Annotated in this window: 95 protein-coding genes and 2 pseudogenes; 50 read left to right on the forward strand and 47 right to left on the reverse strand. The window is 65.1% G+C overall.

The genetic code is table 11. The annotated features are described in order from the left end of the window. Positions 1-104: pseudogene (locus EN851_RS37940) on the forward strand (IS110 family transposase); the annotation flags it as partial. Between the two features lie 178 nt (positions 105-282). Then, positions 283-1,149: a glutathione-dependent disulfide-bond oxidoreductase gene (yghU, locus tag EN851_RS32305; protein WP_127870246.1), complete on the forward strand. Its 867-nt coding sequence runs from the start codon at positions 283-285 to the stop codon at positions 1,147-1,149. An 85-nt stretch (positions 1,150-1,234) separates the two neighbouring features. On the opposite strand, the gene EN851_RS32310 is transcribed toward yghU, so the two are convergent. Next, positions 1,235-1,534, reverse strand: coding sequence for a DUF1236 domain-containing protein (locus tag EN851_RS32310; RefSeq protein ID WP_127870245.1), 300 nt, complete (start codon positions 1,532-1,534; stop codon positions 1,235-1,237). 530 nt (positions 1,535-2,064) lie between these two features. Next, positions 2,065-2,310: an exopolysaccharide production repressor protein gene (locus tag EN851_RS32315; RefSeq protein ID WP_135930861.1), complete on the reverse strand. Its 246-nt coding sequence runs from the start codon at positions 2,308-2,310 to the stop codon at positions 2,065-2,067. A 217-nt stretch (positions 2,311-2,527) separates the two neighbouring features. On the opposite strand from EN851_RS32315, the gene EN851_RS37465 reads away from it, so the two are divergent. Then, a complete protein-coding gene (locus EN851_RS37465; protein ID WP_245520864.1) occupies positions 2,528-4,042 on the forward strand; it encodes a sulfotransferase family protein in 1,515 nt (504 codons plus the stop codon). Here EN851_RS37465 and EN851_RS32325 read toward each other — a convergent pair. Beyond that, complete coding sequence (locus EN851_RS32325) at positions 3,967-5,484, reverse strand: WD40 repeat domain-containing protein (protein ID WP_135930862.1); 1,518 nt, start codon at positions 5,482-5,484, stop codon at positions 3,967-3,969. The two genes, EN851_RS37465 and EN851_RS32325, sit on opposite strands and share 76 nt — an antisense overlap. A 318-nt stretch (positions 5,485-5,802) precedes the next feature. Here EN851_RS32325 and EN851_RS36565 point away from each other — a divergent pair, with 318 nt between their 5' ends. Beyond that, positions 5,803-5,904, forward strand: coding sequence for a putative RiPP precursor (locus EN851_RS36565; RefSeq protein ID WP_189521988.1), 102 nt, complete (start codon positions 5,803-5,805; stop codon positions 5,902-5,904). Here the strand turns inward: EN851_RS36565 and EN851_RS32330 are convergent, their stop codons facing one another. The 11 genes from EN851_RS32330 to EN851_RS32380 all read right to left on the reverse strand — a co-directional run bounded on the left by EN851_RS32330 (position 5,905) and on the right by EN851_RS32380 (position 19,279). After that, positions 5,905-7,098, reverse strand: coding sequence for a hypothetical protein (locus tag EN851_RS32330; protein WP_135930863.1), 1,194 nt, complete (start codon positions 7,096-7,098; stop codon positions 5,905-5,907). It lies immediately after the preceding gene. A 148-nt stretch (positions 7,099-7,246) separates the two neighbouring features. Continuing rightward, positions 7,247-8,017, reverse strand: a complete 771-nt coding sequence (locus EN851_RS32335) for an exodeoxyribonuclease III (RefSeq protein WP_135916493.1) — start codon at positions 8,015-8,017, stop codon at positions 7,247-7,249. Positions 8,018-8,190: 173 nt separating this feature from the next. After that, complete coding sequence (locus tag EN851_RS32340) at positions 8,191-8,844, reverse strand: alpha/beta family hydrolase (RefSeq protein WP_135930864.1); 654 nt, start codon at positions 8,842-8,844, stop codon at positions 8,191-8,193. A gap of 229 nt (positions 8,845-9,073) precedes the next feature. After that, positions 9,074-10,192: a tetratricopeptide repeat protein gene (locus EN851_RS32345; RefSeq protein WP_135930865.1), complete on the reverse strand. Its 1,119-nt coding sequence runs from the start codon at positions 10,190-10,192 to the stop codon at positions 9,074-9,076. Then, positions 10,189-11,100 (reverse strand): Ku protein, encoded by a 912-nt coding sequence (locus EN851_RS32350; RefSeq protein ID WP_135930866.1) that lies wholly within the window; start codon positions 11,098-11,100, stop codon positions 10,189-10,191. Before EN851_RS32350 ends, EN851_RS32345 begins: the two co-directional genes overlap by 4 nt. Before the next feature lie 349 nt (positions 11,101-11,449). Continuing rightward, positions 11,450-13,948, reverse strand: a complete 2,499-nt coding sequence (ligD, locus tag EN851_RS32355; RefSeq protein ID WP_135930867.1) for a DNA ligase D — start codon at positions 13,946-13,948, stop codon at positions 11,450-11,452. 41 nt (positions 13,949-13,989) lie between these two features. Then, complete coding sequence (locus tag EN851_RS32360) at positions 13,990-14,214, reverse strand: hypothetical protein (protein WP_127278490.1); 225 nt, start codon at positions 14,212-14,214, stop codon at positions 13,990-13,992. A gap of 109 nt (positions 14,215-14,323) precedes the next feature. Continuing rightward, positions 14,324-15,547 carry a GNAT family N-acetyltransferase gene (locus tag EN851_RS32365; protein ID WP_135930868.1) on the reverse strand — a complete coding sequence of 408 codons (1,224 nt, stop codon included), beginning with the start codon at positions 15,545-15,547 and terminating at the stop codon, positions 14,324-14,326. Positions 15,548-15,581: 34 nt separating this feature from the next. Beyond that, a complete protein-coding gene (locus tag EN851_RS32370) occupies positions 15,582-16,802 on the reverse strand; it encodes a GNAT family N-acetyltransferase (protein WP_127870235.1) in 1,221 nt (406 codons plus the stop codon). A 9-nt stretch (positions 16,803-16,811) separates the two neighbouring features. Then, positions 16,812-18,113 (reverse strand): hypothetical protein, encoded by a 1,302-nt coding sequence (locus EN851_RS32375; RefSeq protein WP_167531329.1) that lies wholly within the window; start codon positions 18,111-18,113, stop codon positions 16,812-16,814. Then, positions 18,110-19,279, reverse strand: a complete 1,170-nt coding sequence (locus EN851_RS32380) for a glycosyltransferase family 4 protein (protein ID WP_135930918.1) — start codon at positions 19,277-19,279, stop codon at positions 18,110-18,112. Before EN851_RS32380 ends, EN851_RS32375 begins: the two co-directional genes overlap by 4 nt. A gap of 430 nt (positions 19,280-19,709) precedes the next feature. Here EN851_RS32380 and EN851_RS32385 point away from each other — a divergent pair, with 430 nt between their 5' ends. Beyond that, complete coding sequence (locus EN851_RS32385; RefSeq protein ID WP_135930869.1) at positions 19,710-20,879, forward strand: DUF1972 domain-containing protein; 1,170 nt, start codon at positions 19,710-19,712, stop codon at positions 20,877-20,879. Further along, complete coding sequence (locus EN851_RS32390) at positions 20,876-22,144, forward strand: cellulase family glycosylhydrolase (protein WP_135930870.1); 1,269 nt, start codon at positions 20,876-20,878, stop codon at positions 22,142-22,144. Before EN851_RS32385 ends, EN851_RS32390 begins: the two co-directional genes overlap by 4 nt. Positions 22,145-22,346: 202 nt before the next feature. Here the strand turns inward: EN851_RS32390 and EN851_RS32400 are convergent, their stop codons facing one another. Further along, positions 22,347-23,687, reverse strand: a complete 1,341-nt coding sequence (locus EN851_RS32400; protein ID WP_135930871.1) for a VpsF family polysaccharide biosynthesis protein — start codon at positions 23,685-23,687, stop codon at positions 22,347-22,349. Between the two features lies 1 nt (position 23,688). Continuing rightward, positions 23,689-25,818: a Wzz/FepE/Etk N-terminal domain-containing protein gene (locus tag EN851_RS32405; protein ID WP_135930872.1), complete on the reverse strand. Its 2,130-nt coding sequence runs from the start codon at positions 25,816-25,818 to the stop codon at positions 23,689-23,691. Between the two features lie 285 nt (positions 25,819-26,103). On the opposite strand from EN851_RS32405, the gene EN851_RS32410 reads away from it, so the two are divergent. The 8 genes from EN851_RS32410 (at position 26,104) to EN851_RS32440 (ending at position 33,277) form a co-directional block, all read left to right on the forward strand. Further along, the gene (locus tag EN851_RS32410) at positions 26,104-27,627 is read left to right on the forward strand and encodes a formyl transferase (protein ID WP_135930873.1); all 1,524 of its coding nucleotides are present in this window, start codon (positions 26,104-26,106) and stop codon (positions 27,625-27,627) included. Positions 27,628-27,726: 99 nt separating this feature from the next. Next, entirely contained in the window at positions 27,727-28,935 is a 1,209-nt protein-coding gene (locus EN851_RS32415; protein WP_189521990.1) for an NAD(P)/FAD-dependent oxidoreductase, read from the forward strand. Between the two features lie 206 nt (positions 28,936-29,141). Further along, positions 29,142-29,345: a hypothetical protein gene (locus EN851_RS32420; protein WP_127278965.1), complete on the forward strand. Its 204-nt coding sequence runs from the start codon at positions 29,142-29,144 to the stop codon at positions 29,343-29,345. 66 nt (positions 29,346-29,411) lie between these two features. Continuing rightward, positions 29,412-29,606, forward strand: a complete 195-nt coding sequence (locus EN851_RS32425) for a hypothetical protein (RefSeq protein ID WP_127870228.1) — start codon at positions 29,412-29,414, stop codon at positions 29,604-29,606. A 390-nt stretch (positions 29,607-29,996) separates the two neighbouring features. Then, on the forward strand, positions 29,997-31,028 hold the full coding sequence (locus tag EN851_RS32430; RefSeq protein WP_135930874.1) for a hydroxyacid dehydrogenase: 1,032 nt from the start codon (positions 29,997-29,999) through the stop codon (positions 31,026-31,028). Positions 31,029-31,343: 315 nt separating this feature from the next. After that, a complete protein-coding gene (locus EN851_RS36570; RefSeq protein WP_189343711.1) occupies positions 31,344-31,433 on the forward strand; it encodes a putative RiPP precursor in 90 nt (29 codons plus the stop codon). Positions 31,434-31,819: 386 nt separating this feature from the next. Then, a complete protein-coding gene (locus EN851_RS32435) occupies positions 31,820-32,563 on the forward strand; it encodes a helix-turn-helix transcriptional regulator (protein WP_135930875.1) in 744 nt (247 codons plus the stop codon). Between the two features lie 48 nt (positions 32,564-32,611). Then, the gene (locus tag EN851_RS32440) at positions 32,612-33,277 is read left to right on the forward strand and encodes a GntR family transcriptional regulator (RefSeq protein ID WP_135930876.1); all 666 of its coding nucleotides are present in this window, start codon (positions 32,612-32,614) and stop codon (positions 33,275-33,277) included. Positions 33,278-33,323: 46 nt separating this feature from the next. Here the strand turns inward: EN851_RS32440 and EN851_RS32445 are convergent, their stop codons facing one another. Next, positions 33,324-34,325 carry an NADP-dependent oxidoreductase gene (locus EN851_RS32445; protein WP_135930877.1) on the reverse strand — a complete coding sequence of 334 codons (1,002 nt, stop codon included), beginning with the start codon at positions 34,323-34,325 and terminating at the stop codon, positions 33,324-33,326. 152 nt (positions 34,326-34,477) lie between these two features. Here EN851_RS32445 and EN851_RS32450 point away from each other — a divergent pair, with 152 nt between their 5' ends. The 4 genes from EN851_RS32450 to EN851_RS32465 all read left to right on the forward strand — a co-directional run bounded on the left by EN851_RS32450 (position 34,478) and on the right by EN851_RS32465 (position 38,257). Further along, positions 34,478-35,065 (forward strand): TetR/AcrR family transcriptional regulator, encoded by a 588-nt coding sequence (locus tag EN851_RS32450; RefSeq protein WP_135930878.1) that lies wholly within the window; start codon positions 34,478-34,480, stop codon positions 35,063-35,065. A gap of 61 nt (positions 35,066-35,126) precedes the next feature. Continuing rightward, on the forward strand, positions 35,127-35,492 hold the full coding sequence (locus EN851_RS32455) for a hypothetical protein (protein ID WP_135916477.1): 366 nt from the start codon (positions 35,127-35,129) through the stop codon (positions 35,490-35,492). Between the two features lie 85 nt (positions 35,493-35,577). Further along, a complete protein-coding gene (locus EN851_RS32460) occupies positions 35,578-35,880 on the forward strand; it encodes a hypothetical protein (protein WP_127281324.1) in 303 nt (100 codons plus the stop codon). Between the two features lie 349 nt (positions 35,881-36,229). Beyond that, positions 36,230-38,257: an acyltransferase family protein gene (locus tag EN851_RS32465; RefSeq protein WP_135930879.1), complete on the forward strand. Its 2,028-nt coding sequence runs from the start codon at positions 36,230-36,232 to the stop codon at positions 38,255-38,257. 90 nt (positions 38,258-38,347) lie between these two features. On the opposite strand, the gene EN851_RS32470 is transcribed toward EN851_RS32465, so the two are convergent. Then, positions 38,348-39,208 carry an NmrA family NAD(P)-binding protein gene (locus EN851_RS32470; protein ID WP_135930880.1) on the reverse strand — a complete coding sequence of 287 codons (861 nt, stop codon included), beginning with the start codon at positions 39,206-39,208 and terminating at the stop codon, positions 38,348-38,350. A gap of 213 nt (positions 39,209-39,421) precedes the next feature. Here EN851_RS32470 and EN851_RS32475 point away from each other — a divergent pair, with 213 nt between their 5' ends. Continuing rightward, the gene (locus EN851_RS32475) at positions 39,422-39,742 is read left to right on the forward strand and encodes a hypothetical protein (protein ID WP_127280328.1); all 321 of its coding nucleotides are present in this window, start codon (positions 39,422-39,424) and stop codon (positions 39,740-39,742) included. Between the two features lie 82 nt (positions 39,743-39,824). Here EN851_RS32475 and EN851_RS32480 read toward each other — a convergent pair whose 3' ends face one another. The 3 genes from EN851_RS32480 to EN851_RS32490 all read right to left on the reverse strand — a co-directional run bounded on the left by EN851_RS32480 (position 39,825) and on the right by EN851_RS32490 (position 41,548). Continuing rightward, the gene (locus EN851_RS32480; RefSeq protein ID WP_135930881.1) at positions 39,825-40,418 is read right to left on the reverse strand and encodes a DUF6456 domain-containing protein; all 594 of its coding nucleotides are present in this window, start codon (positions 40,416-40,418) and stop codon (positions 39,825-39,827) included. Between the two features lie 241 nt (positions 40,419-40,659). Then, on the reverse strand, positions 40,660-40,965 hold the full coding sequence (locus EN851_RS32485; RefSeq protein ID WP_135916474.1) for a hypothetical protein: 306 nt from the start codon (positions 40,963-40,965) through the stop codon (positions 40,660-40,662). Continuing rightward, the gene (locus tag EN851_RS32490) at positions 40,886-41,548 is read right to left on the reverse strand and encodes a DUF1376 domain-containing protein (RefSeq protein ID WP_135916473.1); all 663 of its coding nucleotides are present in this window, start codon (positions 41,546-41,548) and stop codon (positions 40,886-40,888) included. The genes EN851_RS32485 and EN851_RS32490 overlap by 80 nt, the downstream gene beginning before the upstream one ends. A 92-nt stretch (positions 41,549-41,640) precedes the next feature. On the opposite strand from EN851_RS32490, the gene EN851_RS32495 reads away from it, so the two are divergent. Both EN851_RS32495 and EN851_RS32500 read left to right on the forward strand, forming a co-directional pair. Further along, positions 41,641-41,922, forward strand: a complete 282-nt coding sequence (locus tag EN851_RS32495) for a DUF982 domain-containing protein (protein WP_135865905.1) — start codon at positions 41,641-41,643, stop codon at positions 41,920-41,922. A 36-nt stretch (positions 41,923-41,958) separates the two neighbouring features. Then, entirely contained in the window at positions 41,959-42,321 is a 363-nt protein-coding gene (locus EN851_RS32500) for a DUF982 domain-containing protein (RefSeq protein WP_127280334.1), read from the forward strand. Positions 42,322-42,539: 218 nt separating this feature from the next. Here the strand turns inward: EN851_RS32500 and EN851_RS32505 are convergent, their stop codons facing one another. Beyond that, positions 42,540-43,166 (reverse strand): GcrA family cell cycle regulator, encoded by a 627-nt coding sequence (locus EN851_RS32505; protein WP_135930882.1) that lies wholly within the window; start codon positions 43,164-43,166, stop codon positions 42,540-42,542. A 577-nt stretch (positions 43,167-43,743) separates the two neighbouring features. Here EN851_RS32505 and EN851_RS32515 point away from each other — a divergent pair. Continuing rightward, positions 43,744-44,439: a helix-turn-helix transcriptional regulator gene (locus EN851_RS32515; protein ID WP_167531332.1), complete on the forward strand. Its 696-nt coding sequence runs from the start codon at positions 43,744-43,746 to the stop codon at positions 44,437-44,439. Positions 44,440-44,809: 370 nt separating this feature from the next. On the opposite strand, the gene EN851_RS32520 is transcribed toward EN851_RS32515, so the two are convergent. After that, a complete protein-coding gene (locus EN851_RS32520; protein ID WP_127279003.1) occupies positions 44,810-45,109 on the reverse strand; it encodes a hypothetical protein in 300 nt (99 codons plus the stop codon). Positions 45,110-45,290: 181 nt separating this feature from the next. On the opposite strand from EN851_RS32520, the gene EN851_RS32525 reads away from it, so the two are divergent. The 4 genes from EN851_RS32525 (at position 45,291) to EN851_RS32540 (ending at position 47,548) form a co-directional block, all read left to right on the forward strand. Beyond that, on the forward strand, positions 45,291-45,653 hold the full coding sequence (locus tag EN851_RS32525) for a hypothetical protein (RefSeq protein ID WP_127870212.1): 363 nt from the start codon (positions 45,291-45,293) through the stop codon (positions 45,651-45,653). Positions 45,654-45,753: 100 nt separating this feature from the next. Continuing rightward, complete coding sequence (locus tag EN851_RS32530) at positions 45,754-46,365, forward strand: hypothetical protein (protein ID WP_135930883.1); 612 nt, start codon at positions 45,754-45,756, stop codon at positions 46,363-46,365. Continuing rightward, positions 46,362-46,982 (forward strand): hypothetical protein, encoded by a 621-nt coding sequence (locus tag EN851_RS32535; protein WP_135930884.1) that lies wholly within the window; start codon positions 46,362-46,364, stop codon positions 46,980-46,982. Before EN851_RS32530 ends, EN851_RS32535 begins: the two co-directional genes overlap by 4 nt. Next, complete coding sequence (locus EN851_RS32540; protein ID WP_135916469.1) at positions 46,979-47,548, forward strand: hypothetical protein; 570 nt, start codon at positions 46,979-46,981, stop codon at positions 47,546-47,548. Before EN851_RS32535 ends, EN851_RS32540 begins: the two co-directional genes overlap by 4 nt. 41 nt (positions 47,549-47,589) lie before the next feature. Here EN851_RS32540 and EN851_RS32545 read toward each other — a convergent pair whose 3' ends face one another. The 5 genes from EN851_RS32545 to EN851_RS32570 form a co-directional block, all read right to left on the reverse strand. Next, positions 47,590-48,981: a hypothetical protein gene (locus EN851_RS32545; RefSeq protein WP_135930885.1), complete on the reverse strand. Its 1,392-nt coding sequence runs from the start codon at positions 48,979-48,981 to the stop codon at positions 47,590-47,592. 115 nt (positions 48,982-49,096) lie between these two features. Further along, on the reverse strand, positions 49,097-50,113 hold the full coding sequence (locus EN851_RS32550; RefSeq protein ID WP_127278997.1) for an ABC transporter permease: 1,017 nt from the start codon (positions 50,111-50,113) through the stop codon (positions 49,097-49,099). Continuing rightward, complete coding sequence (locus EN851_RS32555) at positions 50,110-51,693, reverse strand: sugar ABC transporter ATP-binding protein (protein ID WP_135930886.1); 1,584 nt, start codon at positions 51,691-51,693, stop codon at positions 50,110-50,112. Before EN851_RS32555 ends, EN851_RS32550 begins: the two co-directional genes overlap by 4 nt. Before the next feature lie 218 nt (positions 51,694-51,911). After that, on the reverse strand, positions 51,912-52,859 hold the full coding sequence (locus EN851_RS32565) for a substrate-binding domain-containing protein (RefSeq protein ID WP_135930887.1): 948 nt from the start codon (positions 52,857-52,859) through the stop codon (positions 51,912-51,914). 266 nt (positions 52,860-53,125) lie between these two features. After that, entirely contained in the window at positions 53,126-53,686 is a 561-nt protein-coding gene (locus tag EN851_RS32570) for a dienelactone hydrolase family protein (RefSeq protein ID WP_135930888.1), read from the reverse strand. A 138-nt stretch (positions 53,687-53,824) separates the two neighbouring features. On the opposite strand from EN851_RS32570, the gene EN851_RS32575 reads away from it, so the two are divergent. Continuing rightward, the gene (locus EN851_RS32575; protein ID WP_135930889.1) at positions 53,825-54,523 is read left to right on the forward strand and encodes a RibD family protein; all 699 of its coding nucleotides are present in this window, start codon (positions 53,825-53,827) and stop codon (positions 54,521-54,523) included. 265 nt (positions 54,524-54,788) lie between these two features. Here EN851_RS32575 and EN851_RS32585 read toward each other — a convergent pair whose 3' ends face one another. Next, positions 54,789-55,673: an SDR family oxidoreductase gene (locus tag EN851_RS32585; protein ID WP_135930890.1), complete on the reverse strand. Its 885-nt coding sequence runs from the start codon at positions 55,671-55,673 to the stop codon at positions 54,789-54,791. Positions 55,674-55,760: 87 nt separating this feature from the next. On the opposite strand from EN851_RS32585, the gene EN851_RS32590 reads away from it, so the two are divergent. After that, positions 55,761-56,627 carry a helix-turn-helix transcriptional regulator gene (locus EN851_RS32590; protein WP_245520865.1) on the forward strand — a complete coding sequence of 289 codons (867 nt, stop codon included), beginning with the start codon at positions 55,761-55,763 and terminating at the stop codon, positions 56,625-56,627. Positions 56,628-56,725: 98 nt separating this feature from the next. Here the strand turns inward: EN851_RS32590 and EN851_RS32595 are convergent, their stop codons facing one another. Further along, complete coding sequence (locus EN851_RS32595; RefSeq protein WP_135930892.1) at positions 56,726-57,178, reverse strand: SRPBCC domain-containing protein; 453 nt, start codon at positions 57,176-57,178, stop codon at positions 56,726-56,728. Between the two features lie 121 nt (positions 57,179-57,299). Further along, a complete protein-coding gene (locus EN851_RS32600; RefSeq protein ID WP_135930893.1) occupies positions 57,300-57,842 on the reverse strand; it encodes a phosphatase PAP2 family protein in 543 nt (180 codons plus the stop codon). Positions 57,843-57,888: 46 nt separating this feature from the next. On the opposite strand from EN851_RS32600, the gene EN851_RS32605 reads away from it, so the two are divergent. Then, positions 57,889-58,368, forward strand: a complete 480-nt coding sequence (locus EN851_RS32605) for a DUF2127 domain-containing protein (RefSeq protein ID WP_127278847.1) — start codon at positions 57,889-57,891, stop codon at positions 58,366-58,368. 105 nt (positions 58,369-58,473) lie between these two features. Here the strand turns inward: EN851_RS32605 and EN851_RS32610 are convergent, their stop codons facing one another. Continuing rightward, entirely contained in the window at positions 58,474-59,244 is a 771-nt protein-coding gene (locus EN851_RS32610; protein ID WP_135930894.1) for an IclR family transcriptional regulator, read from the reverse strand. Positions 59,245-59,292: 48 nt separating this feature from the next. Next, positions 59,293-60,507 carry an adenosylhomocysteinase gene (locus EN851_RS32615; RefSeq protein WP_135930895.1) on the reverse strand — a complete coding sequence of 405 codons (1,215 nt, stop codon included), beginning with the start codon at positions 60,505-60,507 and terminating at the stop codon, positions 59,293-59,295. Between the two features lie 167 nt (positions 60,508-60,674). Here EN851_RS32615 and EN851_RS32620 point away from each other — a divergent pair, with 167 nt between their 5' ends. Then, on the forward strand, positions 60,675-62,054 hold the full coding sequence (locus tag EN851_RS32620) for a sodium:solute symporter family protein (protein WP_135930896.1): 1,380 nt from the start codon (positions 60,675-60,677) through the stop codon (positions 62,052-62,054). Between the two features lie 81 nt (positions 62,055-62,135). Next, positions 62,136-62,579 (forward strand): cytidine deaminase, encoded by a 444-nt coding sequence (locus EN851_RS32625; RefSeq protein WP_135930897.1) that lies wholly within the window; start codon positions 62,136-62,138, stop codon positions 62,577-62,579. A 61-nt stretch (positions 62,580-62,640) separates the two neighbouring features. Here the strand turns inward: EN851_RS32625 and EN851_RS32630 are convergent, their stop codons facing one another. After that, positions 62,641-62,937, reverse strand: coding sequence for a DUF1236 domain-containing protein (locus EN851_RS32630; protein WP_135882563.1), 297 nt, complete (start codon positions 62,935-62,937; stop codon positions 62,641-62,643). A gap of 559 nt (positions 62,938-63,496) precedes the next feature. On the opposite strand from EN851_RS32630, the gene EN851_RS32635 reads away from it, so the two are divergent. Then, entirely contained in the window at positions 63,497-63,724 is a 228-nt protein-coding gene (locus EN851_RS32635; RefSeq protein WP_127278833.1) for a polymerase, read from the forward strand. Positions 63,725-63,837: 113 nt separating this feature from the next. Continuing rightward, positions 63,838-64,059, forward strand: coding sequence for a hypothetical protein (locus EN851_RS32640; RefSeq protein WP_135930898.1), 222 nt, complete (start codon positions 63,838-63,840; stop codon positions 64,057-64,059). Positions 64,060-64,157: 98 nt separating this feature from the next. On the opposite strand, the gene EN851_RS32645 is transcribed toward EN851_RS32640, so the two are convergent. Beyond that, positions 64,158-66,074 carry a diguanylate cyclase gene (locus EN851_RS32645; protein ID WP_135930899.1) on the reverse strand — a complete coding sequence of 639 codons (1,917 nt, stop codon included), beginning with the start codon at positions 66,072-66,074 and terminating at the stop codon, positions 64,158-64,160. Positions 66,075-66,234: 160 nt separating this feature from the next. Further along, positions 66,235-67,140, reverse strand: a complete 906-nt coding sequence (locus tag EN851_RS32650; RefSeq protein ID WP_127278836.1) for a LysR family transcriptional regulator — start codon at positions 67,138-67,140, stop codon at positions 66,235-66,237. A 93-nt stretch (positions 67,141-67,233) separates the two neighbouring features. Between EN851_RS32650 and EN851_RS32655 the strand changes: the two genes are divergently transcribed. From EN851_RS32655 to EN851_RS32665, 3 genes and pseudogenes are all read left to right on the forward strand, one after another. Next, positions 67,234-68,115 carry an aldo/keto reductase family oxidoreductase gene (locus EN851_RS32655; RefSeq protein WP_135930900.1) on the forward strand — a complete coding sequence of 294 codons (882 nt, stop codon included), beginning with the start codon at positions 67,234-67,236 and terminating at the stop codon, positions 68,113-68,115. Between the two features lie 366 nt (positions 68,116-68,481). Next, positions 68,482-68,646 (forward strand): annotated as a pseudogene (locus tag EN851_RS32660) (VOC family protein); the annotation flags it as partial. A 101-nt stretch (positions 68,647-68,747) separates the two neighbouring features. Next, positions 68,748-69,518 (forward strand): pseudouridine synthase, encoded by a 771-nt coding sequence (locus EN851_RS32665; protein WP_189521991.1) that lies wholly within the window; start codon positions 68,748-68,750, stop codon positions 69,516-69,518. An 84-nt stretch (positions 69,519-69,602) separates the two neighbouring features. On the opposite strand, the gene EN851_RS32670 is transcribed toward EN851_RS32665, so the two are convergent. Next, positions 69,603-69,872, reverse strand: coding sequence for a cyclase (locus tag EN851_RS32670; RefSeq protein ID WP_127870192.1), 270 nt, complete (start codon positions 69,870-69,872; stop codon positions 69,603-69,605). Positions 69,873-70,078: 206 nt separating this feature from the next. On the opposite strand from EN851_RS32670, the gene EN851_RS32675 reads away from it, so the two are divergent. The 3 genes from EN851_RS32675 to EN851_RS32685 all read left to right on the forward strand — a co-directional run bounded on the left by EN851_RS32675 (position 70,079) and on the right by EN851_RS32685 (position 72,410). Further along, the gene (locus EN851_RS32675; RefSeq protein ID WP_135930901.1) at positions 70,079-70,825 is read left to right on the forward strand and encodes an SDR family NAD(P)-dependent oxidoreductase; all 747 of its coding nucleotides are present in this window, start codon (positions 70,079-70,081) and stop codon (positions 70,823-70,825) included. A 40-nt stretch (positions 70,826-70,865) separates the two neighbouring features. Then, complete coding sequence (locus EN851_RS32680; RefSeq protein ID WP_135930902.1) at positions 70,866-71,909, forward strand: RNA polymerase subunit sigma-70; 1,044 nt, start codon at positions 70,866-70,868, stop codon at positions 71,907-71,909. A gap of 99 nt (positions 71,910-72,008) precedes the next feature. Further along, a complete protein-coding gene (locus tag EN851_RS32685; protein ID WP_135930903.1) occupies positions 72,009-72,410 on the forward strand; it encodes a VOC family protein in 402 nt (133 codons plus the stop codon). 310 nt (positions 72,411-72,720) lie between these two features. On the opposite strand, the gene EN851_RS32690 is transcribed toward EN851_RS32685, so the two are convergent. Next, positions 72,721-73,302, reverse strand: a complete 582-nt coding sequence (locus tag EN851_RS32690) for a histidine phosphatase family protein (protein ID WP_135930904.1) — start codon at positions 73,300-73,302, stop codon at positions 72,721-72,723. Positions 73,303-73,790: 488 nt separating this feature from the next. Between EN851_RS32690 and EN851_RS32695 the strand changes: the two genes are divergently transcribed. Continuing rightward, positions 73,791-74,240, forward strand: a complete 450-nt coding sequence (locus EN851_RS32695; RefSeq protein WP_135916456.1) for a universal stress protein — start codon at positions 73,791-73,793, stop codon at positions 74,238-74,240. A 37-nt stretch (positions 74,241-74,277) separates the two neighbouring features. On the opposite strand, the gene EN851_RS32700 is transcribed toward EN851_RS32695, so the two are convergent. Next, positions 74,278-75,183: an AraC family transcriptional regulator gene (locus EN851_RS32700; RefSeq protein WP_135930905.1), complete on the reverse strand. Its 906-nt coding sequence runs from the start codon at positions 75,181-75,183 to the stop codon at positions 74,278-74,280. A gap of 207 nt (positions 75,184-75,390) precedes the next feature. On the opposite strand from EN851_RS32700, the gene EN851_RS32705 reads away from it, so the two are divergent. Next, the gene (locus EN851_RS32705; RefSeq protein ID WP_135920682.1) at positions 75,391-75,966 is read left to right on the forward strand and encodes a DUF308 domain-containing protein; all 576 of its coding nucleotides are present in this window, start codon (positions 75,391-75,393) and stop codon (positions 75,964-75,966) included. 59 nt (positions 75,967-76,025) lie between these two features. Here the strand turns inward: EN851_RS32705 and EN851_RS32710 are convergent, their stop codons facing one another. Both EN851_RS32710 and EN851_RS32715 read right to left on the reverse strand, forming a co-directional pair. After that, positions 76,026-76,781: a sulfite exporter TauE/SafE family protein gene (locus EN851_RS32710; protein WP_135930906.1), complete on the reverse strand. Its 756-nt coding sequence runs from the start codon at positions 76,779-76,781 to the stop codon at positions 76,026-76,028. Between the two features lie 60 nt (positions 76,782-76,841). After that, entirely contained in the window at positions 76,842-77,045 is a 204-nt protein-coding gene (locus EN851_RS32715) for a hypothetical protein (protein WP_135882541.1), read from the reverse strand. A gap of 124 nt (positions 77,046-77,169) precedes the next feature. On the opposite strand from EN851_RS32715, the gene EN851_RS32720 reads away from it, so the two are divergent. Then, on the forward strand, positions 77,170-78,042 hold the full coding sequence (locus tag EN851_RS32720) for a LysR substrate-binding domain-containing protein (protein ID WP_135930907.1): 873 nt from the start codon (positions 77,170-77,172) through the stop codon (positions 78,040-78,042). Positions 78,043-78,063: 21 nt separating this feature from the next. Here the strand turns inward: EN851_RS32720 and EN851_RS32725 are convergent, their stop codons facing one another. From EN851_RS32725 to EN851_RS32750, 5 genes are all read right to left on the reverse strand, one after another. Beyond that, positions 78,064-78,762, reverse strand: coding sequence for an RES family NAD+ phosphorylase (locus tag EN851_RS32725; RefSeq protein WP_135920689.1), 699 nt, complete (start codon positions 78,760-78,762; stop codon positions 78,064-78,066). Then, positions 78,756-79,166, reverse strand: a complete 411-nt coding sequence (locus tag EN851_RS32730; RefSeq protein ID WP_135930908.1) for an MbcA/ParS/Xre antitoxin family protein — start codon at positions 79,164-79,166, stop codon at positions 78,756-78,758. Before EN851_RS32730 ends, EN851_RS32725 begins: the two co-directional genes overlap by 7 nt. 331 nt (positions 79,167-79,497) lie before the next feature. Next, positions 79,498-80,931 (reverse strand): aldehyde dehydrogenase family protein, encoded by a 1,434-nt coding sequence (locus EN851_RS32740; RefSeq protein ID WP_135930909.1) that lies wholly within the window; start codon positions 80,929-80,931, stop codon positions 79,498-79,500. Between the two features lie 166 nt (positions 80,932-81,097). Next, complete coding sequence (locus tag EN851_RS32745) at positions 81,098-81,481, reverse strand: ACT domain-containing protein (RefSeq protein ID WP_135930910.1); 384 nt, start codon at positions 81,479-81,481, stop codon at positions 81,098-81,100. A 2-nt stretch (positions 81,482-81,483) separates the two neighbouring features. After that, positions 81,484-81,969 carry a GNAT family N-acetyltransferase gene (locus tag EN851_RS32750; RefSeq protein WP_135930911.1) on the reverse strand — a complete coding sequence of 162 codons (486 nt, stop codon included), beginning with the start codon at positions 81,967-81,969 and terminating at the stop codon, positions 81,484-81,486. Positions 81,970-82,673: 704 nt separating this feature from the next. Between EN851_RS32750 and EN851_RS32755 the strand changes: the two genes are divergently transcribed. From EN851_RS32755 to EN851_RS32770, 4 genes are all read left to right on the forward strand, one after another. Continuing rightward, positions 82,674-83,051: an ester cyclase gene (locus tag EN851_RS32755; RefSeq protein ID WP_135930912.1), complete on the forward strand. Its 378-nt coding sequence runs from the start codon at positions 82,674-82,676 to the stop codon at positions 83,049-83,051. 73 nt (positions 83,052-83,124) lie between these two features. Then, positions 83,125-83,406, forward strand: a complete 282-nt coding sequence (locus tag EN851_RS32760; RefSeq protein WP_135930913.1) for a type II toxin-antitoxin system ParD family antitoxin — start codon at positions 83,125-83,127, stop codon at positions 83,404-83,406. Further along, positions 83,403-83,687, forward strand: a complete 285-nt coding sequence (locus EN851_RS32765) for a type II toxin-antitoxin system RelE/ParE family toxin (RefSeq protein ID WP_135930914.1) — start codon at positions 83,403-83,405, stop codon at positions 83,685-83,687. Before EN851_RS32760 ends, EN851_RS32765 begins: the two co-directional genes overlap by 4 nt. A 188-nt stretch (positions 83,688-83,875) precedes the next feature. Next, positions 83,876-84,937, forward strand: coding sequence for a YeiH family protein (locus EN851_RS32770; RefSeq protein ID WP_135920701.1), 1,062 nt, complete (start codon positions 83,876-83,878; stop codon positions 84,935-84,937). Between the two features lie 221 nt (positions 84,938-85,158). Here EN851_RS32770 and EN851_RS32780 read toward each other — a convergent pair whose 3' ends face one another. Next, positions 85,159-85,656, reverse strand: a complete 498-nt coding sequence (locus EN851_RS32780; protein ID WP_135882528.1) for a GAF domain-containing protein — start codon at positions 85,654-85,656, stop codon at positions 85,159-85,161. A gap of 323 nt (positions 85,657-85,979) precedes the next feature. Between EN851_RS32780 and EN851_RS32785 the strand changes: the two genes are divergently transcribed. The 4 genes from EN851_RS32785 (at position 85,980) to EN851_RS32800 (ending at position 89,102) form a co-directional block, all read left to right on the forward strand. Beyond that, on the forward strand, positions 85,980-86,234 hold the full coding sequence (locus EN851_RS32785) for a hypothetical protein (protein WP_135930915.1): 255 nt from the start codon (positions 85,980-85,982) through the stop codon (positions 86,232-86,234). Next, positions 86,231-86,497: a DUF1488 domain-containing protein gene (locus EN851_RS32790; protein ID WP_127280275.1), complete on the forward strand. Its 267-nt coding sequence runs from the start codon at positions 86,231-86,233 to the stop codon at positions 86,495-86,497. Before EN851_RS32785 ends, EN851_RS32790 begins: the two co-directional genes overlap by 4 nt. Positions 86,498-86,748: 251 nt before the next feature. After that, entirely contained in the window at positions 86,749-87,792 is a 1,044-nt protein-coding gene (locus tag EN851_RS32795) for a LacI family DNA-binding transcriptional regulator (protein WP_135930916.1), read from the forward strand. Between the two features lie 62 nt (positions 87,793-87,854). Next, entirely contained in the window at positions 87,855-89,102 is a 1,248-nt protein-coding gene (locus EN851_RS32800) for a sugar ABC transporter substrate-binding protein (RefSeq protein ID WP_135930917.1), read from the forward strand. The last annotated feature ends 400 nt before the right edge of the window (positions 89,103-89,502 follow it).

Below are 89,502 nucleotides of genomic sequence, written 5' to 3' on the forward strand. Positions count from 1 at the left end.
GAAAGGAGAAAATGGTCATCCGCATCGCGCTCGCCCGCAAGCTGCTCGTCATTCTCAATGCAAAAGCACGCGATGCGCGAAACGAGTTCGCAAATGCAACTTGACACCTCAGATAGTCGCTCATCCGACCTCGCTTCGCGAGGCCACCTTCTCCCACAAGGGGAGAAGGAAGATTCGACGTCCGTGCTGACATTGACAATAGTTCAACACAAGTTGAACTTCCTTCTCCGCAGCCCTAGCTATGGGTGACCTGCCCATCCTTCCCACGATACGAGAGCCGACATGACCGAATACACCCCGCCGAAAGTTTGGACCTGGAACAAAGCCAATGGTGGCACCTTTGCCAGCATCAACCGCCCGATCGCCGGTCCGACGCATGACAAGGATTTGCCTGTCGGCAAGCATCCGCTGCAGCTTTATTCGCTGGCGACGCCGAACGGCGTCAAGGTGACGGTGATGCTGGAAGAGCTCCTTGCGCTTGGCCACAAGGGCGCCGAATACGACGCATGGCTGATCCGCATCAACGATGGCGACCAGTTCGGCAGCGGCTTTGTCGAGGTCAATCCCAATTCCAAGATTCCCGCGCTGATGGACCACAGCGGCAAGACGCCGGTGCGCGTTTTCGAATCCGGCTCGATCCTGGTCTATCTCGCCGAAAAGTTCGGTGCGTTCCTGCCGGCCGAACAGCCGGCCCGCGCCGAAGTCCTGTCCTGGTTGTTCTGGCAGATGGGCTCGGCCCCCTATCTCGGTGGCGGGTTCGGCCATTTCTATGCCTATGCGCCGGAAAAGTTCGAATATGCCATCGACCGTTTCTCGATGGAGGTGAAGCGTCAGATGGACGTTCTCGATCGCCGGCTGGCCGAGACCGAATATCTCGGCGGCAAGGATTACACCATCGCCGACATGGCGGTCTGGCCCTGGTATGGTGGGCTGGCGCTCGGCAGGATGTATAATGATTCCGGGGAGTTCTTGTCGGTGCAGGACTACAAGAACGTGCAGCGCTGGGCGAAAGCGATCGATGAACGCCCCGCGGTAAAGCGCGGCCGCATGGTCAACCGCGCCTTCGGCGAACCGGCCATGCAGTTGCACGAGCGCCATGATGCCAGCGACTTCGACACCAGGACGCAGGACAAGCTGGCCGCCGAGTAGATTTCAGGGTAGCTGTGCCCGACGTAAAAAAGCCCATCACCGACTTAAATCGGTGATGGGCTTTTTGCCTGATGCGTGAGACGGATCAGTGAAGGACTTCAACGATCTGACGGGTGTCGGGGTCCACCAGCACGGTCTGATCGTTGATCACCGCGACGCGGTACTTGACGTTGGGAACTTCACGCAGTTCGACCTTGTCCGGCACGGACGATCCGAGCTTGAGTTCGACGCCCAGAAGGTTCACCGACGCCAGCGGCTCCTTCTTGACGTATTCGCGAACGACGGTCTCCTGTTCCGGCTGGACCACGATGGTGTCCGCCAAAGCCGCGCCGACGCCGCCCAGCAGGACGATGGCAGCCGCGGCACTCGTGAGATAATGTTTCATGATAACCTCCATGATTGGTAATTGCTCCGCCTCAAGCAAAAACTCTCACGAAACTCGGAGGTTCCATCCCTATATGTGAAATGAATGTGGCATTCGACCAACAACATGCCACAATTTGTTGGATATTTAAGCGAAGCTATCAACGCTGATATGCTTCGCAGTCCGAAAAAACTTCTTCGATTTTCTGGAATGGCAAGACGTAAACGCTTTGCAAAGGCAAAGCAATGACACCACTCCACCTTAGTAACAGCTAACGCATGGCGAGGGGTGTCGTTCCCATGCTTACCTCGCCTTCCAAAAAAGGCCCACCCTGCCGGGAGCAGAGCGGGCCTTCAACGGACCGGTGCAGGTGGCGCCTCGCCGGCCACGGCAGGAAAACGCACGCATCGCAGCTTCGTTCCACCTTGGCCGCCGCGATTTGGCAGGGGTGGACAACGCTCGACAAACCGGTCAGCAAAGCCTCCAGATACCCTCCTGGCCAAGGAATGCGCTGCGGGGAGCGTCGTCCTGGGCGGAGCCAGGCCTCTTCGTTAGAACCGAACGCCGTCCCGATGTAGCGGCGGCACCTGGCTGACTCCATCCTGGCTTGTCACGGCGTCCTGTGCGCGCCCGTAGACAAGCCCCAGGACGAGCACGAAGTAGCCGACCTGCAGGACAACCAGAACCATCACTGTCCAGGCAAGCGCCTCCCAGAAGGAGCCGGTAGCCATATAGGTCCAGACCGCGACAAGCGTCGTGGTCGCCGACATGCCGACGAGAAATGGCCCAAAATACATCGCTCTTCAAGATCGCCGAACCGTCCCAGACCCGGCGACTCCCTGCCCAAACTCCGCACCCGCGCACAGGCTTTCATTATTTTAGCAACTACGCAAGTACGGGGTGTCCGGCTGGTCATCCACCTAGAAATTTGTTGCGCGCCGGTGCTGGCAGGAGCAGTTTGATGCTCACGGACCGGGGTAATCGGGAAAAAGAAGTCCGGTGGGGGATGGGGGAATGACACTCAAATTGATCGGGGCCGGTTTCGGCCGCACCGGCACATGGTCGACCTTTGCCGCGCTGAACAAGCTTGGCCTGCCCTGCTACCACATGCAGGAAGTGATCATGAACAAGGCCAACACCGGCCATCTCGATTTCTGGCGCAAGGTGGCCAACAGCCCGCCCGGTTCGCAGCAGGATTGGGACAAGGTGTTCGCCAACTACACCGCCACGGTCGACAATCCCGGCTGCTGCGTGTGGCGCGAACTGATGGTGGCCTACCCCGACGCCAAGGTGCTGCTGACATTGCACCCACGCGGCGCCGAGGCATGGTACGAAAGCACGATCGACACGATCTACTTCACCGAGAACCTGTGGCAGTTCAAGATCCTGGAATGGCTCACCCCGTTCGGCCGCAAGTTCGGCGACATGTCGCGCAAGCTGATCTGGGGCCGCACGCTGGCCGGCGTCATGGGCGACCGCGACAAGGCGGTGGCCCGCTACAACGCCTATGTCGACGAGGTTAAGGCGGCCGTGCCGCCGGAAAAGCTGCTGGTGTTCAAGGTCAGCGAAGGCTGGGGCCCGCTCTGCCATTTCCTCGACGTGGCGCAGCCGAACGAGCCCTTCCCCAACCTGAACGACCGCGAAACGATCAAGAAGATAATTCGCGACATCATCAAGGGCTCCTACATCATGCTGGGACTGACGGTAGCCGCCATCACGGCGGTGATCGCGGCATTGTGGTGGTGGCCACGGCAAGCCCAGGCGCGCCTGCCTGCATCGAGCAGGTCGAGTTTTTCGCTGCCGAAACAAACGACCTCAACGACCGCCGGCTTTCGGTCCGGCACTGATTGCCAACGGCTCTCGCGGCAATTTTGCGCTTGCCTTTCCTGGCGGCGGTCGCCGGTCGATGGCTGTCGGAACAGGCTTTTTGCCCCTTCTCGAGCTGACGTCGAGACAGGATCATTATATATCAATTGGATAAAACAGCGGAACGTCCAATGGACATTGCCGGAACCGAACAAGGCCCCCCGGACCTTTGCGCGTACCACCCAAGACCTTGGTCCTACAAGGAAAACCGCACGGTTCGATTCACGGCGCGGTAACACGCCGTGGCCGTCACTTCAGAGGCGTCAGCACCTTGCTCCGGCGATAAACCGTCCGCCCTCGGCTTGCCGGGCCAATGCTGCAAAGGCGAAGAGGTTGTTCTCTCGTCGACGCCCGTCGGGTGGTTGCCGACCATGCCCGGTCAGGATGCCGGACCTTGCAACCTTTGCCTATTCCGCTTTCGCGGAAGTTTCAGCCGTCATGCAATGTGCGATGATGTTATTGCGGCGGTACGAGCCGCCCTGGCTGGCGCGGGCGCCGAGCACACCCCAACAATGCGCCCCCCCGTCCGTGTCGGCCAGGCGCTCGGCGCGTTCAGCATTCCGATTGCGTGGGCGCAACATCTCCACTCACTCCGGCGCACCCGCAAACAGCACGACGCCGTCGCCCCCGGTGGCCGGCCAATCCCTGATTGTGCGGTCGTAGCCGCCGGTCAGCACCGTGCCGTCGGCGGCGAAGGCCACCGCGTAGATCGGCCCGGTCTGGCTGTCGAACATGGCGATCTGGTTGCCGCTCTCGATGTCCCACAGCCTTGCGGTGCCGTCGAGCGAGGCCGACAGCAGGCGCTTGCCGTCCGCTGACAACGCCAGTGCGTAGACCGTACCCTCGTGGCCCTCGAAGCGCTTCACCTCGCGGCCGCTGTCGAGATCCCAGACCTTGATCGTCAGGTCGCCGCTGCCGGTGATCAGGTGATGCCCGTCGGCTGTGAACACGGCGCCATAAGTGCCTTGCTCATGGCCGTGCCAGCTGCGCAGCTGCTTGCCGCTTTCGATGTCCCAGAGTTTCAGCGTCCCGTCGATGCTGCCCGACAGGGCCTGCCTGCCATCGGGCGAGACTACGACCGCGCTGATCGACCACTCATGGCCGGTCAGCACATGCTGCGCGGAGCCGTTGACGAGGTCCCAGATGATGACGTTGCCGGTGTCGTGCCCGCTGACGGCGTGCTTGCCGTCCGGGCTGATCGCCAGCTTGTTGACGCCGCCGTTCTGGCCGGATTGGAAGACGTGCAGGACCGCGCCGTCGGCGAGTTTTCGCTGCACGATCTCGCCGTCGTCCCCGGCCGTCAGGGCGCTGATGCCGTCGGGCATGTAGAGCGCGGTGCGCGCCATGTCCTTGTGCACGCCGAGATTGCGGATCAGGTGCTTGCCGCCGATATCCCAGAGCTTGATCGTGCGGTCGGTGCTGGCGCTCATGATCGAACGCCCGTCCGGCGCTACGGCCAGCCAGACGACGGCATCACGATGGCCTTCGGGCAGTGTGGGCAGCGGCGGTGGCGCCGGCGGCGGCGGCGCCACCGTGGCCGGCGGAATGAGCGCGACCTCAGGCGGCGCCGGCACGACCGGCGCCGGCGAAACAGGCGGCACGACCACGGGCGGAGCTGGTTGCACCGATACGGTTGGTGGGTTTGCCGCGGCCGGGGGGGCTGGCGGCGGGGCCGGCGCTGGCGGCTCGGGCTTTGGCGCGGGAACCACGGGCGGCGCGCTGGCGACGTCCTGGCCACCCTCATGCGGCCGCCACGAGTTGAACTGGTCACCGAGCATCGCCAGCACGACAACCACCGGCAGCACCAGGAAGGCCCGGCGCAGGCCCGGACGGCCTGCCGGTTCCACCTCGGCATCCCTGCCGAACAGCGGCACTCCGGCCGCATGCACGGGCCGGCCCGGCAACTGGCCCGCCAGAAACAGCAGCGCACCGATGAAACAGGCAAGTGCGGCCACCGAATAGGCCGCCAGACGCGGCGCGGCCGCGTCCAACCCGGCAAAGCCGTGCCCGGCAAGGGTATCGATCAGCGGATAGACCCCGGCCAGACAGGCAACCGCGACCACGGCCAGGACGAGCCCCAGCACCCTGTCAGCCAACCTGTTCATCGCGCTTCCCCTCGCCGGCCCTTGGACCAGACTATCAGCGTCACGGGCACATCGCAAAATGCCGCCCGTGCTCGCGGAAGACGGACGCAGACACTGCGGCATGAAGAATATCCGCGGCGGCCCTGCTCGAGAAATCAGCTTGAGGTCGATCGCGCCGCCGCAGCCACGGTCTCCGGTTCGATCAAACGACGCCGATAAAGGCTAGTGTCCAATTTACCACGGTCGCCGCCGATATGGACTAAGCTATCCCGGGCGAAATATTGACAGCAGGCGGAGTTATGACACACTCCGCCCGGGATATAGTGGAGAGCTTGCATCATGAAGAAGATTTATGAACGGCCCATTCTGATCCGGAAGGGCAATCTGAAATCGATCACAGCCTCGGTCAACGGCCCGATCGTGATCTCGATCACCAAGTAATCAGCCGGCCAGCACGAGGTCGTCAACGACCATTTGCCAGGAGTGTTTTGCCGAAAGGCGGACACGGGTGACTTCCCCGAGCATCGGCGCGTAGTGGAGCGGTGTCAGCGCCGACAGCACCACTTTATCGCTGGCGACCAACTGCTCACCCCGCCAGCTTTCGATCAGCGCCGTTTCCCCTTCCGCCTTCAGCCACGCAACGCTGAGCAACACCGAGTGGAAGGCGAATGGCGTCTCACGGCTGAACTCGGCCGGATAGCCGCTGCTGGTATAGGCCACGTGGTCGCCAGAGACATTTCCGTTGACATAGCCCTCGCTGTCCTTGGTGTGATCCTTCGCCATGGCGTTCAGGTTGCGCCACTCCAGCCCCGCATGGCCGCACGGGATCTTGCGGAAGCCGCGCTGGGTGACGTCATCGAAGCCGATCGTGCGCAGCGCCGCCCCGTCGGCCAGGGCTCGGGGTAAAAGCAGGCCGAGATCGGCCGGATAAGGCGACAGCGCCAGCCGGCGATCGAGCCCGCCACCGGTGATCACAATGGTGTCGGCTTCTTCGGCAAGCTCGAAGCGGAAGGCCGAGGCCGGGGCCAGCGTCCGGCACTCCAGCACCTGCCCGTTCGCCATCACCGACAGCGTCGCGCTGCCGCCCGCCGCCATCCTGCCGGCCAGGCTGCGCACCGGCGCCAGCCCGACCGGCCGTGGCAGGTCCCGCGACACCAGCCCGGTGGGCGAGCCGGGCGCCAAATGGAACTCCATCGACTGCGTCTCGTTGGCGCTGGGCGAGCGCCAGCCCGGCGGCAGCGAAACCGAGAACCGGTAGGCGCCGGGCAAGCGGAGTGCAGCCTTCACCGCCGACGTCGACATGGTGAAATTGGCATAACCGGCATTGTTGGTCCTCGATGACGCGACGAAGCCGCCTTGTCCGTCGAACAGCCGCACCATGATGCCGGCCATCGGCCGGTCGGCCACGCCGTAGCGGCCGTCGCGGTCGACATCGAAATAGACGAAGGACGAGTAGTTGATCGTCCCGGTGCTGCGGCTCCAGTCGGTGCGAATGGCGTAGTCGTTGGCAGGATCGGCCCGGCGCAGCGCGCGGCGGCGGACACGCGCTTTGCGCAACAGCCGGATGACGGCGACGGCGGCGGCAATGATCGCGAGCGCTGCGAGAAGGATTCCGATGAGGCCGAGGTCACTCATGGCGGACAGGCTTCGATGATGGCCGCTCGCCGTTTTCACGAATGCAATGCATCAGCCGGCCCCCTCGCTGCGCTGCCAGCTTAGCGCGAGAAATGACCTGCGGAAAAGGGCTGCATGCGCCGCTGATGATGAGCGGGCGCGAGATCCCTCACCCCAATTCCACCCAGACCGGCGCATGGTCGCTGGCGCCGTCCTGCCCGCGCACGTCGCGGTCTATCCCCGCCCCCTTCAGCCGGCGCACGAGCGTCTTCGACAACAGGATATGATCGAGCCGCAGGCCGGCGTCGCGCGGCCAGCGGTTCCGGCGGTAATCCCAGAAGGTGTAGAGCGTCTCCTTCGGGTATTTCTTGCGCAACGCGTCGGTCCAGCCTTGGTCGAGCAGCGCGGCGAAGGCGGCGCGGCTTTCCGGTTGCACCAGCGCATTGTCGTCATAGGAGCGAGTGGCGTAGATGTCGCGCGGCTCGGGCACGATGTTGTAGTCGCCGGCCAGCACCACCGGCAGGCCGGTGTCGAAGAGTTGTGCCGCATGCGCCCCCAGCCGCGCGTGCCAGGCGAGCTTGTAGGCGAATTTCGGCCCCGGTTGCGGATTGCCGTTCGGCGCATAGAGGCAGGCGATGACGATACCGTCGACCGCCGCCTCGATGTAGCGGCTCTGGCGGTCGGCATCGTCGCCCGGCAACGCGTCGCGGGTCAGCACGGGTTCGGCACCGCGCGCCAGGATCGCGACGCCGTTCCAGGTCGGCTCGCCCTTCCACACCGCGCCGTAGCCGGCATTGGCGAGGCTTGTCAGCGGAAACTGCGTGTCGCGCGCCTTCAATTCCTGAAGGCACACGACATCGGGTTTTGCGCTGGCGAGCCAGGCCAGGAGGTTGTCCAGCCGGCTGTTGATGTTGTTGATGTTGAACGAGGCGATCTTCATTGGTGGACGCCGCTGGCGCCCCGCACTTCGTCATCCTCGGGCTTGCCCCGAGGATCCATGCCGTGACGTCTGGCGTAGCATGCGACGGGCCGGAGTTCTGCTCCGTGGCGGCTCTCGAAAGTCACGGCATGGATCCTAGGGTCTGCACGCGTCGCTTCGCTCCTTGCTTCGCCCTAGGATGACGAAACCGAGGGCTGCGCCACCCACGCCTTCACCCTCTCGGCAAGCGTCTTCAGATGATCCGCCGTCGAGAAACCCGACACGCTTTTGCGCGGCTTGAGATCATGGTCGCCATCCTCCAGCCAGATCACTTCGATGGCATCGGAAAGGCCATAACCGGCCACCTCGTCCCGGGTGCCGAATTCGTCGCGCGTGCCCTGAAATATCAGCGTCGGCGTCTTCAGCCCGGTGAGATGTTTGGTGCGCAGCTGCTCAGGCTTGCCGGGCGGATGGAAGGGATAGCCAAGGCAGACCAGACCCAAAATCTCACCCTTGGCGAACATCTCGTCGGCGACCATCGAGGCGACGCGCCCACCCATCGACTTGCCACCGATGATGAGTTTCCCGGTCACGCCCTTGGCCCTGAGATCGGCGATCGCCTTGATGTATTCAGGGTTCACCGTCTCGGCGCGCGGCGGCGGCTTGCGCTGGCCGTAGCGGCGCGCCGCCATGTAGTGGAACTCGAAGCGCGCCACCTGGAAGCCCACGGCGGCGAGTGCCTTGGCGGTGGCGGTCATCGAGGGAGAGTCCATCGAGGCGCCCGCGCCATGCGCAAGCAGGATGGTGACGGGGGCGGTGTCGTGGCCATCGAAGAGGAAGGTGGTCATTATGCTCCTCGCGCGGCGCTAACGCTGCCAATCTCCCCCCTCGTGGGGGAGATGCCCGGCAGGGCAGAGGGGGGCGCGAAGGAATGCCAGCCTTCGGTCAAATCTCTCTGGAATGCGACGGTCTGAAATGAGTGGATCCGCCGGCGGGACAGCGCCCCCCTCTGTCCTGCCGGACATCTCCCCCACAAGTGGGGAGATCGGCTGTCATCGCGGCTTTCGCCAATCATCGTCACCCCGCCGACTGCGCCAATTGCATATCCACGAATTGCACGCCCCTGGCCGCCACCCCAGCCCATTCGGACTGGCTGTCCAGCTCCAGATAGCGCACCCAGAGCCGCCGCGCCTCCAGCAGATTGCCGGCATCAAACTCCAGCCGCGCCAAATTGAACACCGGGTCGGCATAAGTCCTGTCGAGCGCGATCGCTTTCTGCAGGTGCCTTCGCGCCGAGGCGTCGCGGCCTTGCTCGCTCATCAGCCCGGCAAGGTTGAACCAGGCTTCGACGAAGGCCGGATCGAGTTTTATCGCCCTGGCATAATCGTGCGCGGCTTCAGCCGCGCGCCCGGACCCGCGCAAACAATTGGCGCGGTTGAAGGCGGCGATGGCGTCGGTTGGATCGATGGCAAGGCAGCGCTGGTAAAGTGCGGCGGCGCCATCGTGGTCGCCGCCCTCCTCCGCCGCTTCCGCCTCAGTGAACAGGTCTTCCAGCGTGTCGTCGCCTCGTGTGGCGGCACCCAGATCGAACAGCAACTGGCCGTCGAGCTCGCTCTGGCCGCCTTCGAGATAGATCGCGTCCGCGCGCCCATGCTGCGAGCCGACATTGAGCGACTTGGCGGTGAGCGAGGCGACCGGGCCGGAGCGGTGCACCGAGCGCGCGATCGCGCCCCAGGTCGCGCCGCCGGCGACCAGCCCGGCATATTTGCGCGCCAGGATCAGATCGCGGAAGGAATAGGGCTCGCCATCATGCTCGAAGGCATCGAACAGGCTGAGCCGGTCGAGATCGGCGCCGGACAGCCTCGACTGGTCGATCAGCGATTGGCGCGACAGCGAAGACGCCTCGGGCGCCTTCATCAGCCCGAGCAGTCGCAGGAAACCGTTCTCGCTGAGAAGCATGCGCCCGGCCGCGCGCTCGGCGACGACGCGGCGCTCAATCTCGGCATCGCCGTTTTTCGTCAGCCCTGCCTTGGCCAACAAGGTCCGGCCGAACACGACATGCGTGGTACGCCGGGTGACGCCGCGCCTGAGCTGGCCGTGCTGGCGCTCCACCTCGCGCGCGGCGAGCCTGAGCGGAAACGCCGCCAGCGCGCCGATCGTGCCGAAGACAGCGCCCGCAACGGCCGGTGCCGTCATTTCTTGCTCTTGCCGACCGCCTTGAGCAGGTTGGCCTTGAGCGGATTTTCAGGAGCAGCACCGCCCGCTGCCGCCTTCTTAGCAGCGGGTTTGGCCGCCACTTCGTCGGCCTTGCTCTTCGACTTGGCCGGCGGCTTCGACTGCGACAGGCTGGCCTTCAGCGCATCCATCAGGTTGATGACATTGCCGCGCTCCGGTGCCGCCGCGATGATCGGCTTGTGGCCCTTCAGCTTCTCGCGGATCATCGTCATCAGCGCGACCTCGTAGCGGTCCTCGTAATTCTTCGGATCGAAGGTGGTTCCCTTCTGCTTGATCAGCGCTTCGGCAAGCTGCAGCATTTCCGGATCAGGCTTGCCGGCCGGAATGTTGCCGAAATATTCAGCCGTGCCACGCACTTCGTTGGGGTTCCTCAACGTGCACACGAACATGCCGTTCTCGCGCGCGCCGATCGTCACCACGCGCTCGCGGCTGGACAGCACCAGCCGGGCGATGGCGAGCTTGCCGGATTTGCGCATGGCCTCGCGCAGCACAGCGAAGGTTTCCTCCGCCATGGCCCCGTCCGGCGCCATGTAATAGGGCGCGTCCTGGTAGATGACGTCGACCTCGTCCTCGTCGACGAAGGCCTCGATGTTCATCGTATGGTTGGATTCGATGCGCACCGCGTCGAGGTCGGCATCATCGATGATGATGTACTGCTTGTCCTCGTACTCATAGCCCTTGACCAGATCCGCGCGCTCGACGAGTCCCAGCTCGGGATCGACCGGCTTCATGTTGATGCGGTTGTGGGTCTTCTTGTGCAGTTGGTTGAACGAGATGCGTTCGCTGGCGCTGGTGGCGGGGTATAGCCGCACCGGACAGCTGACGAGACTGAGCTTGAGGTAACCCTTCCAACTTGCCCTGGGCGCCATGATGAACTCCTACGCGGCCATGCGCTGACATTTTAGCTTGAGCATGATCTTATCCGAAAACCGGTTCCCACTTTTCGGGATCATGCTCTCTGCAGCGTTTTTCGTCCGAAGGACGATCGACGCCGAGGAAATCCTACACCGACCCCCGCACAATACCGGCAAATCCCTGACGAAACCTTCCGGCGCGTTTTGGGTCACGGGAAGAGAATAATTCAAATTGTCGGAAGCGTCGATGGAGATGGAACTGAGAGGACTTGGTGCTTCGTCATCCTAGGGCGGAGCAGTCGCGAAGCGACGTCGCGAAGACCCTAGGATGACGAAGTGTAGGGATTGCGCCGACGCTTCCGGCTTACACATGGCCAAACACCGGCAAATCCCTGGCAAACTCATCGATCTCCGCCCACGGATCGCCCGACGTCTCCAGCAACCCAGGCAGCGAGGCATAATTCAAATCCTGCGGCGCATCGATCGCCTCCAGGTCGCTCCAGCTCACCGGCGTCGAGGCCGGCAGATTGGTGCGCGCTCGCAGCGAGTATGGCGCCGCCGAGGTGTGGCCGCGCGCGTTGCGGTGATAGTCGATGAAGATGCGCCGCTTGCGGTTTTCCTTGCCCATGGTGGTGGTGAAGGTGTCGGGCGCGGTCGCCGCCAGATGCGTTGATATGGCGCTGGTTGCCTGGTGCAGCTTCTTCCAGTTCTGCTTGCCCGTCACCGGAACCGTGATGTGGATGCCGCTGCCGCCGGAAGTCTTGGCAAACGGCACCAGCCCCAGTCCCTCCAGCTCGCCCTTGATGTGGACGGCGGCCTCGACCACCTCGCGCCAGGAAATCCCCTCGCCCGGGTCGAGGTCGAAGACGATCTGGTCGGGCTTGTCGAGGCTGGTGCGGTGCGTGCCCCAGGTGTGGAATTCGACGACGCCGAACTGCGCCAGCGCCAGATAGCCTTTCGCGCCCTCGACCGAGAGATAGGACTTGGTCTCTCCCTCGGAATTGGTCGCCTGGAACGTCACCACCGAAGGCGGCATGCCGGTGAAGGCGTGGCGCTGGAAGAAGCAGTCCTTGGGCAGGCCGGTCGGGCAGCGCACCAGCGACACCGGGCGGCCAAGGATGTGCGGCAGCATGAAATCGCCGACCAGCGCGTAATAGACGGCGATGTCGAGCTTGGTCGGGCCGGTCTTGCCGAACAGACGCCGCGTCGGATTGGTCACCCAGATGGTCGCCAGATCGGCCTCCGAGATCAGGCGCTTGCGCTTGGTCGACACCGGCGTCGACAGGCCGACATCCCTGAGGCCGCGAAACACGCCATGGCGCAGCGCATTGTCCGCCGTGCGGTTGGCATAGTGGACGCGCGCCGAGAACAACGGTTTCACCCAGTGCATCTCGCGCATGATTTCGCGCGGCGCCCCTTCGGGCACCGAGGCGCCTGATGTCAGCGGCTCCAGCCGCGCCAGGAGATCGGCGGCCGTCGCGCGGTCGAAGCCAGTGCCGACCTTGCCGCGATAGTGCAGTTCGCCATCCTCCCATTCGGCCATGCCAAGAGCTGCCAGCCCTTCCGCCGCGTCGGAGACGGTGTAGCCGGCAATGACGAAGTCTTCGCTCTTCAGCGCCTTGGTCTTGGTCCAGCTCTTGGTGCGGCCGCTCTGGTAGATGGCGGTCGCCCGTTTCGAGACGACGCCTTCCAGCCCCATATCCGAAGCTTGATCAAAAAGCCCCTGCCCCGAACCCTCGACATGGTCGGAAAACTGGATGGCGGAATTGGCGCCGAGCCCGCCAAGCAGTTCGGCCAGCAGCGCCTTGCGCCGGATGAGCGGCACCTTCATCAGGTCCCAGCCGTCGAGATGCAGCAGATCGAAGGCATAGAGATGCAGCTTGCTGCCGGCGCCACTCGCCAGCGCGTCCTGCAGCAGCGCGAAGCGGGAAATGCCCTTGGCGTCGAGCACGACGATCTCGCCGTCGATGATCGCCTCGCGGCACGGCAGCTTGGCGAACGCACCGGCCAGGTCGCCATAGCGCTTCGTCCAGTCGATGCCGCCACGGGTGATCAACCGCACCTCCCCATTGGCGACATGCGCCATGGTGCGGTAGCCGTCGAATTTGATCTCGTGCAGCCACAGCTCGTTCGTATTCTCGGCAGGGCTTTCGCCGCCCGGCGGCTTCGGCACCTGGGTCGCCAGTTGCGGCTCGATCCGGCTGAGCGCCGGCGCCTTGGCCGCGCCGGGCAGGCCGCCCGGCTTCAGCGAACCAGGCTTTGGCGCGGACTTCGCGACCGGCTTCGGCGGTGCCACCAACTCCTCGATGCGCAATCCGGATTTGACGCTGTCCGGCCGCGCTTCGAGAATGTCCAACGCCGTGTCGGCGGCGAGGTCGCGCTCCTTGAACAAGAGCCAGTTCTTCTTGGTCTCGTCCTCGCCGGGCTTGGGCTTCAGCCGGGTCAGCATCCAGCCGCCATTGAGCTTTTCGCCGGCCAGCCGGAACTTGAAGGCGCCGGTGCGCAGGCTTTTGTCGACATCGTCCATCGGCGCCCAGCTGCCGGTATCCCAGACGATCATCGGCCCGCCGCCATATTCGCCCTCGGGGATGACGCCCTCGAAATCGATATATTCGAGCGGATGGTCCTCGGTCTCCACCGCCAGTCTTTTGTCGGCCGGGTTGAGCGAAGGCCCGCGCGGCACCGCCCAGCTTTTCAGGACATCGCCGACCTGGAGGCGCAGATCGTAATGATCCGCCGTGGCGTGGTGCTTGTGGACGACGAAGCGATTGCCGTCGCCGACGATCAGGCCGCCGGCGGGTTCCGGCGTCTTGGAGAATTCGCGCTTGGCGCGGTAGGTCTTGAGCTTGGGAGGGCTGGCCATCGGTCAGAGATCGAAGCGCGTGGCAACAGCAAACAAGCGTCTCAATCGTCAATCGCCGGCGTCAGCTCAAGCTCGGCCGGCGACAGCCCCTGCTGCAACTGGCTCAAGCGGAATTCGTCGACCCAATAGGCCTCGCCGTCGACCAGCACGCGCGCACTGTAGGTGCCGCCCGAGAAACTCTGCGCGGTGATGTAGACCTTGTGGCGGTCGAGCGCCTTGCGCACCGCGGCGCGCTTGGAGTTCTGGCTGTTCACGGCAGTGGACATGCGCTTCGCCCTCGGTCGCCTGACACGGAACTCGGCCGCTCTTGGCCGCCCGGCGACTGGCCCCAAGGATGGCGGAGACGCGCGGCCCTGTCAATTTCGCGGGCGCCCTTCAGGTCTTCAACCGCCGCAAACGGCGCATCACGCCCTGCACGGCCTTGTAAAGCCGCGGCTTGGAGCGCACGAAAAGCTCGGTCTTGCCGCGCAGCCTGATATAGGCGGTCGAGCCCCTGCCCTTCAGCGTCATCGGCTCGCACAATTCGGCCAGCACCGAACTCGCGGCGCCGATATGCTGCTTGTATCCCTGGCTGCCGACCGAAAGGTCGAAATAGCCGAGCCCTTGCCCCCGCCCCCATATCATAAGCTTGCCGATCGTGGTCAGGCCCGGCGAGACGTTGGGCACCGCCTCCTGGTCGATCCCGAGCAGCAGGGCGTGCAAGGTGCCCTTCATGACCAGCACGTAGATCACGGCGAGATAGGCTTGACCGACGCGCAGCCCGAACAGCCGCACCGAGCCGTCGGAAAGCCCCTGCAGGGCGGCATTGCGGTAGAAGTCGACGATCGGCGCCTGGGTCAGGAGGTCAAAGCGGCCGAGCTCGCGAAAGCGGTTGAGCCTGAGGTCCAGCAGCGTTCCGAACTGCTCCTCGATCATGTCAGGCGTCTCGGCTTCGACCAGTGCGAGGCCGCCGAGCTGTTCGAAGCGGCGGCAGTGCTTGTAGAAATGCTTGGTGAAGGACTTTTTGCAGATACGCTTGATCAGCGTTTCCGGCTCGCCATCCAGGACCAGGCCCGAGGCGATCTGGATGGAGTCGCGCGCCGCCGAAAGCAGCGCCAGCGGGTTGGCGACGCCGTGGATCTGTCGCGGGATTCCCGCCACGTGGATGCGGTCGGCCGGCGGCAGCACGGCGCGGACCGCGGCCCAGGCGGCGTCGGCGCTTTGCGTGGTCCAATGCCTGGCATCGGCCAGCAGCGGCGCCGAATAATCGCACACGCCGCAGCTCAGCCATTCGATCACATGGTGGCCGAGCGCCCGGCGCCGCATCAGCGGCAGCAGCATGACAGGCGCGCCCGTGGCGGCGTCGTTGACTTCGACGACGAGCAGATCGGCACTTTTGGGCATCAGCCGGCTGGCGATCCCTTCCACCCAGGCAAGGCCCTGGTGACCGGTGCACAGGCCGGTTTCCTCGAGGCGTTGCCAGAGCTGCCTTATGGTGTCGAAGCTGGTGTGCAGCCGCGCCGTATAGTGCGCGCCGACGTCAATGCCGGCTCTGATCGGAGAAACGGGTTGTACCGGTGCATCCGCCGCCGCGGCCGGCTGCACTGCCAGGCTTGCCACATGCTTCTCCTATCCGTTCTGGCCCGCCCCGGCATCAACCACGCAAGCGCCGCAAACCCCGCATCGTTCCCTGGACCGCTTTGAGCAGCCTTGGGTTGGAGCGCACGAACGCCTCGGCCCGCCTGCGGAACTCGATGGCGGCATTGGCCACACTGCCCCGCATCGTGAACCCATGGCGGAGTTCGACCAATACCGAACCCTTGGCGCCCATATGTTCCTTGTAGCTCTGGTTGCCGACGGAGAGGTCGAAATACCCAAAGCCCTGTTCGCGCGCCCAGCCGATCAACCTGCCCATGATTGCAAGCCCCGGCGAGACATTGGGCACGACGCCCTGGTCCATTGCTATCAGCAGAGCATGAACAGTCCCTTGATGAACCAGGAGATATTGAACCGCGATCAGAGCCTCGCCGACGAGCAGCCCGAAAAGCCGCACGGAACCGTCCAACAGGCCCTGAACGGCCGCGTTCCGGTAGAAATCGACGATCTTCTCCTGCGTCAGCAAATCGAAGCGGCCAAGCTCGCGAAAGCGGTCGAGCCGCATCCGCACCAGTTCACCGAAGATGCGCTCGAGCTCGGCCGGCGCGCCGGCCTCGACCAGCTCCACCCCGCCAAGCCGTTCGAGGCGACGCCAGTCCTTGCCGAATTCCTTGACGAAGGACGGCCTGCAAAGACGCTTGAGGACTGTTTGCGGGTCGCCGTCGATGGCGAGGCCGAACGTGGTCTGCATGGAATCGCGCGTGGCTGGCAGCAAGGCCAGCGGATTGGCGACGCCGTGGATCTGTCGCGGAATTCCCACGATGTGGACACGGTCCGACGGCGGCAGCGCCGAGCGCACCGCCGCCCACGCGGCCTGCGCGGATTGCCTGCTCCACGGGCTGGCATCGGCCAGCAGCGGCGCCGCATAATCGCAGACGCCACAGCTCAACCATTCCACCACCCAATGGTGGAACGCCCTGCGCCGCATCAGCGGCACAAGCATTCTGGGTTCGCCCGTCGCGGCGTCGCCCACCTCGACGATGAGGAGTTCAGCGCTTTCCGGCAGCAGCCGCGCGACGATCCCTTCGGCCCAGGCGAAATTCTGGTGGCCGGTGCACACGCCCTGCGCCTGCAGGCGCAGCCAGAGCGGCCTGACCGTCTCGAGGCTGGTGTGCAGTTTCGCCGTATAGGCGTCGTTGGCGGCGATGGCGGCGGGGTGCGGAACCTGCCCGCCGGGCAGGTCGGTCACCGCGGCAACTTGCAATGCCTGGCCTGACACGTCCCTCTCCTACCGTCTTACCGCGGCGAACGAAACCGCCCGCCGCCACGAACCCAGCCGGCTGTCGCGCTGCTGGTCCGGATGTTCGATGTTCCACATGCGGTGATGCACGAAATACCACGATGCCACGAGCACGAAGATCTCGGAGAGCGCGGAACCAGCCAGCGACCAGGGCGGAGACGCGACCGCCAGCAGGATCGCGATCAACGCCAGCCCGACGATGGCGCCGCCCAGGGTGATGAATGCGACGATGCGGAAGTCGCCCATGATCTCCAGCACGATGCGGGGCATGATGTAGAGCATGATGGGGATGAAATTCGCGATCACGAAAAGCCCGATGAACTCCACCGACGCATTCTGGAGAGCCTGCGATTTTATCATCGGCAGGACGAACAGGATGGCGCATCCATAGGCCACCGCGCCGAGCCCCATGACGAGGGCCCACAGCTTTGCCTGCGCCCAGACACGGCGCGTCTCGTTGTTGCGCATCAGCTTGGCGAGTTCCGGCTGCGTCATGTTCACGAAGGCAAGGCTGCTGATGCGCAGCGGCGCGAACAGCACGATCACCGCCGCCAGCGGCGCGTAGGCGGCCGGCCCGGCAATGCCGGCGACCAGCAGCGCCAGGCATTGGCCCTGGATGTTGGTGGTGGTGGCGCTGAATGCCGACCAGCAGAGCTGGGCCCAGAGCCTTGCATAGCGCCGCCGCGTCGGCATGCGGAAGCTGATGCGCATCGTGCGGCGCGCCAGCCGGACCAGGACGAAGATGCCGAACAGATTGGCCGCCGCGAGCGCGTAGAACACGGTCTGCAGCATGTCCCCGGCCATCGAGATCGCCAGGCCGGCCATGACGGTGCCGGCGATGGTGAAGGCGGCATCGCTGATGGAGACGATCACCTGTTGGCGGCGCGCGAAGAAGGCCGTGCGCATGTGGCTGCGCAGCGACCATGCACCGACGAAGCAACCGGCGGCAATTCCGCTGGGATCGCCCAAAAGACGCATCACCACCGCCGTGCCGACGGCCATCAGCAGCGCGACGACCAGCGCCGCCGTCCCGAAGGCCACGTCATAGGCGTTGACGCCGGCGCTGTTGGTGCTCTTGCCCATCCAGATCGAGGCAGGAACGGCGGTGAGCGACCTGATGTAGGACAGGCCGACGCCGCCCATCACCATGCCGATGGCGAACAGGCCATAGCCTTGCGCCGACAGCATGTGCAGCAGCGCGATGTTGAGGGCGAAGTGGAAGCCGCTCTGCATCGCCTCGCCGCCGATCATCAGCACCAGGCGCCGCACCAGATGGCCAGGCAGTTTCACGGCCGTGTCTCCGCCTGGCGCGCGGTTGCCGTCCGGCTCGGCTTGGCGATGGTTGCCTTCAGCTTGTCCGTGGCTATGGCCGCGATCGCCGCCGCCGCGACCGGCTCGCTGAAGACCGCCTCGTAGCGCGCCCGCCCGGCGGCGACAAAGGAGCGCCAGGCCTCGGGCCGCAGGATGATTTCCTCGAGTTTGCCGGCGAGCGCGGCGGCATCGCCGGGCGGAACATGCCAGCCGGTTTCGCCGTCCGCGACCACCTCGACCAGCCCGCCGATCGCCGACACCAGCGGCGGCCGGCCATAGGCCATCGCTTCGATGGCGACGCGGCCGAGCGATTCGGGACGCCGCGACGGCACTGTGACGATATCGGCCCAGCGATAATGCTCGGACGGGTCGGGAATGAAGGGCAGCACGCTGACGCGTCCGCTGAGCCCCATGCCGTCGACCAGTTCGGCCAGCGCGCGCTCGCGCTCGACGCTTTCGAAGGCGCCGCCGACCAGGCGCACCTCGACCCTCGACCTGAGGTCCGCCGGCAGCGAGGCGATCGCCTCCAGAAGCACTTCCTGGCCCTTGATCCTGTTGATGCGGCCAAGCAGCAGCACCTTGAGCGGACGCTTGCCGTCATAGGTCATCGCTTCGGCCGCCGGCGGGCCGGCAACGCCGTTATAGACCACATGGGAGCGCGCGGATCGGGGCTCGCCGAACGCGGCGCGGGTGGCGCGCGAGTTGAAGATGAGATCGGCACGGCTCCAGTGCATCAGGCCGACAAGGATCCTGCGCATGGCGCCTTCGGGAATTTCATGGATGTGCAGCACGGCCTTATCGGGCAGAAGGCGGGCGGCCAGCGCATAGTCGGCCACGATCGAGGTGTTGACATAGGTGAGGTCGCAATCCCTGAGCCGCCGCCAGGCCCTCAGCACCGCGACCGGCAGCCGCGCCATCTCGATGGTGGCAAGGCGCGCAATGGCCTGGCGCCTCAGCACCCAGAGCGGCTCGAAGACGATCCGGGCCGCATGCGGTTCGAGGATCTGCACGATCGGTCCGCCGCGCGGCAGGACCACTTCGATGTCGGCTGACGGAAACGCGGCGCGCAGCGCGGCCACGCTCTCCGCGAAGCTGCGGTCGGAGCCATAGAGTTCATAGCCCTGATGGATGCAGGCAATCCGCATCTTCACATGCATCTTTCTGTCAGGGGTGGTGTACGATTCCGCCGCCTGACGGCATCAGCGACAGGAAACTTCAAGTCCAACACCCCTTTGGACTCCACTGGTTGCCATGAAACGGATGAGATCCGGATCACCACTCCAATGCTGCACGCCCTCCGCCGATTCTGGCGCGCAGAAGTCCACGAGCAAGGATCGTGCCGGGCCTGGTTTGACCGTCTTCCGGCCGCCAGGTCCCGGCAATGCCTCGTTTCGATACATACGCATGGAAGGTTGACCGATAGTGAAACAACCCCGGCGGCCTGAAGAAATATTTTACAACCCCGGTGCGATAATGAGCGAACCCCGACTCTGGTATGGATATCGCCAGGCAGCGGTTTCGGGATTGGAACAGCCTCGCATTGCGGAATCGAGCGGATTGAAAGCGCCAGTAGCCATGAGACCGGAAACGCCCACCATCCTCATCCTTGGGACGCGCGGCATTCCCGCGGCCCATGGCGGCTTTGAGACCTTCGCCGAGAAGCTGGCGCTGTTTCTTGCCGGGCGCGGCTGGAAGGTCGGCGTCTACTGCCAGGAGGAGGTCGAGCGGGTCGACCGGAGGGTGCGCGTCGACACCTGGAAAGGCATCGATCTGATCCATGTCCAGGTCGCCTCGAAAGGCCCGCGCGCGACGCTGGAGTTCGACTGGCAATGCGTGCTCGACGCCGCCCGTCGGCCCGGCGTCTGCCTGGTGCTCGGCTATAATGGCGCTGTCTTCCTGACCTGGCTGAGGCTGATGCGGCGCAAGATCATCACCAACATGGACGGCATCGAGTGGCGCCGGCCCAAATGGGGTGTGGCGGCACGCACATGGTTCTGGCTCAACGAGTGGATAGGCGCCTGGGCCTCGCACCGTCTCGTCGCCGACCATCCGGTGATCGCGGATCACCTGGCAACGCGCCGGCCGCGCAACGCCATAGCCACCATCACCTATGGCGCCGACCCGGTGACAGCGGCGCCGGAGGCGCCGGTGCGCGCGCTCGGCCTCGAGCCCGGCAAATACCTGATCTCGATCGCGCGCATCGAGCCGGACAACAACATCCTGCCCATCGTCGAGGCCTTCTGCAGCCAGAAGCGCGACATGAAGCTGGTGGTTCTGGGCACGCTCTCCCCTGAAATTCCGTATCATGTCGCCGTCCGCGAGGCAGCCAACGCCTCGGTGGTGCTGCCCGGCGCCATTTACGACCAGGCGGCGGTGAAGGCGCTGCGTTTTCACGCGCGCGCCTATCTGCATGGCCACACCGTCGGCGGCACCAACCCGTCGCTGGTCGAGGCGCTGGCCGCCGGCAACATGGTGATCGCCCACGACAACCCCTACAACAGATGGACCGCGGGCGCGGCCGCCATCTATTTCACCGATGCGCGCAGCTGCGCCGAGCGGATGCGGCAGGCGATGGAGGATGACGCCCTGGTCAGGACCTGCGGCGCGGCCGCCAGGGCTCGCGCCAACGAAGTCTTCCGCTGGGACGATGTCCTGCTTGCCTATGAGACCGAAGCCTACCGGCTTCTGGGCGTGACCGCCGCCGGCGCCGTGCCGGTCGATCGCCCCTCGCCCGGCGCCGTATGACGGGTTGGTCGCGACGGCGGCTGCTGAGGACCGCGCTGTCGACGGCGCTGGTGCCCGCCACGGCGGCGCTTTCTTTCGCGCCACCCGCTTTGGCCGCCACTGGCGAATGGCGCTTTCGCCGCGGCGTCAATGCCTGGCCCTGGTTCGCGCTGACGCGTGAGTTTCCCGCGCCGCGCACCGACTATGCCTGGCCGCCCTTCCAGTCGCAGCGGCCGGTGCCGACACCGGACGATCTTCGCCGGCTGCGCCGGACCGGGCTCGATTTCATCCGCCTGCCGGTCGATCCCGGGCCGTTCCTCGCCGCCGACGCCGCCACGCGCGCGAAATTGCTGGCGATGCTGGACGATGCCGTCGCGGCCGCCCTCGATGCCGACCTCGGCATCATCGTCAACGTGCAGGCCAACGGCGCCACCCATTACTGGAATCCCGACCGCATGGTCTCCAGCACCGCCGCCCCCGAATTCGCAGCCTATCGCGCGCTGGTCGGCACGCTTGCCGGCAGGCTGCAGCGCTTCGCACAGGGCATGGTGGCGCTGGAACCGGTCAACGAGCCGCCGCAATCCTGCTCTTCCAATGCCTGGTCCAACGTCCAGGCGGCTCTTTTGACGGCTGCCAGGGCATCGACGTCGACCTTGCCGCTGGTCGTCACCGGCGGCTGCGGCTCGATGGTGAGCGGGCTCGCCGCGCTCGACCCGGAGCCGCTGGCGGCCTTCGAGCCGATCCTGTTCACCTTCCACTTCTACGAACCCTATCTGTTCAGCCACCAGGGCGCGCCCTGGATGCGCGAGCCCGTCTACCGTGCGCTGAACAACGTGCCATGGCCGGCTTCCGCCGGTTCGCTCGAACAGACGCTGGCCTCCGTCAGGGCGCGCATGGCTGATGACATCGAGACCTCCGAAGCGGACAAGCAGGCCGCCTATGCCGAAACCGAGCGCGTGCTCAGGGTCTATTTCGACGCCAGGCCCGACCGCTGGTTCATCGACAAATATATCGGCCAGGCGCGCGACTGGGCCGACAGCCACGGCATCGCGCCTGGCCGCGTCATCATCGGCGAATTCGGCGCGCTGCGCACCGACGCCCGCTACGTCGCCGCCCCCAACCCCGACCGTGCCCGCTATATCGCCGATGTCAGGCAGAGCGCCGAGGCATCAGGCTTCCCCTGGGCCTTCTGGGACCTCTTCGACGGTATGGGCATGATGGACGACACGACGCGCGCGCTCGACCCGGCGATGGTCGAGGCGCTTGGGTTGAGGATGCCGGGGTAGGTTGCCGTCCCACACGGGCAATCGTCGAGTTCCTTCACGCCCCCTCTGTCCTTCCGGACATCTCCCCCACGAGGGGGGAGATCGGAGGCACGTCCGCCTTCGCCAATCGCCTATGCTGCAAGAGAGAGCCAGCGCAGAAGCCGCCAATCTCCCCCCTCGTGGGGGAGATGCCCGGCAGGGCAGAGGGGGGCGCCGTAGAGCGCTACCCTTGCAACCGTTGTACTCCTCGCCCCATCGCCCTTGCCGGCCGGTACAGCACCAGCGCGATCACCACGAACTTGGTCATCAGCGTCGTCTTGGACGCCAGGCTTTCGGAGGTGTTGAGCAGGATCAGCCAGCCCAGCATCGTCAGCCAGATGCCGGGATGGCAGCGGCGCGCCACTTCGTGCATGAACAGTACGAAGCCCAAGAACAACAGCAGGGTGAAGAAGGCGCCCTGATAGAGCACCAGGCGGATGATCGGGTTCTCGATGCCCTGTTCGAGGCCGTTGATGCGGCGCAGGCTTTCGATGAGATCGATATCGGGCCCCACGATCAGGTCGCGCAGTTCGAAATGCTTGAACAGCTCGAACATTTCGACGCGGGCATTGGCGCTGCCGCTGTCCGACACGAAGCGTTCCAGCAGCGCGTCGAAGAAACCGTAAGAGAACAGCATGGCGAGCACGACCGGCAGCAGCGAGCAGAGCACGACCGCAAGGGCGGCACCCGGCAGGCTGATGCGTCCTCGCCGCAGATAAGCGACGCCACTGAAAAGCAGGTAGATGCCGCCGAGCGCGATCGTCGTCACCATCGCCGAGCGCCCGCCGAACACGACCAGCGCCGCGCATTGCAGGCCGATCAGCCCGAGCCGCATCGGCATGGACAGCGATCGCGAACCCGAAAGCAGCGCCAGCACGTAGATCGCGGTGATGGTCGCGTTGGACAGCGGATGGCCCTGAAGCGCCGTCGAGCGCAGGTCGTTCATGAACACCTCGCCGTCGAGCCGGTAGGGAAAGACCAGCGTCTTGGTGGCGAACTCGAACAGCGCCAGCAGCGCGTTCACGGTCATGACCGCGTGGACGACGGTCCGCATCCGGGCGAACGTCCTTTCGTCGTCCTCGGCCAGCATCATCACCAGCAGCGCCGGCGCCACGAAAGTGTCGATCATGCCGGCCATGCCGGGGCGCTGCCTGACGATGACGACGACCAGCAGCATGATCGACATGACGGCCAGCAGCGCGCTCGCCGGCCGCCTGTCGGCTATGGCCAGCGTGTAGCCGACCGGGTTGCCGAAGGTGCAGGCGCGCCAGGCAAACATCAGCACGAGCAGATAGGTCGAGGGATGGATCTTGGTCGCCGGATTGCCGGTCAGGCCGTCGTAATTGTAACCCACCAGCCACAGCATGCCGCCCGAGATGCTGAATAGCAACGCGACAACCGCGACTAGGCCGTAGCCGGTCACCCAGTCGAGGGAATTGCCGGCACGGGGCGCGGCCGCGACTTGACCCTGGCCGGCCCAGCCGGCTGGGGTGGCGGACCGGGCGGCACCCCGGATGGCAGCCATGTCAGGCCGCCTCGTCGACCAGCAAGGCGCCGGTCGGCAACCGCCCCATGACGGAAATGGCCTGCGAAGCCGCCGTGACATCGCGCATCGGCGTCGCGTTGAGCGTGGCGACAAGCACGATCTCGTCGACCATGGCAACCAGCGGCGAGGCGTTGAGATTGTCGGCCAGCGCGCCTCCGTCGACGATGACGAGTTCGAAATTGCGGCTCGCCTGGGCCAGCATGTGCTGCGTGAAATAGACGCCCTGCGCCTCGGAGAAGGCAGCCTTTGGCCGGCCCTTGCCCAGAACCGCGACGTTGCTGCCGGGCGCGTATTGGCTCAGCGCCTCGAAGGCATATTCGCCGCGCAGCACGTCGAGCAGGCCTGGCTGCGGCTCCTTTTGGCCGCCGGCATTGTTGGTGTCGATGAACAGGACGCGGCTGCCCCTGGCGGCCGCCGCGTTGGCCAGCAGGCGCGCCACCCGGCCCCGCTGCGCGGCGTCCTCAGGCGCCGACGTCAGCAGGACGGACGGCACCAGCGGCCAGTCCGGCGGGCGCCGGCTGGAAGAGAACAGGCGTCTCAGCGCCAGCCCGGCGACGGCGTCCATCTTCTGTCCGGCCGGCGTGGTGGTGCCGCCGAAAGGCCACCAGCGGCGGCGCGCCGATTTTGCCGGCAGCACGCCCACCACGGGCGCGTCGATGGCCGATTGCATCTGCGCGCTGGAAAGCACCGTCGGCGATGAATATTCCGCGATCAGCGCCAGGCCGGTACCCAGCCCCAGACCGCCGAAGAACGCGCCGAATACCAGCAGCAACAGCGGCGGCCAGCTCTTCTTCAGCGCCGGCATGGCGTCGGAGATGATGCGCGCATTGGTGCTGTCGACATTGACCTGCTCGCGCGTTTCCTGCGCCCGTTGCAGATAGGTTGCGTAAACGGAGCGCACCGCCTCGAGATCGCGCTGCAATTCGCGCAGCTTGACCGAGGCCTGGTCGGTGTCGAGCGACTTGCTCTTCATGCCCGCGACCTTGGCCTCCAGCGCCTGCTGGTTGGCCAGCGCCCGCTCATAGTCGGTTTCGGCGGCGGCGACGATGCGGCCGAGTTCGCGCGCGATGAGCTGGCGCGTGTCGCGTAGCTGCTGCTGGGCCGCCATCATCGAGGGATGGCGCGGCCCGAGTTCCGTGCCGAGCTGCGAAACCTGGTCGACAAGCGTCGCCTCCTGCGCCCGCAGGCTCGAAATCACCGCCGAGCGCATCGCCTCCGAGGTCGCGTCTGGTGCGCCGCCGGACCGGCGCAACTGGTCGACCTGCGCCTTCAGCGTCGCGGTGCGGCTTTGCGCCGCCGCGAGCTGCGTGTTGATCTCGGTCAGTTCCTGGTCGCTGACCAGATTGCCCGCGGCCATCACCATGTTGTTGGCGGACTTGTAGGCCTCGACCGCATTCTCGGCCCGCTGGACGCGCTTGCGCTGCTCTTCCAGCCGCGCGGTGATGGAGTCGGAAGCATCCGTGGCCATCTTGGCGCGCGCGCTCGCCTGGTCGGCGAGGTAGGCCTGCGCGATGGCATTGGCGAGCTTCGCCGCCTTGTCGGCGCTCTTGGCGGTGACGATCACGTCGAGGACCAGCACCTTGTCGGCCCGCTTGACCGCCAGCCGCCGGCGCAGCGCATCGAGTGTCTTGCCCGTCTTGTCGGTCTCGGCCGACCCCGAACCCAGCACGCCGCCGAGCAAATGGCTCAGCAATCCGCCCTGCCCGTTGAATTCGGGATCCTCGGTCAGGTTGGTTGCCGCGATAGCCCTGAGCAGCACGCCGCTCGACTGGACGACGGCAACCTGGCTTTCCACCATGGTGATGCCGCCATCAGGCGGAACCCGGCTCGGATTGACGTCGTTGGTGACCACCTGCAGGTCTTGCGGATCGACGATGATTTCCGCCACCGAGCTGTAGAGCGCCGGCGTGAACAGTCCATAGAGCAGCGCCCCAAGGGTCAGCAGCGCGGCGGTGGCGAGGATCAGGAAGCGGCGGCGCACCAATATGCGCTTCAGGTCACCCAGCTCGACGCTCGAGGATGGATAGGACGCGGCCGGTGGTGGCTCCGGCGCATATTGCATCACCTCCGGAGCGTGTTGTTGCGGCAACGAGAGCAGGGATGATTGCAAAGGTCGCTCCGACAACACTCCGTGTGCCCCAAAAGATTACATTGCGGCTTCAGCCTAGCTATTACTCCAACTGTTAAAACACTGTTAATTATGTTGGGAGCTCTTCTGATTTCTGGCACGGAGTTTGCGTAGCAAAGACACGGGCCGTGTTGACAGGGCGCAAGCGAGCGGGAAACGAATGGAAATGGAGCGCCACCTTTCTCCAGTCCGACCGTTGCCCATCTCTCGTGCCCAAAAATCGAACACCGGCCAGCTTACCGACCATCAGAACTCTAGGGGTGCGACATGCAGGTGAGCCTGCGCCTGGACAGCGACTGCCTCCGTGCTTTCCACCTGCTGCTGCTGCGGCGCCTGGCGGCGCTCGCCAATGTCGAGGTCAGCGTCGACGCACGCCCGCGCGGAAGCGGCGTCCCAGGCAGCATAGCCGCGCTGTTCCAGCTTGAAACGGTCATCCATGGCTTGCCCGCCGATGGGCTGGCCAAGCGCCTGCCGCTGTCGGCCCTGGCACCTTATCAAACGCGGCCGCCGACCTTGCCGGACCTCGTGCTCGACCTGTGCGGCGACGCGCGGCAGGAGGCAACGCGCGTCTGGCGTGTGACCTATGACGGCGCCGCCGGCGAAGCCGCCCTTTTGGCGTCGATCCTCGATGGCCGGACGCCGCTGGCCCGCATCGAGGAGAACGGCGCCGTCGTCGCCGAAGGGCGGCTCGGAACCGAATATGGCGGCATCGCGCTTGCCGCCTTCCAGGACATGCTGGCGCGCACCGCGAGCCTGATCCTGGCGGCGGTGACGGGGGCTGCACGCGGCGCCCTGCCCGTCCTGCCCGAGCCGGCGGACGGCAGGCCCGCGCCGTCGCTGCCCTCGGCCGGCAAGCTCGGCGTCAGGGCGGGCAAGGCGCTGGCGCGGCGCATCGTCCAGAAGATCTACCATCTCTGCTACAACGCCCCGCACTGGAAGGTCGGCTGGCGCGAGACGGGCGGCCGGGACCTGTTCGACCTGCGCGCCCATCCGGCATCGGGCTGGCAAGAGCTGCCCGACGACGGCAGCCGCTTCTACGCCGATCCGTTCCCGATCCTTTACCAGGGACAGGTAACCCTGTTCGTCGAGGATTATATCCACCGTCTGGGCCGCGCCATCATCTCGGCGGTGCCGTTCGGCCCGTCGGGGCCGATCGGCCGTCCGGAGCCGGTGCTCGACCTGCCCTACCACCTGTCCTACCCCTTCGTCTTCGAGCGTGATGGCGAGGTCTGGATGGTGCCCGAAAGCTGCGCCAACCGCACGGTCGATCTCTACCGCGCCACCGCCTTCCCCGGTGGATGGGTGAAGGAGGCGACGCTGCTGTCCGATATCGTCGCCAGCGACGCCACCCTGGTCGAGCATGGCGGCATGTGGTGGCTGTTCGCCACCGTCCGGGACGGTGAAGGCACCGCCCGGGACGGTGGCGGCGCGTTCTCCGATGAACTGCATCTATGGTCGGCGCCGGACTTTCGCGGTCCCTGGACGCCGCATCCCAAAAATCCGGTGCTGATCGACATCGCCTCGGCGCGGCCGGCCGGACGCATGGTGGAACGCGATGGCCAGTTGCTGCGCCCGGTGCAGGACTGCCGCAGGAGCTACGGCGGCGCCCTTGGCATCGCACGCCTCACTCACCTTGATTTGAACGGCATGGACCAGCTTGTCGAGACCATCTTAACTCCTGGCGCGCTATGGAGTGGACGCAAGCTGCACACGCTCAACGAGGCGGGCGGCCTGGAATTCATCGATGGCTCGGCGATCGCGCCGCGCTGGAAACAGAAGAGGCGGCCGTAGTTAACCTAAACGTTTGTTGCTACCAGCCACCCGCGCTGGTTGCTTGAGGTTGATCAGGGTCCGGAAGATATATTCCACCACAGATTGTGGAGACAGAAGATGACGAGCATGAAGGGCAGCGAGATGACCACCGTCGAGGCTGTCCCGGCCGAAGTCGACGTGGCGATCGTTGGCGCCGGAATGGCGGGCACGACCCTGGCAATGGTTCTGGGAAAGTCCGGGCGCAAGGTAGCGCTGATCGACCCGCACCGCGTCCATCACGACGAGTTCAGGGCCGAGAAGATCGGCATGGATCAGATGCGGCTCTTCGCGAGGCTCGATCTCGAAGAGACGGTCATGCGCAACGTCACCTCGGTGACCGACGTCCACGTCTTTCGCCTGGGCCAGCTGTTCGCCCGCGAGCAGAAGTGGGAATACACATTTTCCTACGGCTCGATGATCAACGGCCTGCGCGACGCGCTGCCGCGCGAAGTGCCGATCACCGTCGGCAAGGTCGCCGAGGTCTCGACCGGGCCGGACCGGCAGCGCCTGGTGCTGGCCGACGGCAGGGTCATCAATTCCCGCCTGCTGGTGGTGGCCACCGGTTACAGCGAAGCGGTGCGGCGCGCCATCGGCGTCGAGCGCGTCGAGCTGTCGAAGGCGCATTCGCTCTCGATGGGCTTCGACCTCGCCATTCCGCGGGACGAATGCGCCTTCCCGGCCGTCACCTGCTACGGCAAGCGGGCGGCGGACCGCGTTGCCTATCTCACCGTTTTTCCGCTCGGCGACAAGATGCGGGCCAACATGTTCGTCTATCACACCGTGGCCGACCAATGGACGAGGGATTTCCGGTCCGATCCGCAGAAGATGCTTTGTGAGTTGATGCCCGAAATATCGGCGCAATGCGGCAACTTCGCTGTCGCGAGTCCCGTCGAGGTCCGGCAGGTCAATCTGACCACGACACAGGGCCATCGCCGCGACGGGGTCGTCTTCATCGGCGACGCGTTCTGTACGACATGCCCGACACCCGGCGTCGGCATCGGGCGGGTCATGGTCGACGTCGAGCGCCTCTCCTCGGTCCACATCCCCGCCTGGCTCGAAACACCAGGCATGGCGGCCGACAAGATCGCCACCTTCTATGACGACCCGGTCAAGGTGGCCTCCGACGAGGCCGGCATGCGTGTGAGCGTCTACGCCAAGCAGATCACCACCGAAACCGGACTGGAATGGCGCGCGCGGCGCCTGCGCAACAACACGGCACGCCGGCTGATGATCATTGGCCGCAAGGTGCGCCATTTGGGATTGCGGCGCGAGCCGGGGCTGGCCTGAGGGGCTTCCCACCCTTCATCGCCATCGAAGGCACTTCCCTGGTGCTATCCGGGGGACAGCGCCTCTTCCGTCCTCCCCGCGAGAGGAGGAAGCAGAAGGGGAGCGCTTCTCCAGCACAACGACATAGCGCTGAAAAAAGCAGATCCAACGCCGTTCAGTCGGAACCAGCGGCGCGCCGACAGGTTATGCCCGCAGGAGATCCTGTCATGGTCAAGAATATCGACCGCGCGTTGCAGGATGCTATTCTGGCGATGCGCATTCTTCGCAAATCCATCATTGATCATGGGCACATGGAAGCCATGGCCGAATTCGACGGCTTGATGAGCGTGACCATATCCGAAGCCGAGCGCGAACTGACCCGCTGGCAGGCCGGTCATCGCGCCGAGCGGTCAGGCCAGGCAAAATCCTGACGCGATCGCGCGCGGCCGGCATCCGGCGGAACCTTGCCGCACACGGTTGGTTTCAGGGAATGTGACATGCCGGCGGAGAACGAAGTGGCCCGATTGGTCGACAAGCAAAAGCTTGAGAGAGCGGATCGCGAGTCGCGGATCATCCTCGACGCCGAGCGGCAGGCCCGCGACGCAAAGACCGCCCGCCTTCGCAAGCAGCGGCTGTCCGCCGAGCCAAGCGAGGAGCAACAGAAGCCCGCACCGCCAAAGCGGCGCAGGTGACGGCGTGTTCATGCCGCAAAAGCAAAAGGCGCGATCGACCGATCGCGCCTTTGTTTCGGCAGGCGAATGCCTTCAGGCTCGCCCGGCGGTTTCAGTCATTGCGGCGGCGGCAAATTTGAAGGTCCAGCGAGCGCGGTGACGGCCGAAAGCCGTTCGCGCTTTTGCCAGGTTGGCTTCTCGTATTTCTTCATTTGCTATTGCCCCCTTTGTTGAATAGCGCAGAGAAGACCGGCTTCGCCGCGAATGTCAATTGCGTCAGGACGGCTGTCGCGATTTTGAGCGAAACGTTCCTGCACCGAGTAAATCGGTCTGCCGTGCTTTTAAATCCGCTGGTCCGGGATAGATTTAGGACCGAGAAAGCGCCACAAGCCGCTTCGGGAGGATCTTGCCATGTCAGACATCGCCTTGCCGCTGGTCATCAGCGCGCCCGAGCCGCGCACGCTCGAGCTGATCTTCACGCCGCCGCAGCTGGCGCGGCTCAGGGCGCATTACCGCATCGTCGAGACGACGCCGGACGGCGTGGCGCGACTGCCGGCCGGGGTGCTGGCCGAGGCCCGCTACATCGTCGGCCAACCGCCGATCTCGCCGCAGACGCTTGAAGCGATGCGGGCGCTGCGCTGTGTCTTCAACGTCGAGAGCAATCTCCTCGACAACATGCCCTATGAAACGCTGTTCGCACGCGGCATCCATGTCGTCACGACGGGCCTGGTTTTCGCCGAGCCGGTGGCGGAGCTGGGCCTGGCCATGGCGCTCAACCTTGCCCGCGGCATCGTCGACGCCGACCTCGCTTTCCGCCAGGGGCACGAGCTGTGGGGCGGCGACGGCAACCGGACCGCGCGGCTGCTTTCGGGCGCCGATGTCGGCATCATCGGCTTCGGCGACCTCGGCCGCGCGCTCAACCGCCTGCTGTCGGGCTTCCGCACCCGCACCAAGGTGTTCGACCCCTGGCTGCCGCCATCGATCCTGAGGGAAAATGGCGTCGAGCCGGCTGCGCTGGACGAGGTGCTGTCGCAAAGCGACTTCGTCTTCGTCGTTGCCTCGGTGACCTCCGAAAACCAGGGATTTCTCGGCGCCGATGCTTTCGCCAGGATGCGCAAGGGCGCCGCCTTCATCCTGCTCAGCCGTGCCGGCGTCGTCGATTTCCCCGCCTTGATGGCTGCGGTGAAGAGCGGCCATATCCTTGCCGCCAGCGACGTCTTTCCCGAAGAGCCGCTGGCGGGCGACCATCCCGTGCGCACGCTCCCTGGCTTCCTGCGCTCCGCCCACCGCGCCGGCGCCCTCGACATCGCCTTCAAGCGCATGGGCGACATGGTGCTGGAAGACATGGACCTGATCGACCGCGGCCTGCCGCCGCTGCGCTCCAAACGCGCCGAGCGCGAGACGGTGTCGAGGATGCGCTCGAGGCCGTCCGACAGGAACTAGGCCCGGCCTATCCCCATGCCGGGACCGGCAGCCAGGCACGAGATAATCGCTGGGATTGTCGGCTTTCGCGTCTGTTATGCGTGATTTTGGCATCAGCAAGAGCTAAAACATCGACGATGCATGCTCCCTGGAGGTGAAACGTTTTGACTTCGCCCTTCCTTTGCGTCAGATCCGACGGGCAAGCCTAGGCAAAGGGAACGAAAATGAAGAAAAGCTATGCCAAGCCGACACTTCTGAAGCGCCAGAAACTGTCCACGGTCACGGCGGTTTCCTGTCTTTCACCGTGCAAGGCCGCTTGAATCGAGGGATAGGGCCATGAAGAAAACCTACGCCAAGCCGACGCTCTTGAAGCGCGAGAAACTGTCGGCGGTTACCGCGGGTATCTGCACCTCGATTTGTATCTGAATCGAAGGCCTGAAACCTGAGGGATATGCGAGGTCTCGCGTCCTGGCGCGAGACGACTTCGACGATCCGCAAGGCCCGAGAGCCGTTTCCCCTGAGTTGCCAGGCTGAGTTGCCAGGCTGAGTTGCCGGGCCTCCTGTTGTGATGGAACGATCGCGGCGCCGGCAGGTTTTGCAAATGGCCGGGCGGTAAGAAGCCCGGCGTACTCCAGAAGGCCCGTCACGAGTCGCGTCGGTGGCGGGCCTTTCCATGTCGGCCCGCAAGCAGCGATTTTTGCAGCGACATTGGCCGAAGGTCCCCTTTCGCGCCCGAGCGATGTTGTGCGAGATTGGCGCAATATCAGCAATTGCTTGAATAATGGTCCGGACGTCTTCGGGGGGACGGTGTCGTGCCAATTCGCAGGAATCTTGCCACGAATCTCAAACGGCTGGTCAGCGGCCACGCGTCGGTGAGCGCCGTCTGCCGCGGATTGAACATGAACCGCTCGCAGTTCGAGCGCTACCTGCAAGGCAAGAGCTTGCCCAACAGGGCCACGGCGAGGCTGATCTGCGACTATTTCCGCATCGACGAGGATGAATTGTACCGCGCGCCGGAAGCCGCAGCGCAGCGACATGTCCTTCTGGCGCCGATACATGAAACGCTTTACGCCAACATGGTGCGCGGCCCCTGCCCCGCCATCGCCGGCGGCACCTATTTCACCTACTTCGCGGTTCCCGAGCGCCCGGATGTGTTGATGCGGTCGGTCACCTTCGTGCGGCGCGAGGCGGAGTTGGTGACGTTCCGGCGCGTGACCCGGTGGGCCGAGGGCAATCGCCAAGGCGGCGCGCGCGCGCTCGGCTGGCACTATGGCGTGGCGATCTCACGCCTGAACTGGATCTATTTCACCGCCATCAACCGCCGCCAGACCGGCGAGCCGTCGATCGTGGCCGTGCAATGGGCGCCCTTCTCCGAACCGGTCCTGGTCGGCCGGGCCTTCGTCCTGACGGGAGCGGGGCCGGCCTGTTTGCCGGTCATCATGCGCCAGGAAGTCGGCAGGATCAGCCTGCGGCAGGCGATGCGGATGTCCGGCGTCGTCAGCCTCGACGACCCGCGCCTCGATCCGCTTGTGGCCAGCCTCGCGCGCGAAGGCTAGAGTGGTCGCGGCCAATGATGATTTGGCCGGGCCAACGAAAGAGTCGCGATGCTCAACACGGTCGACTATGGCGGCAAGGAAGCCGATATCGTCCACGCGCTGGAGGAAGACATCATCTTCGGCCGGCTGGCGCCCGGCACGCGCCTGGTCGAGGACGTGCTTCTGGCCCGTTTCCCGGTCTCGCGCCACACCATCCGCCAGGCCCTCTACCAGCTGGAAAGGCTCGGCGTCGCCACGCGCGAGCGCAACAAGGGCGCCATGGTGCGCCGGCTCGCGCCCGAGGAGGTCCGCCAGATCTACGAGGTACGCGAGATGCTGCAGCGCCAGGCCGCGCTGATGATCCGCCTGCCGGCGAGCGACGCGCTGATCGCGGAATTGACCGAGATCCACCACGTCTACAGCGGCCATGTCGACGCGGGCTACCTCAGGGGCATCCACGAGGCCAATGACCGTTTCCATCTCACCATGTTCTCGGCCTGCGGCAATGCCTATCTGGTGTCCTCGATCGAGCATTATATGCGTCTCAGCCTGCCGGTGCGGGCCAATTCGCTGGCCGACCGGGACAAGCTCGACATCTCGCGCCAGCACCATCTGATGATGATCGAGGCGCTGAAACGCAGCGACAATTGGGTCTTGGCGCAGCTCTGCGTCGACCACCTGCAGCCGAGCAAGGCGTTCTATCTCCAGGAGATCGAGACAGGGCCGGCGGGCTAGCCAACCGGGCATCGCCGCGAATTGGGTCGTGCGGCTCCCGACCGTCCTACCGGACCTTCACGACCACCTTGCCCTTGGCACGTCCCGTTTCGACATAGGCCAAGGCCTCGTTGGTCTGTTCGAACGCAAAGGTCCGGTCCATGACCGGGCGTATGATGCCGGTTTCGATGAGCGACGTGATCCGGCTCAGCTGGTCGCCCTGCGCCCACATGAACAGGAAGGAATAGTCGACACCGGCGCGTTTGGCCCTGCGGCGTATGCCGAGGCTGAGCAACCACACCACCAGCTTCAGCACGATGTTCAGGCCTTGCTTGCTGGCGAACCCGGGATCCGGCGGACCGGAGATGGAAATCAGCTTCCCGCCCGGCTTCAGCACGCGCAGCGATTTCTCGAGCGTCTTGGCATCCTGGCTGTTCACGACGACGTCATAGCCCTGCAGGACCTTCTCGAAATCGTCCTTGCGGTAGTCGACGACGACATCGGCGCCGAGCCTTTTCACCAGGTCCGTGCTCGCCACGCCCGCCGTTGTGGCAACCGTCGCGCCGAGGTGCTTCGCCAGTTGGATGGCAAACGTGCCAACCCCGCCGGAGCCAGCCTGGATGAAGACCTTCTGGCCTTTCCTCAGCCCTGCCCTTTCGACCAGCACCTGCCAGGCGGTCAGGCCGACCAGCGGAATGGAGGCCGCCTCCTCCATGCTGAGGTTTTTTGGCTTCAGGGCCACGTCGGCCTCATCCAAGGCGATGAGTTCGGCGAATGTCCCGATCCGGCCGTCGCGCGGCCGTGCATAGACTTCGTCGCCGGCTTTGAACTTGCGGACCTTCGATCCGGCCCGCACGACGATGCCGGCCACGTCGTGGCCCAGGATGAAGGGCGGCCGATAAGGCACTATGAGTTTGAACTCCCCGTCCCGGAGCTTGGAATCCAGAAGGTTCACGCCGGCGGCGTGGACCTCGACCAGCACATCATTGTCCCGCAGTTCGGGTTCCGGCATGTCGGCGAGCCGCAGCGCGCCCTGCTTCTGATATTTGTCGACGACAAAGGCTTTCATCGTACTGGCTCTCTCGCGATTGCGGTCTTGCCGGAATGCGTTTTCATTTTGATGCTCCAGAACCCGTCGGGGCTAGCTTTCTTCCGTCGATTGAATTATGTTCGTAATATCAGACTATGGTCATAATGCAATAGAGCATGGAAAGGAAAGACATGCGTTACGAAAAGGGCCGCAAGGACGCATCGCGCGGCCGGATCATGGAGGTTGCCACGCGACGGTTCCGGAGCGACGGCATCGCCGCCTCCGGACTGGCAAGCATCATGAGCGACGCCGGACTGACCAACGGCGCCTTCTATCCGCACTTTCCCTCCAAGGCGGCACTTGTTCGCGAATGCGTGGCGGCGGCGCTGGAGGGCCAGTCAGGCCAGATCGCCGGGGTGTTGGCCTCCGGCGGCCTGGCGACGGCCATAGATGCCTATCTGTCGGCGCAGCACCGCGACAGTCCGGGCATGGGTTGCGCTTCCGCCGCCCTGTTGCCGGAAATCGCGCGGGAGCAGCCGGAAACGCGACAGCTCTACACCGAACGCCTGATGACTTTGGTGCGGCAGGTGTCGGCCGCTCTCCCGCCGCATGCAAGCGATCCGGAGGCTGTGGCATTCGGCATCTTCGCGACGCTCATCGGCGCGCTTCAACTGGCCCGCGCGGTGGAGGGCGCGGAGTTGTCGGATCGCATCCTGGCGGCCGGGGCGGATGCGGCCCGGTCACTGGCGCAGCCGCGCGGAAGCGACGCTGCGCCGTAGAGGATTGGACGGCAGACCTCCCGCTGGGCCGGGGCTGCCGGGCCGGAGCCGGCCGAGGCCAATGCAACCATGGCTGCAAAAACAGGCATGGAACGCTGAAACTTTCCGGCGGCCGTCCTCGTTGCTGCGCGATCGCCTCGCGGGCGATGACAAGACCCTCCACTCAATGCCCCGCCGGCTCGCCGGCGGGGTTTTTTTGCGCCGCCGAACGGCCATGTCCGGGGCCTCCGGAACCATCCACCAATCGCGAAGTTTGTCCAAGCGACGGCAGGCCTGGCCAACTCCAGAGGCACGCCGCGATGGCGGCGGGAGAAATTTGGCCGATTCAAGCAAATTTCCGGAGCTGCGCTGGATTACCTTGGAATTTCGCAAGGCGTTCAAGATGTTCCTGAATATATTTTTACCAGTTTGGGGAATTTTTGCCTGAAAATCCGGAACTTCCAGGCAAAGTTTTTCGTTGAAAGCTTGATCGTTGCTTCGACGGTCACAAAGCAACAGGGAAGGACCCAATCATGAACATCAAGATGATCTGTCTTGGCGTAATGGCGCTTTCAATGGCCACCGGTTCGGCTCTCGCAGGATCCAACAAGGGAACGTCCGCTCTTGATGATCCTGCCAAGATGAAGCCGTTCTACACGGATTCCGGCATGAAGACGATGGTTGGCAAGGACGCCTTCGTCACAGCCTGGAAGGCGCTGACGCCCGAAGACCAGATGGCTATGAAGACCGCCTGCGCCGACGAGGTCAAGAACGCCAGCCCGACCAACACGCATCCGGAATTCTGCAGCAGCGTGAAATTGAACGGCGGCAGCTGACAACGTGGCGCGGCCCTGGAGACAGCCCCGCTCGCGGGGCTGTTTTTTGTGAATGCCGCCGCTTTGCCTTGCCGCCCTGCGCGCCCTCGCCGGGCTCGCCCCACCGAATGATGCTAACGTCGTCGAAGGCGAGCCGTTGCGATCGGTTCCGCCTGCGTTCAGCCTGACGCCGCGAGTTTGTTCCCGTCGATCGACACGGTCGCCCTGCTTCCATGAAGCGGCAAAATCGCCTCTCCTTGTTCTGGCCATGTTGCACTGCGAAAGATTTGTTGCATTGCGATAGCGGCCCGTCCGGCCGAGATTGGCAAGAGCTGGACCTTGGGGGGCTGGGCTGCACCAAGGAGGCCTCGTGGCGGCATCGTTTCGGCCTGATATACAGGGCTTGCGCGCGCTGGCGGTCGGCGGCGTCGTCGCCTATCATTTCGGCCTCACGGCGCTGCCCGGCGGCTTCGCCGGCGTCGACATCTTCTTCGTCATTTCCGGCTGGCTGATATCAACGCATCTGATGCAGGAGATCACGGAGACCGGCCGGCTCGACCTGTGGCGCTTTTATGCCAGGCGCGCCCGGCGCCTGCTGCCGGCCGCCATCTTCGTCATCCTGGCCACGCTCGCCGCCGGCGCCTTCATCCTGGCGCCGCAGGAACAGGCGCTCTATTCGCGCGGCGCCATGTATGCGGCGGCCTACACCATCAATCTGTGGCTGCTGCGCTGGTCGTTCGACTATTTCGCCGCCGATGCCTTGAGCAACCCCTTCATCCACTTCTGGTCGCTGTCGGTGGAGGAGCAGTTCTACCTCGTCTGGCCGGCACTGCTTGTCTTTGCCGCCTGGCTGCATCCGGGCCGGCGCATGGTGGTGGCCGTGATCGGCATCGTCGGCCTCGGCTCCTTCGCGACCTGCCTGTGGCTCACCAGCCTCTCGCCGGCCTGGGCCTTCTACTTCTCGCCGCTGCGCGCCTGGGAATTCGCCGCCGGCGGCCTGGCGACGTTCGCCTCACCCGCTTTGTGGCGGCATCAGTCCTGGCTGCGGGCGGCACAGGGGTGGCTGGGCCTGGCACTGATCGCCGTCGCCTATCTCGCCTTGAGCGAAGACCTGCCCTTCCCCGGCTGGTACGCGCTGCTGCCGGTGGCCGGCACCGTGCTGGTGCTCCTGAGCGGTGCCGGCGAGCAGGGCGACGCTCCGGGCGTCACCCGCTGGCAGGCCCTGGCGCCCGCCGCCATGCTCTCGCTGGCGCCCCTGCAATGGGTCGGCACACTCTCCTATTCGCTCTATCTCTGGCACTGGCCCATCATCGTCTATGCCGGCATGCTGGAGCCGGACCTCGGCGTGGCGCAGCGCCTCGGCTGCGCCGTGCTGGCGATGGCGCTGTCGGCGGCTACCTACCGGCTGGTCGAGAACCCGGCGCGGCGCGGCGACTGGCTGGCGGCGGCCGCACGGGCCCTTCGCTTCAACGCCAGTCCGGCCGCAAAACCGCTTCGGCTTTTTCCAGGGCTTGCCCTCGCCCCGGCCCTTGTGCTGACCGCCGCCGGCGTGGCGGCGGCCTACGCCAACGCGCATCTGGCGACGCGCAACATCGACCCCACCCAGCGCGGCATCGAGGAGGCGGCCGAACAGCCTTCCATCGCGCGCGCCGTCGACAAGAACTGCCTGCTCGACTTCCACACGGTGAAACCGAAACCTTGCACCTTCGGCTCGGCCGACGCCGCCCACACCATCGTGCTGTTTGGCGATTCGCATGCCGACCACTGGTCGACGCCGCTGGTCGCGGCGGCAAAACGCAACGACACCAAAGTCGTCACCTACCTCAAATCCTCGTGCCGCGCCTCGCGGCTGTCGACCTTCAACGCCGTGCTCAAGCGCGACTACACCGAATGCGACGCCTGGCGCGAACAGGCGATAGCGGCCATCATCCGCCGCAAGCCGCGCCTGGTGGTGATCTCGGAATTCTCGATCGGCAATCTGACGCGCGACATGTCCGCCGCCAGCCGCAAGGCCGAGACCGCGCGCTGGCAGGCCGGCCTGCGCTCCACGCTGCAGGCCTTCAGCAAGGCTGGTGTCGAAACCGCCGTCATCCGCGACACGCCGATCGGCGGCAGCTTCGCGGACGCCTGCGTTGCCCGCGCGCTGTGGTGGCGCGAGGCGCCGTCGCTGTGCGACACGCCGAGGGCGCAGGCCGCCAATGACGACGTCGCGGCCGCCGAGCGGGCCGTGGTGAAAAGCGTGCCAGACACGCTCTATGTCGACCTGACCGACCGCTTCTGCGGCCCGACCGAATGCCACGTGTTCATCGGCGGCAAGCTCGCCTTCCGCGACCGCCATCATCTGGCGACGGCCTTTGCCGAAACGCTGGAAGGACCGCTGGAAAAGGCCCTGTTTTGATCGACTTGGCTCCCTTGTCCCCGTTCACGGGGAGGAGGTGCCGGCAGGCGCGGCGTTTGTCCTTTGCTCATTCAACCGGCCCGTGCCAAATCAGCCAGCCCCCACCAAATCAGCCACATATCGCTCCAGCGTCACCTTCCCGCGCTCCGGCCTGGTCGGCGGATCATAGGTGTCGTCGACCGTTACCTCCGTCATGCGCGCATAGGATTGCGCGGCTTCAGGCGAAAACCCCATGTCCTCGAACGCATCCACCCAACGCTCGCGTGGCGCCGAGACCACGCTGACCTGCCTGCCGAGCGCCTCGCCAAAGGCCGCGGCGACATCCCTGGCCGTGTAACGCGACGGTCCTTCGACATGATGCAGGCCGTTTTTTTCCAGCGGCTCCATCAACAAGCGCGCCGCCGCTTCGCCGAGGTCGCGTGGCGCCACCATCGGCAGTTCGAAATCCGCCGGGAGAAGCGTGTTGACCACGCCGTCACGCCTGGCGGTCTCCAGCGAGGCATCCCAGTTGCTCATGTAATAGGCGGCGCGGATAATGCTGGCCGCGATGGGCTGACGATGCAGCTTTTCTTCCAGCCCATGCAGGATGGTCAGGTCGCCGGTGCGTTCGCCGGCCCGTGCGCCATAGGTCGATTCCGCCACGACCTTCTCCAGCCCCGAACCTTCCAGCGCCGCGGCGATCGCCGCCACCGTCCTGCGCTCCTGGGCATCCGTGTCGGTCGAAGGATCGGCAGGCGGATTGAGCAGGAATGCCCTTGTGCCGCGCCTGAACACGCCACGCAGCGCCTCGACATCAAGCACGTCGGCCACTGCCACCTCGGCGCCTTGCGCGGCCAAAGCCGCCGCCTTGGCCTCGTCGCGCGTCACCACCGTGACCGGTTCGCCCAGCCGCAGGAGCGTCGCTGCCGTCGCCGAGCCGACACGCCCGGTACCGCCAAGAATGATATTCATGGTCCAATCTCCCTTCCTGGTTGCATATAGGGGAAATGGATAGTGGCGGCTGAGGTTCAAAATGTGCCTCACCATGCTGACAGGTGCGGCCAAGCTCCGCGAGAGGTGCTTCCGCCGCCACGACATAGGGTGCGAACCCATCGATCCACCGATTTATGGGAACAGGGTCGCGTCCCCGGCGTTTATTAGACACACCTTACAGAGGAGGTTGTCATGAAAAAACTCTTGCTTGCATCGGTGATAGCAGTCGCTTCGGCGGTGGCGGTAATCGCTCCCGCCAATGCCTCCAGCATCACGCTCGGCATCGGGAACGGCTATGATGACGATTACTACGTTCCCAGACATCGCTACTATCGCGACTACTCCGACTATGGCCCGTATTACGGCCGCAACCACTACCGTTACAGCATGTATAACGACGGCTATCGGCCGCGCTACTACGGCATGTACCATCATCGTTGCCAAACCGAGTTGGTGAAGCATTGGCGGCATCACCACCGCGTGATCGAGCGAGTGCGCGTCTGCCGCTATTGACCGTTCAAACTGATCCGGCCGGCATCTGACCGGCCGGATAAACATTGCGAATTTGCCGGTACGCATCGCTGGCCGGGCGGTGCTAGCGTCCCATCATCATTCCATAGTGCACGGCCAGCAGATCCAGCCCCACCTTCAAGAGCTTCGTCACCACATCGCGGCCTTCGCCATCCTGCTCGGCCACGGCCTTCACCGGCTGTTCCAGGCACACGACCTTTTGCACGACGGTCGCCACGTCCCAATGCCCGAGCGCCCGTGTCGCGGCGGCGTGCGCGCGGCCGGCGTTGAGCACGCTGTCGGCGATGCCGCCGCCGGCGCGGCCGCCGTCAACGCGCTCCGTCCAGCGCATCGGCTTGATATCGGCCTGCTGGCTGCACCGGAAATGCTCGCGGTAGCGCAGGCCGGCCTCGCGCTGCTGGCGCGACAGCGAGGTGATGCCGAGAAGCGGATCGACATTGCGCACCCGCACGATGCCGCCGGTGGACGTGTGGCCGTTATTCGACACCTCGTAGACGCGACGCGCCTCCGCCGTGCCGGATGTCAGCCGCTTGCGACCGAAGGCATCCTCCCTTAGCGCGAAATCATGACCGACCTCGCGGCGGATGCGCACCTGCTCGGCCTCGCCCTTCGGCAGCTTCGGCGCCTGCGGTTTGGCGGATTTGGTTTTCTTGGGCATGCGGTGGCTCCTTTTGGGGGTCGGGGTGTGTTTTCCAAGAGAGGTCGCGATCCTTCGCGCCCCCCTCTGCCTGCCGGGCATCTCCCCCTCTTGGAAGGGAGATTGGCTGCGTCGTCGGTACCGCTTTTCCTGCTACGCCGGAGATCGGCGAAAGCAGTAGCGACATCCGATCTCCCCCCAAGAGGGGGAGATGGCCGGCAGGCCAGAGGGGGGCGCTGTCCCTCGGACCTGTCGGATATGATCATCCCGTCAACTGTTTTGCCGGCGCTTGCCCACCCCGACGCGCCAGCAGTTCCCGCATCACCTTGCGCTCGCGCACTTCGATGCAGAGCTGCGCGCTCGAAGGACAGAACTGCGCGTTGCCGCTCCTCACCTCGCCGCGCACGAAGCGCTGGATGGCGGCCTGCAGGTCGCCCAGCTCGGCATCCCTGACGGCGCCGAGATAGCCGCGCAGCTGCATCTCGACGTCAGTCAGGGCGGATTGCGGGAAGCAGGAGAACAGTGCCGCCAGCGCCTTCGTCGCCTGTTGCAGTTCGGCCGTGGTCATATCCGCGGATCTCCTCGATGATGGCATTGGCGGCGTCGCTGTGGGTTTTCGGCCTGATCCAACCCCGCGGTTTTTTGCGCTGGCCCGGGCCGCGCGATCCCGAAGCCGCCTCACGGCCCCCAATCGAAATCTCCGGTCCTTCGCGCGCCCCGCGCGCTGAAAAAGCGGAAGCTTTTTCCATCTGGTTTCTGGACTCTGGAGAATGCCGCGCCAAAACATCGGCATTTGCCCTGGCATGCGCCTTTGTTTTCAAGGCGGTGGCGGCTCCGCCGCGCGCGCCGGCGGCCGCCCTCGCCTCGCTCTTCAGCCGCGCCTTGCGCAGCTCCTTCGTCAGCCTCCCGTGGCCGATCTCCCCACCCTCGCGCTCGAAGAAGGCCAGCAGCTCGGCGCTGATCGCCCGCCATCGTTTCAAAGGCAGGCGCGCCACGCGCGCCAGCCTGGCGTCATCGTCGGGCAAGCTCCCGCCGGCATTCCACATTGCCATGAGAAGCAGCATGTAGGCGCCGATCTGCTCGGTCGAGAGCTGCAACGTGTCGCCGACGAAATCGGAGACGTAGAGCTGCATGAAAGGCCGTTCGCTCATGCCGCGCTCCATGCCGTGCTTCCAGCCGCGCTAATGGAACCAGCCCCCGGTCCGGACGTTGTGACGCGTCCAAACCAAGGAGAGGACTGCCGATGACGGCCTTCATGCCGGTGACCCTGCGTTTCTGCGACAACAAGACCATGCTGGTCGGCTCGGTGGCCGACGCGGCGACCGCGCTTCGTCACCAATGGCCCGACAAGACCGCGCCGGCCTATCTCGAGGCGGCACGGCTTGTCAGGCTCGCTGTCGAGGGCACTTGCTGTCCGCGCCCCGCCTTCGAAGCCTTCCGCGAGGCGGCCAGGCAACAGGGCATATTGGTGGCCAAGCCAAGAAGCCGCGCGCATGAATGGCTCGACGCCGCTGCGAGCCCCTGAGACGGCGATGCAACCGCCTGCCAGCCTTGTGCGTTTATGAGCGTCGGCTTGAAAGCCGCGCCTGGACCGAAGGTGAACGCCGTGGGTACGATGAAAACCGGAGTGCCGCTCAAAGTGTCCCTGGACGGACATGTCGAGGAGATCGAGACCGTCAGCGACGCCGCCGATTTCCTGCAGCGCTGGCCGATCGAGCGGCGGGGCCATGTCTACCGCAGCGCGCTCAACGCCTGCAGCGCGGCCATCGCGGCGCAGATCTCGCAATCCGACGCGATCAAAGTGTTCACCGGCTTTGCCCGCGTTACCGGCATACTGGTTGCCGGAGGCGGCCCAGGGATGGTGCTGGAGCCGCGCACCGTACAGAGCCGCCAGCCCAAACAGGGCCGCCAGGTGCCGAAATAGCGGTGCCGCGCGATAGTTGTTCAAGGCAATTCTCCCAATATTTCGCGGAGCGTCCTTCTCCCCATGAACGGGGAGCATGCCCTGTAGGGCAATGACGGGCAGAGCCAGCGTTTCCACAGTTTGGCGTCCGCTGAAGCTCCAAATTGCGTTATGTCGCCGCTGCCCTCATCCGCCTGCTCGCACCTTCTCCCCGTGACCGGGGAGAAGGGATCAACCCTTCAGCCGGCCTCGCAAACACGACGCTGGAAGCGTGCCTGATGGTAGGTGCAGTAGCTTTTCATCGCCCTGGTGCGCATGCCGCAGCACAGCATCTCCTGGCCAGGCCGCCCGCCGGGCGCATCATTTCGAGGATCGTCCTCCAGCGTCAGGTCGAGCGGCGCGCGGCAGCGGTTGAACAGGCAGTCGATGAAGCGCATGGCCACGCCATGCGGCTGCCGGCCGATGGCACCGCGTGGCGGCGCGGGTACATTGAAACGGTAGGTTTGCCCATCGGCGATCAGCACGCCCGCCTCGCGCTGGAAAAGCCTGGGCCGGACGGGCGAAGGAGCCCGCCTCGGCCGCATGGCGGGTTTGGCCGGCTGCGGGGTGGCGCCGGCACGGCTGCTTTCCGCCTTGGCGGCGCGGCTCGCCGCCTTGGCCATCGCCGTGCGCGCCGCCAGGCCCTTGCCATTAGCAAAGCCGATCGCGCCAAGCATGGCGTTGCGGTGGACGATGCCGATAATGGCGTTGCGCGATACGCGCGCGCCGCGCTGTACGCTGAACGCCGCCGCAATCCTCGAGGCCGAAAGCCCGTCCCTCAGCCAGCCGGCAATCGCCTGCAATTCGCTGTCGCTATAGCTTGCCATGTCGGTCTCCATTGCGCGGCCAGCGGCCGCCGCGAACGGCGCCGTCAGGCAAGCGTCGGGTTTGCCCACAGCCGCGATGGGACTGCCGGCCGTGGTCCGGCCTGTCGGCCGCGGGGATTGCTTGTGGAAGGGCTGCTTTCAGCCCGGCCGGTCGACGGGCGCGTCAAGCCGCGGACGCGCAGTGTCCCTGTCGGGGGCGGAAACCGCCCTGCCCGTCGTCGGCTCGTCGGCGATGACGGTGCGGTCCTGCGTGCGGATCAGGAAACACCCGGCGGCCGCGTCGAATGGGGGGCCGGAGCCGCGGGGAGCGGCGGCTCCGGCCGTTCCGGCCGCCGCTGAAGGGCGGACCGGACGCGAGGCCGATGCGTCAAGGCAATCGGCTTCGCGCTTCGCCCCGGCCGGGGAGGAGGACAGCCGGGACGGAAGGGAAAGGGCGGCGCCCGGCAAGGCCGGGCCGGAGGCGTTGTCGACTCTGAGGGGGTTGAGCTTTTGCATGAGGTGATATAAGCATAACTCAAAAATTGATGCAAGCCAATCTTTCATGGACGAAAGCAGGACTTGTCGGTCACATGAGGCCATGGTGAAAACGCAACTGTCGATCAGGGTCGGAGCCGCGATCCGCCAGGCACGCAAGCAGCGCGGCCTGGTCATGCGCCACATCGCCGAGCACAACGACACCGATGTCGCCGCCGTCGGCAACTGGGAAACCGGGCGCAACCTGCCCAAGACCGAGAACCTGTTGAAGACCGCCGCCTTCCTGCGTGTCGACCCCGTGGCGCTGGGCCAAGGGCAGGTCGTCTTCCTCGACGATGCCGGCCCGGTGGCGGACGCCGAGATCGTCACCGATGCCGGCCCCCTGCCGGCCGGAGCGATGGATATTCCGGTGCTGGGCGCCGCCGTCGGCGGTGATGACGGCGACTTCACCTTCAACGGCGAACCGGCAGGATACGTCCAGCGTCCGCCGGGAGTCCGCAACCTGCCGAAAGTGTTCGCGCTGCACGTGCTCTCGGATTCCATGGTGCCGCGTTATGAACCCGGCGACATGATCTATTGCGGCGGCCGCGACGCGGTGCCGGGCGACCATGTCGTGATCGAGACCTTCCCGGAAGAGAACGAGAAGAACGGCAAGGCCTTCATCAAGAAACTGGTCCGGCGCACGGCGGGCGAGCTGGTGGTCGAGCAGTACAATCCGCCCAAGACGCTGACCTTCAACCGCTACGCCATCAAGCAGGTCTGGCGCGTCATCCCGCTGAAGGAACTGCTGGGGTATTAGGAGCGCCTGCCTTTCCGGATCCAGGCCGCCCTCACCGGCACGCCGGCGTTCTTAACCGTTGATATTTGGCGAAACCATCCGCAACAGCTTACTTTCTCCCCGTCTCTATACGGGGAGAAATGTCCGGCAGGACAATGAGGGGCAGCACCAAGATTTCGGCAAGTGGCGTCTCGAATGCCACCTCAAAGAAAACGATCAAGCTTGCAAACTCCCTCGCACCATCAGAATAGAAGTTCAATTCCGCCAAATCAGCGCCGCCCCTCATCCGCCTGCCGGCACCTTCTCCCCGTATAGTGACGGGGAGAAGGGGCTGGGTTGCCGCATCGCGTCACAATGTTGGCGAAATCGTCCATGACGGCACGTCCTTTGCTCAAGCCCGCCTCGCCTCCACCAGCACCTCACGATCGCCCAGCATCCGTGCCTCGCTGCGCACGCGCTGGCGCTCGTCGATGAACGCTGCCTGGATCGAGATCGCCGTGCCTGGCAGCCCGTCGGCACGGCAGGCCGAGCAGACGATGCGGCCCGACAACGCGGCCAGCGGCGTGTTCCCGTTGACCCCGAAGCGCTTCAACTGATCGGGCCGCCACCACCTGTTGCGGCCGCAATCGGCGCACTCGACCGACAGCGAGGCGACCTGCGCGATCACTGCTTCCCTGCCCGGCAACGCCATCATCCCCTGTCCTTTTGTTTCTGATTTGTTCCTATCTTCCCGTGTTTTGAAGCGGGAGTCGAGTCGCAGTTTCCAAACTCCTCCAAAAGTCTTTCTTCTATGCCTGTTTGAGTTATGCTTATATACACCTTGCATATGTGAGTCGGCGTGGAATGACCCGCGCCTGGATGCGGGAGCAAGAATGGATGCCGCCGATTTCGCCCGCGCCTGCGGTTACACCGGCGACAGTCCCGCCTTGCTCGAAGCCTTCGAGGCGATCCGCCGCAACGGCATCGCGCAAGCCCGTCTCGATCATTTCAGGCGCAAGGCCGTCATCGACGAAATGAAGCAGTCGGAGCCTCTGTTCCTGGCCGCGATCGGCCCGGCGCTGTCGGCGCATGAAGCCATCGAGGATGCCGGCCGTTTCATCGCCGGCTGGCGCAACATGCCGCGCTGGCGCCAGGAACGGCGCTTGCCCGATCTCGCCAGGGCGAAAGAGCAGCGTCTCGTCGCGCGCTTCTTCCGTCGCTACGGCCATCATCTCTGGGCGCTCGAAGCAGCCTGAGGCTCGGCACGGTTGGACCAGCCATTTGCGGGTTCCAATCCCTGCCTTTTCTTCCTAGATTGCGGGTGGGTGGCTGTTCGTTCGACGTGCATGGTTTGGAATGTTCAAGACCGCCCGCTCAAAAATTCAGACCTGGATAACGGCCGGCGCGGGAACCATCGCCGCCTTGTTCGTCGCCGGCGTGATGGGGGCGTTTGGCGCCCTGCCCGCCCATGGTCCACCACAATTGCCGCCAGACGCCGTCATCGACGCCGGACGCTGGCGCCTGCAGCCGGTGCGTGCCTATGTCAGCCATGCCGGGGTCCATGGCGTGCCGCTGAAGCCAGGCCAGAAGGCGCTGGTGCTGGAAGTCGACATGACCAACCGCACCGCGCAATCCGACAAGGGCTATTTCAACGTCTTCACGCCGGACGGCATTGTCCTGCCCGACTCCTCGCCGATGATCGTGCTGACACGCGATTCCACGATGACGCCGGAACTGCATCCGGGGATGACCGAGCGCATGGCCTATGTCTGGCCGCTTGCCGGCGACGCCGCCGTGCCGGCAAATCTCGCCTTCGGCGTCACCGCCGAGATCTTCAAGCCGCGCGACAATCTCTATGGCGCGCCCGGCTGGTACAATCCCTACCGGCTCGGCACCGTCACCTTGCCGGTCACCGACCTGTCGGCGACTGGGCAGCCGGCGATCGGGCAGCCGGAGAGCGGCTCATGAGAATACGCCTGCTTGGCAATCTGGCGGTCCTTTGCGCGACCGTGGCGCTGAGCTACGGCATGCAGGTGACGAAGCCGCATTATGCCGACCTCACCGCACCAATTCCCATCGATGGCGCGATGAACGACACGGTGCGCGCGCGCAGCTTCGCTGTCCGGCTCGACAAGGTGATCTTCGCGCGCCAGCTCAAGGCCAGCCAGTTCGGCCAGGAAAAGCTTTTGACGACCAGCGGCCTGTGGGTGGTGGCGACGACAAGCCTCACCGCGACCGGCGCTTCCACGGCGGTGGCCGACGGCACCTGGCAAGGCCCGATCGGGTTGCGCTATCACCAGACGGAGCGGCTGGGCTACCGCCAGGACATGCCGCCGCACGGCGTCGATCCGGGCCTGGACAAACGCGGCCTGTTCGTCTTCGAAGTGCCATCGGACCAGATCCGCGGCGCCAGGCTGCTGATCGCCGCGCGCCAGTTCGGCCCGCTCGACGCGCAGGCCCGCATCAGCCTCGATGCGCTGCCGACCGGCGCTGACGGCCAGCCGTCCGACATCCTGCCGGAATTCGACCTCGATGCCGCGCCGGGCCAGACATCGCAGGGCCAGACACCGCAGGGCAAGACATGAGCGCCGTTTCGACGGAACGGGCCGTCGACCCGCAAGCCGAGCGAAAATGGCGCCGGGGCGGCTTGTTGGCGCTCGCCATCTTGCTGCCGCTGACACTGGCCGAGACCAGTTATGACAGCGTCCGCGAATGGCTGCATGGCGAGGACCTCATCGCCAGGGATGTCGAGTTCGGCCAGGCCGTGCCGTTCGGCGGCAGCGGCTGGGAACTGGCCGATTTGCGCGGCGGCAAGGCCGGCCGCCTGCCCGACCATGCCTTGGCCGTCATCGCCACCTTCACCGTGACCATTGGCGATCCGGACCTGCGGAAACACTGGCTGGGCTGCAAGCTGATGCTGACCGACGCCGCCGGGCGCCGCTGGATGCCCGATTTCATCAGCGGCGTCAGCCTGCCCGACGGCGTGACGACCTGCGCCCAGGCGATCTTCTCCGGCGCCAGGAAAGGCGACGTCATCACCATCGGCGACACTTTCATCGTGCCCGAGGACGCCGTAAAAACCATCCGCCCGGCCGTCGGCCTGGGCAGCGAACGGCCGTGGTATCTTCGTTTTCAAAGGCCGCCGAAATAGCTACTTTCTCCCCGTCACTATACGGGGAGAGGAACGCACGCCTACGCCGCGGCTTCACTAACTCCATTCCCCGCCCCCTTCGACAGCGAAAACGCCGTCTCCAGCACGGCGGCGAGAAAACAGATCCTGATCGGCTCGATCAGGATGCCGGTGGAGGAATCCTGGAAGGGACTGCCGAACAGCAGCGTCACCCCATGCGAAAGGATCTGCCAGACGTCGAGCTCGTGCGGGCCGATCAGCCTTGTCGCGCCAAGCCACAGCCAGGCGGCGCCCCAGTCGAGCAGGCGGTAGCCGACGATCAGCGTGCACAGCAGCAACAGGCTGGAACTCACCGTCAGCCGCACGCCATTGGCGATCGGCAGGTAGCGCGAACGGTAGCCGGCGATGAAATGCTCGACGAAGTCGCGCAGGAATTTCGGCAGTCCGGCATAGCGCTGGCCGAACCGTTCGACGCGGCCGTTGACCCGCATCAGCGCCACGTCGTCGCGCACCTCATAGCCGTAGATCAGCGCCGCCATGACCAGCCAGATCAGTGGCAAAAGCATGTAGAAGAACAGATTGACCGCCACCGTCGAGGCCGCGATCGAGGTGATCTCGACCGGCACCACTGGTGCGGCGCTCGCCGCCGTCACCACTGGTGCGGCGCTCGCCGCCGTCACCACTGGTGCGGCGCTCGCCGCCGTCACCACTGGTGCGGCCGTCGCGACCGGAACCGGGCTCGCCAGCCCATCGATGGACGCCTGCAGCACGGACCAGAAATTGCGGCTCATCAGCCATTGCAGCGCCGAGTCCTTCCAGCGGCTGATGACGTAGAGGCCGACGAAGATCCAGTTGGTCTCGCAGATCACCACGACGATCTGCCAGAACGAAAGGGCCTTGGTCCTGCTCTGCATGAACTTGGCCAGCCGGCGGATCAGCCAGGAAACGGCGACCGAAATCAGCAGCCAGCGCGAATCGAGCACGTCGAGCACATTGCCGCTCTGGCCGAAACCGGCCTGGTCGAGCGAGGCGCGCGAATATTGCCGCACGATATCGCCAAGAAATCCCCAGGCGGCGTAGTAGGCGAAGAACGGCAGCAGCGCGATGGTGATCATGCGCACCAGCCGCGAGCCGCGCCGGTCTGCATCGCTCGTCTCCTTGCCGGCGACTTTGCTCTCGGCGGCCTTGTCCGCGCCGCGCTGCGCGGCCAGCACATTGGGCAGGCCCGGCCGCAGCACATGGAACATCGCCACCGTCACCACCAGCTGCGCCAGCGCCACCAAAGTGAGCATGGCAAGCCCGGCGAAATGGTTGGCGAGCGCCACCTTGGCCGCCAGTTGCAGGAGGAGATCGCCGGCCAGCACCCCGGCCAGCACCAGCGCCACGAGCTGCGGCCAGAAGCGCCGCAGCAGCGAAAAACTCAAGCTGATCGGCCTGATGATGTCGGCAACCATGAGCATCCCTCATGACGCCACCCGCCCAAGCCTTTCTAGCAAGGCGCCGATGTTTTGCAACCGGGCCGGGAACTGGCCGCGCATCCGCTGCACGCGGCCATGGTGCCGCGCACCCTTACCGCCTCACCCGCGACTTCAGCCAGCGATCGAACGCCACCGCCAGGATCAGGATCAGGCCGATGACGATGCTTTGCGTGTAGGACGACACGTTGTTGAACTGCAGCCCGTTCTGCAGCACGCCGATCAGGGCAGCCCCCACCACCGTGCCGCCGACCGAGCCGATGCCGCCGAACAGCGAGGTGCCGCCGATGACGACGGCCGAGATCACCGTCAGCTCGTAGCCGATGCCGGCGACCGCTTCGGAAGAATTCAACCTGGCCGACAGCACGAAGGCGGCAAGCCCGGCGAAGAAGCCGACGATGACATAGACCGAGACCAGGATGCGGTCGACGCGCAGGCCCGACAGCCGTGCCGCTTCGGCATTGCCGCCGACGGCGTAGACGGCACGGCCATAGCGGGTGTAGCGCAGCACGATGTGGCACAATATGGCGGCGATGGCGAAGATCAGCGCCGGCACCGGCACCGGGCCGATCAGCCCTGTGCCGAACCAGCGCATTGAGGCATCGAAGCCGGAGATCGGGCCGCCATTGGAGATGGTCAGCGTCAGCCCGCGAAACACCGTCAGCCCGCCCAGCGTGACGACGAAGGGCGGCACTTTCAGCCTCGTGATGGCGAACCCCTGCACGCCGCCGGCGAGAGCGCCGACCACGACGGCGGCCAGCAGCGCCGCGAACCAGCCATAGCCTTGCGTGCCTGATGTCGACAGCGACAGCGTATTAGCGGTGCCGCCCTTGGCGACCACGGCCGCCACCATGCCGCAGAAGGCGAGCAGCGAGCCGACCGAAAGATCGATGCCGGCGGTGAGGATGACGAAGGTCATGCCGAGCGCGATCAGCCCGGTGATCGAGATCTGGCGCGTGATGTTGAACAGGTTGATCGGGTCGATGAAGCTCGGCTTCAGCACGGTGAAGACGACGACGAGGGCGGCCAGGAACAGCAGCGGCCCGAAGCTCATCAAAAGCCGCGCGATCGTCACGCCACCGCGCTGGTTCTGTTCCTCGGCGATGCTCATCGTGCCTGTCCCCCCGCGTCCTGTGCCGGCGTATCCTGCCTGTCGAGCGCCATCAATTCCATCAGTCTTTCCTCGTTTGCCTCGACGCCTGGCATCTGCCCGGTGATGCGCCCCTTGCGCATGGTGACGATGCGGTCCGACACCGCCAGCACCTCGGGCAGTTCGGACGAGATCATCATCACCGCGATGCCCCGCGCTGCCAGTTGCACCAGGATCTGGTGCACCTCCGCCTTGGCGCCGACATCGACGCCGCGCGTCGGCTCGTCGACGATCAGCACCTTCGGGTCGCGCGCCAGCCAGCGCGCCAGGATCACCTTCTGCTGGTTGCCGCCCGACAGGCCCTCGATCGCCTGTTCGGCCGAAGCCATGCGGATCGACAGCATTTTGCGGAAACCCGACAGCGCGTCGCGCTCGCGCCGCTCGGCCATGAAGCCGAAGCCGTTGCTGAAGCGCCCAAGCGAGGCGACGGAGAAATTCGGCAGGATGCCCAGCGCGGCGAAGATCGCCTGGTGTTTGCGGTCCTCCGGCACCAGGCCGATGCCGAGCTTGATGGCGTCGGCCGGCGATGCGGGTGCTATTTCCTTGCCGTCGAGCGTGATCGTGCCCGCCGCGATGCGGTCGGCGCCGAAAATGGCGCGGGCGAGCTCCGTGCGGCCCGAGCCGACGAGCCCGGCAACGCCGAGGATCTCGCCGGCCTTGAGGTCGATGTCGACGCCGTCGAGCACGATGGCATGCGGCGCCTCGGGGTCGCGCACGGTGCGCAAGCCCCGCACGGACAGCACCACATCGCCGGCCACCGCGCGTTGGGCGGGCCGCGCGTAAAGTTCGGAAGCGGCGCGGCCGACCATCTTCTCGATGATGGCGGGCAGCTTGATCGGCCCGCCCTGACGCTCGAGATGCCCCGCCAGCCTGCCGTCGCGCAGCACCGTCATGCGGTCGCAAATTGCGGATGCCTCCTCCAGCCGGTGGGTGACGAACATGATGGCGACCTTGTCCTTGCGCAGCCGGTCCATGATCGACAGCAGCCGCTGCACCTCGGTCTCGGTCAGCGCCGAGGTCGGTTCGTCCATGATGATCAGCCGGCTTTTCAGCGACAGTGCGCGGGCGATCTCGACCAGTTGCTGTTCGGCCACCGACAGCGCCGACACCGGCGTCATCGGGTCGATGGAGAGACCGACGCGGGCAATGATGGCGCGGGAATCCTGCTCCATCCTGCGCCAGCTCACCAGGCCAAGCGGCCCGGTCGGCGCGCGGCCGATGAAGATGTTCTCCGCCACGGTCAGCGTCGGGATCAGGCTGAGCTCCTGGTAGATGGTGACGATGCCCAGCCGCTTGGCGTCCTGCGGGCTGGATGGCGCGTAGTCGGCGCCATCGAAAATGATGCGGCCGCTAGAAGGCGGCATGACGCCGGACAGGATTTTCAACAGCGTCGATTTTCCCGCGCCGTTTTCGCCAAGCAGGCCGAGGATTTCGCCGGGATGGACATCGAGCGAAACCTCGTTCAGCGCGGTGACGCCGGCGAAATGCTTGGTGACGCCTTCGACGGCAAGCAGGACGGGGGATGCGGCTTCAGCTGGCAAGGATGGCTCCCGGATTGCGGCAGGCAGCGGGGCACGCCCCCCTCTGTCCTACCGGACATCTCCCCCACGAGGGGGGAGATTGGATGTCGTAAAGGCTTTCGCCAATCTCAAACGTTGCAAGAGAGGCGCGGTCGAAGAAGCTGCTGATCTCCCCCCTCGTGGGGGAGATGGCCGGCAGGCCAGAGGGGGGCGTGCCCCACCGGCCTCACCAATCCAGCCTACTTCGTCTCGTTCAGCCGCTCCGCCTTATCCAAATTATCCTTGCCGATGACGATGGGCGTCAAAAGCACCAGCTTCTCCTTCGGCTCGGTCTTGTCCTTGGCGTAGGCGACCGCGATCTGCACGGCGGTGCGCGACTGCTTGCCGGGGAACTGTTCGACCGTGCCGGCGAGCTTGCCATCGCGCACGGCGACCAGCGCTTCGGGCAGCGCGTCGAAGCCGTAGATCTTGACGTCGCTGTAGTTGCGCGCGGCGCACGCTTCGAGCGCGCCCAGCGCCATGTCGTCATTGGCGCAGATGATGGCGTCCGGCTTGCCGTTGGCGGCAAGGCCGGCTTCCGTCACCGTCAGCGCCTCGGCGCGGGCGAAGTTGGCGGTCTGCTCATAGATGATCTGGTACTTGTCCTTCAGCGGATCGAGCACATTGTGCACGCCCTTGTTGCGGTCGATCGCGGGACCCGCGCCCGGCTGGCCCTGCAGGTGGAACAGCTTGGCGCCATTGGGGAATGCCGCCACCACGGCGCTCGCTTCCGCCTCGCCGCCCTTCACATTGTCGGCGCCGACATGGGCAAGGATGCCCTGGACACCGTCGACGCGGCGGTCGATCGTCACCACGGGAACGCCGGCCTTGACCGCTTCCTCGATGGCTGGCGCCAGCGCGTTGACGTCGAGCGGCGAGATGACGATGGCGTTGACCTTCTGCACCAGGGCTGCCTCGATGTCGGCGGTCTGCTTGGTGGCCGAGTTCTGGCCGTCGCTCTCGGTCAGGTTGACGCCTTGCGCCTGCGCTTCGGCCTTGATCTCGTTCAGCATGTGCACGAAGAACGGAAAGCCGAGACTGGGCACCGAGCCGAGAATGGTGAGTTTGTCCTCGGCGAAAGCCGAGCGTGCGGCCAGCATCATGGCGCCCGCGGCCACGGACGTCATCAGGAATTCGCGTCTGTTCATGGGTTCCTCCTCCACAGAAGCGCACTGTCCCTAAAAACCGGGACCGGTTTCAGGAAGGATCATGCGCCGGTTAAAGTGTTGGAGCATCCTCCTTGCGCCAAGAACGCATGCCGCTCCAGCTGACCGCCGCCAAAACTCCTCCGATCGGCGTCAACAAGAGGATGCTAACCCAGGGTCAACCGTTTGTGCAACATCGATATAACAGAGCCGGACAGCGACTTGTCGGAATTGTCTGAATTTTGGATTCTTGGGGCCTGAAGGCTCTTCTATGTCAGGAACGTCAAAGTGCGGCTCCAAAGTTGCGCGGCGGCCGTTCCATTATAGTCGGGCAGTGCCGGGTCGGAAAAATAGTGTCCCGAGTTTGGATAGCGGAAGACCTGCACATCCGCTCTCGCTGCCTCCGCGCTTTCCTGCCAGGCGCGGACATCCGGCTCGGGGAAAAGTGGATCGGTGTCCGCGACATGTAGTTGAACCGGCAGGCCCGGGCGCGTGTTCGCAGGCAAGGTCGCCAAACCATGCAACAGCAGGACACCCGCGGCCAGCGGACGCGACGCCCAGAATTCCGCCACCACGCCGGCGCCCATCGAGATGCCGGCCAGCACCGCATCGCCCGGCGTCGAGGCCAAAGCCTCCCGCGCCTTTAGGCAGATGGCGTCCCAACCGATCCGTGCCTTGATTGCGAATCCTTCATCGAGATCGTCCGTCGCCGCACCCTGATAAAGATCTGGCAGCGTGACGGCATGGCCGCTGGCGCGGAAGCGCTCCGCAAGATCACGTTCGTTCCGGCGCAGGCCAAGAACCGAGTGAAACAGGATCATGTTCGCCATGCGCCGGTCCCGGGTCGCTGAAATCCCGTCATGCTACCTGCCGGGGCTTGGAGCCTCAAGGCACGCCACGTCGGCTTCCATTTTTCCGACCCGGCATTACCTTTGGACTGGCCAACGCCGACAAACGGAGACACCCATATGAAGCCGCACATCATCTGCCATATGCTTGCCTCGCTCGACGGCGGCCTTCATCCGAGCCGCTATACCGAAAGCCCCGACGGCAGCCGGGCCGAATGGTCTGGCCTCTATGAACAGATCCACAACGACCTCGAAGGCGACGCCTGGATCGTCGGCCGCGTCACCATGGCCGAGATGAGCAAGGCCGGCGCGCACCCGCCGGCGCATGTGGGCAAGGTCGAGCGGCCGCATCATTTCGCGCGGCGCGACGCGGGCAGCTATGCCTTGGCGCTCGATGCCTCCGGCAAGCTGCACTTTGCCAAGCCCGACATCGGCGGCGATCATGTCTTCGTGCTGCTCGGGCGTGATGTCGAGGACAGCCACCTGGCCGAACTCGCCGCCGACGGCGTGTCCTATATCGTTTCGGAAACGGCCGACATCGATCTCGCCGCGATGCTCGACGTGCTCGGGCGCGAACTCGGCATCCGTCGGCTGCTGCTCGAAGGCGGCGCCGGCATCAACGGCTCCTTCTTCGCTGCGGGGCTGGTCGATGAGTTGAGCCTGCTGGTCGCCCCCGCGCTCGATGCGCGGGCGGCGAACCAGGGCGTTGTCGAGTTCGGCGAGGCCGGCCTGGCGGGCAAGATGCAACTGTCGCTGACGAGTTGCGAAGCACTGGCGCACGGGCTTGTTCACTTGCGCTATGCTGTCAGCGCTGGCTGATCTCGTGCTTGCGTTTTTGGACTGCATGCCTCCATCGTTTCGTCATCCACGGGCGGAGCAAGGAGCGTAGCGACGCAGCGCAGACCCGAGGATCCATGCCGGGACTCCTGAGCCCCGCCACAGTGAAGAATTCTGCTCCGCTGCGCTCTTCGGCCCAGGTCACGGAATGGATCCCAGGGTCTCCGCGACGGAGCTTCGCTCCTGCTGCGCCCTGGGATGACGAAGTTTAGAAGCCTCGGCCACTTCCGAACGTTGCTACCACCCATCAGTATCGCATGGCGTCGAGATCGGCGATCAGCGTCGGGCCGGTCGGATGCCAGCCGAGCCGTGCCTGGGTCAGCGCGCTGGAGGCCGGCAGGTCCATGGGAGCGAACATCGCCATCCAGCCGAAATGCTCCGCCGCCTTTTCCGGCGCGATCGAAACGACCGGCAGGTTCAGGCCCCGGCCGAGCGCCTCGGCGATCGCGCGCACCTCGACGCCTTCCTCGCCGACGGCGTGATAGCGCGCGCCGGGTTGCCGCTTTTCCACCGCCAGCCGGTAGAGGCGCGCCGCGTCGAGCACATGGCCCGCCGAAAAGCGATTGCGGCCTTCGCCGACATAGGCCGAAACGCCCTTCTGGCGCGCGATCTCGATGAGCGGCGAGATGAGGCCTTGCTTCCTCGTGTCATGCACCTGCGGCAGGCGCAGTACCGAAAGATTGATGCCGGCCTCCAACAAGGCATTGCCGGCGAGTTCCGAGGCGATGCGGGGATTCGCGTGACCGGCGTTGAAGACATCCTCGACCGCCAGTTGGCCATGGCCGGGGCTGCCCATGCCGACGCCCGACGTGATCACCAGCGGCCGGTCGGAGCCGGCGAGCGCCTCGCCAAGCGCGGCGATGACATGGCTGTCCTTTTCGCAGTTCTCGACAAACCGCGAGAAATCATGGTCGAACGCGGTGTGGATCACCGCTTCCGCCTTGGCCGCGCCGTCACGCAAGCCTTTCGGATCCTCGAGGGTCCCCCTATACACCTCGGCGCCGGCGGCTGCCAACGCCTGCGCGCCCGCCTCGGAACGGGTGACGCCGACCACCTGATGGCCGGCCCGAAGAAGTTCGGGAACGAGCGCCGAACCGATGAAGCCGGTCGCGCCGGTGAGAAAGATACGCATGCAAAATCTCCTGGGTTGCCTGCGTAATATCGCTGCTCTATTATTCCATTAAAGTAGTGATCTTATCATGGTATAATGGCTAACAGGATGCCCAACGCCTCCAACGGCTCGCTCGCTGCGTTCCTGAAAGACCGGCGCACCCGGCTCGACCCCTCGTCGTTCGGCTTCTCCGGGCGCAGGCGCACGCCTGGGCTGCGCCGCGAAGAGGTCGCCCAGCGCGCCAACATCAGCCCGACCTGGTACACATGGCTGGAACAGGGCCGCGGCGGCGCACCCTCGGCCGACGTGCTGAACCGCATCGCCAAGGGCCTGCTGCTGACCGAGGCCGAGCGCGAACATCTTTTCATGCTGGGGCTGGGGCGCCCGCCCGAGGTCCGCTACCTCCGCGCCGATGGCGTCAGCCCCAGGCTGCAGCGCCTGATCGACACGCTCGAGGCAAGCCCTGCCCTGATCAAGACGGCGACCTGGGATGTCGTCGCCTGGAACAGCGCCGCGCAAGTCGTAATGACCGACTACAGCACCTTGCCCCACGGCCAGCGCAATATCCTGCGCTTCATGTTCCTGAGCCCCGCCATCCGCGCCAAGCAGCACGATTGGGAGAACCTTGCCCGTTTCGTCGTCGGCGCGTTCCGGGCCGACGCGGCGCGCGCCGGCGCGGTGTCCGAGGTCGCCCAACTGGTGGAGGAATTGTGCGGCGCCAGCCCCGAATTCGCCGCCCTGTGGCGGGAGAACGACGTGCTCGCCCATGGCGACGGGACCAAGCGCCTGAAGCATCCCGAGCTTGGCGACATCGAGCTCGAATATTCGGCCTTCGCGGTCGATGGCCGGCCGGACCTCAGCTTGACCGTCTACAACCCGGTGGACAGCAAGGTCGCCGACCGCATCCGCGACCTCGCCCGGCGCCGCAAGGAGCGAGAGGCGACGGACCCGTCGATGAAGCCCACCACGCCTTAGAGCAATTCCAGGAAAAGTGTGAAACGGTTTTCCGTTCGGGATTGCGTAAAAACAAAGAGTTAGAGCCGTTCGGCGATTCCGTGAAATGCGGAACGGCTCTAGGGGCGTTCGCACATCGCCTTCAGGATCCGCAAGGTCGGCCCCCAGTAAAGACTGGCATGCGGACGGATCGACGGTTCGGCGAAGCCGCTCAGCGTCAAGGTCAGCAGCGTTCCCTGATCCGCCGGCGCGAGCACGAAGCTGACCATCGTGTGGTTTTCCGGCATATCAGCCAGCCGCGAGGCCGACAGCGTGCTCCAATAGCTGTAGGCGAAACTCTTGTCCGGCTCGAAGGCCCGGACCGCGCCGTGGCTCTCGAACGGCATGCCATGCAGCACGCCGCGTATCACGATCGCGCCGCCGGCTTGAACCTCGAGCCTGACATCCAGTTCTTCGTCGGACATCCATTGCGCAATCAGCGCCGGCGTCGTCAGCACCCGCCAGACCTTGGCCGGGTCGGCATCGATGGCGATGGCCTTGACGATCGGCGTGGTGTCGAGGGAACCGGTCACGAATGCAGCGACATTGCTGCAGCGACGCGACCGGAACCACGCCGGGCAACATTATGGACCGGTCTTTCCGAACTTGCCCCGGCAGGATTGCACGCAAGGCCTGTTCGACGACCGATTTCCATCACAGGATACTTGTCGCCAGCCGGTCGAGCCGCGAATCCTCACGGTAGAGGACGCGGACGAGCACCGCCGCGGCAATGCCGGTCAAGGCACCGCCAAGCACATCCGTGACGTAATGGGTGCCCACAAACAGCCTCGACCAGCAGATCAGCACCGCCATGGCTCCGAAGATCAGCGCGCGTCCAGGAAGCGCCTGCAGGGCGAATGCGGCAACGATGGCGAAAGCCGCCGTCGCGTGATCCGAGGGGAACGACCAGTCGGCGCTGGCGGGAATGACGAGGTGGGTCACACCGGCGTCGCAGGGACGCACACGATGCACGAAAAGCAGGATGATCTGGTTGGCGCCAAGTCCGATCAGGAAAGACAATCCGGCCGCGATCGCGGCATGGCGGACGTGGGTCCGGTCCGTCCTGCTCCACCATTGCAGCACCACGCAGGCGATCAGGAGCGGGACACCGAATTTCGTCACCGAGATCATGATCAGATCCAGCGCCGGGCTTATTCCCGCCGCCGAATTGATCCAATGTGTAGTCGTCACGTCCATCAATTCACCTTACCGTCGAGCCGCCACACCAAATGGCAGGAGAGCCATGAACGAGCAGCGTGTCCACCAGATTTTCGAAGTCAGCCTGCTGCTTAAGGGCGCACATGCGCTCATCGAATGCGTCGGCGGCCTGCTGCTCGCCTTTGTCAGCACCAGCACCATCGTGTCGCTGGTGAACAGGCTGACGCAGGAAGAACTGGTCGAGGACCCGCATGATTTCATCGCCGGCCATCTGATGGACGCGGCGAACCATTTCTCCGTCGGCACGCAGCATTTCTACGCATTTTACCTTCTCAGCCATGGCCTCATCAAGATTGCCCTGGTGGCGGGGCTGCTGAGGGGGAAGCTGTGGGCCTATCCGGCCTCGCTGGTCGCCTTGCTGCTGTTTATCGTCTACCAGCTCTACCGCTTCAGCTATACCCGCTCCGCGGGGCTGATCGTGCTCACCATATTCGACCTCGTCGTCATCTGGCTGATCTGGCACGAATACCGCCTCGTTCTGCGCCACAAGGTGGCAAGCCGTTAGGGGGGCGTCGTTCGCGACACCACGCTTGCAAGATCCTCCGTGGAGGACAGCGAGGCATCATCACACACCACGGCGGCGGCCTGTCCGTCCCTGCGGTTGCCGTCGTTATTGAGAGGGCTCGGGCGCCAGCACGAGGGCGATCTCGTGCGCCGCTTGCGCGGCATGGCGGCGCACGGTGGCAAGGTCGAGCATGCTGTAGGTGGTCGCCACATAGGGCACGGTGAGTGCCGCGACCGAATGGCCGAACGGCCCGATGACCGGGAAGGCAAGATCGATGACGCCCGGCTGCAGCCCGTCCGCCACCTCTTCGTGGCCGGCGGCGCGAATGCCGGCAAGCGCCTCACGCACACCGCCCTTTTCGTCAGCAATGCCGGAGGCTTGCAGCCATTGATTGACTCTGTCCTGCGGCTGGAACGCCATCAGCGTGCGCCCGGTCGCGGTGCCGAACAGCGGAAACTCGGCGCCGACGCGCACGCGGAAGCCGAACGCCGCCGGACTTTCCACCTGCGCCAGGATCAGCACCCTGCCGGCATTGTGGACGCCGAGGTTGCAGGATTGCTGGATGGCGTCGGACAGCCGCCGCATCGAAGGCAGCGCCGCCTGGACGAGGCCGCGCAGCGGCTCGTGCCGGTGCGCCAGTTCGAACAGGCGCGGCGACAGGAAATACGGCCCGGCCGGGCGGTCGCGGAAGATGTAGCCGCGCCGCTCCAGCGCCTGCAGCACGCGGTAGATCTGATGGATCGAGCGTCCGACCGCTTCGGAAATCTGGCCCTGGTTCAGCCCGTCCTTCTGCTCGGCCAGCAGTTCGATGATGTCGAATGCCTTTTCCAGGGCCGGAACCGAATAGTCCGGCGCTTCCGCGGTCTTGCCAGCCATGCCCCATAATCCTTCTCGGACCAGCCTAGAATCATGGGCCTACTATAGCTACAAGGCGGCTCCCATCGAAGCCGTCATCAACCGGGCGATGCGCCGGTTGATGTCGTCGGGCACCGGCTGCGCGCCCGCCGCCAACCCTGCGCCCTTGGCTACACGCTCAAGCGACAGTGCCTGCAGCATGAAGCCGATATCCATGGACTCGATCGAATTGCCCTTCGGCTCGATTCCGGCAAGGTTGAACATGCGTCCCTCGGCGACGAGGATGACATGCCGCCCATTGGCGAGATCGAGACGCCGTAGAGCGCCGTCCAGATCGGTGACGACGCTGGTCATGGGAGCGAGACCCTCAGTGTCGATCTCCCACGGAAAATGCCCGGAATTGGCCAGCACCGCGCCATCCCGCGTTTGCGAAATCGCCGCCGCCGGCAGCGCGCCGGCGCGGCCGGTGGCGGTGATGAACACTTCCGCCCATGGCGCCAGGTCGGCGAGCGGCGCCACGCGGTAGCCGTCGAGCGCCGCCTCCAGCGCCTTGATCTCGTCGATCTCGACGATGGCGACGCGTCCGCCCAGCGCTCGCAGATATTGCGCGATGCCGCGCCCGCACCAGCCATAGCCGATGACGCAGAAGCGGCGGCCGGGGATCATCAGATTGGTGATGCGCATGAAACTTTCCACCACCGATTGGCCGACCGCGTGCTTGTTCTCGCCGATCGCCTTCAGTGGGCTGTCATTGATGACGATGGAGGGGAACGGCACCTTGCCGGCCAGCTCGCCACGCAGCCGGTCGCCGCCCGATGTCGTCTCCTCGGTACCGCCCAGGATCGATGCCGCCCTGCCCCGCTCGACGATGCCGGCGGCAAGATCGGCGCCATTGTCGAGCAGCATGTCGGGCTTGGCGTCCAGCACCCGCGCCAGATTGGCGTGATGATCGGCCAGCGTATCGGCACGGCGGCCGAACATGCCGATGCCCCGGCTTTGCAGGAAGGCGACGACATCGTCCTGCGTCGAGCCGTGATTGCCGGTGCCGACGATCCCGGCGCCACCGTCGGCCAGCACTTCGAGCAGCACAGCGGTCTTGGGTTCTACATGCAGGGAGACCCCGATGCGCCGGCCGGCGAAAGGCCGCGTCCGCCGGAATTCCTCGCGCAGGCCGGCCAGCAGCGCCATCCGCGAACGGATCCAGGCAATCCGGGCGCGGCCGCGCTCGACCAGTTCGGTGTCAGCCGGATTGGCATCAGCCGGATTGGTATGGGCTTGGGTCATTCGAAGTCTCCGATCGCGATCCAGATTCAGCACTTGCAAAAAAGTTTTTTGCATGTGACAAATATTGTAGAGGGTCGTCAAGCCCCGCGAAGAGGGCAACCGACAGGACAGTGCGGCGCTCCAGAAACTGGCGCGCGTCATCGGCTTTGCATGGGAAGGGGTACAGAATGGGAAATCTGGATATAGCGATCGTCGCCGTCTATCTCGTGGCGGTCACGGGCATCGGGCTGTATTTCGCCCGCTCGATCAAGACCGAAGAAGATTACATCGTCGCCGGCCGGCGCATGGGGCCGCTCTGGCTGACCATCTCGGCCTTCGCCTCATGGACCGGGCTTGCCGGCCTGTTCGGCACACCCGAAATGGTGGTGCGCTATGGCATAGCGGGCGCATGGTGGTGGTACACCTTCCCGATCGGCCTTTTGCTGATGGGCATCTTCCTGGCGAAAATCGTGCGCCAGCGCATGCATGTGACGACACCGGACATCGTCGCGCAGGATTATCCGGCTTCCGTGCGCGTCGCCGCCTCGCTGGTCACCAGCTGGAACTACCTTGCCTGGGCGGCGGCGCAGGTCTTCGGCATCTCCATGGTGTTCACCCTGTTCTCGGGCATGGACCCGAAGACCGGCGCCATCGTCGCCTTCCTGGTCGTCATCGTCTACACCATGCTCGGCGGCTTCCTCGCCGTGGTGGCGACCGACGTGCTGCAGGCCGTCATCTTCCTCATCGTCATCGGCGTGGTGGCGCCGCTGTTCGTCATCTTCGGGCCCGGCGTGCAGCATATCTATGAGGCGACGAAGGACATTCCCGGCTTCTACGATCTGTTCGCCAACGTGCCGCCGGCGACGCTGTTCGTCTGGTTCCTGCTGCTGCCCGCCGGCTTCATCGACACGATCGGCTTCCAGCGCGTCTTCTCGGCCAATTCGCCGGACACCGCGCGCAAGGGCCTGATCAACGGCTTCGTCATCATGGCGGTGTTCGGCGTCATCCTCACCTTCCTCGGCGTCGCCGCCAAGGCGCTGCTGCCGGCCGATGCCAACCCGGTCAACGCCATGCCCGACCTGATGGTGCAGCTTCTGCCGCACGGCGTCATCGGGGTCCTGGTCGCCGCCTTCCTGGCGGTGGCGATGTCGACGGCGAGCACCACGCTGCTGATCACCGCCACCACCTTGCAGCGCGACGTGATCTCGCGGTTGCGGCCCGGCGCCAGCGACAAGGAAAGGCTGTGGACCAGCCGCATCCTGCTGCTCGTGCTCGGCCTGGCGGCGCTGGTCGTGGCGCTGTCGGTACCCGGCATCGTCACCATCCTGATGCTCGGATTCTCGGTCTATGTGCCGGGCCTGCTGTTGCCGGTGCTGTCGGCCACTTTCGGCTGGCGCATTCCGTCGTGGTCGATGCTCGCGACCATCGTCGTCGGCGCCGGCTCGACCGCGATCCTGGTGCTGATGGGCGAACCCGGCGGCATTCCAGCCTCGCTGATCGGCTTCATCCTCTCGGTCGTCCCCTTCGTCGCGGGGCTCTTGATGCGATCGGAACGGCAACCCGCGTGAGCACGGAAGATCAAGAAGAAGCAACGAGTTAGAATTCCATCCTGAATCAATGCGGGATGGAGCCCCGATGCGGAGAGACCAATGCTGAAGACCAGCTTCGACAGACTTTCGAGCACCGATCAGGCGCTCGTCACGGCCGCCGCGCAGGCCCGCGACAAGGCTTACACGCCCTATTCCAACCACAAGGTCGGCTCGGCCGTGCGCACCGCGTCGGGCCGGCTGTTTTCCGCCTGCAACGTCGAGGTCGTCACGTTGCAGCAATCGGTGCACGCCGAGCGTAACGCTGTGATGCAGATGGCCGCCGCCGGCGAGCGCCAGATCGAGGCAATCGTCTGCCACGGCCCCTATTCCGGCGTGCCATGCGCCGAATGCCGGCAGGTGATCTGGGAGTTCTGCTGCGATGATCCCGGGGTCAGGATCATCGGCTCGACACTCGACGGCGAAATCGAACTCATGACCATCGGCGAGATTTATCCAAGCCCTTACGGGCCGGGCACCAAGGGTATCGACCCGCGCAAGTTCTGATTGCGCGGGCAACCCGCTTTGCAGCCGGCCCGCCACCAGCCCGGCGGCGGGCCGGGCGTTGTTACTGGATGATCTTGATGATCTTGTGGGTGCCCGGATCCACGATCACCGTCTGGTTGTCGATCACGGTGTAGCGATATTTGACATTGGGGACTTCGTGAAGCTCGACCGTGTCGGGCAGAGCCGTGCCGAGGCTGAGTTCGACGCCGGGAACCTTCACCGAAGCCAGCGGCTGCTTCTTCACGTATTCCTTGATCACCGTTTCCTGCTCGGGCTGGATGATGACGTCTTCGGCGGCGGCTGCGCCGACACCCGCGAGCAACAGAACCGCGGCTACGGCGGCAAGATTCTTGTTCATGAATTCCTCCATTTGAAATCGGCACAGCACAGGATTGTCGCCGCGCTGAGGATCGAACTTCAGGCACGGATGAACGTTCCCCGGTCGGGCTTCGGTCGGGCCAACCTCGGACTTAGGTCCCATTCAAGAACGCAATGGTCCTGCCGCCGCTCCCGCCGGGAACGGTCGCCTTTCGCACTCGTTGTCGCTCCGTGCAGGCAGCTGACTGATATCAGCAAGCAGCCCCATGTTTTTAGCGAATTGGCGCAGCTACGTCCCTTCCTGCGCCAATAGGGTTCGCTCACTGCGTCCAGTTGGTGAGCGAACCCTGAATTCCCCGGCATCGGGCCGAGACGGGAGGAGGTTGTGATGTTCGGCGACAAGGAAACCCGTCTTATCGAGATGGTGCTGCTGATGGCGGTCCCGTTATCGGCGTTGATCCCCGCATTGCTCGTCACCTTCACGTCGAGCTGGTAGCAGCCCGCTTCGAGAAGGACAGCCCCGCCTGCTTTGGCGGAGGGCTCGGCATCCGCTGATGCCCGTTCACGATTGTCGATGCGTGATTTGGAGGAGAGGGAAAATGCAACTTGGTGACATCATCGCCAACACCTTGGCCATCCTCTTGCTGGTTTGTTTTCTCGCCAGCACCTTCTTCCTTTTCGGAAAGCCATTATGGCCGGAGCAGCACGCTCGCATGGTCATCATTGTGCCGGTTGACACGATGACGACATCGTCGACCGGCCGCGGTGGCGCCCCTGTCCTCCCAGGCACTTTCGACACCAGCATTGCCCGTCCGAGGCCGTCCTGACGGGCATCATGGGCATGCGCGCCAGCGAATGCAGCCGCGCCCGAACAGCCCGGAACCAAACCAATCGGCGAGGGTTTCCCAGTGGAAGGGACCGCAACCACGGAAGCGGAGTAATGGAACTTCTGACCTTGGAACTGGCCCGGGCGAGGCAGCGCCTCAACCGAGCGAAACTTGCCCTGGAACGTGCAAACGCGATGCTGGACGAGGACTGTGGCGTCGGTATCAATCTGAGGCTTTGCGACAGGATACGATCCGCGCAACAACGCGTCGGCGAGGCGAAAGCTCGGCTTGTGAAGCTCGATCCCGTAAGCATGGATTCAGGCCACAACGGTTGAAGCAACTGAGAGAGAGGCGCCCGCCGAATCCTCATTCAGGCAATCGCCAGTTCACCCTCGGATTCTACCCGGCAGCCCGGCCCTAGGCCTAGGAAGACTCAAGTCTTGCGCCGCGAACCGGTCGCGCGTTGGTCGCTGAGGTGAGGACGCCATCCATGCACTCGGTCCCGCCCCGCGGCCTTGGCGCCGTAGAGCGCCTCGTCCGCACGATTCAAAAGATCGGCGATCTCCATGGCGGCGCCGCCGGCATCGAAGGTGCCGACACCGATGCTGACGGTAACGATGCCTTTTTCGCTGCCGGCATGCCCAAGAGCGAGGTCGCGCACCTTGCTCCTGAGGTTTTCGGCGATGACGAAGGCGCCCCGCGCATCGGTCTCCGGCAGGATGAGCGCGAACTCCTCGCCGCCATAGCGGGCGGCCGCGTCCGCCGGCCGGCGGGCTGCCGCCTCGATGCAGCGGCTGACGACGCGCAGGCATTCATCGCCCGCCGGATGGCCGTAATAGTCGTTGAACCGCTTGAACCAATCGACGTCGATGATGAGCAGACTGAGCGGCATTGCGTTGCGGCTGGCGCGGGCGAATTCGCGCGCCAGCGCTTCGTCGAAGGCGCGCCGCGTCAACAGTTCGGTCAGGCCGTCACGGTGCGCCAGAAGGTTCAGCTTCTCATTGGCGGCCATCAGTTCGGCCTCGACCTGCTTGGCCTCGGTGATGTCGGAAAACACGCTGAGGCTGCCGCCATCGCCAGTCGGCCGGGTGCGCACATCGAGCCAGCGCCCGTCGGCAAGCTGGACCTGGCGGTGACTGACGAGCTTCTGCGCGGCCATGATGCCGGCGATCCAGTCTTCGACCGCGTCCGGCGGCGTGGTCCCTTCGCCGCGCTCCGCCGAGGCGCGCAGGATGTCGCGGTAATCGGCACCCGGCACCCTCATGTCCGCCGTCTTCGGAAACATGGCGCGGTACCGGGCGTTGCACAGCACCAGCCTGCCGTCCGGATCGAACATCACCAGGCCGTCGGCCATGTGCGTCAGGGCGTCTCCGAGCCTTGCCTGGCTTTCCGCCAGCTCGTTCTCAAGCTGCTTGCGAACGGTGATGTCGCGATTGTGCGTGATCAGGCCGATGATGGCTCCGCTCCGATCCCGAAAGGGCGCCTTCAAGGTCGCCAGCCAGCCATCGGTGCCGTCCTCGTGGTGAAGGCGCTGTTCGATGGTGGACGAGGCGCCCGAGGCCAGCACGGCAAGCTCGTCCTGGCGGAAGCCCTGCGCCGTTTCACGCGGAAAGAAGTCGAAATCCGTCTTGCCGATCAGCGCCTTGGCATCGGCCGCATGCATCAGTTCCGCCGTCGCCGGATTGGCCGCGATGAACCGCCCGTCGAGATCCTTGACGTTGAGGCAATCGGGCAGCGTCTCCACCACGGCCTTGTAGATGCGCCGGGACTGCAGCGCTTCGAGGCGACGCCGCTCCTGGTAGAGCGTCAGCCCCGACAGCACCACCGAGACGAAGATGAGCAGGGAGGACGGCAGCGCCACCTTCGGCAGCACCATCTGCAGGACATCCCGCGGCAGCACGCTGAGGCCAAGCAGTGACGCCGCCGCGGCGGCCGCGCCAAGGATCATGATGTCGATCATGGTGGCGCGGCGGCCCTTCAGGGCAAGGTTGCCGGCAACGCCAACCAGCATGGCGGCCGCGATGCCCACGGCGCCGGCGAAGGCGCCGATGCCGCCCTCGAAAGTCCGGAAGGCACCGGCCATGAGCCCGGCGACGATGCCGGCGACAGGACCGCCGAAGAAGCCGGCAACGGCAATCATCGTCGCCCTGAGATCGGCGAACACGCCCGGCTGCAACTGCATGGGTGTCAGCATCAGGACGATGGCGCCGGCGCCCATCAGCAGGCCGAAGGCCGCTGCCTTCGCGGCGGCCGGCCAGCGATCCAGCCACACATGGGTGTGGATCCAGACCGAAACGAACATCGCGACGACCGCGAGATTGGCCAGCAATTCGGACCAGGGCGAACCCATCGCGCGCCTTTCCTTTTACCGGGCTTTCGCCGTATCGCCTCCTCGATAGGCCCTCAATGACAACAAAGTGTTACATCGGGGATTTGTCCTTTGGTCGAAAGCAATCGTGGCGACAGGCCGAAAAGGCCGGCGCGATGTGCGGCACGATTTCGGTCCGGGATCAGTCCCACCGCATCCCAGCGACAAAGTCGATGAACGCGCGCAGCGGTGCCGGCGTCAGGCGGCGGCCGGGATAGTAGAGGTACGGGCCTGAAAATTCCTGCCACCAGGGCTCCAGCACCGGCTCCAGCCTGCCATCGTCGAAATAGGGATGCAGCCAGTCCTCGAACAGACTGACAATGCCGCCGCCGGCGACGGCCACCTCGAGCGCGAGCGCCATTGCGGTGCCGGTGCTGACCAGCAGCGGGCCGGTCGGCTCGACGCTCACCTCCTCGCCGTCGCGTTCGAACTCCCAGGGCGGCGTGAAGCCGCTGGCGAAGCGTCCGCGCAGGCAGGCGTGATCAAGCAGGTCGCGCGGGTGCTCGGGCCGGCCGCGCCGGTCGAGATAGGCCGTCGCAGCGGCGGTGGCGAAGCGCTGGCGGCGCGGGCCGATCGGCACGGCGATCATGTCCTGCTCCAGCCGCTCGTCATAGCGGATGCCGGCGTCGCAGCCGCTCGCCAGTATGTCGACGAAACTGTCCTCGGCGGTCACTTCCAGGCGAATGTCGGGATAGGCGGCGAGGAAGGGCGGCAACAGGCGCGGCAGCACCAGTTTCGCCGCCACGACAGGCACGTTGAGCCGCAGCGTGCCGGCCGGCCGGCCGCGAAAGCCATTGACCACGTCGAGCGCCGCCTCGACCTCGCCGAGCGCGGGACCGAGCCGTTCGAGCAGGCGCGCGCCGGCCTCGGTCGGCGCCACGCTGCGCGTGGTGCGGTTGAGAAGCCGCACGCCGAGTTCGCTCTCCAGCCGCCGCACCGTCTCCGAGAGGCTGGAGGCGCTGACGCCGCCCACCCGGGCCGCCTCGCGAAAGCCGCCGGCGCGCGCCACCGCCATGAATGCCTGGAGGTCGCCGAGATTTGCCGCCATTGTTCGCCTTTCCGCACAGGCCGTGCCGATTGCACCATATTATCGTGCAGGCGCGCCTTGTCTATATCTGGCTGATCCAAAGGAGACGACACCATGACCGACATCAGCAAGGCCGGAAGCTTCAAGCTCGGCGACCGCACCGTGAAGCGCCTCGGCTACGGCGCCATGCAACTGGCCGGCCCGGGCGTCTTCGGTCCGCCGAAGGACCGCGAGGCAGCCCGCGCCGTGTTGCGCGAGGCCATAGCCAGCGGCGTCGACCACATCGACACATCGGATTTCTACGGTCCCCACGTCACCAACCAGATCATCCGCGAGGCGCTGCACCCCTACCCCGCCAACCTCACCATCGTCACCAAGATCAGTGCCCGGCGCGGCGCGGATGCATCGTGGATCCCCGCAATGTCGCCCCAGGAGTTGACGCAGGCCGTGCACGACAATCTGCGTAATCTCGGACTGGACGTGATCGAGGTGGTGAACCTGCGCTCCATGCATGGCATCCACGGACCCGCCGAAGGGTCGCTCGAGCCGCAGCTCGACACGCTCGCCGAACTGCAGCGCCAGGGGCTTGTGCGCCATATCGGCCTGAGCAACGTCACCCGCAAACAGATCGCGCAGGGGCGCGGCATGGTCGACATCGTCTGCGTGCAGAACCAATACAATATCGCCCACCGCGAGGATGACGCGCTGATCGACGAGCTTGCCGCCGACGGCATCGCCTATGTGCCGTTCTTCCCGCTCGGCGGTTTCACGCCGCTGCAGTCGAGCACGCTTGCCGACGTCGCGCAAAAGCTCGGCGCGACACCCATGCAGGTGGCGCTCGCCTGGCTGTTGCGCCGCGCGCCCAACATCCTGCTCATTCCCGGTACCTCGTCGGTCGAGCATCTCAGGGAGAACCTGGCGGCGGCCGAACTGGACCTGCCGGCGGATGCGATCCAGATCCTGAACGGCATCGCGGCCGAGAAGGCAGCCGCCTGAGCTTCCAACGCCACGCTTGCCGGGTGGAAATCTCCATCCCGGCGAGCGCCATCTCTCGCGGTTTCAGGAAGCTCGTTGACGAGGTACGGCAGGCAGCCGTCGCCGAAGGCCTGCGCGGCGACGCCGTAAGTGCCTTCCTCAAATCGGTGGGCATGCCCCGCCTGCTCATCGTCTTCATGAAGCTCATGCCGATCTGGCGACGGCTCAAGGCCGTGGCGCATACCTTGCCGTATGACGGCGCCATCGTCGCCGGCGATCAGCTTGGCAAGACGCTCGATCCCAGCCGCTGGGCATCGCTGCGCGTGCCGGTACTCGTGAGCAACGCCGGCGCGCGCCGCGCAGCAAGCGCTTTACGACGCCCGTTTCCCGGCGGCGCTCATCACCGTCGGCGACATCCACGCCGAGTTCGATCGGCTGACCGGGCGCGGCGTGAAATTTCTCGGGCCTCCGGAACGCACGGGCCCGGTGACATCGGCCTTCTTCGACGACACCTGCGGCAATTTCATCGTGATGGCCGAGCCATCCGCCTGAAGCGCTTGTTGCTGGGACAGGAAACAGACCGGCCGCGCCCGGCTTGCGGTGCCCGCCTCGCCCGTGGCATCTGTCCGCTGGAACGGATCACCGGCAACAGAATGGCAGCACGACCACCTCCGCCCGGCCGGCCGCCAGCCGGCAAGCCACGCAGCGCCGGACCTTCCGGCGTCAGCCTGAACCGCGCGCTGTCAAAACTCGGCCTGTGCTCGCGCACGCAGGCCGAAGTGCTGATCGCGGCGGGCCGCGTGCGCGTCGGCGGCAAGGTGGTGCGTGACGCGGCGCTGCGCGTCGACATGAACCGCGACCGCATCGTCGTCGATGGCGATGCGGTCGTTGCCGAGCGCAAGGTCTATCTGATGCTGAACAAGCCGCGCGGGCTGGTCACCACCCGCGACGATCCGCAACAGCGCGACACCGTCTATGCCTGTCTCGAAGGGCTCGATTTGCCCTATGTCTCGCCGGTCGGCCGTCTCGACAAGGCCAGCGAAGGCCTGTTGCTGATGACCAACGACACGCAGTTTGCCAACCGGCTGATGGATCCGGCTTCGCATCTGCCCAAGACCTATCACGTGCAGGTCGACACGGTGCCGGATGAAACGACGCTGGACATGTTGCGCAGTGGCGTCACCGTCGACGGCGAGACCCTGACCGCCAACGCGATCACGCTCTTGCGCAGCGGCGGCCGCACCGCCTGGCTGGAGATCGTGCTCGACGAAGGCAAGAACCGCCACATCCGCCGCCTGCTCGCCGCCCACGGCATCGAGGTCAAGCGCCTCATCCGCATCGCCATCGGCAGCCTGCCGCTCGGCAACCTCGCCAAAGGCACGGCGCGGCATTTGACGGCGGAAGAACTGGCGTTGCTGGGCTGACAAAACATCCCGCCCGCCAGGCCGAAAGCGACCTGGCCATTCATTGCGGCAGTGGCGACCGGATCGAACGGTTAGAGCAGTCGATCAGGCCTTGTTGGTGATCCACATGGTTGGCGCGCCGACCACGCCGGCGCTCGCCATCGCCTCTTTCAATTTTGGGTTTTTGATGAAGGCCTGCGCTTCGGCGGCACTGGCGAAATCATGCGTCACGGTGACGTCGTTGGGGTTGTCCGCCGCCTGGTAGACGGCCTCCGCCTTCACGCCGTTGGCCTTTTGAACCGGGGCGAACCCGTCATAGACTTTGCGCCAGGCCTTGTAGTCGGACACGGTATGTCTCACGAACAGCGTCGTCATCGTACACTCCTCCCAAGGGCTGTTGTTATTGGTGCGCCCAAGAGATCGGCGATGGGCCGTCCAGTTTATCGCCCCAATCATGTCCTTGGCAAACCGGCGAACGAATGAGAGCCGCATTTTACCGACGTACCGATGAATTCAACCCGCCTCGGCTGTCCTGATCATCAGGCGCCGGAATCCTCCGGGCCGGAACAGCGAGGTGAACCATGGGATCGTTGCAAGGTCAAAATGTCGTCGTCGTCGGAGGCAGCCGGGGCGTCGGCCGCTCCATCGTGGAGGCGGCGCTGAGCGAGGGAGCAACCGTGCTCGCCGTCGCCCGGGGCGCGGACGCTTTGACGGAACTCTCCTGGGAGGCGTCGGGCGTAAAGACGCTCGTGGCGGATGCCACGCAGGCGGCGGCCCCCGATGCGGTCTTCGCCGCTCTCGAACCGGACGTGCTGGTGATCTGCGCCGGTGCCTTCGCCCCATCGGCACCGATTCAGGACCAGGGCTGGGACGAGTTCTCGGCCAATTGGGAAATGGACGTCAAGGCGTCCTTCCTGTTCTGCCAGGCAGCGCTGCGCGGCCGGCTGAAGCCCGGCAGCCGCGTGGTGCTGATCTCCAGCGGCGCTGCATTCAGCGGCGGCCCGCCCAATTCCGGCGGCTACTCCGGCGCCAAGCGCATGCAGTTGTTCCTCGCCGCCCACAGCCAGAAGGAAGCCGACCGGCTTGGCCTCGGCCTGCGTTTCATGGCGCTGGCGCCGATGCGCATCATGGCCGGCACCGGCGTCGGCCAGCGCGGCATATCGGGCGTTTCGGCCTATCTCGGCATCAGCCCGGCGGATTTCCTGGCCAGCATGACCGATACGCAGACGCCCGCCGATGTCGCCAGCGCCGTGGTCGCGCTCGCTGCCGGCAAGATGCAGGGCACGGCCTTCACGGTGAGCGGCAGCGGCCTTGCGGCGGCGGCGTGAGGCGCGCAGGATGGCCCGAAATCGTCACAGCGGACTTGAAATGACGGATGCTCCTGGCGCTTCCGGGCCATCGGGCCGGCCGGTCCTCGACCGGCCGGCCTTCGAGCGCCTGACCACCAGCCACCGCCGCGAACTCAAGCTGCATTGCTACCGGATGATGGGCTCGCTGCACGAAGCCGACGATCTCGTCCAGGACACGTTCCTGAAGGCATGGCGCGGCCGCGCGCAATTCGGCGGCCACGGCTCGCCGCGTGGCTGGCTCTACGCCATTGCCACCAACAATTGCCTCAACGCGATCAAGGCAAGGTCGTCGGCGCGCCGCATTCTCGAAGAGCCCGCACGGCCGTCGACCGAAGGCCGCGCCGCTGCCGGGCCGGCCGCCAAACTCGCCTGGCTGGAACCTTACCCGGACGCCGAGCTGCCGGATCTCGCCGATGGCGCAGCCGGGCCGGACGCACGCTACGAAACCCGTGAGGCCGTCCGGCTGGCCTTCGTCGCGGCGATCCAGCTTCTGCCGCCCAGGCAGCGCGCCGTGCTCTTGCTGTGCGACGTGCTCGGCTGGTCGGCGCTGGAAACGGCGCAATTGCTGGGCGGCTCGACGGCGTCGGTCAACAGCGCCCTGCAGCGGGCGCGCGCCACACTTGGCGAACGCTTTACCAAGGGGCGGCCACTGCAGCGCCCGCGGCCAAGCCCCGACGAGGACCTGCTGCTCGAACGCTATATCAGGACCTGGGAGGCCGCCAATCTCGATGGCTTCGTCGAACTGCTGCGCGAAGACGCCACCTACCACATGCCGCCATGGCATGACTGGTATCAGGGGCGCCAGGCGATCCACGACTTCTTCAAGACCGTGTGGAACAATTACGCCGGCTATCGCGCGGTGGCGACAAGGGCCAACGGCCAGCCCGCGGTCGCGATCTACGCGCAACGGTTTCACGACCCGGAATGGCGCGCGCAATCGCTGCACGTCATCGAGCCGGCCCAAGGCCGGATCACCGCGCTGACGGTCTATGTCGGCCCGCTCGGCCCCGATTTGTTCGCGGCTTTCGGCCTGCCGCCGGTCTGGACCGAACCCGAAGCGTAACCGTCACAACTCCTCTCCTGACAGAAAGCTGTCAGGAGGCCTGGTCTATGCATCGGCTGGGAAGCCCGCTCGCGGCTTCGAGATCAAGGAGCCAATGCGATGAATTTCGTCTCTGTCCGCATCATCACGTCAGATGTCCAGCGCCTCGTGCGCTTCTACGGTGAGATCACCGGCATACCGGTGACCGTATACACGGAAGACTTCGCCGAACTGGCGACGCCGGCCTGCACGCTGGCGATCGGCAGCACGCGCACCCTGATGCTGTTCGGCGGCGACATCGCCCGCCCCGCCGACAACCACACCGCCATCCTCGAGTTCCGCGTCGGCGACGTCGATGCCGAATTCGCCCGGCTGTCGGACCTCATCAAGAAGACGACCGTGCAGGAGCCGACCACCATGCCTTGGGGCAACCGCTCGCTGCTGTTCCGTGACCCCGACGGCAATCTGGTGAATTTCTTCCAGCCCATCACCGCCGAGGCGATCAGGAAGTTCGAGAGGTAGGAGGCGGGCGCGCGGTTTGAGTTGATTAGCGTCCAGCATCGGAATTAGCCTAAGCCACCCAACACGTCGTCATCCTAGGGCGAAGCAGGAGCGCAGCTCCGTCGCGGAGACCCTAGGATCCATGCCGGGACCTTTGCCGTGAAGCGCAGCGGAGCAGAATTCCGCACCGTGGCTGCGCCCCGAAGTCGCGGCATGGATCCCTTGGGCTGCGAAGCAGCTCCAGGGGTCTGCGCCGCGTCGCTTCGCTCCTTGCTTCGCCCGTGGATGACGAAGACGATAGGCGTCACCACATCTGGTTGATGTGGCCTGCCTACTTCAGGTTCCACTTGCGCACGACCGGCTCGGTCGGATCATGCTCGTAGCCCAGCACGCTGATGCTGGCCGTGTCGAGCACGAACAGCGCGCCGCCTTCCGGCGGCAGGCCGAGCCAGCGGGCGGCGAGCACGCGCAGGAAATGCGCGCTGGAAAAAATCAGTATGTCGGCATTGGCCTTGCGCAGGCGGTCGATAATCCTGTCGGCGCGGGCGCCGACATCGGCCGCCGTCTCGCCTTGCGGGCAACCGTCGCGAAACACGTTCCAGCCCGGCCGCTCGGTCAGGATTTCCTTGGTCGTACGCCCTTCATAGGCGCCGTAATCCCACTCCTGCAGATCGTCCATCTTCACGCTCCGCGCGCCAAAGCCAGCGAGCACGCTGGTGTTGTATGCCCGCTGCGACGGGCTCGTCCAAACCTGCGAAAACGACAGGCCTTTCAACCGGTCCGCCACACGGCGCGCCGCCGCTTCGCCGGCCGGCGTCAGCGGCATATCGGTGCGGCCGGTATGCTGCCCCGAAAGGCTCCACGCGGTCTCGCCATGCCGGACCAGATGGATCTGCGGATACGCGCTGCTCATGGAATGCCTTTCAAAGTTGCCCGGACCTTAGAGGACGATTCCGCGAAGGGGAATCCGGCCCGCGAAATTCACGCCTCATCTCGATGCGTTGGCGCTGCCCCTCATCCGCCTGCCGGCACCTTCTCCCCGTATAGTGACGGGGAGAAGGACGCTTTGTCCGAACCGGATAGATAGGTAACAGAATAGACCGATAGCATGGGTGACAGTTTTGTCCGCCGGAGGACAGGCGATGATTTCGCGACTCTCCGGCGTTGCGGGAAGAGCACTGTGGCCGCAACTGCCCTTTCTCCCCGTCACTATACGGGGAGAAATGCCCGGCAGGGCAATGACGGGCGGCGCCGGCGCCAACGATTGACCGCCCGGGACACCAAGCTCTGGATATCGAATCCCTCGCTGGCCCTGATCCCCGCCGCTTTGGCTCAATGAATGAGCGCGGAGGCATAACTATCTATGTTGGAGAGTAATCAGGCATCACAGGTCGGATCATCATGTACAAACATCTGCTCATCGCCACCGACGGCTCGGAACTGGCCGGCAAGGGCGTCGCCCAGGGCCTCATTTTGGCCAAGGACCTCGGCGCCGCCGTCACCTTCGTCACCGTTTCGGAACAATTCCCGATCTTCGCCTGGGGCGGCGCCATGGCCGGCTACGCCGCCGGCGATGAACTGGCCGTCTTCCAGGAAGAATCGCGCCGCTATGGCAGGGAAGTGCTCGACAAATGCAAGGCATCCGCAGATGCCGCCGGCGTCTCCGCCAAACTGGTCCATGTCGAGGACAAACGGCCCGCCGAAGCGATCCTGGACCTGTCCAAGACGCAAGGCTGCGACCTGATCGTCATGGCCTCGCATGGCCGCCGCGGGCTGGGCAGGCTGCTTCTGGGCAGCCAGACGGCGGAAGTGCTGTCCTACACCGAGATTCCGGTGCTGGTGGTGCGGTAGGTCCCGCAGCTCACTTTTTACAAAATGGCGCCTCCGGTCAGGGCTGCTTGGCGGGTTCATTGGTCAGCGCATATTCAACCCGTGGCGGGTGCCCGAAGAGCTGTTTGTAGGCCCGGCTGAAGGCGGCTTCGGACTCGTAGCCGATGCGCAAGCCGATCTCGCCCACGCGCGCGTCCCGCCTGGCCAGCAGATCGCGGGCCAGGCCCAGGCGCCATTCATTCTGGTAGCGCAGCGGTGAACGCCCGACGAGCGCCGCGAAGCGCTCGCAGAAGCTCGAACGCGACATGCCGGCCTTGTCGGCCAGTTCATTGATGCTCCACCGCTGCAGCGGCCTTTCGTGGATGGCCTTCAGGGAACGGGCGATGCGGGCATCGGAAAGCCCGCCGAGCCAGCCCGTGGCGTGCCCTTCATGGACCCAGTTGCGCAAGGTGCGGATGACCATGAGATCGATGATGCGGGAAATCATCAAGGCAGCACCCGGCTGGGCGCCGCTGGTTTCGACCATCAGGAAAGGCAGCATTCCATCGACCCACCCTGCCCCCTGGGCGCGCTGGATGTGAATGCATTGCGGCAAGGCGAAGATCATCCCCCGCAGGCTGTCCGGATCGAACCAGAAGCGGCAGACGACGATCGCCACGGGTGGATGCGATGCCACCAGCCGCGACGCGCCGGGACCGCGAGGCAGCAGCACGAGGTCGCCGGCCTCGATGACGGCGGCGGCCTGGTCCTCGCTCTGCATGCGCAGCGCGCCGGCGGTCACCACGACGATATGAGCCTGCCCCTCGTCGAGATCGAGTTGCTCCGCCTCCGCCAGCGTGCGTGAAAAAACCTCGTCGCCGGTAAGCCTGATCTGCGCCAGCACATGCGAGAGAAGGTCGCCGGAGACACCCGCACGCGGCCCTCCATCCGGAAGAATGGTCAAGTTTTCAGGCGATTCAATCATGGATATGGCCGACCGGTTCTCATACATTCCTTGGCAAGGATAGCGCATTCCTATTGATTATGCGCTGTTTTCGCCTTGGCGCAAAGCCATTCCCGCGCCGAGGGCGCGAGAATGGGCTGTTCCAATCATCCAACCCTGAGGGCGTGATCAAGCGGGTCAACCTGCCGCCTCTCAGCCTCGGGCCATCCAACAAGACAGGACGTTCCAATGAGCACTCAAACCATCCAGGCGCCCAGCGGCGTTGCCGCATCGCAGTGGCTGAAGTCATATTATTTCCTCCGCGCCGGCTTTTCGGTCGCGTGGGTGGCGGCGGCCTTCACCCTTGGCAAAAGCGCGCCGCCGGTCGCGGCGATACTGCTGGTCGCCTACCCGGCCTGGGACGCGATCGCCAATATTCTGGACGCGCAGCGCAGCGGCGGCCTGAAGGCCAATCCCAGCCAGGCGCTCAACGCGGCGGTCAGCACGATCACGGCGATCGCGGTCTTCATCGCCCTTGGACAGGGCCCGCACGCGGTCCTGGCGGTGTTCGGGGCATGGGCCATTCTCTCCGGCCTGTTCCAGCTTGCGACCGGCGTGCGCCGTTGGCGGGCGGGCGCGCAATGGGCGATGGTGCTGAGCGGTGCGCAGTCGGCGCTTGCCGGCGGCTTCTTCATCAAACAGGCGATCGGCGCCGCCACGCCCGGCATCACCGATATCGCGCCCTATGCCGCGTTCGGCGCCTTCTATTTTCTCGTCTCGGCCATATGGCTGAGCGTCATGCAGGCACGCAAGCGCACCGCTTGATCCTTCAAAGTGCCGGGCCCCGCCGAAACACTCGAAAGAGGTTTTGGGGCCCGGCTCTTTTAGCCCTGCAGCGCAGCCTCCAACGCGAGATAGACCCCGAGCGCCAGCAAGCCGGCGAAGAACACCGTGCGAAAAGTCTCGACGCTCATCCTTTGGCGCAGCGCCTGGCCGACGACCATGCCGGCCAGCGCCGGCGCCAGGGCCAGCACCGACCCAGCCAGTTGCGCCGTCGGCGAGGCAAGCGCGCCGGCCCTGAACAGTCCAAAGCCGAGGGCCAAGGTCGATACGGTGAAGGACAGGCCAAGCGCCTGGATCAGGTCTTCCCGGCCCAGCCGCAACGATTGCAGATAGGGCACCGCCGGAATGACGAAAACGCCGGTGGCGCCGGTGACCAGCCCGGTCGCCACGCCGACCAGCGGCGATATCCAGGCCTCGTGGCGCGCCGGCGTGGTGAAGCCGGCCTTGGCCAGGCCGACAAGCGCATAGAGCATCAGCGCGATGCCAACCCCGGCCGAGGCCATCGTCGTGTGCGCGCCGGTCAGCAGGCCGGCGCCAGTCACGGTGCCGACGACGACACCGGCCATCATCGTCCACAGCCGTTTGCACAAGCCGCCGAAGGACGGACCGGTGAACAACTGCCACAGATTGGTGACCAGCGACGGAATCAACAGCAAGGCGGCGGCCTCAGCCGGCGGCATGGCCGCCGCCAGTAGGCCCATCGCCACGGTCGGCAGCCCCATGCCGACGACGCCCTTGACGAGGCCGGCGGCGAGAAACACGAAACCGATGAAGGCGACGGCGCCGATGCTTAGCATGGATGGCCGCTCAGCATCGATGGACGTTCCTTGGCATAGAGCCCGGGCACGCCGGTTCCTTCAGTCATGCAACAACATGTCCGTCGCCTCGGCATCCTGGCTTGCCGGCACGGCATCGCGGTTGACGGAAGCCGCCGCCACGGCGCATCCCGGCAAGCCAGGCTGCGCTTGCGCCATGGCAAGCGAGGCCACCGCGATCGCCAGCACGATCGCCGCGCTTTCAAGAATGCCGAGTCCTTGCCGGCCTGATGTTTTTTCACGCATAGCTTATCTCCGTCGCAAATGATTTGACTGACATGCGGGCCGCCCACAATGTGGAAGTTGCGCTGCCAGCCTTCGGCGTGAACGAAGGCTGATGCTGGCGCGGCACGATTTGCGGGAGCGAAAAATGCGATTCGACCTCACCGATCTCCGGCTGTTCCTGCTGGTGGCCGAACGCGGTAGCATCACCCATGGCGCCGAACTCGCCGGCCTGGCGCTGGCTTCGGCCAGCGCGCGCATCAAGGGCATGGAGGAAAGCCTCGGCGCGCCGCTTCTGGAGCGGCGCCGGCGCGGCGTGGTGCCGACGGCGGCCGGACAGGCGCTGCTCCACCATGCGCGCGCGGTGCAGAACCAGATCGAGGCGATGGCCGGCGACCTCGGCGCCTATGCCACGGGCCTGCGCGCCCGCATACGGCTGATGGCCAACACGGCGGCGACCAGCGAACTCCTGCGCGACACGCTGCCGGCCTTCCTGGTCGCGCATCCCGGGATCGACATCGAGCTCGACGAACGCCCCAGCCATGAGATCGCCGAGGCGGTGGCGAACGGTGCCGCCGATCTTGGCATCGCCGCGACCTGGGCCGGCCTTTCGCATCTCGAGCAAAAACCGTTCTTCGTCGACCGCCTGGTGGTGATCACGGCGCGGAACAGGCCCGGCCTCGAAGGCCAGACCGCCAGCCTTGCCGACCTTCTCGGCGAAGCCTTCGTCGGCTTGAGCGCCGGCCATCCCTTGCAGGAGCACATCACCCGCCAGGCCACCCGGCTCGGTGGCCACCTGCACTTCCGCATCCGCGTGCCCGGCCTCGACAATGTCTGCCGGCTGGTCTCGCAAGGCGCCGGCATCGCCATCGTGCCCGAAAGTGCCACGCGCCGTTCGGCCCGCACGCTGCGCAGCCTGCAGCTCGGCGATGACTGGGCCACGCGCCAGCTCAATCTGTGCGCCCGCCGCTTCGAGGCGCTGACGCCGCAGGCGAAACTGCTGGCGGCGGCGTTGGCGTGAGGACAAGCCGCCCTACCCTGCTCACACCACTTCGAGCACCTTGCCGGTGTCGTGCTGGCGCACGAAGTCGACGCGGCCGCCGTCCCAGTGGTAACTGTAGTGGCGGCCCTGGACCGGGACACCGATGACGTCGGGCCAAAAGATGCCGATACACTCCCCGTCCGGCATGCGCACGCTGTTCCACACCAGCCCGTCGCTTCCCGAGGCCCGCAGCGCCCGCCCTTCCGCCTGCGACGCCGTGTAGTCGTCGGGGTCGAGCACGCCGGGTACCGCGTTGACGTCGTCGAGGTCGCGGTCGACGCTGCCGATCAGCACGCGGAAATCGGCCGTCCAGCCCGGCGCCTCGTTGGTGGCGCGCATGAATTTCTGGTGATGGTGGATGGTTTCGGCCAGCGCCACGTCCTCGCTGTCGCCGGCATAATAGATGCCGTAGCTGCCGTCCGAGAAGCGGCCGGGCCGCAAGGTCGAGCAATGCACGAAAGGCGCCATGACGAAGCTGGCGCCAGGACCCGAAACCCGCCTTGCGGCCGGCACCTTGCCGAGATCGCCGAGCTCGAGCCGGATGCGCGGATTGGTCTTCTCCTCGACGGCGGCCAGCGCCTCCCAGTCGCGCGGGTCGGCGATGTCCTCGAACAGGTCGATCGGCGGATGGATGGAGCGGATGATGCGATAGGTCTGTGGCCAGTGGACGCGGCGCCGGACCGCGAGCCCACTCACCATGCACCACGCTCCGCGTCGAGCCATTCGCGCATCGCCGCGAGATCGGAGATATCGCCGCGCAGCATCAGCTCGAGCGCCGATTGCCCGCCGAAGGTGGCATTGGGCTTGCGGATCCAGGCATAGCCGCGCGCCGGCTCGGTGAAGAGGTAGCGCAGCCCCTTGTGGATGCCCATCAGGTGCGCCATGCGGGTGCGCAGGTCGCGGTCGATCCGGCCGATGCCGCCCTCCTTCCACCGCGCCCAGGTGCGGGCCGAAATGCCGCCAAGCAGGACGCAGGCCTCGAAGTCGGTGAGGTTCCAGGCCTTGAACAGATTGACCGTGGAGCGCGCCAGCGCACCGGCCTCTTCATCCGATATGGCCGAGCCGACCGCGGTCGGCGTCGTGGTGATGGCTTGAAGCTGCATGTTTAGACCTCGCTAATGGCAGATATATAGCATGTATCTGCCAATTGGCAAGGATGGGGGGTATGGCTGAGCATATCAGTGTGGGCCTTGTGACCGAGACCGCTAATCGCCGAGGTCGGCGCCGCCCCTCATTGTCCTGCCGGACATTTCTCCCCGTATAGTGACGGGGAGAAAGATGCAGGCCGCAATGCCGGCGCCGCCTTCGCAATGCTGGAGATTGGCGAAATCATCCGCGAAAGCGTCCTTCTCCCGTCACTATACGGGGAGAAGATGCCGGCAGGCAGATGAGGGGCGGCGCCGGCCCCTCTCCAGCTACGCTGCGGCCAAAGAACTACTCCGCCGCCTCATAGCCCGCGATGCCCTTGATCTCGAGGAAATCCTCGAGCCCGTATTCGGCATATTCGCGGCCGTTACCGGACTGCTTGTAGCCGCCGAAGGGCAGGCCGGCGTCCCATTGGGGATAGTTGATGTAGACATTGCCCGAGCGCATGCGCGCCGCCACGTCGCGGGCCTTCTGCAGGTCCTTGGCCTGGATGTAGGAGGCAAGGCCGTAGACGGTATCGTTGGCCTGCTCGACCGCCTGCTCGACCGTGTCGTAGGGCAGGATCGCCAGCACCGGGCCAAAAACCTCTTCGCGCGCGATGCGCATGTCGTGGGTGACGTCGGCGAACACGGTCGGCCTGACATAGTAGCCGCGGTTGAGTTCGGCCGGGCGGCCGGGGCCGCCGGCGACCAGCGTCGCACCCTCGTCGATGCCGCTCTGGATCAGGTCCTGGATCTTGTCGAACTGGACCTGGCTGACGACAGGGCCGAGCTTGGTGTTGGCGCCGTCGGCCGGGCCGACGGTGAATTTTTCAGCCGCGACCTTGGCGTATCCGGCGGCCTCGTCGTGGCGGTCGCGCGGCACGAACATGCGCGTCGGCGCGTTGCAGGACTGGCCGCTGTTGCCGAAGCAGCCGGCGACCCCCTTGCTGACGGCGGTGGCGAGGTCGACATCCGGAAACAGGATGTTGGCCGACTTGCCGCCAAGCTCCTGATGCACGCGCTTGACGGTGTCGGCGGCCGCCTTGGCCACCAGTATGCCGGCCCGCGTCGAACCGGTGAACGACATCATGTCGATGTCGGGATGGCTGGACAGCGCTTGGCCGACGCCCGGGCCGTCGCCGTTGACGAGGTTGAACACGCCCTTCGGCACCCCGGCCTCGTCGATGATCTCGGCGAAGATGATGGCGTCGAGCGGCGCGATTTCGGACGGCTTCAGCACCATGGTGCAGCCGGCGGCGAGTGCCGGACCCACCTTGCAGGTGATCTGGTTCAGCGGCCAGTTCCACGGCGTGATCAGGCCGACGACGCCGATCGGCTCCTTGACCACGAGATGGTTGCCCTTGACATGGCGGAACTGGAAATTCTTCAGCGTCTCGGCCATCTTCTGCAAATGCGCGAGACCGACGCCCACCTGGCTGTCGAGCGCCATCTGGCGCGGCGCGCCCATCTCGCGCGATACGGCGAGCGCCAGGTCCTTGCTGCGCTTCTTGTAGATCTCGATAACGCGGTTGAGGATATCGAGGCGCTCCTCGACAGAGGTGAAGCCGTATATGTTGAAGGCGCGCTTGGCGGCGGCCACCGCCTTGTCGACATCGGCCTTGGAGCCGAGCGAGATCTGCGCGAAGGCGTCTTCATTCGACGGATCGATGACGTCGAGCGTGTTGGGCACCACAGGATCGACCCACGCGCCATCGATATAGAACTGCAGATCGTGTGACATGGTTTTCTCCCTGGGGGTGCCGCATGGCCGGTCCGGCCGTGATATCGGGCTAGAAATAACGATGCGCGAACGGCGCTGTCAAACGCAACCCCAGAAATGGTTGAGCCAGCGCGCCAGGGATTGAGCCAGAGCGCCAATCGTTGATCAGGGGCCGGCGATGAGCTGCCTAGAGCAGCGTATGCCCGGCTTCGCCCAGAAATCCTCTAGCCGCGGGCTCGTCTGTCGCCTTCACCAGCAGGTGGTCGCCATCGAAGGTCGATACCAGGAAGATGCCCAAACCGTTTTCCGACAACGGCCTGATGACGGACAGCACAATGCCGGTTTCGTCGAACGCAAACGGCCCCTGCAACTTGAAGGCGACCCAGTCGCGATCGTGCTTGACGGCATCCGGCACGCGATCCTGAAGGCAGGTGATCGAGAGCTCGTCGTCGGTTCTGGTGATGCTGACGAAGCCTGGTCCGTCAGCCCAGGCAGGAATGCCGTCACCGGCTTGAAGCCGCGAAATCGCATACAGGCCGGAAAGTTGCTTGAGCTTGATCCTGGCAGCCATCCTCACGCTCCGGTTGGTGGGCATCCAACAAGCCGCTTGCTCATATAGACCGTCGTTCCGTTCAGGAACGGCTCCTCCCGGTCGACCGTATAGCCAAGCTTGCGATAGAGCGACAGATTGGCTTCGAAGGCGCCGTTGGTCAACAGGCGGAGCTCCGCGCGTCCTGCCGCGCGCGCCTTGCTCTCGGCGCGCTCCAGCAGCAGCCGGCCGATGCCCCTGCCCTGCGCCTGCGGCGCAACGCAGACATTCTCGACCCACAGGTGATCGTCGGCGAGCAAAGTCTCGATCATGCCGACGATGCGGCCGTCCTCGACGGCGAGATCGAACGGATGCTCGGCGACAGCCTTGTCGTAATCGGCACGCATCGGCAGCGGCTCGCGGCCGATCACCGGCACCCATCTGGCATAGGCGGCACGCACGATATCCCTGATCGCGGCGGCGTCGGCAGGCTCGGCCGGCCGAAACCGGATGGAAGGATTGGCAATCATCAAAAGGCTCCAGACATGAAAACCCCGCCGGCTGATGGTGCGGGCGGGGCGGGAAACGAACAAACCGGATCTATCGTGTCGGATTTATCGTCGCGCAATCAGCCTGCCGCTCCGCGCTATGCAGGAGCGGCGTCGCTTGGTGTTGGCGGGCGCGCGAGCGAACATGGCGGCAAGCTGGCGCAGGAAGAGCGGTGCGTCAAGATCTGGGGATTGACCCAAGCCCCCGACTTCGTCATCCACGGGCGAAGCAATGAGCGTAGCGTCGCGGCGCAGACCCGAGGATCCATGCCGCGACTTCCAGGCGCCGCAGCGGTGCAGAATCGGGCTCCGCTGCACCTGCCACCAAGGTCGCGGCATGGATCCTCGGGTCTTCGCGACGCCGCTACGCGGCTGCTCCGCCCGTGGATGACGACGGGGTTGATGTTTCCACCGATCGTCCGAGCATGTGGGTCATGAACGCAAGCGAGCCATCGAACTGTCAGCGCTGTTTCAACACTCCTGCGCCGTCGGCCTAGACAGGATCTTGTTGATGTCGACCTCATCCGACTGGGTCGTAGAGCGCGCACGCCTACTGCGACATCAGCCTGCTCGCTGCTGGTCGATGCATTCCGGTACCGGGCTGGAACGTCTGGACTGTGCCCACGGTCGTTCTATCTTCCGGTCGAGCATGATCTCGTCCAAGCGTCAGCAACGGAGCCATCACCGTGACCGAAACCGATCTCTATCGAGGCTATATCGACTGCCTCAACAACCAGGATTGGCAAAGGCTGCACCGCTTCGTCCATGACGAGGTGCACTACAATGGCGACCGCGTCGGATTGTCAGGCTATCGCGACATGCTGGAGCGGGATTTTCGGGAAATTCCGGACCTCAATTTCGATGTGCAACTGCTGATCTCCGATCCGCCTTTCATAGCCAGCCGCCTCCAGTTCAACTGCACGCCCAAGGGAACGTTCCTCGGCCTGCCCATCAATGGCAAAAAGGTCTCCTTCAGCGAGAACGTCTTCTATGAATATCTGAACGACAGGATCAGGAACGTCTGGTCGGTGATCGACAAGGCGGCGATCGAGGCGCAGCTTTGATGTCATGCGCCACCTGGCCTCCTTGCAGCCGGTGGTAAACTTGCCTACTTTGCCCAGGTAGGAGAACCCGCCGATGGCGAATGTCGAGAAAGTGAGCGTTGCCCTCACGCCCGAAATGGCAACCATGATGCGCGAGGCCGTTGCGGCGGGCGAATACGCTTCGGCGAGCGAAGTCATGCGCGAGGCCTTGCGCGAGTGGAAGTTTCGTCGGATGCAACGCGACCAAGCCATCGACGAGCTAGGCCGGCTTTGGGACGAAGGCATGGCAAGCGGCGATCGGGTCGACGGCCGCGATGCCTTCGCCCGGATCAAAGGCAAGCTTGATGCGAGGATTGCCGAGCGCACATCGCGATGACGCTACGCCTTCGACCGGAGGCCGAAGCTGATATCGAAGCCATCGCGCTTTATATAGCCGAGGACAGTCCTGCGGCGGCGTTGCGTTGGTATGACGAAATCCATCCCCATTGCGAACGCATCGCCGACATGCCGGGCATCGGCATTGCCCGGCCGGAAGTGCGACCGGGCTTGCGCACGTTCCCTGCGGGAAACTACTTGATCCTCTATCGCCAAACGGACGACGGTGCGGAGATCGTGCGTGTCATTCATGGCGCACGGCGATGGCAGGACTTGTTGTAGCCCGACGGATTGCGTTCTCGCAGCTCGGTGCGATGCATCGCCAAGCCATGAGCAATGCGCACACGCTTCCTTGAGACCGTTTGGACGGCCAATCGTTCGTAAAAATAGATCATTCCAACCACAATAATTCGTTGGAAAGATCGATTATGAAATGGCATTTCCCCGAGATACCCGCCTGGAGAATTGCATTGTCTTCCCTGACCCGCATCGCGAACGATATTCCGAAAAGCAGGATTTCCGCCGATCTGGCGCGGGGCCGCAAGCGCCTCGATTCCCTGTGGAACGGCATCATCCCCGGGATCGTGCTGGTGTCGATGATCACGGCCGTCGCCTTCTCCGCCCGCAATGTCTCCGGCTTCGCCTTGTTCAGCCCGATGATCCTGGCCGTCGTGGCCGGCATGGTCTATTCCAATGTGCTCGGCACGCCGGCGCACGCCAAGGCCGGCATCGCCTTCTCGCAAAAGCGCCTGCTGCGCTTCGCCATCGTGCTGCTCGGCTTCCAGTTGACGCTCGGCCAGGTGGTTTCGATCGGCGCCAGCGGCGTCGGCATCGTGGCGGCGACCCTTGGCGCCACCTTCCTCTTCACCATCACGCTCGGCCGGCTGATCGGCGTCGATGCCAAGCTGGCGCAGCTGATCGCCGCCGGCACTTCGATCTGCGGCGCCTCGGCGATCGTGGCCACCAACATCGTCACCGACGCGCGCGATGAGGACGTCACCTATGCCGTCGCCTCGATCACCTTGTTCGGCACCGTCGCCATGCTCGGCTTCCCGCTGCTGGCGCCGCTGCTTGGCCTCGACCAGCACGCTTTTGGCCTGTGGGCGGGCGCCTCGATCCATGAGGTGGCGCAGGTCATCGGCGCCGGTTTCCAGAACGGCACCCAATCCGGCGAGATCGCCACCGTGGCCAAGCTGACGCGCGTCGCCATGCTGGCGCCGATGGTCATCGCGCTCGGCCTGATGGCACGCCGCAAGAGCGGCGACCCCTCGGCGGCGCGCCCGCCCATGCCGTGGTTCGTCGCCGCCTTCGTCGCCGTCGTGGCGCTGAACAGCCTTGTGGCGGTACCGGCCGAAGTGAAGCAGGCGATAGTGCTTGCCACCACCATCATGCTGACCATGGGGCTCGCCGCCATGGGCCTGCAGGCCGACATTTCGCAGCTTCGCTCGCGCGGCCTGCGCCCGCTGGCGCTCGCCTTCTGCGCCTTCCTGTTCATCGGCGGCTTCAGCCTGATGCTGGTGAAGCTGGCCTGATCCGCCTGTCCCTGCGCGTGAAGGCATAGGGGCACACGGCATCTGTCAAAACAAGGGCTTAGAGCAATTCCAGGAAAAGTGCGTAGCGGTTTTCCCGGGAGAAGCGCCTAGCGCTTCCCCTTCGGAGTTGCGTAAAAACAAGAAGTTAGAGCGGGTCAGAGATTCTATCAAACTCTGAACCGCTCCAGGAGGCCTTGTCTGAATCTGTTTGTGAGCCGGATTCAATCCTCGAACGAACTCGCCGCGACATAGATTGCCGCCAGCGCCTCGATGCCGGCCTGGTCGGCACTGTCGAAACGGCCGGGCGTCGGGCTGTCGAGATCGAGCACGCCGAAGACACCCTCCTCGTCTTCCAGCAGCACCACCAGTTCGGAGCGCGAGTCGGCGTCGCAGGCGATGTGGCCGGGGAAATCATGCACGTCCTTGATCAGCATCGAAGTGCCGAGCTCGACCGCCGTTCCGCACACGCCCTTGCCGACAGTGATGCGCACGCAGGCCGGCTTGCCCTGGAAGGGGCCGAGCACCAGTTCCTCGTCCGATGCCAGGAAGTAGAACCCGGCCCAGTTGAGGTCGGGCACCATCTGGAAGATCAGCGCCGAGGTGTTGGCGGCGTTGGCGATGGAATCGCCCTCGCCCTCCAGCAATGCCTTCAATTGCTTGGCGAGGTCGCGGTAGAATTCGGCCTTGTTGGAGGCGTCGATGGCCTTGGCGGCAAACATGGCTTGTCTCCGTATGCAGAATCGCGGTTCCGTTTTCCGCAAACGCCCCCAATCGACCACCGGACCATCCTAGGCAATTTCAGGAAGGTGCGAAACGGATTTCCGTTCGAAATAGCGTCCGTTGGCACCTCGGCCCAACCTACATTTCCCGGAGGCAAGGATAATCTTGGCCGCGGGAAAATATTCAAAAGTATTATTTCAGCGCTCGCTTTCTCGGTGCCCGCAAAGCGCCAAATAATTCGAAAGATTGAATTTTTCCTGCCGAGCGCCTATTTATCGGACAAGTTCGTTTTGACGATTTCAGCATGAAGGAGATTTGTTCGATGGCCGATGGCAATCAGACTCTGATGGAAAAAGCCCAAGCCCGCTTTGTCGACAAGCAGAAGAAGACGGCGGAGCACAACAAGGCGACCGCTGAATACATGTCCGAGGCGCGTGCCAGGGAGATCAAGACGAAACGGCTGAGGGAGTTGCGGCTGGCCAAGGAAGAAGCCGACCGCGTGGCCGAAGCGCTGAACCCGACGTCGAAGGCGAAACGGGTGGCCAAGAAGGCCGCCGCAACGGGGGTCAAGACATGAGCCTGACCTTCCCCAACCGCAGCCGCAGCTATGACGTGGCCGGTCAACGCATCCGCTTCGTCGGCCATGACGGCATGCTGCAGATTTCCTTCTCCGTGGCCGCCGATGCCATGACCAGGATGCAGCCCGACACCACCGCCGACGAGGCCGGCTATCTTGCCGCCTTCGACAGATCGAGCTCCACGATCCACGACGTCGCCGCCAAGGCCTACAGCCGCACCCACAAGAGCTTGTATGTGCTGACATCGGATGATTTCCGCTGAGAAGCTGCCGAAGCGGTCTTGAGTCCATGAATGCGCACGGCGACCTGTGAGCCCGGCACCGATTGGCCGCGCCCCCGCGAAGTCCGATCGCGCCAGCGACTGCAATTTTTCTCTTGAACAGGTCTTTGATGTGCCCTAGCTTGAGTTGAGAAAAGGTTTTTCCAAACAGTCCCGATCAGGCTCGGCCATTGGCCGGGCCTTATTCCGGCCGATAAGGGAAAACCTTTTCCCAGCTAAGGATTCTTGCCGCGATGGCATCGGACGATCAGCCAGTTCCGGTCTTTCCCAAGCCCGTCACCTTGCGCGACGTGGCCGCCCGGGCCGGCGTCAGCGTCGCCACCGCCTCGAAGGCGCTCAACGGCCAGGGGCGCATGACGGCCGAGACCCGCGAGCGCATCCGCGAGACGGCGCGCAGCCTGGGATTTCGTCCCAACAGCCTGGCGCAGAGCCTGCTGAGGCGGCGCTCCTTCACCGTCGGCCTGCTCACCAACGATACCTATGGCCGTTTCTCGCTGCCGCTGATGTCGGGCATATCGGACGCCCTGGTCGATGCCGGCGTTTCGGTGTTCCTGTGCAATGTCGAGGAGGATCCGCGCCTCGGCCAGCTCCATGTCGAGGCCATGCTCGACAAGCGCGTCGACGGCATCATCGCCACCGGCAAGCGCATCGACCGCCATTTGCCGGTCGACCTGTCCAACCTGCGCGTCCCGGTGATCTATGCCTTCACCCAGCCCGATCCCGACGCCGTCGCCTTCGTCTCCGACGATGGCGGCGGGGCGCGGCTGGCGATCGAGCATTTCCGCCGGCTCGGCCGCAAGCGCATCGCCCATGTCACTGGCCCGGCGAGCTTTGCCGTGGTGCACGAACGGGCGCAGGCTTACCGCGCCGTCCTGACGGAGAACGGCCTGCCGGTGATCGAGCCGCTGCTCGGCGCCTGGTCGGAAGCCTGGGGACATGACGCCGTGGCGAAACTGTTCGATGGCAACGGCGAAAAACCGGACGCTGTCTTCTGCGGCAACGACCAGATCGCGCGCGGCGTCATCGATGCTCTGCGCGAACGCGGCCTCGGCGTGCCCAATGATGTCGGCGTCATCGGCTTCGACAATTGGGAGATCGTGGCCGAGGCGACCCGCCCGCCGCTGACCTCGGTCGACATGAACCTGGCAGCATTAGGCCGCGAGGCCGGGCTGACCCTGCTTTCCCTGGTCGGCGGCAAATCCGCCGCGCCAGGCATCAGAAAACTGCCGTGCCGGCTGGTGGTGCGTCAGTCCTGCGGCCGTCCGCCGGACGGCTGAAACAAAGCGCCACGCGATCGGCGCCAAGCCGCGGACAGCGGCCAACCCTGGAGGAGGAGAACATGAGGAACCTGATTGCCAAACTGACCCTGGCCGGTGCCGCTCTGGGCTGCGGCCTGCAACTTGCCGCCGCCGAGACCGCCAACATCTGGGTGCGCGCCGACGGCTCGAACTTCATGCCGAGGATCGTCGACGCCTTCAACAAGGCGAACAAGGACCAGGTCAAGCTCGACATCATCCCCAATGCCGAGATCATCCCAAAATATGGCGCGGCCGCCGCCGGCGGCACGGCGCCCGACGCGCTGTCGCTCGACCTGATCTACACCCCGTCCTTCGCCGCCGCCGGCCAGCTCGAGGACATCACCGACTGGGCCAAGTCCCTGCCCTATTTCGCCAGCCTGTCGCCGGCGCATGTGAAGACCGGCACCTACAAGGACCATATTTACGGCCTGCCCTTCTCGGCCGACGCCTCGGTGCTGATCTGGAACAAGAAGCTGTTCAAGCAGGCCGGCCTCGACCCCGAGAAAGGTCCGACCAACTGGGCCGAGATCGAAGCCGACGCCGAGAAGGTCAACGCGCTTGGCGGCAACATCAAGGGCTTTTATTTCTCCGGCAATTGCGGCGGCTGCAACATCTTCACCTTCACGCCGCTGATCTGGGCCTCTGGCGGCGACATCCTGTCGGAGGACGGCTCCAAGGCGACGCTGGACAGCCCGCAGCTGCGTGGCGCCATCGATCTCTACCGCTCCATGGTCAAGAAGGACCTGGTGCCGGCGGGCGCGCAGACCGACACCGGCGCCAATTTCTTCGCCGCCTTCGCCGCCGGCAATATCGGCATCTCGCCCTCTGGCGCCTTTGCCATCGGCGCGCTCAACACGCAGTATCCCAATGTCGACTACGGCATCACCTTCCTGCCGGGCAAGGATGGCAACTGGTCGTCCTTTGCCGGCGGCGACAATTTCGTCGTCACCAAGGGCACCAAGAAGCTCGCCGTGGTGAAGGAGTTCCTGGACTTCGCCTATTCGCTCGAGGGCCAGACCATCCTCGCCAAATACGGCAGCCTGCCGGTGCGCGGCGACATCGCCAAGGACGCGCTGAAGGATCTCGATCCGCGCTACCAGATCGCCGCCGAGGCGATGGCCAAGGGCAAGACCCCCTACTCGGTGGTGTTCAACGATTTGATCAACTCCGCCAACGGCCCATGGACGCAGATGATCAACGAGGTGTTCTTCGGCGACGACGTCGATGGCGCGATCGCCAACGCCCAGGAAACCATGCAGTCGATCATCGACCAGGCGCCGCAGAAATAGGCGCCTGTCCGGCCGCCCGCCTGTCTCCCTGGGCGGGCGGCCGGAAATTGTTTTGGTTCAAATGGCAGGGCTATCGCGTTGAGAAGACTCGGTTGCATCTCCGCTTCGGAGCGTCGGAGGGTTGGTTCTCCCTTCTCCCCTTGTGGGAGAAGGTGGCCTCGCGAAGCGAGGTCGGATGAGGGGTGCTCCAGCTTGGCAACAAGTTCGAAATCGCACCTGCCTCATTGCTTGGCGCACCCCTCAACCGTCTCGGCGCTGCGCGCCGATCCACCTTTGTATCTACACGAGAGAGATTTCGTGGGATTGAAGCGATTGAGCCAAGGTCCGGGCGGCCGCCCGGACCTTGGCTTGGCGAAGTCGCCCGTACCACCTGAGGTTACAGCCGCGGGAGAGCTTGGGA

Origin of the sequence: Mesorhizobium sp. M8A.F.Ca.ET.208.01.1.1 (genome assembly GCF_004791315.1) — a bacterium.
Taxonomy (GTDB): domain Bacteria; phylum Pseudomonadota; class Alphaproteobacteria; order Rhizobiales; family Rhizobiaceae; genus Mesorhizobium.

Excerpts from the sequence above, each read along its gene's own strand:
- EN851_RS32475 (WP_127280328.1), top strand. The coding sequence starts at position 39,422 with ATGAAAAAACTCTTGCTTGCATCGGTGATAGCAGTCGCTTCGGCGGTG.
- EN851_RS32495 (WP_135865905.1), top strand. The coding sequence starts at position 41,641 with ATGACGGCCTTCATGCCGGTGACCCTGCGTTTCTGCGACAACAAGACC.
- EN851_RS32505 (WP_135930882.1), bottom strand. The coding sequence starts at position 43,166 with ATGGCAAGCTATAGCGACAGCGAATTGCAGGCGATTGCCGGCTGGCTG.
- EN851_RS32695 (WP_135916456.1), top strand. The coding sequence starts at position 73,791 with ATGTACAAACATCTGCTCATCGCCACCGACGGCTCGGAACTGGCCGGC.
- EN851_RS32470 (WP_135930880.1), bottom strand. The coding sequence starts at position 39,208 with ATGAATATCATTCTTGGCGGTACCGGGCGTGTCGGCTCGGCGACGGCA.
- EN851_RS32800 (WP_135930917.1), top strand. The coding sequence starts at position 87,855 with ATGAGGAACCTGATTGCCAAACTGACCCTGGCCGGTGCCGCTCTGGGC.
- EN851_RS32790 (WP_127280275.1), top strand. The coding sequence starts at position 86,231 with ATGAGCCTGACCTTCCCCAACCGCAGCCGCAGCTATGACGTGGCCGGT.
- EN851_RS32785 (WP_135930915.1), top strand. The coding sequence starts at position 85,980 with ATGGCCGATGGCAATCAGACTCTGATGGAAAAAGCCCAAGCCCGCTTT.
- EN851_RS32350 (WP_135930866.1), bottom strand. The coding sequence starts at position 11,100 with ATGGCGCCCAGGGCAAGTTGGAAGGGTTACCTCAAGCTCAGTCTCGTC.
- EN851_RS32330 (WP_135930863.1), bottom strand. The coding sequence starts at position 7,098 with ATGAGTGACCTCGGCCTCATCGGAATCCTTCTCGCAGCGCTCGCGATC.
- EN851_RS32675 (WP_135930901.1), top strand. The coding sequence starts at position 70,079 with ATGGGATCGTTGCAAGGTCAAAATGTCGTCGTCGTCGGAGGCAGCCGG.
- EN851_RS32620 (WP_135930896.1), top strand. The coding sequence starts at position 60,675 with ATGGGAAATCTGGATATAGCGATCGTCGCCGTCTATCTCGTGGCGGTC.
- EN851_RS32440 (WP_135930876.1), top strand. The coding sequence starts at position 32,612 with ATGCTCAACACGGTCGACTATGGCGGCAAGGAAGCCGATATCGTCCAC.
- EN851_RS36570 (WP_189343711.1), top strand. The coding sequence starts at position 31,344 with ATGAAGAAAACCTACGCCAAGCCGACGCTCTTGAAGCGCGAGAAACTG.
- EN851_RS36565 (WP_189521988.1), top strand. The coding sequence starts at position 5,803 with ATGAAGAAGATTTATGAACGGCCCATTCTGATCCGGAAGGGCAATCTG.
- EN851_RS32645 (WP_135930899.1), bottom strand. The coding sequence starts at position 66,074 with ATGGGTTCGCCCTGGTCCGAATTGCTGGCCAATCTCGCGGTCGTCGCG.
- EN851_RS32500 (WP_127280334.1), top strand. The coding sequence starts at position 41,959 with ATGAGCGTCGGCTTGAAAGCCGCGCCTGGACCGAAGGTGAACGCCGTG.
- EN851_RS32415 (WP_189521990.1), top strand. The coding sequence starts at position 27,727 with ATGACGAGCATGAAGGGCAGCGAGATGACCACCGTCGAGGCTGTCCCG.
- EN851_RS32680 (WP_135930902.1), top strand. The coding sequence starts at position 70,866 with ATGACGGATGCTCCTGGCGCTTCCGGGCCATCGGGCCGGCCGGTCCTC.
- EN851_RS32385 (WP_135930869.1), top strand. The coding sequence starts at position 19,710 with ATGAGACCGGAAACGCCCACCATCCTCATCCTTGGGACGCGCGGCATT.
- EN851_RS32690 (WP_135930904.1), bottom strand. The coding sequence starts at position 73,302 with ATGAGCAGCGCGTATCCGCAGATCCATCTGGTCCGGCATGGCGAGACC.
- EN851_RS32600 (WP_135930893.1), bottom strand. The coding sequence starts at position 57,842 with ATGGACGTGACGACTACACATTGGATCAATTCGGCGGCGGGAATAAGC.
- EN851_RS32715 (WP_135882541.1), bottom strand. The coding sequence starts at position 77,045 with ATGCGTGAAAAAACATCAGGCCGGCAAGGACTCGGCATTCTTGAAAGC.
- EN851_RS32480 (WP_135930881.1), bottom strand. The coding sequence starts at position 40,418 with ATGCCCAAGAAAACCAAATCCGCCAAACCGCAGGCGCCGAAGCTGCCG.
- EN851_RS32570 (WP_135930888.1), bottom strand. The coding sequence starts at position 53,686 with ATGGCGAACATGATCCTGTTTCACTCGGTTCTTGGCCTGCGCCGGAAC.
- EN851_RS32725 (WP_135920689.1), bottom strand. The coding sequence starts at position 78,762 with ATGGTGAGTGGGCTCGCGGTCCGGCGCCGCGTCCACTGGCCACAGACC.
- EN851_RS37465 (WP_245520864.1), top strand. The coding sequence starts at position 2,528 with ATGACACTCAAATTGATCGGGGCCGGTTTCGGCCGCACCGGCACATGG.
- EN851_RS32610 (WP_135930894.1), bottom strand. The coding sequence starts at position 59,244 with ATGGCTGGCAAGACCGCGGAAGCGCCGGACTATTCGGTTCCGGCCCTG.
- EN851_RS32410 (WP_135930873.1), top strand. The coding sequence starts at position 26,104 with ATGCAGGTGAGCCTGCGCCTGGACAGCGACTGCCTCCGTGCTTTCCAC.
- EN851_RS32535 (WP_135930884.1), top strand. The coding sequence starts at position 46,362 with ATGAGAATACGCCTGCTTGGCAATCTGGCGGTCCTTTGCGCGACCGTG.
- EN851_RS32380 (WP_135930918.1), bottom strand. The coding sequence starts at position 19,279 with ATGCGGATTGCCTGCATCCATCAGGGCTATGAACTCTATGGCTCCGAC.
- EN851_RS32730 (WP_135930908.1), bottom strand. The coding sequence starts at position 79,166 with ATGCAGCTTCAAGCCATCACCACGACGCCGACCGCGGTCGGCTCGGCC.
- EN851_RS32445 (WP_135930877.1), bottom strand. The coding sequence starts at position 34,325 with ATGAAAGCCTTTGTCGTCGACAAATATCAGAAGCAGGGCGCGCTGCGG.
- EN851_RS32710 (WP_135930906.1), bottom strand. The coding sequence starts at position 76,781 with ATGCTAAGCATCGGCGCCGTCGCCTTCATCGGTTTCGTGTTTCTCGCC.
- EN851_RS32795 (WP_135930916.1), top strand. The coding sequence starts at position 86,749 with ATGGCATCGGACGATCAGCCAGTTCCGGTCTTTCCCAAGCCCGTCACC.
- EN851_RS32490 (WP_135916473.1), bottom strand. The coding sequence starts at position 41,548 with ATGAGCGAACGGCCTTTCATGCAGCTCTACGTCTCCGATTTCGTCGGC.
- EN851_RS32740 (WP_135930909.1), bottom strand. The coding sequence starts at position 80,931 with ATGTCACACGATCTGCAGTTCTATATCGATGGCGCGTGGGTCGATCCT.
- EN851_RS32625 (WP_135930897.1), top strand. The coding sequence starts at position 62,136 with ATGCTGAAGACCAGCTTCGACAGACTTTCGAGCACCGATCAGGCGCTC.
- EN851_RS32315 (WP_135930861.1), bottom strand. The coding sequence starts at position 2,310 with ATGTATTTTGGGCCATTTCTCGTCGGCATGTCGGCGACCACGACGCTT.
- EN851_RS32720 (WP_135930907.1), top strand. The coding sequence starts at position 77,170 with ATGCGATTCGACCTCACCGATCTCCGGCTGTTCCTGCTGGTGGCCGAA.
- EN851_RS32485 (WP_135916474.1), bottom strand. The coding sequence starts at position 40,965 with ATGACCACGGCCGAACTGCAACAGGCGACGAAGGCGCTGGCGGCACTG.
- EN851_RS32450 (WP_135930878.1), top strand. The coding sequence starts at position 34,478 with ATGCGTTACGAAAAGGGCCGCAAGGACGCATCGCGCGGCCGGATCATG.
- EN851_RS32605 (WP_127278847.1), top strand. The coding sequence starts at position 57,889 with ATGAACGAGCAGCGTGTCCACCAGATTTTCGAAGTCAGCCTGCTGCTT.
- EN851_RS32630 (WP_135882563.1), bottom strand. The coding sequence starts at position 62,937 with ATGAACAAGAATCTTGCCGCCGTAGCCGCGGTTCTGTTGCTCGCGGGT.
- EN851_RS32455 (WP_135916477.1), top strand. The coding sequence starts at position 35,127 with ATGCAACCATGGCTGCAAAAACAGGCATGGAACGCTGAAACTTTCCGG.
- EN851_RS32780 (WP_135882528.1), bottom strand. The coding sequence starts at position 85,656 with ATGTTTGCCGCCAAGGCCATCGACGCCTCCAACAAGGCCGAATTCTAC.
- EN851_RS32425 (WP_127870228.1), top strand. The coding sequence starts at position 29,412 with ATGCCGGCGGAGAACGAAGTGGCCCGATTGGTCGACAAGCAAAAGCTT.
- EN851_RS32520 (WP_127279003.1), bottom strand. The coding sequence starts at position 45,109 with ATGGCGTTGCCGGGCAGGGAAGCAGTGATCGCGCAGGTCGCCTCGCTG.
- EN851_RS32340 (WP_135930864.1), bottom strand. The coding sequence starts at position 8,844 with ATGACCACCTTCCTCTTCGATGGCCACGACACCGCCCCCGTCACCATC.
- EN851_RS32765 (WP_135930914.1), top strand. The coding sequence starts at position 83,403 with ATGACGCTACGCCTTCGACCGGAGGCCGAAGCTGATATCGAAGCCATC.
- EN851_RS32310 (WP_127870245.1), bottom strand. The coding sequence starts at position 1,534 with ATGAAACATTATCTCACGAGTGCCGCGGCTGCCATCGTCCTGCTGGGC.
- EN851_RS32670 (WP_127870192.1), bottom strand. The coding sequence starts at position 69,872 with ATGACGACGCTGTTCGTGAGACATACCGTGTCCGACTACAAGGCCTGG.
- EN851_RS32750 (WP_135930911.1), bottom strand. The coding sequence starts at position 81,969 with ATGATTGCCAATCCTTCCATCCGGTTTCGGCCGGCCGAGCCTGCCGAC.
- EN851_RS32400 (WP_135930871.1), bottom strand. The coding sequence starts at position 23,687 with ATGGCTGCCATCCGGGGTGCCGCCCGGTCCGCCACCCCAGCCGGCTGG.
- EN851_RS32635 (WP_127278833.1), top strand. The coding sequence starts at position 63,497 with ATGCAACTTGGTGACATCATCGCCAACACCTTGGCCATCCTCTTGCTG.
- EN851_RS32460 (WP_127281324.1), top strand. The coding sequence starts at position 35,578 with ATGAACATCAAGATGATCTGTCTTGGCGTAATGGCGCTTTCAATGGCC.
- EN851_RS32390 (WP_135930870.1), top strand. The coding sequence starts at position 20,876 with ATGACGGGTTGGTCGCGACGGCGGCTGCTGAGGACCGCGCTGTCGACG.
- ligD (WP_135930867.1), bottom strand. The coding sequence starts at position 13,948 with ATGGCCAGCCCTCCCAAGCTCAAGACCTACCGCGCCAAGCGCGAATTC.
- EN851_RS32585 (WP_135930890.1), bottom strand. The coding sequence starts at position 55,673 with ATGCGTATCTTTCTCACCGGCGCGACCGGCTTCATCGGTTCGGCGCTC.
- EN851_RS32335 (WP_135916493.1), bottom strand. The coding sequence starts at position 8,017 with ATGAAGATCGCCTCGTTCAACATCAACAACATCAACAGCCGGCTGGAC.
- EN851_RS32420 (WP_127278965.1), top strand. The coding sequence starts at position 29,142 with ATGGTCAAGAATATCGACCGCGCGTTGCAGGATGCTATTCTGGCGATG.
- EN851_RS32575 (WP_135930889.1), top strand. The coding sequence starts at position 53,825 with ATGAAGCCGCACATCATCTGCCATATGCTTGCCTCGCTCGACGGCGGC.
- EN851_RS32325 (WP_135930862.1), bottom strand. The coding sequence starts at position 5,484 with ATGAACAGGTTGGCTGACAGGGTGCTGGGGCTCGTCCTGGCCGTGGTC.
- EN851_RS32525 (WP_127870212.1), top strand. The coding sequence starts at position 45,291 with ATGGATGCCGCCGATTTCGCCCGCGCCTGCGGTTACACCGGCGACAGT.
- EN851_RS32665 (WP_189521991.1), top strand. The coding sequence starts at position 68,748 with ATGGCAGCACGACCACCTCCGCCCGGCCGGCCGCCAGCCGGCAAGCCA.
- EN851_RS32655 (WP_135930900.1), top strand. The coding sequence starts at position 67,234 with ATGACCGACATCAGCAAGGCCGGAAGCTTCAAGCTCGGCGACCGCACC.
- EN851_RS32615 (WP_135930895.1), bottom strand. The coding sequence starts at position 60,507 with ATGACCCAAGCCCATACCAATCCGGCTGATGCCAATCCGGCTGACACC.
- EN851_RS32700 (WP_135930905.1), bottom strand. The coding sequence starts at position 75,183 with ATGATTGAATCGCCTGAAAACTTGACCATTCTTCCGGATGGAGGGCCG.
- EN851_RS32650 (WP_127278836.1), bottom strand. The coding sequence starts at position 67,140 with ATGGCGGCAAATCTCGGCGACCTCCAGGCATTCATGGCGGTGGCGCGC.
- EN851_RS32705 (WP_135920682.1), top strand. The coding sequence starts at position 75,391 with ATGAGCACTCAAACCATCCAGGCGCCCAGCGGCGTTGCCGCATCGCAG.
- yghU (WP_127870246.1), top strand. The coding sequence starts at position 283 with ATGACCGAATACACCCCGCCGAAAGTTTGGACCTGGAACAAAGCCAAT.
- EN851_RS32545 (WP_135930885.1), bottom strand. The coding sequence starts at position 48,981 with ATGGTTGCCGACATCATCAGGCCGATCAGCTTGAGTTTTTCGCTGCTG.
- EN851_RS32360 (WP_127278490.1), bottom strand. The coding sequence starts at position 14,214 with ATGTCCACTGCCGTGAACAGCCAGAACTCCAAGCGCGCCGCGGTGCGC.
- EN851_RS32540 (WP_135916469.1), top strand. The coding sequence starts at position 46,979 with ATGAGCGCCGTTTCGACGGAACGGGCCGTCGACCCGCAAGCCGAGCGA.
- EN851_RS32515 (WP_167531332.1), top strand. The coding sequence starts at position 43,744 with ATGGTGAAAACGCAACTGTCGATCAGGGTCGGAGCCGCGATCCGCCAG.
- EN851_RS32745 (WP_135930910.1), bottom strand. The coding sequence starts at position 81,481 with ATGGCTGCCAGGATCAAGCTCAAGCAACTTTCCGGCCTGTATGCGATT.
- EN851_RS32565 (WP_135930887.1), bottom strand. The coding sequence starts at position 52,859 with ATGAACAGACGCGAATTCCTGATGACGTCCGTGGCCGCGGGCGCCATG.
- EN851_RS32345 (WP_135930865.1), bottom strand. The coding sequence starts at position 10,192 with ATGACGGCACCGGCCGTTGCGGGCGCTGTCTTCGGCACGATCGGCGCG.
- EN851_RS32685 (WP_135930903.1), top strand. The coding sequence starts at position 72,009 with ATGAATTTCGTCTCTGTCCGCATCATCACGTCAGATGTCCAGCGCCTC.
- EN851_RS32640 (WP_135930898.1), top strand. The coding sequence starts at position 63,838 with ATGGAACTTCTGACCTTGGAACTGGCCCGGGCGAGGCAGCGCCTCAAC.
- EN851_RS32530 (WP_135930883.1), top strand. The coding sequence starts at position 45,754 with ATGTTCAAGACCGCCCGCTCAAAAATTCAGACCTGGATAACGGCCGGC.
- EN851_RS32430 (WP_135930874.1), top strand. The coding sequence starts at position 29,997 with ATGTCAGACATCGCCTTGCCGCTGGTCATCAGCGCGCCCGAGCCGCGC.
- EN851_RS32590 (WP_245520865.1), top strand. The coding sequence starts at position 55,761 with ATGCCCAACGCCTCCAACGGCTCGCTCGCTGCGTTCCTGAAAGACCGG.
- EN851_RS32760 (WP_135930913.1), top strand. The coding sequence starts at position 83,125 with ATGGCGAATGTCGAGAAAGTGAGCGTTGCCCTCACGCCCGAAATGGCA.
- EN851_RS32550 (WP_127278997.1), bottom strand. The coding sequence starts at position 50,113 with ATGAGCATCGCCGAGGAACAGAACCAGCGCGGTGGCGTGACGATCGCG.